Source organism: Thalassospira xianhensis MCCC 1A02616, from assembly GCF_003326475.1.
GTDB classification, from domain to species: domain Bacteria; phylum Pseudomonadota; class Alphaproteobacteria; order Rhodospirillales; family Thalassospiraceae; genus Thalassospira; species Thalassospira xianhensis.
On the sequence record NZ_JPWA01000009.1, the window covers coordinates 1 to 115,343 of the forward strand.

Here is a 115,343-nt window from a genome sequence, read left to right on the forward strand (position 1 = left end):
TCGGGGCAGCGGGGGCCGTCCGGGGCGTGGTCCGTCTGGTCGGTGGCGTTTGGCGATGCCGGGGGCAGAGGGGTTGGTTGGCTGGCGGGATTGGTTTGGCGATTGACCAAAACCGTCATTCCGGGCGAAGCGCAGCGCAGACCCGGAATCCATGCCCCGTTGAAAGAGACTGGATTCCCGCCGTCGCGGGAATGACGATCTGGTTGGGAGGGCTTTGTCAGCGGCCCGTGGTTGGCTGACGGGGTTGGCTTTGGCGATTGATCAAAATCGTCATTCCGGGCGGAGCAGAGCGCAGACCCGGAATCCATGCCCTGTTGCAGGAGACGGGATTGCCGCCCCGCTTTCACGGGGGCAGGCTTTGCGGGAATGACAATCAGATCGGGTATGCTTTGTCAGCAGTCTGAGGCAGCATTCAATGCTGCCTTTGTTGTTTCGGACCTGGGCACCATCACCCTATTTGGTCTGCGCAATCTTTTTCGCGGCAAGACGCGTTGCCAGTTCATAGCCATAGGCACCGGCACCTGCCATCACGGCATTGGCGACCGGGCTGATCCAGCTGTGGTGGCGGAATTCTTCACGAGCGTGCGGATTGGAAATATGCAGTTCGATGATATATCCGTCGAAGGTTTTAAGCGCGTCATGAATGGCCGCCGAGGTATGGGTATAGGCCCCGGCATTGATGATGATCGCAGCCGATCGTTGCCGTGCATCATGGATGAAATCGACAATGCTGCCTTCGTGGTTTGACTGTTCAAACCGGACAGAAACCCCCAGCGTTTCGGCAAGCGATGCGCATTTATCCGCGATACTTGCCAAAGTATCATAACCGTATATTTCCGGCTGACGCTGCCCCAAAAGGTTCAGGTTGGGGCCGTTAATGACAAGAATTTCCGAAACGCTCATGGTTTCCTTATCCCCTGAAATAGTTCGTTATTTCGACGTCTGACTGCGCCGGTTCATACGGGTTTGCGATGCCAGCCGGATTGGCGCATTGGCCGCACCAAACCCGCGATAATCGCGACGTTCAACCAGTTCAAAGAAGAACCGGTTGGCGAAGGTCTTGGTATAGACCTGAAAATACTCGCCGTCATCATCACGATCGTAAAGGATGTTGGCAGCTTTCAGTCGATCCAGAAGATCGGGATCAAGCCCGAAGCGCGCCTCGATGTCATCATAGTAATTTTCCGGGATTGGCAGAACTTCAACGCCATTTTTCCGGCAAAAATCCACACTGGCAAAAATATCGCCACTTGAAAGTGCGATATGCTGGACGCCGCTTCCAAAGAACTCGCTTAGGAATTGTGAATGCTGGGTATGGGGGCTTTGCGATCCGTTCAGGATCAGCCGCACACCGCCATCCTCACCCTGAACCACCTGACTTTGTACCAGACCACCGGGATCGGGCACATCGACCGTTGGCATTTTGCCAAGGTCAAAGATCGAGGTGAAATACAGCACCCAGGTCAGCATTTCCTCGTACTGCATCGAATAGGACACATGATCGACCGATTTCAGGTTGGCGTCATGTGCCGGCTTTCCTGCCGGTTTCGATGCTTCGAATTCGACATCCCAGATGCGCGCCAGTTCGCTTTGATCATCAAGGAAATAGACCAGACTGCCACCAACACCGCGAATGGCGGGCATTTCGATCTCGCCTGCCCCCACCGGCTGCGTAAAGGGCGACGCCAGCAACGATTGCGCACGCTTAAGCGATGCACCGGCATCATCGACCTTGAGCCCCACCGCACAAACCGACGGGCCATGCACGATGTTATAAGAATGCGCAAATCCATCCTTGTCGCAATTGATGACAAGATTGATGTTACCCTGCTTCCACCATGTGACGGCCTTGGATTTATGGCTGCCGCGTTTTTCAAAGCCAAGCCCGGCAAACAGGGCAGCAAGTTTTTCGGCGTTTTCTTCTTCGACCGCGAATTCAACAAACTCGACATTGCGGGCATGCGCCTTTGGCGGCAGGGCAACCGCCTTTTCCCCGACTTTTACACCTTCGACCCCATCCCCCAGATAAATCAGGGAACGCAAGCCATCCTTGGCAACGTTTTTGGTCGAGCTTGAGCGGAACTGGTCATTGAAGATTTCAAGTGACAGTGGCCCGTCATACCCGGTTCGGGCCAGATTGCGCATGAATTCATCAAGGGGAAAGTCCCCCTGCCCCGGAAAGCACCTGAAATGGCGGCTCCATGACAACGGGTCCATTTCAAGGATCGGGGCATCGGCGACCTGCACAAGAAAGATCCTGTCGCCGGGGATCGATGCAATCGCATCAAGCGGCACCTTGCGCGCCATGATGTGGAAGGTATCGAGCACCAACCCGACATTGGGATGATTGGCGCGCCGCACCACCTCCCAGCTATCGCGATAATCGCTGATATGTTTGCCCCAGGACAGGGCTTCGAACGCGATGCGAAGCCCACGCTTGGCCGCGCGGTCGCCAAGTTCGGCCAGATCCTTTGCCGCACGATCAAGCCCGCCAAGTGATTGCGGCGATACGTTCGAACAGACCATCAAAAGATCGGTACCCAGTTCTTCCATCAGATCGAACTTGCGCTCCGCACGTTCAAAGGCCCGGGTGCGTTGGGGCTCCGGCATGCCTTCAAAATCGCGGAATGGCTGAAAGGTTACCAGCTTCAGACCAAGGTCACGGATAGTCTTTCCAACATCCTCGGGGGAGCCATCAAAGGTCAGCAGATCATTTTCAAAAATCTCGACACCATCAAAGCCGGCGGCGGCGATGGCATCGAGTTTTTCCTGAAGATCGCCCGATAGCGATACGGTCGCGATGGAAGTCAGCATTTTATCCCTCCGGGATGGTCGTGGGCATCATGGCGCACAGGTTCGGAAGGACATCCGGGCAAACCAGCCGCCCGGCATGATCATATGATCAGTCCTGCGAACGGCGCCGATAGGTTTCAATGTGGTCGGTCAGTTTTGCCAGCGCGGCATTCTTGTCTCGCGCCAACGCCAGATCACAGATGCTGCGATGTTCATCAATGATGTCTTCGGCGCGGAAACCATGCGTTTTCAGTTCGATCACCACATAGCGGCGGAACTGGTCAAAGATTTCGCGATGCATGCGCATATGCAGATCTGATCCGCAGGCCGAAATCAGTGCCTGATGAAATTCGCGATCATACTGGCTCCAGCGGACGGTCAGTTCGCGACTGTCTTCGGTCAGCATTCGTTTTTCGATGGCGGAAAGCTTGTGATGGGCGGCAGCAACACGGCCCTCCCACTCGACATCCCCGGTATCGATTGATTTCCCAAGCCCGTCTGTTTCAAGCAGCAACCGCATCGCGGTCAGTTCCTTGAAATTCGAGGGCGATGTTTCGACAACCCGAAAACCTTTCTGGCCTTCGACAAAAACAAATCCCGATGCGACAAGACGATTCAGCACTTCGCGGAGCGTGTTGACGCCGGCATTATAACGGTCACGCAGCGCATCAAGTTTCAGCTTCACACCCGGCTGGAGTTCGCCATACAGAATGTCATCGCGAATTTCGTTATAAACTGTCTCGGCAACTGTGCTGCTCATGGACTTTCCCCTTACCCCGTCAATGCCTCGGGATAGGCATTGAAATATTCGACCCGGGCCGCATCCCCGTCGATCTGCGTGCCACTGAAAACCTCGAATGCTTCAATACCCTGAAAAAAGAACAGTTCAAAGCCGGTCATGACAGAAAGCCCCGCCTTTTGCGCGGAATGAAGGAACGCGGTTTCAACCGGTGTATAAACCGCGTCAAACGCCCATTTCTGGCCCCCCAGCAAGGCAGCATCAATCGGACTGCCCGGATACTGGTTCATTCCGACCGGCGTACAATTGATCAAGCCGTCCGCATTGCGGATCGCATCGGAAAGATCGGCCTCCGCGATAAAGGCAACGTTGGCCCCACCTGCCTTCAGGGTCGCAACCAGCTCATGACCGCGGTCGGCATCCTTGTCATGAATAAGGATGCGGTCCGCGCCAAGCCCGTGCAATCCGAAGGCAACCGCAAGGCCAACGCCACCAGCCCCCATCTGCAATACTGTCCCCGGCGCCTGATCACCAAACTGCCCGCGATAGCCGCGCATGAAACCGACATAATCGGTATTATCCCCGCGCCAGCCATCTTCGCGGAAGACCACCGTATTCACAGCCCCCAGGGCTTCGGGCAGGCGTTTGCGGCGCTGGATCAGCTTGCGGGCCGCGGTTTTGTAGGGATGGGTAACATTCACCCCGGCATAACCGTCTTTGGCGCAGGCTGTCAGCTGCCCGATCAGATCAAAATCGGCGATCTTTTCACTGTCGAGATAGTCATAGGTCACATCAATTCCGCACATCCGGCCAAGCAAGACATGCAGTCTTGCCGACTGGCTGCGTGATATGCCTTTACCGATAAGACCGAGTTTCAACATGGGGCGAAATCCTAAAATCCGAACAGGTTGGGCATGAAAGTGACGAGCTGCGGTACAAAGGTAATCAGGATCAGAACCAGCAGTTCGACCAAGAACAGCGGCATGATCGATTTGATCATCCGGGCCATACCAACATTGGCGATGGCATCGGCAACGAACAGGCAAAGCCCCATTGGTGGTGTGATCAGCCCGATCATCAGGTTGAAGATCACGACGATGCCGAAATGGGTCGGATCAATACCAAGGCTGATTGCGATGGGATGCAGGATCGGTACCAAAACCAGCATTGCGGCAATGCCTTCAAGCACCAGCCCGACAGCAAGCAGCATGATATTGATCAGGATTAGGAACATCGCCGGGCTGTCGACATAGCCGAGAACAAAAGAACTGACAGCCTGCGGAATTCCCGCAAAAGTCATGAACCAGTTTGCTGCCGCAACCGATCCCATAATGATCAGGATGCTTGATGAATCGCGCATCGAATTGGCGAAAATTCCTGGCAATTCTGATGGTTTGAGTTCACGGAAAACAAACAGCCCGACAACCAGCGCATAAAATACGGCAAAGCTTGCGGCCTCGGTCGGGGTAACAATGCCTGCCAGGATCGAACCAATCACAAAAACCGGCATGAAAAGCGGGATCAGACCATCCCAAAGTGCGCGCAGCTTTTCGCGCACATTCATCCTGTCACGCGGCGTGGCATAATTGGCTGCAAAGATACGGACATAAACCGACAACGAAATCGCAAGAAGGATTCCTGGAATAATCCCTGCCAAAAATAGTGCCGGAACCGAAACATTGGTGGTAATCAGCGCGTAGATGATCACCGGAATACTCGGCGGAATGATTGGACCGATCACAGATGATGCTGCCGTCAGAGCCGCCGCGAAATCACGCGGGTAACCTTCTTTTTCCATCGACGGAATAAAGATGCGCCCGATTGCCGATGTATCAGCCACCGCCGACCCGGAAAGACCAGCGAAAATTACCGAAGACCAGATATTGACCTGTGCCAGCCCAGCCTTGGCATGACCGACAAGCGCATTGGCAAGATTGATGACACGCGATGTAATGCCGCTGGCATTCATCAACTCCCCGGCCAGAACAAAAAGCGGAATGGCAAGAATGGTAAAACTGTCAAGGCCGGCAAAGATACGCTGGGGCAGAAGATCGATGCTGAACGTCGCGCCACCAATGTAAATCGCGATCGCCAGCGCAATCGCAAAGGCCACGGGCGCACCAATAGCAAGCAGAACAAAAAGACCAAGACCGGTGATCATGATGCCTCACCCCCTGAAGATTGGCGGGTAAAGAAAGCGATCAGACGAAACAGTGCCGCGATCACCAGACACGCGCCACCAACCGTCATGGCGATTTGCGCCCAATACATCGGAATGCCAAGGCCCGAAGCCATGATCCCGCCGCGTTTGGCGGCAAATATCAGACCGGCGTGGATCAGGATGCCGCCCAGAACAAGCGTAGCGGCATCAACAGCAACGGCGAGTTTGCGCCGGACCGGTGCCGGAACTGCATCGATGAATATGCTGAAGGTAATCTGTGTACCTTGGAGATAGGCAAAGGCCATTCCGAACATACAACCATAGATCATCGCGTATTTCGCGACTTCCTCGCTCCATTGCAGGGGAGACGAAAACAGATAGCGGCTGACACTGCCAGCAAAGACGACACCGAAGACAACAAGGATGCTAAATCCCGAAAGCCCGGCAAGCAGGCGGCTGAAAGCATTCTCTGCGCGTTGCATGGTTTCCCCTGAATGAGCACGGAAGATCGATACCGTAACCGGCCGAATTGCAAGAACTGGCACGATAACAATGAAACAAAAAGGGCAGGCCAAGCTCCAAAGGAGGCATGGAACCCGGCCTGCCAATGCCGGTTACATAGAGGCTGCGGCCTCACCGACAGCAGATTGCAGTTTATCGATCCATTCGGAACCAATTTCACCCGAGAGCCAGTTGATCACAGCCGGTTGGGCGACATCACGGAAAGCCTTCAGCTGATCGGCCGTCGGAGTTGTGACTTCCATGCCCTCGGCGGCAAGTTTCGCAACACCCTCGGCAGAGTTAAACTGCTGGATCGCTCGGCCAACATTCGATGCGATGCCGGCAGCACGGCGCAGAAGTGCCTGGTCACCTTCCGACAAGCCCTTGTAGATATCTTCATTAATCAGGATGAAGTCGGTGCCATACACGTGACGATCAAGCGTCAGGTATTTCTGCATTTCGTAAAACTTGTTGGCGTAAATCACACTGATCGGATTTTCCTGCCCGTCAACTGTGCCAGTGGTCAGTGCGGTCGGGACTTCCGGCCATGGAATCGGGGTCGGCTCACCGCCAAGCGCTTTGACCATCTCGACAAACAACGGGACAGTCATAACGCGGATTTTAAGGCCTTCCATATCCTTTGGCTCGGCAATCGCACGTTTGGAGTTGGTGAAGTTACGGAAACCGGTTTCGCCATATGCCAACGTACGCAAGCCCGTTTTTTCAAGGCAATGCTCGGCAAGCTGGTTTCCGAAATCGCCATCCAGAACCTTCCATGCGACATTCGCGCTCGGGAACATGTAGGGGATGTCAAGAACAGCAGCCTCGGGGCAAACTTTGGAGAACGGCCCGGACACCATCGACATGGCCAGCGTACCGTCCTGTGTATTTTGAAGCAGATCAGTTTCCCCGCCGAGCGACCCGGCCGGGAATAACTGAACTTCGATGCGACCGCCTGACTCAGCTTCGACAATATTTTTGAAGACCTGCGTGGCCGCACCTTTTTTCGAAGTGGTCCATTCCGCCGGATCGACATGTGCAAAGTTCAATGTAATGTCCGCAGCCTGTGCCGGTGCGGCGAAAGAAGCAGCTGCGAGCGATACAGCACCCAGCAGTGCACTTTTGGAGACGAATTTCATTTTTTCCTCCCGAATGAAAACAATCCCGACAGCCCGACATTATTCATAATCTTCTGCATCGGACCCTTGCGGAATAGGGAGACTTTAAAAAATATAGGAGATTTTGTCAAACATTCTAGAATCAGTATAAATTAGAGTATGTTGACGCCAGAACTCCTGAAACCGAAACTGCGCCAAGATCTGGACGTATAAACGCTTTTGTTCATTTCGATATCGGGACCACCAATCCGATCTTCCATGGCAAAAGCATGATCAATTCACCCTAATTCACAGCCATCCCCCTGCCTTCGCAATGGAATTTGCTGTAAAACACTTGCGATGCAGCCGGTATTTCATGCTACTTTGGCCCAGCAACGCATCGATTCGATGATCGAAACGACGCCCTTTTCAAAAGTGAATTCAGTGAACAGCGTTACCGGCACCGCAACACCCCAACTGGCCAAAATTGCCTCACGCATTCTTGCAGGCAGTTTCCTGTTCGAGGACCTTGATCCCGAACTGCTCGCCCAACTTTCAAATCAGGCAAGCGTTCGACGGATGGATGACGGGGAATTGCTGTTTGAAAAGGGCTCTCCGGCAGACGGACTGTATGCTGTCGAAGCTGGAAAAATCCGTATTTCAACCGTTTCAGATACCGGCAAGGAAATTGTTCTGAACGTACTGGCACCCGGCGCTGTATTTGGCGAAATCGCCCTTCTGGACGGCGAACCCCGCACAGCAACCGCGCGTGCCGTTGGTCCGACACGGCTTCTGTTCATTTCACGCGACGATTTTTTTGAAATCTTTGATCGCGAAGCACCATTGCGCCGCCATATCACGGCACTTCTGTGTCGACGGTTGCGCTGGGTCAGCGACCTTCTGGAAGACGCCAATTTCCTTGATCTGACCGGGCGACTGGTCAAGCGCCTTTTGTGGCTGGCTGAACGTCACGGCGGTCCCGACCCGGAAGGAATCCGTATCGCGCTCCCGCTTTCGCAACAGGAACTTGGCCTTATGCTGGGCGTAACACGCGAAGCGGTAAACAAAAAGCTGCGCGACCTTGAAAAACGCGATCTGATCACGCGCCGGGACGGTCGCCTGGTCATCCGTGACAGGGACGGCCTGAAAAACCTTCTTGCCGATGCAATCAAAAGCTGATCCTTCCCCCAGCTCCCTGTTTGACCGGTTGGTCGCCCGCGAAGAGCAGCGTGGCCTGATACTTGTTGCGTTTCTGCGCATCTGCATGCTCGCCTTTATCTTGCTGCTGTTTTCCAAACCGGATTCCCCGACGGGCGAACTTTATTCTCTTCTGGAGGTTCTGGGCTGGTTCATCCCCGGGGTCCTGATCCAACTTTTTGTAGCTTTTAAGGGCAGAAACTGGCGCTGGCTTCTTTATGTTCTGGCCATCGTTGATGCAGTCCTGATCGTTTATGTATCGGTGGTTCCCGATCCTTTGAGCCCGCTAACCGATCATCCCGCATGGATGTACAGCTTTGTCGTTCGTGATCGTGGCGTGGTGTTTTCCATGATCATGATGGCCTTGGTGATCATGACCTTTTCGCCGCGCCTGATCATCTGGTTCGGCTTCTGGCTGTTCATCGCCTGGAGCACCAGCATCGTTTGGTTGATGACGCGCCCGGGCGTCATCATCTCGCAGCATTTCGGGGATGACTGGGCACCAACCCAGGATGAAATCATTACCACCTATAACCTGCCTGAATTCATCGATATTTCTGCTTTGGCAGAGCAGGTTGTGATTGTTGTTGTCTTTACACTGGCATGTGCGGTGATGGTTTCGCGGTTACGCGTTCTGATCAATCAGTTTGCCGCCGCCGAACGTGCACATGGCAATCTGGCCCGCTATTTCCCTGCGGCCCTTGCTGATCAACTGGCAGATCGTGACGAGCCGATCCGGATCGGCGCAAGGCGCGAATGCGTTATCCTGTTTGCCGACATTATCGGTTTTTCCGGTTATGCGGAAAAACGCGATCCGCAGGATGTCATGCGATTGCTAAACCAGTTTCACCAGATCATGACGACGCAAATCGGGGCCTATGGCGGCATTGTTGAAAAATATATCGGCGATGCGGTCATGGCGAGTTTTGGCGCATTTGACGATATGGATTGCCCGGCTGCAAATGCATTATCCGCAGCCCAATCAATGGTTTGCCATGTACGAGACTGGCAAAACAGTGATCTGGCGGACAGCACCACACCACTTCAGATCGGTATCGGCCTTAACTTCGGCCCGGCCGTTGTGGGCGATATAGGCGAAGGAGAAGCCGTCACCCCAGCAGTCATCGGTGCCAGCGTCAATCTGGCGGCCCGTCTTGAACGCGCAACCAGAACGCTTGATACCGATATCATCATCAGTGACAGTTTTGCGCGAAAACTCCGGTCCGAAACATCTTCAGCAGGATCTGCTCTACTGCGAAGCTTCGCAAAACAGGATGCCATCCGCGTCAAAGGTTTCAGTCAACCGGTCACGGTTCATTTTCAACCCCGATCAGCCGCTTGAAGAATTCGACCATTGGGATGTGCCAATCCCTTGAATTCTGGTGAAACCGGTCCAAAATGCCATTTACTCGTAAAAGCATCAGAATAAGGGAGGACGGTATGGCGGATTCCGCAACACCGCAGTCACCAGAAGCGGGCAGCGTGCCGACTTCTGTTACAATCCGCACATTGTTCGGGGACAAGGAATTCTTGTGGGACAAGGCCATCTATTTCCCGACAGGGATCAAGGGCTTTCCTGATCACAACGTCTTTGCCCTTGCCAATTTCCCGGGAGAGGGCAATGGCACCTTTATCCTGATGCAAAGCCTGACTGAGCCGGAGCTGGCTTTTATCGTTGCGCCCTATAATATGGAAAGCAACAGCATTAAGCCTGAACATCTTGCACAGGCTTTCACCATTCATGGCATCAAGAAGGACGAAGGTGCCGTTTTGCTTATCGTCACCCTGCACAAGCCGGAAGACGGCGGCGACACCAGCATGTCCGTTAACTTGCGGGCACCAATCATCATCGATACATCCCGACAGGCCGCCTATCAGTATCTGCTGCCCGATGCATCCTATTCCTATCACCAGACACTGGGCGGATAACTTTTCACCAGCCAATCGGGGAAGGACCTTTTGCGGTAATGGTCCTTCCGAAACCTTCATACGTCCTTGATCCTGCCACTTTTTCGCGTAAAGCTCGTCCAAGAACAATACGCAACAAGCGACACAAGGGATTCGAGATGTCATCAGAAATGCGCAACCGTTTTGCCATGGCCACGCTTCTTAGCGCGGCCCTTTTTGTTGGCCCGGTCATAGAACCGGCATCCGCACAGTCCGGCGACGAAAAAACCGAAGAAACCATCACGCTTTCTGGTGAAAACCGCAGCAAGATGCAGTTGACCGTGTATCCGGGCAACCTTGGCATGATCGCCGAACAGCGAAACGGCTCCATTCCCAAAGGTGTCAAAACGCTTCGGATCGAAGATTTGCCGCAAACCATCATGGACGACACGTTCCTGATGGGCGCGCAGAAAGACGCAAACCTTGTCTGGCATTCGCTGCGCAACACGGCCAACGGTCCGGCAACCATGTATCGTCTGCTGCAGGATCAGGTCGGTAAAACCATTACCATCCGGCGCAAGGATGACGAACTGGTCGAAGGTACGTTGCTATCGATTGACGGTGGCGCACTGGTTCGCACCCTTGATGGTATCGAACAGGTCCCTGTTGAGCAGATCATCATTTCCGACCTGCCCGGTAACTTCGCCACCAGTCCGGCAATAGAAGCCACCATCGGCTCGGATGCCGCACTTGATCACATCTCACTCGCCTACCTTCTGGGTGGCGTTTCATGGCAAACAGCCTATGTCGGACAATATGACAGTGCCCAGAATGTCCTTAACCTGTCGGCAATGGCACGTGTCACCAACCAGACCGGCACCGCGATCAACGATGCCCAACTGCGTCTGGTTGCCGGGGATCCCAACCGGGTAACGCACACACCAATGGCGAAGGCGGCACGTGGTGAAATGATGATGTCTGCCATGGCCGATAGCGCACCGGGCGGCAGTGCACCGGATCGTGAAACCATGGAAAACCTGCATGTTTACGGCCCGTTTGATGGGCTTTCGATGCGCAATGGCGATGTCGTTATGATGCCGCTGATCGCATCCCAGGCCCTGCCCGCAACCCGCAAGGTGATTTTTAATGGCAGCGCCAATCTTTACTATGCCGGTCAAAGCGACGTGTCTGAATTTGCCCGCCCGGACCTTGAAATCGAAATCGAGAATGATGGCGGGCCGGACGAAAAAAGCCCGTGGCCCGCTGGTACGGTACGTGTGTTTGGCCAATCTGAAAGTGGCGTGACCGGTTTCCTTGGTGAAGACAATCTGTCTTTGACCCCGGTCGGACGCAAGGCGACCATTCGCCTTGGTCAGGCCAGCAACATTTCAGGCATCCGTAAAGTCACGGCGTTTGATCGCAAGGCACGACCGAACTTGCCCGATGAAATCACGGCAAACATGGAATGGTCGATCACCAATGGGGGCGAACGTACTGAAACCGTCACGATCCGCGAAAATGTTCCGGCCGACTGGATTGTGACCGGCGAAGATCACAAACATGCCAAACCGCAGCCGGACCTGATCGTCTGGACCATAGAGGTTCCTGCCGGTAAGGAAGTCAATCTGAGCTGGTCGGTGAAAAGCACCCGCTAAGTGCCAGGTAAGCCGAAGCATTATCCGGTCTGATTGCTGTCATAAAACGCTTTAGCCAGCGGCAGCAACAGAACCGGATCGGGATTTTCGTCGGTTCTGCTGCACAGCTCGGTATAAAGACAGATCAGTTTCGCCAGCAGGATGAATGCCTGCTGGTTTTTCTTTCCGGCGAATATCGCAAGATTGCCAAGCGCCTCGGCGCAGGTTTCCCGTGCGATCCCGAACCGCCCGGCACCCCGCAATGCCAGAACAAGTGCGCCCTGCGAATAACCAAGATCAAGGCGGGCGGATTCGCTTTGGCCCGATGGCATATTCGCCAACCGGTCACGGCGCAGTTCAACAGCCTGTCGGGCGGCATCAACCGCATCCGCCCATTGCTGTCCATCAATTTCAAGCGCCGCCCGATTATTCAGGCTATGGGCCAGCCCGGCACGCGCGGCATCCGGTGCCGTTTGCAGATGAGCGGCAAACAGATGATCTGCCTCGTCAAATAGGGAAAGGGCCATCATCCGTTCGGATTTGTCGAGTGCGGTTGCCATTTCAAGATAAAGACGCGCCAACGTTAACGAGCCGGGCTCCGTCGTCTGCAGGAATGACAGACGCGGCAAATATCCGGCAAGTTTGTCCGACATGTCTGTTTCCTGCTTTTGCCTGAATTCAGGGATCAAAGTGCGCCGGTTAACAGACGGACACGTACCCGTCTTGTGAAGCAGGGTCAAACGGGGATAAGCTGCAAACCGGCCAAGTGGCCATGCCCCTGCTCCGAACTTTCGCCCCCTTATCTGGTCCATTTTGTTTGAAACGACTGCCACCCATGACCATGTCGACTGAAACCCTGCGCGCTCTTTACGGAACCTGGCGCATTGCACGTGGCGATGCCAAAGGCCTTGCCTTCTTTGACTATTCCATCGAGGCGTTCTGGCGCTCTTTCCTTGCCGCCTTTATCGTTTTTCCGGCCTTTGCGCTTTTGCGCTGGCATGATCTCGACACGGTTCCCGATGAATTCCCGGTCGGGCGTTACATGCTGGTGGAAACCATTGCCTATGTCATGAAATGGTTCGCCTTTCCGCTGCTGATGCTGCATGTCGCACCGATGATCGACCGGTCGAACCGTTACATCGCATTCATCACCGTTTATAACTGGTCAAGCGTGTTGCAAATGGGGGTCTATTTGCTGGCGCTGTTTCTGGGCGCAATCTTTCCTATGCTCGGTGCGGGCGGCTTTGTGCTTGTCGCGGTTATCGCAATGCTGATTTACGGGGTTTATATCGCAAAGCTGACCCTTGTAGTTCCAACGATGACGGCAAGCGCGATTGTGGCGGCAGACTTCCTGCTGTCATTGACCATCACGACAATCGGCATTCGGCTCGCACTTGGCCAGCTATTCTGACACAATCGGCAAATAAGCCAGCAAATTCAGGGAGAAAGATCAGAATGAAACCGGTACTTGCCATCACAAGACGCCTGCCGGATGCCGTCGAAAAACGCGCACGCGAAAGTTATGATCTGCGCATGCAGGACGGCGATGACCCGTTGTCACGCGACCAGATCCTTGATCTGTGCAAGGACGCGAACGCCGCACTGGTTTCGGTCGGCGATCCGATTGATGCAGCCTTCTTTGCAGCCCTGCCCCAAAAGGTTGGCATCGTTGCCACCTTTTCCGTTGGCACCGACCATATTGATCTGGCCGCGGCCAAGGCCAACGGTTTCGTCATCGGCAATACGCCCGGGGTTCTGACCGATGCAACGGCTGATATTGCGTGGCTTCTTATTCTGGGTGCTGCCCGCCGCGCCAGCGAAGGCGAGGCCGAGGTCCGCAATGCGACCTGGTCAAGCTGGCGTCCTACCCATCTGATGGGCACACAGGTTACCGGCAAGAAACTGGGCATTATCGGCATGGGCCGGATTGGACAGGCTGTCGCCAAACGTGCGCGTGGTTTTGATATGGAAGTCCATTATTTCAACCGTCGCCGCCTGCCCGAAGATCAGGAGTTTGGCGCGACCTATCATGCATCCATCGATGACCTTCTGCCCCATTGCGATTTCCTGTCGCTGCATTGCCCGTCAACACCGGAAACACGCGGTATGGTCAATCGCAATTTTATCGCCAAGCTGCCAGATGGAGCGATCATTGTGAATACGGCACGCGGTGATATCGTCAATGACAAGGATCTGATCGCGGCACTCAAATCCCGAAAGCTGACCGCAGCGGGATTGGATGTCTTTGCCGGGGAGCCGAATATCGAACCGGCCTATCGCGGTCTGCCCAATACGTTCCTGTTGCCCCATCTGGGGTCGGCAACGGTGGAAACCCGCAATGCCATGGGGTTCAGAGCCCTTGATAACATCGATGCTTTCATTCAGGGCAAGGAAGTGCCGTTCAGGGTTTGATGATTGTTGGTATATCCAGAATGCGAAAGGCGCCCGGTGGGGCGCCTTTTTTCATTCCAGATCGCTTTCCTCACCCGCGGGCAGGATACAGGAAATTTCATGACCATCCCGGCTGACCTTGACCCGACCACCGTGGATTTCGACCACTGCGCGCACCATTGCCATGCCAAGCGCACGCCGCGCAGATGGCGATTCGCCCTCGCGCAGTCCTTCGAACAGCATCGGTTGCGGCGCTTCGTCCGACAGTGAAATGCTGATATCGATATCCTCGCCCCGACGACGAGCAACCACGGAAACCTCACTGCCTTCGGGGGCGGTACGCAGGACGTTGGTCACCAGAATGAACAACGCCTGTTTAAGGCGGCGTTCATCAGCAATCATCCAGCCGATATTGCGCGAACAGTAAAGGCGTAGCGAAACGTTAAGTTCCGCCAGGCGCGCCCGTGTCAGCGCTTCAAGGGAGCGTAACAAACGCCTTGGATCGACCGTATCAAGTTCAAGCGCGACCTGCCCGGATCCTAGGGTTGCCAAGTCCCGCATGTCATCGACAAGTGCCAGCATGCTTTGGGCTTCGGCCCGGATGGTTTCAACCGACTGCGCGACATTGCCCTGTAAATGCGGAATAAGGCGATCTGCCTCGCCATTGATATGATCAAGCGGCCGGGTTAGTTCGCGCGATACGGTCGAAATGAAGTCGGACTTCATCTGATCGGCGGTCCGCAAGGCTTCGTTGCGTTCACGCAGCGCCCGTTCGACCCGGATCGTGTCGGTCACATCGATATAGGACATCATCACCGCCCCGTCAGGCAGCGGTACGATGGCAAAATCGATGATACTGTTATCTGCACGTTCAATACGGCCGCTCATGGGTTCATGATTGGTGATACGCGCAACCATTCGGCTTTTGAATTTGTCCCAGTCTTCGCGATCATGCCAGTATTCGCGGGCTTCCTCGACCACTTCGCTGATATGGGGCGCACCCGAAAGGAAGCTGTCTTCAAGCCCCCAGACATCAGCAAAGCCATGGTTATAAAGCCGCAGCCTTCCATCGCCGCTGATCACGCCAACCGCTTCATGCAGGTTTTCAAGCGTCTCGCGCTGTACTGCTATCAACGTGTTGTAACTGCTTTCGAGGACCAGCTTGTCGGTCACATCCTCGTAGGCGAACATCAGCCCGCCAAACGGGTGAGGCGAAATAAAGCGCCGCAACGTCATGCCGTTTGGCAGATGCATCAAATCTTCTTCTGGCTTGAGAAGATCGGTAAAGCGCTGGTTTTCGATATTGCGGAACTGCGTAAAGTCGGTGACTTCAGGCAATTTTCGTTCATCGCGCATCCGACGTAGAACATCGTCAAGCGACGGCTCTGCCCACAGCCAGTCCTCGTCCATATCCCAAAGCTTGGTGAAAGCGGTGTTAAAGAATATAAGCCGCTTGTCGCCGCCGTAAATCGCAATCGCGGTTCCAAGGTTTTCCAGAACTTCGGCATGGGCGCGAATATGGCGCGACAGGTCTGATTGCAGTTCCTCGATTGCGGTGCAATCAATCGCAAAGCCAATCAGACCGTCAAGGTCTTCGGGCGTTTGTGACGGACATTCGGTAATCCGCAAAAGCTTGCGGTCGCCCTTAATCACAATGTGATAATCGCGTGTCATGGTTTCGCTGTTGCGCAATGCCGATGCTGCAAGCGATTTGCCGTGATCGGGGATCACGCCCGTGCCAAGCTCCGCCTGTTTGGCAAGCGCATCACTGACTGTCGGAAGCTCCACTGCCGCCGCATAGGCCGCATTGCAATCAATCAGGCGCAAATCGCCATCACGCCGCCACACCGGGAAAGGCAGACTGTCGATCAAAAGCCGTAGCCCGCTAACCTCGTGCTTAAGGGCTGTAAAATCACCAAACTGGCTTTCACGTTCGCGGGTATGGCGGGTTTCATCGCGGAACCACAACGCATGGGCCAGAACCGGCGAATTGCGGTCCTTGCGGGCCATTGCCCCGGTAACGTGGAACTTGCGTTCATCAACCGCAGTCACCCAAAGCTCAAACCGCTCATGGGTGGATTTCAGGTTTCGGACACGCTCCTTGAGTGCTCTCGCGTCATCATCACGCAACTGGTCAAGCACATCGGGAAAACGCCCATCCTTGCCAAGCTGGAACGCACGTTTAAGCGACGGGCTTGCCCCCTCGGCAAAACCGGCCTGGCTCCAGTAATAAACCGGGTCGGGCCCGGCAAAGAACAGATGGGTAAATTGTTCGGTTGAATCCGCAAGTTCGGACTCGTGATCTTCCGCCTCTTCAAGATGGCGGCGCATGCGCAACGATAAACGCCATCCGATTCCCCCCGCGATCGCCGCCCCGCCAATCGCGGCCAAGCCGACAACAAGCCAGTCCCGGTCACTCAGATCCGCGAGACCGCCAAATATCGATGTGCCAGCAGGTTGCGTCGCCGCATCGGGTAGGGCATCAGCAGCACTGCCAACACGGAACTTTTCCTGCGCATGCAGGTCGGCTGCGATGAAAAGCGACGTAAGGCCATAGCATCCCCACTGCCACAGTCTGGACAAACCAAACCTGTTTGATCCCCCCTTGCGGGAACCAATTGGTTCTTTCCCCTTTTGATGGTCGGATGCAGCCCGTGTCACGTGTTGTTAACCGTTTGTGTTTATGAGCTATTATTATGGTGAAAACGTCTGGCTTTTACCACTGTTTCACGACGTTTTCCCAATACCCGGTCGAACGCCCGTGATCGCAGGAAAATCCGCGATGACATATACCCCAAATCGGGCTATGTCTGCGCTATTGTCGAAACAACAGCTATAACGATCTCGTCATTTCAAAATGAGTCCCAAACCGCAGCTAGACCTTTTTGCGCCGCGCGTGGCAGCCAGACCGGCCGCGCCCCAAAAGGAGTCTGTCGCAGCCAAACCGACGGGACCGGAAATCCGCGATCTGTTTGACACCAACTTCAGTGCCGATGACATCGCCGAATGGGAACTGCTGTTTCGCGATGCCCCCCAATATAACTACCATTTTAAACGTTCTCAGATCGCATCGGCCTTTGATCGCCCGCTGCATAAAAAGCTGATCGCGTCACACGCGTTTGAACGGCTGCGCGAAATTTCGTTCCTTGGTGCCATTGATTACCTGTTTCATCCCAACGGACGCCCGGCCAATATCCGCCATTCCCGATATGACCACACCATCGGTGTTGCCCTGCTGTCACAGCAATATTGCCGCCTGATGGGTCTTTCGGAAGCTGATCGTGATCTTTTGGGGGCAGCGGCCCTGTTGCATGATATCGGCCATGGTCCGTTTTCCCATACGCTGGAACCGGAATTTGCCCGGCGATTCAACCTGAACCATCACCAGTTGACCGAAAAGATTATCACCGGCGAAGTTCAGCTTGATCTTTCGGTCAATCATTTACTGGTGAAACACGGTGTTGATCCGGACGAGGTCATTGCCCTTCTGTCAAAAAAATCGACCCACCCCCATGCCAGCCTGCTGTCGGGCCCGGTCAATATCGACACACTCGAAGGCATCAGTCGGACCAAGACCTATGTGCATCCGAACTATGTCCATTGCCATCCGCGCCTGTTGCTTGAGGCGGCGGTAAAGCTTGATGAAGATGCCCTGAAACGCCTTGATAAGTTCTGGCAGCTTAAAGAAGACATCTATCGCAATTTCATTTTCGGCCCGATGTGTTTTGCCACCGATCATCTTTGCCGCGAATTTGTTGTCAAAAATGCGCCGGATTTTGCCGCCAACGATTTTCTTCTGACCGAAAAAGCCTTCCTGCAGCGCCACCCGGCTTTCAAGAAGTTTCTGTTCAGCCTGAAAAACCGGATCGAGCTTGACGGTGTTGCCGAGGTTGTCGACCCTGAAATAAGTGCTGCTGCCGCAATTCTGGACCACAATGCGACCAAGGTCCCCAAACGCGAGTTTCACATCAACACAGATGCCGAAGTCAAAAGCTTTGCCGATCTCGGCAAACGCTATTACGAGGAAAAGAACTCGTTCCTGCGACGTGTCGGCAATCTGACCGATCCGGCACAACAGGCTGCTGCAGCAAGTCTGTTTGACTGATATGCTCGTCCATCGGACGTAAAATCGCCTTACGAATTTCGCTGCATCGGGCAATCCATTGCAAAGGGAGTAACCGATATGGCCCCCAAAACCGAAAAGAAGCGCAACCGAACCTTTGTCATCATCGGGCTTGGAACCGTTGGCAGCACGGTTGCGACCGATCTGGCACGAAGTGGCAATCACGTCCTGGGCATAGACATCAACGAAAAATCCGTCGCCGCCCTGTCGGATGTCCTGTCCGAAGCGATCATCGCCGATGGCCGCGATGAAGAAGCCCTCCGCGAGGCCGGGGTCGACAAATATGACGTCGCCCTGATTGCCATTGGCGAAGACCTTGAAGCCAATATCCTGTGCACGATGAATGTCAAAATGCTGGGGGTCAAAACCGTCTGGGTAAAAGCGATCAACAAAACCCATCATCGCATCCTGACCAAACTGGAACCCGACCGGGTCATTTTGCCCGAACAGGAAATCGGCCAGCACATCGCCCAGAAACTGCATAACCCCGCCGTACGCGATTACCTTAGCCTTGGTAACGGCATGCATGTCATCAATCTGGAAGTCCCGGAAAGCATGGCGGGGAAAACCATTAAGTCGCTTGATCTTGAAAAGTCCCACGAATTGCGATGCCTGGGCATTTTGCGCGGATCGGAATTTATCGGCTGTGATACCGGGACCGTCACGATGGAAGCCAGTGATAAAATCCTGATCCTTGGTCGCCGACAGAATTTGCGCGACTTCAGTGACGGCATCTGAGCCATGCCCTTTTATTTTCCGAACCGCACCGGAAAACTGATCCGAATACCACCGCCGCTTTTGCTCGCCATCCTGTATCTGGCCTTGATCCTGATCGGCGCGGTTGTTTTGGTACTCCCTATTGCGGTCACCCATCCGATCAGCTTTTCCGACGCCTTGTTTACGGCCACGTCCGCCGTCACCGTCACCGGACTTGCCGTGGTTGATACCGGGTCAAGCTTCACGCTGTTCGGGCAAGCTATGATCCTGATCCTGATCCAGCTTGGCGGTCTTGGTCTTATGACATTTGCAGCCCTTGTTTTATCCGCACTTGGCTTACCAATTGGGCTGCGTCATCACAGTTTCCTGCGCGAAGATTTGAACCAGACATCGCTGCATCAGCTCGTGGGTCTGGTCAAAACGATCCTTGCCGTTGTGCTTTTCTGTGAATTGATCGGCAGCATCCTGTTGCTGACCGTTTTTGTCCCCGATTTTGGCTGGGCACGCGGAACGTGGTTTGCGGTATTCCATTCGGTATCGGCCTTTAACAATGCGGGCTTTGCCCTTATGCCCGACAGCCTGAGCCGATGGGCCACAAACCCGGTGATCAACCTCACAATCCCGGCATTGCTTCTGATTGGCGGGATCGGGTTCAGCGTGATTTCCGATCTGTGGATTCATCGCGGCTGGCGTCATTTATCCCTGCACAGCAAATTGATGCTGACCGGCTCTGCCATTCTGATCGTCTGGTCTGTCACGATGTTTGCCATCCTTGAATGGTACAATCCCGACACGCTCGGGGCTTTTGCCAATCCGATCGACAAACTTCAAATCAGCTGGTTTCAAGGTCTGACAACCCGCACTGCCGGGTTCAACACGGTCGATATCGGATCCATTCACGACACCACCGCATTGATGTTCATCCTTCTGATGGTGATCGGGGCGGGCAGTACATCAACAGCCGGCGGGATCAAGGTCACCACCTTTATCGTACTGGTTCTGGCAACCATCGCCTTTTTCAAACGCCATAATCAGTTGCATGCCTTTGGGCGCAGCATCGGCCTTGAAGAAGTGATGAAGGTGCTGGCCCTGACGATGATTTCAATGTTCGTCGTCATGACCGGTATCTTCCTGATCACCGTTTCCCATGACGGTGATTTTCTTGATCTGGTGTTTGAAGTGACGTCGGCCTTTGGCACGGTCGGTCTTTCGCGCGGGACGACCGGCGAACTCGATACACTGGGCCGGATCGTGATCGAACTGATCATGTTCATCGGCCGTGTCGGCCCTCTGACACTGGGCTTCTTCCTTGCCCGTCGCGTTCCGCCGCGCATTTCTTATCCGTCAAGTCAGGTGTATCTGGGGTAATTCCCAAAACCGTCAGTATTGCGTTTTTTTGGCATCATCGCGGATCGGGCACCGTGTTTGTGTTCGTGCCGTTGCTGGCACTGATCCCATAAATCCGCAGGTGGTAACGGCATGTCACAACGGCGGGCAATACTTGACCTGACAACATCCGGCGGCCCTGCCAAACCGGGGCCGCCGGATTATCAATATCAGTCAACGACAAACAATGTGGCACCCGGCTCTGTTGATGAACGATGGGCTTCGGCATTATCAGCCACCTGATAACTCATGCCCGGTTTAAGGGTGAAAACCCGCCCGTCTTCCAGTTCGGTGACCAATTCACCTTCAAGACACAGCAGGATATGGCCCTTCTTGCACCAATGATCGGCAAGATAGCCCGGCGTGTAGGTCACCATGCGCACCCGGATCGGACCGAATTGCTGTGTCCTCCAGTATGCCATACCGGTATCGCCCGAATGTTCGGTTGGCGTGATCGACGACCAGTCGGTCGTCCCGAATGGCAGATCGGAAATGTCCATGGGAAATCTTTCAAGGAAGATGTGGGGCAAATGTCATCCGGGTTCGGACAACATTTATCTGACGCTATCGCGTTTCCAAGCTTTCCGTCAACAAATGCCCGTAAACGAAAAAGCCCGGCTTTCAAGCCGGGCCTGATCCGTATATCGCAAAGCAGATTACCGGTTTTCCAACCCGTTTTCTTCACGCTGTTTGCGAATTTCATCTGCCTTCTCTGTAATCATTTCACGCAATTCGCCAAGTCCCGCACGTTCGGCAGTAATGATCTGTTCGCACTCGGCTTTGGGAACATAACCATTGGAATGTTCCGCATCCCATTCCAGCACGTCCTCAATCGTGGTGCCAAGTTCATCGACATCCCCGAACGCATAACCATTAAGCGGCCTGCCGACTGTTTCGTTCAGCGACGCAAACAGGGCCGGGTCCTGATCCGGTGCCAGATCGGGTTTGCAGCCCAGAAGCGTGCGATAGCGCAACTGCCCGGTATAGAACCAGAATACCGCGTCATCGCGTTCGCCCTCGTTAAACAGTTTGGCCGCCAGGATGTAGTAGGCCGATGGATGGCGGTTTTCGATCCCTTCGCGTAGCGTATCCGGGGCCATATCCTTCATTACCTCGGGTGATGTTGTATCGGGCGATTGGGCAAAGGCAGGCATTGCCATCAGGCCAAGAAGCGGAACGGCAAGCAGGGTGCGATAAAGATTTTTGATCGGACTTCTCCGTAATCTGACGTGATTTCCAATCGGGGAGATATGCGAACAGTATTTTGGCCAACGGCCCCGACGAATGATGTATGGCATCATGGTCTTTCACCTTTGAGGCCGTTTTATCGGCAAGTGATGGCAATTATGTGCCCGTCTTCACATTTGACTGGGGTTCCTTACCTTTCGCCATAAACCCGGTTTTAATCTTTCGGCTTTAGGTCGATACTGGATTTATCAGTGACTTCAATCGGAACCGCTTCAATCTTGTTACCAGATACCATCGCAAACAATCAGGCCTACACCGCCGCCCGACTGGACGAGATGCGCAGCGCGCTGGCCAATCAGCTGCATGGCAGCGCCTTTTGCGTGGTCGTCACCGGCTCATTCGGGCGACATGAAGCATCGGAACAATCCGACCTTGATTACTTCATCATAGGCCGCGAAGTTGATCGTGATCTGGCACCGCATCGCGATGTTTCCGAAATCCTCGGCTCCATGGTCACCAAAAAGGCAGCCGTTAACGGCCCGTTTTCATCCTATGTCCCGGCCGAGGAACTGGTGAACCGTATCGGACTTGATGGCGACACCAATTCGATCACCACACGCCGCCTTTTGTTCCTGCTGGAATGTGAATGGCTTTATAACGAGGTCGGAAAGCGGGCCTTCTTTGATGAATTGATTGCCAACTACGTCACCGAAACTGTCACACGCGAATCCATCGCGCGGTTTCTGGTCAATGACGTCATTCGGTATTACCGCACCATCAGCGTCGATTTCGAAATCAAAACCCGCGAAGGCGACGCCAGCAAGGCATGGGCACCCAGACGCCTGAAACTGGTCTTCTCGCGCAAGATGCTTTATTTCGGCGGCATTATCGCGGCCGCAGAAACCGCTGATCGGGATTATGTTGGAAAACGCGCCAAACTGTCGGAGCTTTTACAGCTTCCGCCCATCACGCGCGTACAGACTGTCTTTGGTGACAAAAGCCTTCCCGCACTTGAACTTTATGACCGGTTCCTGCGTGAACTGAGCGATCCGGATGTTCGAAGACATCTGGAGAAGGTCGGCCCGAATGATCGCAGCGATGCGGAACTGCGATCACTGCTGGATGCGGGAAAACAGTTTTCGCGCGAGCTGATCAAACTGATGAATGATCGTTATGGCCCGGATCACCCGATCCACGAAGCGCTTCTGATGTAATCAGCCAACCTGATATCAGGCCGATGTCACATGCTTGTGGTAGTTGGCCCGATCCAGATCGTGCACTTCCACGGTGAATTGCACATCGAAATCACCGACCAGATTTTCCAGATGCGCGCGCAGGGTTTCAAGTGCAATCGCCCCGACATCGTATTTGACGTTGTCCGAACGCCCCGACAGAAGACGCACATCAAGATGCACCATGCCATGCTTTGGTCCGCCATCGGCAATGACAACATTTTCAAGCGGTGACAACCGTGTCTTGAAACTCGCCGGATCAGCATCGGCGGCCTTGGCAATCTCACGATGCAGGCTGATTGCCAAACTGCGAAGCTGCTCGGTAATCGGCAAGTTGGCGGAATATTCGATTTCAAGCTGGGGCATGGCTCGTTTCCCTGTTGTGGTCTTTTTTCTTACCCGAACTGAACGCCACAAAACACAAAAAAGCCGGCCCGAATGAACGGACCGGCTTTGATGACAAGCGCGTTTGCGCTTAGTAGCGGTAATGATCCGGCTTGAACGGACCGGCCTGCGGAACGCCGATATATTCGGCCTGCTCGCTGGAAAGTTTGGTCAGTTTCACGCCAAGACGGTCGAGATGCAGGGCTGCAACTTTCTCGTCGAGGTGTTTCGGCAGGACATAAACTTTGTTTTCGTAATTCGCGTGGTTTTTCCAAAGTTCGATCTGTGCCAGCACCTGGTTGGTGAAGGATGCCGACATCACGAAGCTCGGATGACCGGTTGCGCAGCCGAGGTTGACCAGACGGCCTTCGGCCAGAACGATCAGACGTTTGCCATCGGGGAACTCAACCTCGTCGACCTGCGGCTTGACGTTGTCCCACTTGTAATTACGCAGCGAACCGATCTGGATTTCGGAATCGAAGTGACCGATGTTGCAAACAATTGCGCGGTCTTTCATCGCACGCATATGGTCGAGCGTGATGATGTCGATGTTGCCCGTCGTGGTGACAAAGATGTCGCCAACCGGTGCAGCGTCTTCCATGGTGGTGACTTCGTAACCTTCCATTGCGGCCTGAAGCGCGCAGATCGGATCGATTTCGGTCACGAGAACACGTGCCCCCTGGCTGCGCAGCGACGCAGCCGAACCTTTGCCAACATCACCAAAACCGGCAACAACACCGATTTTACCGGCAACCATGACGTCGGTTGCACGTTTGATGCCATCAACCAAGCTTTCGCGGCAGCCATACAGGTTGTCGAATTTCGACTTGGTGACCGAGTCATTGACGTTGATCGCCGGAACCTTGAGCGTGCCTTTTTTCGCCATTTCATACAGGCGATGAACGCCGGTAGTGGTTTCTTCGGAAAGACCTTTGATGTCTTCAAGAAGTTCCGGATACTTGTCGTGGATCAGCTGGGTAACATCGCCGCCATCATCAAGGATCAGGTTCGGTTTCCAGCCGTTCGGGCCGGTAATGGTCTGCTCGATGCACCACCAGAATTCTTCCTCGGTCTCGCCCTTCCAAGCAAAGACAGGAACGCCGGTTGCCGCAATCGCTGCCGCAGCCTGATCCTGAGTCGAGAAGATGTTGCACGACGACCAGCGAACTTCAGCACCAAGCGCGGTCAGGGTTTCGATCAGAACCGCGGTCTGAATGGTCATGTGCAGGCAACCGACAATGCGTGCGCCGGCAAGCGGCTTGGCCGCGCCATATTCTTCGCGCAACGCCATTAGGCCCGGCATCTCGGTTTCGGCAATCGCGATTTCCTTGCGGCCCCAGGCGGCCAGCGAGATGTCTGCGACCTTGCAATCGGTAAAGTTCGACATGTCGTCTCCAATCAAACAAAAACAGCGCAACTGCCGACCACATGGCCTTGCAGATACGCCCGAAAATTCCTGTGCGACGGTTTTCCCATTCGCGATGGAAGACATATAAAGATTTCTTTATATCGATTTCAAGTCTTTTCTTTGATGAAATGAGTAAAACGACAAAGGCACCGCAAACCGCTTTTCCAATTCTCCCCCTTAAAACACTTTCGAGGCTGGTATTCAAAGCACACCACAATCTTGCCACTTGATCACAATACCTGTCTCGGTTATCGCTTGTTCAGGCTATCGACCAAGGATCATACGTGTGCGGACATTCACCCTTTTGCTGACGGCTCTTTTGTCACTGACAGTTCTTCTGTCCAGTGCGAATGGCGGCATGGCAATGGATCACCCGCATATGCAATCCCATGGTCCACTTGATCAAAACACCATAACCTTCCCATCCGCACATGACACCGCCCACAATCCGGCAATGCCGTCCTCCGGACATTCCGATATGTGCGGTATGGTCCTTTGTGGCCCGTTCATGCCGTTGGCTTTGACAGCGTCATCACGCAAGCTGGACATTAAATCGGTTACCTATCTGGTATCAAACGATCTGGTCCAGCCATTCAGCGAAGACCTGACCGGAAAACCCCCGCGCTTCTGAGAGAGAACCGGCATTCTGCCGGCAATTTTCGTTCCCCGCTTCTTGTATCAGTGATCCGATACCGATCTGCCGCCGCGCGGCAGGCCATCGTGATGTTGTGTCAAAATCACGCATATCAGGTCATTCGGATCAAGCATCCCGGCGGGAGAACATTTTGAAAATATTCTCTCTTTCAGGAGCATTCCATGCCCTCTTTTAAATCTTACCTCGCAAAAATCCTGACCGTTGCCGCATTGTCCGGTGGCACAGTCCTTGTTTCCCCGATCACTGCCCATGCCGATGCGGGCCATAACAGTGTCGTGCATGGCGCGAATATCGGCAAACTGGGCAATATCTCGGATGTCAGAAAAACCGTCGAAATCGTCATGCAGGACAATTTCTATGAACCTGAAAAGGTTGTTGTCCTTGGGGGTGAAACCGTGCGGTTTGTGATCCGTAACGAAGGTGAATTCGTCCATGAATTCAATATCGGTACTGTTGCAATGCACGCCACCCATCAAAAAGAAATGGCAATGATGGTCGAGCACGGTGCGCTTGAGGCTGATAAAATCAACATGCACATGATGGAAATGGACATGGGGAACGGCATGACCATGAAGCATGATGATCCCAACAGTGTCCTGCTCGAGCCAGGCAAAACCGCCGAGATCATCTGGACATTTCCGGAAAATGCCGAACTTGAATTTGCCTGCAACGTCCCGGGCCATTACGAGTCCGGCATGATGGGCCAGGTCAAGTTCCAGTAACCGCACACAGCAAGGCAGGAAAACGGATCGCCACAGTGCGCGTTGTCCGGTTTCCTGCCAAACGGAATTCGTATCATGAAAATTGAAACTGCTGCGGGCATGCTTCTGGCTGCCCTTGCCGTTGCTGTGCTGTCTTTGCCCGCAATGGCCAAACCCTATGAACTAACGGTCGATTACGTTGAAATCGATACCGGCGACACGAAAACGACCGGCATCGGCTATAACGGCTCATCCCCCGGCCCGACCCTGCGTTTCCGCGAAGGCGAGGAAGCCGAGATTACGGTCACCAACAACCTTGATGAAACGACATCCATCCATTGGCACGGCCAGATCCTGCCTTATCAGATGGATGGCGTTCCCGGTATCAGCTTTCCCGGCATCGCACCGGGCGAAACCTTCACCTATCGCTTTCCGGTTCGACAGAATGGCACCTACTGGTTCCACAGCCATTCCGGTTTTCAGGAACCCGATGGTGCCTATGGCTCTATCATCATTGAACCGGAAAAACGCGAACCGTTCCGGTTTGACCGCGAATATGTCGTGGTATTGAAGGACAAGCACCCCCATTCCGGGGCGCGCATCATGCGCAACCTGAAAATGATGCCCGATTACTACAATCGGCAACAGCGTACCTTGGGCACCTTGATGGATGATGTGGCCAAGGACGGACTGTCTGCAACCCTGTCGGACCGCAAAGACTGGGGTAACATGCGCATGACGCCAACCGACATCGAAGATGTGCAGGGCTTTACCGGATTGATCAACGGCATGTCCCCCGAACAGAACTGGACCGGGTTATTCAAGCCTGACGAACGGGTGCGGCTGCGCTTTATCAACGCATCCGCAATGACCTATTTCGATGTCCGTATTCCGGGGCTTGAGATGACGGTTGTTCAGGCCGATGGCAATAATGTGCAGCCCGTGACTGTCGACGAGTTCCGCATCGCGGTTGCCGAAACATATGATGTGATCGTACAGCCAAAAGAAGACCGGGCTTATGCGATCATGGCCGAGTCGATGGGACGGTCGGGTTATGCCTTTGCCTCCTTGGCACCACGCGAAGGTATGCGGGCTGAAATGCCCGAACCCCGAACCGATGGTCCGTTGCTGACCATGGCCGATATGGGCATGAGCCACGACAATATGCCGGGCATGGATCATGGCGCGATGGATATGACATCACAGCCCGAAATGGCCGGAATGGATCACAGCAACATGCCCGGCATGGATCATTCGGCAATGAATATGGGCGCCAAACCCGCTGACCCGTTCTATGCATCAGGAAGCGGGTTGATCCCCAAAGCCGTCAATGGTGGAAAGTTCCTGTCCTATGCCGATCTGAAAGCACAAAAACCGCGCTATCCGGAACGCCCGGCAATGCGTGAAATCGAATTGCGCCTGACCGGAAACATGGAACGTTACGTCTGGTCGATCAACGGCATCAAATACGAGGATGCCGACCCGATCCGGCTTCAATATGGCGAACGGGTGCGTTTCACCTTCATCAACGAAACCATGATGGCCCATCCGATGCACCTGCATGGCATGTGGTCAATGCTTGATAACGGCAATGGCAAATGGAATCCGGTCAAACACACCATCAACGTTAATCCCGGCACAACGGTTTCATTCGAGACCGAAGTCGATGAACCCGGTGAATGGGCCTTCCACTGCCATCTCAGCTATCACATGGCATCGGGCATGTTCCGCAAGGTCATTGTCGAAGGGGGGCCGGAAACGGCCCTGAACACCAACGCAAATGGGAACTGACCGATCATGAAAAAACTGAACCTGATTTCGGCCCCGGTCGGCATCGCGCTCGGTCTAATGGCTTTCCCGGCAATCGCGATGGAAGGAAACATCTTTTATGGCTTGCAGTTAGAACAGTTCGAATATCGCTATGGCGATGAAGGTGAAAAAAGTGCTGTCTGGGATGGCGATGCCTTTGCCGGCACGGATGAATTGAAATTGCGTTGGCAAAGTAATGGCGAACAGGACCTGCGCGAAGACAGTTTCGAAACGCTGGAAAATCGTCTTGTCCTGCAGACTCCGATCTCCGACTTCTTTGATGCCAAGGCAGGTGTTCGGCTTGATACCCCGACCGGGCAGGATCGCTGGTACGGCACTGTCGGCATTGCCGGTCTTGCGCCGCAATGGTTTGAAGTTGATGCTGATCTCTTTGTCAGCGAGACTGGCGATGGCAGTGCCAGACTGGATATCGAATTTGAAGGGTTGCTGACCAACCACCTTATCCTGACACCATCGCTGGAAACCGACATCGCCTTTTCAGATGATCGGGAAATCGGCATCGGGCAGGGTGTTTCTAAGGTCGAGCTTGGGCTCCGGCTCAGTTACGACCTGATTGATCGGGCTGTTTCGCCCTATATCGGCGTAGCCCATGAACGGAAACTTGGCAAAACTGCCGACTTCGCCCGTGACGAGGATGAAGATCGCGATGCAACCTATGTCGTGATCGGTATGCGTTTGATGTATTGATCCATCCTAAAACAGCGGGGAAGCTCCGGCTTTCCCGCTGTTCAAAAGCCGCAATCAGGCAAGATCATTAAAATCATCAAGCATCATGGCGATGCGCGCCGAATCCCATTGTTCCATCACACGCGCGGCCTGATGTTCGGTATTACGCGTATCAAGACGGCGCAGGCGCTGCTTGACCGGCAAAAGGCTGACCGGTGACATCGAAAGATTGCGCAGCCCGAAGCCAAGGAAAAGCGGTGTATATCGTGGATCCCCCGCCATTTCGCCGCAAACGCTGATCGGGATGTCGCGGTCACGAGATGTTTTGATCACATCGCGGATCAGGCGCAAAACCGATGGATGCAACGGGTCATAAAGCCCGGCCACCTGATCGTCGGCACGATCAATCGCCAGTGTATATTGCGTCAGATCATTGGTGCCAATGGCAAAGAAATCACTTTCGCGCGCCAAGGCATCAATCGCCAGAGCCGCCGCCGGAATTTCGATCATCGCGCCCAGTGGCGGTAAAACATCCGGTATGGCATGGCCTTCCTTGCGCAGGCGTCTTGCAACGGCTTCGTAAATCTGGCGCGCCCGGCTCATCTCATGAACGCTGACCACCATCGGGATCAGAACCCGGATTGGCCCATGCAGGGACGCCCTCAGGATGGCCGCCATTTGGGCTTCCAGCAATTCCGGCTTACGCAATGATAAACGAATACCGCGCAATCCAAGTGCCGGGTTTGGCCCGGACCCGATTTCTGCCTGCAATGACACCGCAAGCTTCTCACCCCCGATATCAAGTGTGCGGATCGTCACCGGCTTGCCATTCATCCGGGTCACGATATCGGCCAGTTCTGCGTATTGTTCGTCTTCGTCCGGCAGATAGTCCTTGTTCATGAACATGAACTCGCTGCGCAAAAGCCCGATACCGGTCGCCCCGTTTTCCAATGCTGCCGACAGTTCGATGGGCAGTTCGATATTGGCATGCAGGTCAATTTCGATCCCGTCGCGGGTCGCCGAAGGAACATCACGCAGGCTGGCCAGTTTGGCACGTGCCGCCCGCCAGTCTTCCCGGCGCTGGGTATAATGTGCAAGATCGTCCTTAGTCGGGCGCAGAATGACCTCACCCCGGCCACCATCGACAATGATCAGATCACCGCCCGAAACCCCGCGAATGATGTCGGCCGCCCCCAGAATCGCTGGAATGCCAAGCGACCGGGCCATGATTGCCGTATGTCCCTCTGCACCACCTAGGGCGGTGACAAAGGCCGAAAGCTGCCCTGGCTGGAGGCGGGCCATGTCGGCCGGACTGACTTCTTCGGCAATCAGGATCGCACCCTTTGGCGCGGTTTCAAATGCCCGGTCGGTTTCGCCGATCAGGCAGCGCATCAGTCGCAGGCCTACCTCGCGGATGTCAGACGCACGCGACGCGATATATCGGTCATCAATGCCGGAAAACTGGCTGGCGATGGCATCAATAACGTCGCTGACAGCATGCACCGCATTCATGTTGCGGGTCCGGATCAGTTCCTCGGCCCCGCGGACAAGGCGCGACTGGGTCAGCATATGAACATAGGCATCCAGAAGAAACCCAAGTTCTTCGGACGCGGCCCCGCCAACATTGGCTGATTGCGATTTCAGACGTTTGAGCTGTTCGATGCTTTCCGAAACGCCTTTATGCAAACGTTCGGTTTCCGTCGGGATGGCCGTCGCATCGATACGCGCGCGACTGACATCGACATATTGCCGGTCCATGACAAAAGCCCGGCCGATCACAATCCCGCCCGATGCCCCAAGCCCGCTAATTACCCGGCGGCCGGTCGTCGATTGGTCATCGATTGAGGTCTGGTCTTTTGGTGGAACTTGCAAGCCTGGTTTGCTGCCAACTCGTTCTTGTTGTTTCCAGAAATTCCGGTCTCCGCTCGTGCGGAAATCCTACTTATTCTTTGTATTATTCTTCGTGGAACTTGGCATCGACAAGTTCGTTAAGGGCATCTATCGCCTTTTTCGCATCGGGGCCGACTGCCTCTATCTCGATTTCCGTGCCGGTCGATGCCGCAAGCATCATCAACCCCATGATCGATACGCCCGAAACCTCGGTACCACGGTTGCGCACCATGATCCGGGATTCGAATTCACCAGCAAGTTTAACAAATTTTGCGGCCGCCCGCGCGTGCAATCCGCGTTGATTGCTGATGGTTACGATCCGCTTTTCCGTCTGCGCCATATTTGTCCCGCCTTAGTCCCGACCTTAAGTCCCCGTCGGCAAACCTTCAAAAGATCCGGGCCATCCCCGATCGCCCGACCTTCTGTTTTTGTTGTTTATTCCTCGCCGCTTAGCAGGCGCGACGCCACGTTGATATATTTCCGGCCCGCTTCCTGTGCGGCATTGACCGTCTGGGCCAGCGTGCCATCGATGCGAACCGAAGCCAGTTTGATTAACAAAGGTAAATTAACCCCTGCGATCACTTCGACATTCGCCTGTTCCATAATGGAAATCGCAAGGTTCGACGGTGTCCCACCAAACATGTCGGTCAACAGCACAACGCCCTGGCCATCATCGACAGCCTCGACACTTGCAAGAATGTCGGCGCGGCGTTGTTCCATATCGTCGTCTGGCCCAATGCACACGGCGGCGATATTTTCCTGTTCACCGACAACATGCTGCAAGGCAGACACGAATTCCTTCGCGAGATCGCCATGGGTGACGAGCACCATCCCGATCATGCAGTTTTCTCCATCAATTCACTCCCCCGGTTTTGGTTCATCTGGCTTGTCACGATGGCTGAGATGAACATCATATCCCAGACCGGCAATCCAGTCGTTTAGCATGCGTGCGATATAAACGGAACGATGCTGGCCGCCCGTACAACCGATCGCGATAGTCAGATAGCTTTTCCCTTCCTGCGCATAACGCGGCAGAACCGGGCCGATCAGGCCTTTTAACCGATCCATGAAACCGGTGAAATCCTGATCCTTCTCGATATAGGCACCAACCCGGTCATCAAGCCCGGTCAGCAAACGAAGTTCGGGATCATAATGCGGGTTGCGCAGAAAACGAACGTCAAAAACAAGGTCGGCTTCGCCGGGCACGCCCTGGCGGAACGAAAAGCTTTTGACAAAGACCGCCATCGCATCCTTCTCGCCAATGGCAAACTGGTCCTGAAGGATTTTGCGAAGCTCGGCCGATTTAAGCCTTGAGGTATCGATAATCATGTCCGCCGTCGCCGCAATCGGCGCCATAAGGCGTTTTTCATGTTCAATCGCATCGACAAGCGGCCGGTCATGGGTCAAGGGATGAGGACGTCTGCTTTCAGTAAAGCGACGCTGCAAAATGCCGGTTTCCGCATCGACAAAAACCACCATCGGATTAACACCGGGCTGCTTGCGCAAATCGCTGACAATGTCGACAAACTGGTCGACACCAAAATCGCGTGTCCGGATATCAAGACCAATCGCCAAGGGCTGATCAAGGTCAGTCCCCCCGCTCAGCAATGCGGGCAATAACCGCAGCGGCAGGTTATCCACTGCATCAAAGCCGAAATCCTCAAAGATTTTCAGCGATGTCGTACGACCAGCACCTGAAACCCCGGTCACCAGCACAAGTCGGGTATCCCGGGCAATGTCGCCGGTGCCATCACCCGTTTGTTTCGGGCCTATTGCATCTGCATCGGTCATGTTTCGAGCTGCATCTCACCTATTGCCAAGGCCAAGGCTACTTCAATCTTGGCGCCGGCGGCCATATCGAATGGCCAGATTTTCCAGGACGGAATCGAAATACCACAAAACGTTTCTGATCGGGGCTCAGGCATCCGTTCGACCCCGGCCGGATCAGCCACCAGATCAAACAGAACCCGCACATCGCCTGCCGCCTGATGGGCAAGCCCGCGGACGATACCAATCCCGCGCACTTCGCACAATCGTGCAATCTGTATCGGCGCGCTGGCAATCAGTTTGCCCTCATGCGCCACAAGATCGGTTCTGTCGTCGGAAACAAGCCGACCGCCAGCCCGGACAAGCCGCAGTGCAAGGTTGGATTTGCCGCTGCCAGATGGCCCGCGCAACAGGATCGCATGGGGGCCAAGCGCGACACAGTTTGCATGGATTTGTGTCATATCGGGCAAAACGATGCGCGGGTCATCCGGCCTTGTCAAATATGAAACATGCATATCTATCCTCACGGATAGAAATTGCTGCAAATCGCGGGACTCATGCGCCTTCTTCAAGCGGCAGGCGCAGCGTAAAGATCGCCCCTTTGACCTCGCCGTTGAGGATTCGGTTCGTCGCCGTCAGGTCGCCGTTGTGCGCCGCGGCAATGCGTTTGGAAATCGAGAGCCCCAAACCGGAATGCTGGCCGAATTTTTCGCCCGAGGGACGCTCGGTATAAAAACGATTGAAAATCGCTTCTTCCTTGCCGGGCGGAATACCCGGTCCATCATCTTCGACCGTTACCACCGCCTGATCCTTGTCACGCCATGCACGCACGCGCACCGACCCACCTTCGGGGGTAAAGGTGATTGCATTCGAAATCAGGTTGCGGAACACTTGGACCAATCGACTTTCAAGGGCCGGCACAATGAGGTTTTCAGGCACCGATGCCTTGACCGGCGGGCCATCTGCGTCGGCGTTATAAAGCTCACACAGGGTTTGCAACAGCACGCGCAGATCAACTTCTTCGGTTTCGGCGCGCGACAATTCGGCATCCATACGCGAATAATCGGAAATATCACTGATCAGTCGATCAAGGCGCTGAACGTCTTCGGCAATGATTTCCATCAGACGGCGCTGGCGTTCGGGGTCTTTCAGGCGGGTCGCGGTTTCAACCGCACTGCGAAGCGACGTCAGCGGGTTCTTGATTTCATGGGCAACATCGGCGGCAAAGCGTTCAATCGCATCCATACGATCCCAAAGCGTTTCGGTCATGTCGCGAAGCGTCGTCGAAAGATCGCCAATTTCATCGCGACGATCCGAAAGATCGGGAATGGTGAACTGACGGTTCTTGCTGCGCCGAACCCGTTCGGCCGCACGTGCCAAACGGTTAAGCGGCCGTGTAATCACCCCGGCCAGATATATCGACAGCAGGACCGTAATGCCAAATGCAAAAACAAAGATTTTCAGGATATCAAGCCGCACCGCATGCAGGGCGTTTTCAATCGCATCGCCATTCTTCGTCAGCATGATTGATGCCAGAACCTGCTTGAAACGTTGCACCGGCACCGAAACCGATAAAACGCGGCGCCCCTGACTATCGACCCGGACCACCCCGCGCGAATAACCGGCAAGGGCAGCGCGCACTTCGGGATAATCACTGGCACTGGCAACTGGTGGATCAACATAAAGCGGAAGCGGCTGTTCGCCTTCGAAAATCGAAAGCACGCCTTCGGTCAGCTTGCGCATGATTTCCGCAAGCTTGTCATCTTCGCCCGGCGCGGGTAGCTCTTCGGCCTGAACCGCGCCGGTGCCAAATGTCCGGACATTCCGGCTATCCGCAATCAGCTGGCCATTCGCGCCAAACAGCCGCGCCCTGGCACCGGTAATCCCGACCAGCCGGCGCACCATTTCACGCGCGACTTCAAGCTTCACCCGGTTGGTGGCGTCATCCCCCTGTCCGACAGCCGATGTCGACAATGCAGCCGCATACATTTCCGCCTGCACAGCCATGGCTTCAAGTTCGGAATGGATCAGCTCCTGCTTGTAACGGCCAAGATAAAGAATACCCGCAACAAGTACAAAAAGAGCTAGCGCATTCACGGCCAGAATGCGCCAGGTTAAAGGGGAAAAAAGCCCGTGACGTTCCTCTATCCGTGCGACACGGATTTCGTGTTGCGGCACGGATTGCTGTTCAGCCGAGGCAGGTAAATCGCTCATTCAGACCCGCAATTCTGGCCGGGCCAATCGACCCGGCACTGCGACAAGAGTGTTATGCTATCAACCCGCAACCGTCGCCGTATCGCGGTAACGGTAACCGACACCATAGAGGGTTTCGATTTCCTTGAATTCCTTGTCTGTCTCGCGGAATTTCTTGCGCAGACGCTTGATGTGGCTGTCGATGGTGCGATCATCAACATAAATATGTTCGCCATATGCCGCATCAATCAGCTGATCACGGTTTTTCACGTGGCCCGGATGTTTCGCCAGCGCCTGAATCAGAAGGAATTCCGTGACCGTCAGGTTCACATGCTGGCCTTTCCAGCTGCACATGTGGCGCGACGGATCAAGAACCAGTTCCCCGCGCTGAATGACATCTTCCGAACCGCTCGGGCGAACACCGCCTGCACGCATGATTTCGGCACGGCGCAGCAAGGTACGGATACGTTCGATCAGCAGACGCTGCGAGAACGGTTTTTTAATATAGTCATCTGCCCCAAGGCGCAGACCGGTCAGCTCGTCGACCTCGTCATCCTTGGATGTCAGGAAAATGACCGGCATCTGGGTCTTTTTGCGAAGATGCGTCAGAAGCTCCAAGCCATCCATGCGCGGCATCTTGATATCGAGCACGGCAAGATCGGGCTCTTCCTTGGTCAACGCATGCAGCGCCTCGGACCCGTCGGAATATGTCTGGACCTCATAGCCTTCTTCTTCAAGCGCCATCGAAACCGATGTCAGGATATTACGGTCGTCATCAACAAGTGCGATCTTACTCACCTGAACCTCGTCAGTTGGACAGATTAAAATTTGAAACAAGCGTAACAAAATACATCCCATTGTGGCGAAAAAATAACCACTTGAGGCATATTTGAGGCTTTGTTCATGTACGATACAAAGACCCTACCTGATTTCTGCTGCTCCACCCTATGGGAAAGCGACATTCAATACCGGTATTGCCATGCGTCTTTATTGACTCCCCGTCCCGATGCCACATAACTATCGTGCACCCGAACAGGAAGCCGGAGTCCCGTCACCCGACAGGGCAATCAAAACGTCTGGCGGGTCAACGAACCACACTCTAACGCGCGGGAGGCAGGATTGTTCTACTGGTTAAGCACCTATAGCCGCGCGTCGCTGAGTTTTGCGGGGATTGTCATTGCCGGTCTGGTCGTCTGGCTTGCCGTTAATTCGACCGGAAACCTTGCCATCAGCCAGTTGCAGCAAACGGCCCAAGCCCGTCTTGCACTTTATGAAAGCACACTTCGCGCCGCTGTCGACCGGTATCGCTATCTGCCTTATGTCGTGGCCCGCAATCACGAAATCGTCGATGTCGTTACTGGCAATGGCACTGTGGATATAGCCAACCAGTATCTGCAAAAGGTCAATCAGCGCTCGGGCGCTGCTGCGCTTTATGTCATCGACAGGTCCGGCAACACGGTTGCGGCAAGCAACTGGAACACCCCGGACAGTTTTGTTGGCCAGAATTACAGTTTCCGCCCCTATTTCACCGAAGCCTTCGCAGGGCAGGAAGGCTTTTTCTATGGGATCGGCGTTACCACCGGGCGATCCGGCCTGTTTATTTCCCACCCGATTGCAAAATCCGGTGAAATTGTCGGCGTGGTCGCAGTCAAACTTGAACTCGATGAACTAGAGCGGAACTGGCAGGACGGGGGTGAAACCGTTTTCGTCTCGGACGCTGACGGCGTCATCATGCTGACCAGTCGCGGGGACTGGAAATATCGGACCATTCGCCCGCTAACCGATCAGGAGCGCGAGCGGATTCTGCGCAATCGACAATATTCCGGACAGGAACTTTTACCCCTGAATATGGATGAAAATCCATCTGGCGAGGATGGTTTGCTTGAAATCGGCAATGAACGTTTCCTGTTTGAGGTCAAACCGATCAGTGGCAGCGAATGGAACCTGTTTTACCTGACCCCGATGGATTATGTGTCCGAACGGCGCACCAGTGTCATGCTGATCACCCTGATCGGATCGGGTTTGATCATTCTGATTGTTCTGTTCTTGCGCGAACGTGAATTGAAACTGGCGTCACAACGCAAATCCATGGAATTTGCCCGCATTCAGGCACTTAACACCCGCCTGGAACAGGAAATAACCGAACGCCGCAAGACAGAGGCCGAGTTGCGCGGCACACAGGACGAGCTGGTTCAGGCCGGAAAACTGGCGGCATTGGGTCAGATGTCGGCAGCAATTGCCCATGAAATCAATCAACCAATTGCCGCGATCAGAACCTTCTGCGCCAGCGCCAAACTGATGCTTGAACGCGGAAAATCCGAAAATCTCGGCCCCAATATCGAACAGATTTCCGCCCTGACCGAGCGCATGGGATCAATCACTGGACAACTTAAAACCTTCTCGCGCAAATCGACCGGCGTGCTTGAACCTGTCAATATCCGGGCCGCCCTTGATAATGTGATACAGCTGCTGTCATCGCAGTTGCATAACGAAGGCTGCGTGCTTGAACAGTCCGATTTTGCTGGCGATCTGATCGTCCATGCCGATCTGGTGCGGATCGAACAGGTTTTTGTCAATATCATCCGCAACGCGCTTGATGCGATGGCCAGCATCGATGACAAGGATCCAAAGGCAAAAAAACGGATCATCATCGACCTGTCAGGAACACGCGATCAGGCCACCATTCGCATATCCGATACCGGTCCGGGCATTGGCGAGGAAACCCTTGGTTTGCTGTTCGACCCGTTCTTCACCACCAAGGATCCGGGGCAAGGGGTAGGGCTCGGGCTTTCGGTGACTTACGGGATTGTTCGTGACTTTGGCGGCAGCATCCGTGCCTATAACCGTGCGGGCGGCGGAGCCTGCTTTGAAATACAATTGCCACTGATGCGGGGGACGCAGAAGTAATGCAGCAATCGACAATCGATACCGCCAATGCAAATCCGCAAACGGCACAGGTAATTATCGTCGATGACGAAGAAGCCCTGCGCCTTTCCCTGTCCCAATGGCTTGATCTGTCCGGCTACACCATCAGCGTTCATGCCGATGCGATTTCGGCACTTGAACATATCACACCCGATTTCGCCGGCGTGATCCTGACAGATGTTAAAATGCCAAAGCTTGATGGCATTGCCTTTACCAAATCGGTTCTTGAGATCGACCGCGACATTCCGGTGATCCTCATGACCGGGCATGGCGATGTTCCGATGGCCGTCGAGGCGATGAAAAGCGGGGCATATGATTTCGTCGAAAAGCCGTTTGAACCAACCGATATTCTCGAAAGCCTCGAGCGCGCGATTGAAAAACGCAAACTTGTCATCGAAAATCGAACGCTCCGTTCACAAATCGCCCAGCAGGGCACGCTTGACAGCCGCCTGATCGGCAACAGCCCGTCGATGCGTGCCCTCAAGGCCGAAATCGCCAATATCGCCCCGACCGAAGTCCCGGTTCTGGTTTCCGGAGAAACCGGCACCGGCAAGGAACTGGTCGCGCGTGCCATTCATGACCTCAGCGCCCGGAATGATCGGCGATTTGTTGCCGTTAACTGCGCGGCAATTCCCGAAAGTACCGCCGAAAGCGAGCTTTTCGGTCATGAAAAGGGAGCCTTCACCGGTGCTGCCAGCCGCCGGATCGGCTGGATCGAACATGCCGATAACGGCACCCTGTTTCTTGATGAAATTTCAAGCATGCCACTGGCGTTACAGGCCAAGCTTCTGCGTGTCATCGAACAGCGCGAAGTCGTGCGCCTTGGGTCAAACACGCCGGTAAAGGTCAATTTCCGGCTGATCTGTGCCACTAACGAAGATTTGCCCACCGCCGTTATCGACAAGCGTTTCCGGGAAGACCTTCTGTTTCGGATCAACACATTCGAACTGGAAATCGTACCGCTCCGCCAGCGTAAGGATGACCTGCCGTTACTTTTCGATATCTTTGCCGAACGCGCGGCTGAAAATTTTGATCGCCCCTATGAAAAACCGCATGCAAGTCTGTGGGGCAGCCTTTTGGGGCGTGAATGGTCCGGCAATGTGCGCGAACTTAAAAATCTGGCGGAACGCTATGTGCTTTTGACCGGCATGGCCGAAGAACGCTGGGCACGGTTGTTTGGCAATAATGCTGCGATGGATGCATCTGCTGCATCCGATAAAACCGGATCGCTGGCCGATCAGCTCCGCCATTTCGAGCAGCACATAATTCGTGATGCCCTGATCCGCCATAACGGCAATGTCAAAACGGTCATGGATGAACTCGACATCCCGCGCCGGACTTTGAATGAAAAAATGAAGAAGCTGAATATCCGTCGCGACGATATCGAATAGCAGTAATTTATCATGCGGCCATAAAATGTTACGATGGCTGCAAATCGGGTCAATCGGCAAGATTTCGCCGATATGAAAACCATCCATCGGCAACAATCCGCCGAAACTATCGGGCATATATTTTTATCTGCCTGATATATAAAGATAAAAAATCATCTTTGGGTTGGCACAACAATTGCTAGTCAGAAGGGCAAAACAATAAAAATATTTCGCCAGGGAGAATAACCAATGTCCGGGAAGGCATGCTTTCATCGCATGACATTTGATCGGCCCAAATCCGGGTCAATCGCATCATACCAGCATCGTGCGCTGTCAGGGTTCTGACATCTGCCTTGTGAAGCTGTTTCACGAGGTGTTTGCGCGTGCCGTATTTTGCAACCTGATCGGACAAGATTTTCATCCCCGACACGATATTCGTTAGAGAAGTAAGACGACCAACAACTGAGGAGATACCAAAAGATAACTGCCAATATTCGATTATTGACCGTTTCTGTTGTTATCAATGCAGTGAACATTGATCCTAGGGAGGACTAAGTATGAAATTGCGGAATCTGCTTTCTGCAGCGGCAGCACTGATGATGTTCGGTGCCCCGGCATTCGCCCAGACACAGCTTTCCATCGCGACCGGCGGTACCGGTGGTGTTTATTATCCGTATGGTGGTGGTCTTGCCGAACTGATCGGTAAATATATTGATGGCTATGACGCCGTTGCCGAAGTTACCGGCGCGTCGGTCGAAAACATGGGCCTGATCGCACGTGGCGACAGCGACCTTGCCATCGGTCTGGCTGACACCGTTTATGCCGCTTATCACGGCACCGGCAAATTCGAAGACCGCAAACTCGACAATATCCGCGCAATTGCGTCGATCTATCCGAACGCAGTCCAGCTCGTGACCCTTGCTGACAGTGGTATCACCAGCCTTGCCGATCTGAAAGGCAAACGCGTTTCTGTTGGGGCACCGGGTTCGGGAACCGAAGTTTCGGCAAAAGTTCTGCTCGAAGCCAACGGCATCACCTATGACGACATCGAAGAACAGCGCCTGAACTTCAACGAAACCGCCGATGCAATCCGCGACGGCGACATTGACGCAGGCTTCTGGAGCGTCGGCCCGCCCACCAGCTCGATCCTCAACCTCGCAACCACGCGTGACATCAAACTGGTCGCTCTGACCGAGGAAGAGGTTGCTGCTGCCATCGATGCGGAGCCGACCTTTGCACCTTACTCGCTGCGTAAAGGCATCTACGAAGGTGTCGAGGCACCGGTTCTGACGATCTCCACCCCGAACGTTCTGGTCGTCAATGCCGACATGGACGAGGAACTGGCTTATCAGATCACCAAGACCCTGTTTGACAAGGTTGACGAACTGATCGCCATTCACCCGGCTGCAAATGACACCACGGTTGATTTCTCGGTCGGCTCGACACCGATCGTGATGCATCCGGGAGCAATTCGTTATTACGAAGAAGCTGGTGCACCGTTCCTGGATCACCTGCGTCCATGATCTCTGCCATGTGGGGGCGGCCGTTTCTGGCCGCCCTTTTCCTCCTTGCGTTGGCACCCTCCGGTCATGCCGGTGGCGCCGCCAAAGAAGAAACCGACAAAACCGATCGCCTTGAAATTATCGGGGCGGATGGTCGCATTCTGGCTGAAACCGGCATCCCGCGTCAGGGGGGGTGGTGTCTTTACTGGAACCATTCAGTCACCGGCGATGGTGTGATCGATTGCTATGTCGACGATCACGGCAAGATGGTCCTGCACCGCGCCTATCAGCCCGATTTTGCTGCAGGACTGGGCCATTATCCGGGACGCGGCAAACTGACCAGCGCGGAAAATGGTGGTTATTGGATTGAAGACATTGATGAAGCCGTGCCGGGAAATGCCTATGTCCTTCGGGTCGGCAGCCTCGCGGTAAATCATCGCATCGTCACCGAAAATGACGAGATCAATCTATCGAAAATGGCCGAACATAGCCGTGTCACCATACGGCTTGATACCGGGGATTAAGGATTTTAATTGATGACTGAACCGGCACCTCTTCCGTCCATGCAGGACACAGTTGCCCAGCCCAAAATTGTTCTGGGGCTGATCACCGTGGTCGCGGTTGCGCTTTCACTGTTCCAGATGTATGGCGCGGGTATCGAACCGCTTGGCCTGTTTTATCAGCGCTCGATTCATCTGGCCTTTGTGATGTTTCTGGCTTTTCTGATGTTTCCGGCGTTCGGATCGAACCGTAAACGGGGCGTCCTTGGTTGGGTCATCGATCTGGCATTTCTGGTCGGTGCGTTCGTTACCGGTTTCTATCTGTCCTTCTATCTGGACGAGATTTTCAACCGTGCCGGCTTCTGGACCAGTACCGATCTGATCGTCGGCATCATCGCAACCGTTACCGTCCTCGAAGCCAGCCGCCGTGCTGTTGGCCTTGGCATGACAGTAATTGGCATCGTCGCCATCATCTATGCGCTCTCGGGCCCACGCGGTTCGCTGCCATGGCTTGGCGAATGGCTACCCGGTATTCTTAGCCACCGGGGCGCTGATGTAGACCGCCTTGTCGGTCAGCTTTACCTTGGTCAGGAGGGTATTTACGGCCTGCCGATGGGGGTTGCAGCAACCTATATCTTCATGTTCGTGCTGTTTGGTGCGTTCCTTGAAGTGACCGGTGCCGGTAAATTCTTTATCGACATGGCCTATGCCGCGACGGGCAGAAAGGCTGGTGGTCCGGCAAAGGCCGCTGTTCTGGCCTCGGCCGGAATGGGTTCAATCAGCGGTTCGGCCATTGCCAACGTTGTCACGACAGGCGCCTTTACCATTCCGCTGATGAAGCGCCTTGGCTATCGCCCCGCCCAGGCCGGTGGGATCGAAGCCGCAGCCTCGACCGGCGGGCAGATCACCCCGCCGCTCATGGGGGCGGGTGCCTTCCTGATTTCCGAATATACTCAGGTGCCGTATCTCGAAATCGTCATGATTTCGATCTTCCCGGCGATCCTGTATCTCGGCACGGTTTATCTGTTTGTGCATATCGTCGCGCTGAAGAACGGTATGCGTGGCATGCCGGTCTCAGAACTGCCGGACTGGAAGCAGGTACTTAAAGAAGGCTGGCAATTCATCCTGCCGCTTGGCGTTCTGATTTACCTTCTGGTGCTGAATATTTCTCCGATGCGCGTCGGTTTCTGGGCGATTATTTCGGTCCTTGCGGTTGCCGCCCTGCGCTACGCGATCTGGTTCTTCTACGTCGCGCCACAGAACGGTGAAAAGGCCAGCCATGACCGCCTCAAGGCTGCACTTGCCAATGGCGTCAGGATTACAATCGCTGCCCTTGAACTCGGCGCAAAGAACGCGGTTGCCGTCAGTATGGCCTGTGCCGTTGCCGGGATTATCGTTGGCGTTGTTGGCCTTACGGGTCTTGGCCTGAAATTCTCGTCGATGATGATCGCGTTTTCGGGTGGCAATATCGTTCTTGCACTGGTTCTGGTGCTGCTCGCCAGTCTGATCCTTGGTATGGGCCTGCCGGTGACGGCATCCTATATCGTTCTGATCGTTCTGGTCGGTCCGGCCCTGTCCAACGAGTTCGGCATCCCGCTGCTGATCGCGCATCTGGTGGTGTTCTGGTATTCCCAGGACAGTAACGTGACCCCGCCCATTGCCCTTGCCGGCTTTGCCGGGGCCGCGATAGCCGGGGCCAGTCCATTGGAAACCAGTATGCAGGCCTGGAAATTTGCCAAGGGCCTCTATCTGATCCCGGCCTTCATGGTGTTCAATCCGGAAATCATCACTGGTGGCCCGCTGCCGCTTGTGCTCTGGACTGGCTTTACCGCGATCCTGTCGCTAGCTGCCTTTGCCGCAGCCCTCGAAGGGTTCATGTTTGCAAAGATCGATCTGGTATCGCGCATTCTGATTGTTCCGGCGACCATTGGCATCTTCTATCCGGACCTTCGGGCAGAGATCGCAGGGACAGTCGTCATTCTGGCGATACTGGGCCTGAACTGGTGGAAAGGCCGTCATTCGGATGGTCCGGCGGCCAAAATAGCCGCCTGAACTTCCATTAAAACGGCATACTTGATCCAAAAGCCCCCGCAAGAATATTTGCCTTGCGGGGGCTTTTGCACTTTATGCACGCACATAATACCTATGCATTCGGGCAGTAGACGCAATTACCCTCAATCGATAAGATCGGCGGAAAATAATTCCTCATACTATTGATTGAACCCCATGCAATTCCTTAGTCTTTTGCGTCAGGCACCCCGCCCGCTGGCATTCGGGGCGCTGCATAGTTTCGGTTCGTCCTTCGGCCAGACTTTTCTGGTTGCCCTTTTTGTTCCGTTCATTGGTGCCAGCCTTTCGATAAATGAAACCGAGTTTGCCAATATCTATGCCGGGATCACCATCGCAAGTGCGTTGTGCCTGCCTTTCATCGGGCGATTGATCGACCGCATCGATATGCTGCGATACAGTCTGGCAACAATGGTGTTGCTGACCATCGGCTGCCTTGTGATTGCCTCGGCTCAATCGGTCTGGATGCTGATCGCGGCCCTGTTCATTCTTCGTCTGGCCGGACAAGGATTGATGAGCCATGTCAGTATGACTGGCATTGCGCGCTATTTTGATCGCAGCCGGGGTCGTGCCCTCGCCATTGCAAGCTTCGGCTTTCCGTTGGCAGAGGCAATCATGCCCGTAACCCTGTTGGCACTGATTGCCGGGTTTGGCTGGCGGGCGACCTATGCCGGGGCCGGTATTTTTATCGTCGTTATCCTGATGCCAATCGCGATTCTGCTGATCCGCGATAACGCGAAATTCCGCGAAGCACCGGGCAAAACGGAAAACAACAGCAAGACCACCAGTTCAAATCCCGACATCGATCAGGACTCATCAACTGCAAGCAGCCACCCGCGCCTGTTCCGGTCTCGCTATATATGGTTCTGCATGCCGATGCTGGCCGCCCCGCCACTGGTGATGACCGCCCTGTTTTTCCACCAGGGGTCTATTTCAGCCAGCAAAGATATCGACCTTGCCTGGTTTGCCGCCGGTTTTACGGTTTTTGCCATTACATCCGTGATCGGGGCGTTTGGTAGCGGTCCGCTGATTGACAGCCATACTGCACGAAAGCTGTTCCCCTATCACCTGATCCCGGCCATCGGGGCAGTTTCGCTTCTGGCGATCACTGAAACACCGGTCATGATCCCGGTTTATATGGGGATGCTGGGCGTCACCACCGGCTTTGCCACAACATTGCGCACGGCAATCATCCCGGAACTGGTGCCACTTAGTGAAATCGGCGCGGTCCGAAGCACATTGACCGCGGTCATGGTTCTGGCATCGGCGATTGGACCAGCGATCTATGGCTGGATGTTTGCTGCCGACATTGATATCGGCACGACGCTTTGGATCACCATCGCCGCAATGGCGGTTGTTTCGGTGCTGTCATGGATGTCGGAACGGCCGGGTTTTTATATCCCGCCCGGCGTCGCCCGCCAAACCGGAGAATAAGGCGGCGAGATTTCAATGCCGGTCGATGATAAGACAAAAAAAATGGCCCGGAGCTCAAAAGAGCCCGGGCCAGTCGGGAAAACAGCGTCGTCTAGGGAGGAAGACGCTAGAAAAAACGCGGTAGTCCATCGCGGGAGCGTCGTTTGGGGAGGAAGATCAAACGTCGCTCGACCGCGAGGTCGTCAATTAGGCAGCACCGCCAACGGTGCCAGCCGGATGCTTGATGTCGGCGGACTTGTCAGCGCCTTTGAACAGGCTGCGGAACAGGCTGCCGATATATTCAGCGCGAAGCTGTTGGCCTTTGCGCACGCCAGCTTCAATCTCGCTGGTTTTGATGTTCAGCTTGGTGATGTCAGCATAAGTGGTCATGGCAGACCTCCTTTAAGAATTTGGTTCATTGCGACAACGTGTCGCGTTTGATGAACCCAATCTAATTTCCTTTACGGCAGAGGAGAATTACCTCAATATGCACATTACTTGTGAATATGCGTCATAAATAGGAAACATGCCGATGGATCGCGCCGCAGAAATGGAAATCTTTGTCCATGCCGTTGAAGAAGGCAGCTTTTCAGCTGCTGCACGGACCATGCGTCTGTCACCTTCGGCGGTTTCAAAATACATTTCTCGCCTTGAAGACAGGCTTGGCGCGCGTCTTTTGATGCGCACCACCCGCCAGCTTAGCCTTACCGAGGAAGGCCGTGCCTTTTACGAGCGTGCCCGCACGATCCTAAACGAGATCGAGGAAGCCGAAGAAGTCGTAACCCAGCTTTATGCCGCCCCGCGCGGAACGCTTCGCATCAATGCTTCAGTGGCGTTTACCAAGTATCAGGTCGTGCCGCTGATTCCGGAATTTCTGGCGCGTTATCCCGATGTAAGGATTGAATTGACGCTGGATGATAAATTCACCGATCTGGTCAACGATGGTTACGATCTGGCGATTCGCCTGTCAGCCCTTGAAGATTCATCCCTGATCGCGCGCAAATATGCGGTCAACCGCCGCATGATCGTCGCATCGCCGGAATATCTGGAAAAGAACGGTATTCCGCGCAAGCCACAGGAACTTGAAAACCACGACTGTCTGCATCTGTCATCACGCGAAAGCTTTAACGACTGGCATTTCGACACCCCCGAGGGCCATGTTTCATTCCGTGCACAGGGCAGTTTTTCCGCCAATGACGGCGACGCATTGCACGAAGCGGTGGTCGCGGGCCTTGGCATGGCGAGACTGGCAGAGTACCTCGTGCATGAAGATATCCGGGCAGGTCGCCTGACGCCGGTTCTGACGGAATATGTTCACGATCTGGCATGGATTTCGGCGGTGTATCCGCACAAACGTCACCTGTCACCAAAGGTCCGTGCCTTTGTGGACTTCCTGGCCGAAAAATTCACCCCCATCCCGCCATGGGAGCTCGGCCTGCGCGATGCGCGTTCGGTCCGCAAACCCGAAGCCGTTGCCGAAACCAAGGCCATTGCAGCCCCGGTAACCGGACAGCAAAGCTGAGTTCGCAAACGGTCAGGTGATCCGAAGCAGAACATCGTTCGGTCGAGCTTTGAACCGGTATTCCGACGAGGCACTAAGATCATCAAGAATGCGGGTTTCGCCGGTTCGGGTGAACCCGCATTTTTCATAAAAGCGATGCCCGGCTTCGAACCGTGTGTCGGTCCAAAGGACAAGATCGGCGCAATCGGGATGGGTTTGTGCCAGCCAATCAAGCGCCTTTGTCAGCATGCGTTGTGCAACGCCCTGCCCGCGGGTGGCACGATCCAGATAGACCTTGTGCAATTCCGCCTGCTTTTGCGCCGGATCGAATTTGATGCCGAGGCATCCCAGGACACGCCCATGCCCTTCAACCACCCAGATGCAGCCATGATCAGCACTAAAATCATCAGCGATGGCATCAAGTTCGGGAAACTCGCCCGCTCGATCAAAGATGCAACCGGGATAATCAGCAAAGACCTCCGCAATCAGGGTTGCAACCTGGTCGCCGTCCCGGTTGGTGGCTTTGCGAATGTCGAATACCATTTCCATCGACTTAGCCCTGCAAAACCACGCCCTTGGCAAGCTTGTCATAGCCGCGCAAAACCGCATCGGTATCCATAACTGCCTTGCCCGGCCGTTGAATGCGGGTCGGACGTAGCGCACCGTTGCCGCACGCAATCGTCAGATTATCGTCAAGGATGGTGCCTGCCGGACCGGATTGATCGGTAACGATGGCAGCCTGCACCTTGATACGTTCCTTGCCAAATTCGAAATAGGCACCCGGCCATGGGGTAAATGCACGGATCTTGCGTTCAAGTGCCGCAGCATCATCGGTAAAATCAAGCTTTGCCTCGGATTTTTCAAGCTTGGCAGCATAGGTCACGCCGTCTTCAGGCTGTTTGGTTGCCCGTAATCCGCCAAGCGGAAGCTTTTCAAGCGCCTCGACAATCAGTTTGCCGCCCAGATCGGCAAGATCATCATGCAGGGCATTGGCATAAGTTTCGGACGTGATCGGAATATCACCGACCAACAGCATGTCACCGGTATCAAGCCCGACATCCATCTGCATAATGGTCACACCGGTCTTGTCATCCCCCGCCAGTATGGCGCGCTGGATTGGGGCCGCACCGCGCCAGCGTGGCAGAAGGGACGCATGAATGTTCAGGCAGCCATATTTCGGCGCATCGAGAATAGCCTTTGGCAGGATCAGGCCATAAGCCGCGACCACCGCAACATCGAGATCAAGGTCAGCAAAGGCCTGTTTCTGCTCATCTGATTTCAGGGAAACAGGTGTGCGGACCTCGATCCCCTGTTCTTGCGCCCATGCATGAACCGGGGTCGGCGTTTCCTTTTGCCCGCGACCGGCAGGACGGGGCGGCTGGGAATAGACGCAGACAACATCATGACCGGCTGCGACCAGTTGCTTTAACGCCACAAGGGCAAAATCCGGAGTTCCCATAAAGGCAATGCGCAGCTTGGTCATCGGTCACGTCCTATCGTCATCAATCAGGTGGTTGGCGGCAATTTGGCGTTATCTTGGCTAAATGACAAGCCAAGCCTGCAAAGCCAGACGTCCGGTTATCAGAATCCCAAAATAAAAGGGCCGGTAAATCCGGCCCCTGAATTCTGTGATACGTTGCTGATCAGGCAGACTTTTTCGTCTTTTGCAACTTCTGCACCTTTTTCAGGATCATGTTGCGCTTAAGCGCACTCAGATAATCCGTGAACAGGATGCCATCAAGGTGATCAAGTTCATGCTGGATGCAGGTTGCGAGAAGGCCATCGGCCTCAATTTCATGCTCCTTGCCGTTTTCATCCAGATAGCGCAGGCCAACTTCGGCCGGGCGTTCAACATCGGCATATTGTTCCGGGATCGACAGGCAGCCTTCCTGATAAACCGATGTATCCTCGGATTCCCAGATGATTTCCGGATTCACGAGTTTCAGCGGCTGGGGCTTTTCCTTGTCATCGGAAACGTCCATGACAACCACGCGCTTCATCACGCCGATCTGGGGCGCGGCAAGTCCGATACCCGGTGCCGCATACATGGTTTCAAGCATGTCATCGAGCAATTCACGGATTTCGTCATTCACCTCGGCCACCTCTTCGCATTCCTGCTTCAGGCGGGGATCGGGAACAATGAGAATGTCGCGCAGGGCCATGTGTCTTTTGTCCGGTCTGGAAATCTATGCGTTCATCGCATTATAGCGAAATCAGCGCTCCGAGATAAGGTTTCGTCGCACGTTAGTCAAGCAAACAGCCCTTCACTAACATGCAACTCACCCATGATCGGTACCGGTGTGGGGCGTTTCATCGTCATCATCATCGGTTTGGGCCGCCAAAACATCGGAAGGCGCGCCAAGCAATTCGGTCTTGGTAATTTCACGGACATGGGTTTCCGCATGAAGCGGTTCTTCGATGGCGCGATCATCGGCCACGATATGCTTTTCCTTAAGCTTGCGGGCGGAAACCAGTACCGTCCCTTCAAGCGTGCCAAGGGTTTTGTTGTAGTTTTTGACCGTGCTTTCAAGCGACTTGCCCATAGAGGCAAAGTTTTTGGCAAGGGTCCCCAGACGATCAAAAAGCTGCTGACCGATCTCGCTGATATCGCGGGCATTTTCGGCAAGAGCTTCCTGACGCCAGCCATAAGCCACGGCCTTCAGAAGCCCGAGCAAAGTGGTCGGCGTTGCCAGAATAACGCCGTCGCGGAAGCTGTCTTCGATCAGACGGGGATCGCGTTCAAGTGCTGCCGAGAAGAAGCTTTCGCCGGGCAGGAACAGAACAACAAATTCCGGAGAATCGACTGATTTCCAATAGGATTTCTTCGAAAGGTCCGAAATCACCTTGCGCACATTGGTGACATAGGTGCCCATCAGGGCCTCGCGGCGGATATCGTCGTGCTTTTCCTCAATCGCCTCAAGATAGGCCGATGTCGGGGCCTTGGCGTCGACAACGATGTTTTTGCCGCCCGGCAGATGAATGACCATATCGGGCTTCTGCGCACCTTCATCGGTATTGAAATGTACCTGTTCTTCGAAATCGCAATGTTTGAGCATCCCGGCCAGTTCAACGATCCGGCGCAACTGCAATTCACCCCATTTGCCTGATACCGACGAACTAGACCGCAGGGCCGAGCTAAGCGTCTGGGTTTCCTTGGAAAGGCGGGTTTGTGATTCCACCAGTTGGCCAACCTGATTGCGCAATTCGCCGTAAGCTTCCTTACGCGAGTTTTCCAATTCGTTGACCTTGGTATCAAACGCCTGCAAGCGTTCCTGGATCGGTTTGACGAGCCCGTCGATCGCCTGCTGGCGTTTTTCCAGATCGCCTTTGGCCCCTTCCTGCATCCGCGAGAAATTCTCACGCGCCAGCTTCATGAACTCGTCATTGTTGACTTTAAGCGCGTCAGACGACAATGCCTTGAAGCTATCAAGCAGTTTGGTCCGCGCATCATCAAGCATTGCGAGCTTTTCGGTGGTGGCTTCGCGTTCCTTTTCCAGTCTGGTTTCGGCAATGGCGCGTTTTTCGGCTTCTTCGGAAAGCCGGTTACGCGTCGTCGCCAGTTCGGATACCAGTTCGCGACGGGCTTCATCAGCCTGATCAAGTTGCGCCGCCAGCAGGGCGGTTCGCGACTCTACCTCGGCCATCGCGGCTTCTTTGGTGCGTTTGACCATCAGCACACTGAAAACCAGTGCAACGACAAATGCCGCAATTGCGCCCGCTGCAAGAGAGATCGGATCCATATTCCCACCGTTTGGTTATAACCTGATTTCTTTGTATCTGTTTTGTTCCATTAAATCCAGAACGCAACCGCATTGATGTATCGGTGTGAAACGTGGCAAATCGCCAGATCGTGACTGGCGGGATCACAATAATATCACTATGTTTCAATCACCTATTTCAGGGTGTGCACTTTTTTCGGCATCCAGACAGGACGACCGGAACGGTTTGGCTGTGATCCCATAATCAAACCGCTCGCAAGACAGGGAAATCAGGATTGTATCGCGGTAATTGCGGTGCATTTTGCCCCCCGTCTTAAGTTGTATTCCCTGAAATCCATCAGCGCACTAGCATAGGGCGCAAGCGACAGGAACCGATTTACGCCATGCCGTCCGGCTGATCTTGCATCGCCCGTTCGGTTGTCCTGCACCAGTTGTAATAACTGTCATTGCAACTGCAAAAATCGGCATCTGGCACGCACAAGAATATCGTACCGGCCCAAAGACCTTTCAGCGGGCAGGTGACCGGTACGAGCGTACAGACAACAGGAAACGAACAAGAGGCCACATATGTCTGCGAACGTTTATCCCGTCTCCAACGACATCGCGAAGGGCGCGCTGATCGACAAGGCAAAATACGACGCCATGTACAAGCAGTCGGTCGAAGATCCCGAAGGCTTCTGGGGCGAACACGGCAAGCGCATCGACTGGATCAAGCCGTTTACCAAGGTCAAAAATGTCAGCTTTGATGCCAAAGACCTTTATATCAAGTGGTATGAAGACGGCACGCTGAACGTTGCAGCCAACTGCCTTGATCGTCATCTGGCGAAGCGCGGTGACCAGACCGCGATCATTTTCGAAGGCGACGATCCGTCCGTTTCCGAACATATCACCTATAAAGACCTGCATGAACGTGTCTGCCGGTTTGCCAACGCGCTTAAATCGATGGGCGTGGGCAAGGGCGACCGCGTTGTCATTTACCTGCCGATGATCCCGGCCGCGGCGGTTTCGATGCTGGCCTGCGCACGCATCGGTGCGATCCATTCCATCGTGTTTGGTGGCTTTTCGCCCGAAGCACTGGCAGGACGCGTTGAAGATTGCGGTGCAAAGGTTGTCATCACCTCGGACGAGGGCCTTCGTGGCGGGCGCGGTGTGCCGCTGAAACGCAATGCGGACGAAGCGCTTTCGCATCCGGGTGTCAAATCCGTCGAAAAGCTTGTTGTCGTCAAGCATACCGGTAAGGACATCGCATGGAACGATGCGCGCGACGTCTGGTATCACGAGGTTTGCGAGGCAGCATCGCCTGATTGCCCGCCGACCGAGGTCAATGCCGAAGACCCCCTTTTCGTTCTCTATACCTCGGGTTCGACCGGCAAGCCGAAGGGCGTTCTGCATACGTCGGGCGGTTACCTTGTTTATGCGTCGATGACCCATCAGTATGTCTTTGATTATCACGAGGGTGATATTTACTGGTGCACGGCCGATGTCGGCTGGGTCACCGGGCACAGCTATATCGTTTACGGGCCGCTTGCCAACGGGGCGACGACCCTGATGTTTGAAGGTGTGCCAAGCTATCCGGATGCATCGCGTTTCTGGCAGGTGTGCGAGAAGCACAAGGTCAATATCTTCTATACCGCGCCAACCGCGATCCGTGCGCTGATGCGCGAAGGCGAAAGCTTTGTGAACAAAGCCGATCTTTCGAGCTTGCGCATCCTCGGCTCGGTGGGCGAACCGATCAACCCCGAAGCCTGGGAATGGTATCACGAGCATGTCGGCAAGCGGAATTGCCCGATTGTTGATACCTGGTGGCAGACCGAAACCGGCGGCATCCTGATTACGCCGCTTCCGGGTGCAACCGACCTTAAACCAGGTTCGGCAACCTTGCCGTTCTTTGGTGTTGAACCGGCCCTTCTGGATAATGAAGGCAAGGAACTGACCGGCGCAACCGATGGCAACCTTGTGATCAAGGATAGTTGGCCGGGTCAGATGCGCACGGTTTATGGTGACCATGAACGGTTTATCCAGACCTATTTCAGCACATTCGCCAATGTCTATACCACCGGCGACGGTGCACGACGGGACGAGGATGGCTATTACTGGATCACCGGCCGCGTTGATGACGTGATCAACGTTTCGGGTCATCGCATGGGCACTGCCGAGGTTGAAAGTGCGCTGGTCGCACATTCTAAGGTGGCCGAGGCCGCAGTGGTCGGCGTTCCGCACGATATCAAGGGTCAGGGCATCTATGCCTATGTCACGCTTAATGCCGGTGAAGAACCGACCGACGAGCTACGAGCCGAATTGGTCAAATGGGTGCGCAAGGAAATCGGCCCGATTGCCAGCCCCGATTATATCCAGTGGTCACCGGGTCTTCCGAAAACCCGTTCGGGCAAAATCATGCGCCGTATCCTGCGCAAGATTGCCGCCAACGAATATGACCAGCTTGGCGATACATCGACCCTTGCCGATCCGGGCGTGGTTGATGATCTGATCGAAAACCGCCAGAACCGGAAATAGTCTGATCTGCCTAAATCGCAGAGATCAGAACTTCAGGACAAAACCCGCCGCTATTCCGGCGGGTTTTTCCGTTCCAGACTGGGTTTTGCACAAAATGCCCGGCAAAGATCACGCCCCCTCCGGTTGTGCCATATTTTAAATTGGTATAGGTACACCTTCTGCATTGCAACACTGACCGTTAGGGACGGCTTTCATGCCGCCAGATGACACTCCAGCCCCGGGGACAGACTGGGCTGTTTGATACGGAGAAATTCTGTGAATACCGATTTCCTTCCGCGTTTGCGGGCCGAATGGCTTGGCAATATCCGTGGTGATGTGCTTTCAGGGCTTGTGGTCGCGCTTGCCCTGATCCCCGAAGCCATTGCGTTTTCCATCATCGCCGGGGTCGATCCCAAGGTCGGGCTTTATGCATCCTTTTCGATTGCGGTGATTACCGCGATCTTTGGCGGACGCCCAGGCATGATTTCGGCTGCCACTGCGGCAACCGCCGTGCTGATGGGATCGCTTGTACGCGATCACGGGCTTGATTACCTGCTGGCGGCAACCGTGCTTGCCGGGGTGATCCAGATGCTGGCCGGGGCGCTTCGACTTGGAAACCTGATGCGGTTTGTCTCGAAATCGGTGATGACGGGCTTTGTTAACGCGCTTGCCATCCTGATTTTCATGGCGCAATTGCCGGAACTGACCGGTGTCAGTTACATGACATATGTGATGGTCGCAGGCGGCCTTGCGATTATTTACCTGTTCCCGCGGATCACGAAAATTGTCCCCTCGCCATTGATCTGCATTATCGTTCTGACGATCCTGTCCCTGTTTATCGATGGTGATCTGCGCACGGTCGGCGATATGGGCGCGCTGCCCGATGCCTTCCCGGCGATTTACCTGCCCAATGTGCCGCTGAACCTTGATACGTTCCTAATCATTCTGCCCTATTCGGCGGCGGTGGCGGCAGTCGGGCTTCTGGAAAGCCTGATGACGGCACAGATCGTGGACGAGCTGACCGATACACCATCGAACCGCATCCGCGAATGCTATGGCCAGGGGATTGCCAACTTCTTTACCGGTTTCATCGGTGGCATGGCCGGTTGTGCGATGATCGGCCAGTCGGTAATCAATGTGAAATCGGGCGGGCGGTGCCGCCTTTCGACCTTCCTTGCCGGTATTTTCCTTCTGATCCTGATTGTGGTTCTGGGCGATCTGGTGGCGATCATTCCGATGGCCGCCCTTGTCGCGATCATGATCATGGTATCGATCGGGACATTCAGCTGGTCTTCGATCAAAAACCTGCGCGAACATCCGCGCAGTTCATCCATCGTGATGCTGGCAACCGTTGTGACCGTGGTCGGCACACATAACCTTGCAATTGGCGTTCTGATCGGTGTTTTGCTTTCCGGGATATTCTTTGCATGGAAAATCGCGCAGATCTTCCGGGTTACCAGCACGCTTTCAGCCGATGGCATGCAGCGGACCTATGAAGTGCGCGGGCAGATTTTCTTTGCCTCGGTCGAGGATTTCACCAAGGCATTCGATTTCCGCGAGGCACTTGATAAAGTTACGATTGATGTCAGCCATGCCCATATCTGGGACATCTCAAGCGTTTCAGCTCTTGACATGGTCGTGCTGAAATTCCGCCGTGAAGGGGCCGAGGTCGAGTTGATCGGTCTCAATGAAGCCAGCGAGACAATTGTTGATAAGCTGGCAATCCATGACAAGCCCGGCGCGCTTGAACGCCTGATGGGCCACTAAGGGGAACGTTCAATGACACATCTGATCGCACTGATCGATGGATCGGGCTATTCGCAAAGTGTACGCGATCTGTCCCGCTGGGTGGCGGAACGGACGGCAGCATCGGTTGAACTGATGCATGTCCTGGGCCGTCGGGGCGTGGGCGCTGAACCCGCCGATCTTAGCGGCAACCTGAAACTTGGTGCTCGCACCGCCCTTTTGCAGGAACTGGCCGACCTTGATGAACAGAAGGCCAAGCTGGAGCTGAAACGCGGTCGTTTGCTACTTGAAGAAGCCAAATCGGGCCTTGAAGAAGCCGGACTTTCATCGGTTTCGACCAAGCTTCGCCATGGCGATCTGATTGATGCGATTGGTGAGTTTGAAGGCGATGCCGACCTGATCGTGATTGGCAAGCGCGGCGAGGCCGCCGATTTTGCCAAATTGCATCTGGGGTCAAATCTTGAACGGGTTGTCCGGTCTGCGACCAAACCGGTTCTGGTCGCATCGCGCACGTTCAAACCGATCAACAAGTTCCTTATTGCGTTTGATGGTGGTGAAAGTGCGATGAAGGCGGTACGCCATATTGCGAACGGCAAGCTTTTTTTAGGGCTTCCATGCGTTTTGCTATGCGTTGGCAAACCAACTGACAGCCTTCAGGAAAAGCTTGATGACGCAGCAGCCCTTCTGCGCAAGGCGGGCTACGAGGTCAAGGCCGGTTTCGAAGCCGGTGACCCGGAAGACGTGATTAAAAACCGCATTGAAAGCGATAATATTGATCTTCTGGTCATGGGCGCCTATGGCCATTCGCGCATCCGCAACCTGATCATTGGCAGCACCACCACCGAAATGGTCCGGTCCTGTCAGGTGCCGGTAATGATGTTCCGTTAATGATCAAAAGCCCGGCAGTTTCCCTGCCGGGCTTTTGGTATAGCAATATGGATACCGGAACTTAGCGCAACAGGAAACGCCCGAAATTGGCGTTGATCTGGCGTTCGAGCTCGCGATCAAGGTCCATCAGGAGCGTTGCGGTTTCATCATAAACCGCCTTTTCACGTTCGGCCACGGACATCGATTCCGCAAGGGTCCGGGTGCGAACCGCGGTTGCGGCAACTTCGCCCTTCTGGGTGCCATTCGGATCAAGAACCTCAAGCTTGGCGGAAACTTTCATTTCGACCTTTTCGGACTGATCATCGGTAAAGACGCCCGAAAAACCCTTGGTGGTTTTAAGCGCGTTTGAGGTGATGGATGCCTCGGTCACGCTATAACGCAGAATGTCACTGGTGCCTGCCGTCTGGATGCGGTCGTCGGGCCAGTTCATCGCCATCTTGCCAAGGCTGAACGGCAGATAGCTTTCAAGGTTGTTGTCACCCCCGGCCGGATAGGCCGCCACTTTTTCAATTGGCCCGGCTGCAAATACAATCGGATCAAGATGGCGCCAGGTCACATCGGGATAGGTCTGCACCGGTGCGCTGGTACAGGCCGCCAGAAGGGCAACAACTGCACCCGCCAGGGCCACGCGCATTCCATTGATGGACAATGCCTTCATCAAGTCTTTCTCCTGCCTCAAATAAAAACGCCACCATACCTTTGTGTGGGCATGGTGACGTTGCTTGATGATTAAGGCAAGGCTGTGACAATCAAAAACCGCGCCGATGCAGCAACTTATGCGTCATCGCCGGATTTAAGCGCACGCAGGTCGGCCTCGTTAAAGCCATAGCGCGTGTTGCAGAACTGGCAGGAAACCGCGACTTCGCCGCTATCGGGTTCGCGCATGTCCAGAAGTTCCTCAAGCGGATAGGACACAAGCGCACCTTCGATCTTCTGGCGCGAGCAACGGCATTTGAACTGCAACGCCGTCTGATCAAACACGCGCGGTTCTTCGTCATGGAACAGACGCCAGATCAGGTCATGCGCGGATAGCGAAATATCGACCAGTTCGTTTTCGGTCGCACTTGCCATCAGGATCTTGGAGCGGTTCCAGTCCTCGGTGATTTTTTCGGCTTCTTCCGGGGTTGCCGCATCGCCCGAAGCACTGGCCGGAAGACGCTGCAGGAACAGACCGCCAACCCACCAGTCATTGGCCTGTTCGCCCTGATGGACGTCAAGCTTGAAGGAAGCTTCGATCTGTTCGGACTGACGGAAATAGGCCTCGGCACATTCCGCAAGCGTATCACCTTCAAGCGAGACAATACCCTGATAGCGTTCATGATCACCGCCCTGGTCCACGGTGAAAGCGATGTGGCCATGCCCCATCAGCTTGTGCACCTGTCCGCGCAGGGCGTCTTCACCGCCGTCTTCGGCTGCAATCATGGTGCTGAGGCGGTCTTCGTCAACACGCGCACAGGCGCGAATGTTGCCATCACTATCAACGTCGACAACCATCATGCCAATCGGACCATCCGAGGAAGTCTGAAGGGTGAACAGGCCTTCGTATTTCAGCGCCGAGGACAGCAGGACAGCCAGCCCGATAATCTCGCCGAGCAGATGATTTGCAAGCGGTGGATAGCTGTGTTGACCGATGATGGTCTGCACCGTCGGGCCAAGCCGGGCGAAACGGCCGCGAATATTGGAATGATCCAGCGTGAAGGGCTGACAAAAATCGACAGCGATCTGCATTTTCGGGTTCCGCGTTTTTAGGTGTTCCGGGGCGTATAGCAACTGATACCCGTGGATGTCCAGCAAAGCAAAGGGGCGAACATCACTGTCCGCCCCGAAATTCTGATGCCTATTTAGTCTGCACCGTCAGGAAGGCAAGCCATTAAAGCAGTATAGCAGAACCCCTTTCTGCGCATGCAGACGGTTTTCGGCTTCGTCAAACACCACCGATTGCGGCCCGTCGATCACATCGTCGGTGACTTCTTCGTTACGATGGGCAGGCAGGCAATGCATGAAGATCGCATCCTTGTTTGCCTTTGCCATTGCGGCGGAATTGACCTGATAGGGCGCCAATGCTTCCATGCGGGCATCGGCATCATCGTCCCCCATCGAAACCCAGCAATCGGTAACGATAACGTCGGCCCCGTCCAGCGCACTGTCCATATCGGTCATGCGGACCTTGCCACCCTCGGCATTGGCGGTTTCGATCAGACCCTGATTGGGGCGATACCCCGCCGGGCAGGCCATATCAAGCGAGAACCCGAATTTCGGCGACGCATGAATAAAGGACGCCGAAACATTGTTGCCATCCCCGACCCAAGCGAATTTAAGTCCTTCAAGGCGTCCCTTGTGTTCCTTGACGGTCATAAGGTCGGCCATGATCTGGCAGGGATGGCTTTGATCGGTCAGGCCATTGATCACCGGAACGGTGGCATATTTCGCCAGTTCCAGCAGTTTCGATTCGTCCGTGGTACGGATCATGATCGCATCGACGAACCGCGACAGGACACGCGCGGTATCGGCAATGGTTTCCCCGCGACCAAGTTGCGAACTTGCGGCATCAAGGATCACAACGTCACCGCCAAGCTGTCGCATGCCGACTTCGAAAGACACACGTGTACGGGTCGATGGTTTTTCAAAAATCAGGGCAAGGGTTTTGCCCGCCAGCGGCTTATCACCAAACGGTGCCTTGCCTGCCTTTTCCACCGCTCCAAGTTCAAGAATATCGTTCAGCGTTCCCGCCGACAATTTGTCGAGATCGAGAAAGTGCCTGATATCAGTCATTTTAGTCTTCCTTACTGCGCCAAGGCTGCCGCGGCGGCATCGATTGCTGCCAGCGCCTCGTCGACATGGGTTTTGGTGATGTTAAGCGGCGGCAACAGACGCACCACATTGTCACCTGCCGGAACGGTCAAAAGACCCAGTTCACGCAGTTTTGCGACAACATCAACATTGGTCGGCACGGTTTTCATGCCCAAAAGCAGGCCCATGCCACGAACTTCCGCAATAAAGCCCGGATGTTTTCGGGCAATGGCCGCAAGGCCGTCACGGATCAACTGGCTCATGGCAAGAACATTGTCCATGAAACCGGGTTTAAGGATGACGTCAAGAACCGCATTGGCCGCTGCCATGGCAAGCGGATTGCCGCCAAAGGTCGTGCCATGCATCCCCGCAGGCAATGCCTGTGCCGCGCGTTCGGTCGCCAGCAACGCGCCAACCGGGAAACCACCGCCAAGCCCCTTGGCCGATGAAATCAGATCGGGCTTCATGTCCGACCATTCATAGGCATAAAGCTTGCCCGTACGGCCAACGCCGGTCTGGACCTCGTCAAACATCACAAGCAGGCCGAATTCGTCAGCCGCCTTTCGCAGACCTTCAAGGTAACCTTCGGGGGCCTTGCAGATACCGCCTTCGCCCTGGATCGGTTCGACCAGAATACCTGCGGTCTCAGGCGTGATCGCATCGCGCAATTCGTTCAGATTGCCAAATGCCACACGATCAAAACCATCAGGCATCGGGCCAAAGCCCTCGCGGTATTTATCGCTATAACCGGCGGTCAGGGTACCAAGCGTCCGACCGTGGAAGGCATTGGTTGCCACCAGAATCCGGTTCTTTTCGGCGTGACCGCTGACATACTGGTAGCGGCGCAGCATCTTGATGCCGGCCTCGTTGGCCTCCGCCCCGGAGTTACAGAAGAACACCGTGTCGGCAAAGGTATTTTCAACCAGACGTGCCGCCAGTTTTTCCTGCCCCGGAATCCGGTACAGGTTCGACGTATGCCAAACCTTTTTCGCCTGTTCGGTCAGGGCTTCGACCAGATGCGGATGCGCGTGGCCAAGGGTATTCACCGCAATACCCGACCCGAAATCGAGGAATCGTCGGCCATCCTGCGCATAGAGATAAGGTCCTTCACCTTTCTCAAAGGCCAGATCGGCCCGCGCGTAGGTCGGCATGACGGGAGTAATCACTTCTTCATTCCTCAATCAGGGGTAAAAAATCATTCCTGACCAGAAGGTCAGTTCCGGCAGAATACCGGGAAGCCGCGGAGTATCAAGAGATTCCTGACCTCTGTCAACGACGCAAAACCCCGTATACGAACAGGGCTGATATGAAAAAGAGCAGCATCCGATGCGGAATGCTGCCCTTAAACGGAATTTAATGCTGAAAACCGCGCTGTTTTGGCGATCAGGCCTTAAGCTTGTAGCCGCTTTTGATCATGCGATAGCACAGAATCCAAAGCAGGACGTTGACCACGGCCAAGACCACAACTCCGGTCATTACCGTGCCGTCCGAAACCCCGGTAAAGCCATAGCGGAACCCGTCAATCATGTAGAAGAACGGGTTGTAATGGACCAGTACCTTGCCAGCTTCGGGCAGGTTTTCGGCGCTATAGAATGTGCCCGACAGGAAAGAAAGCGGGGTAATGACAAAGTTGGTGACAACCGCGATATGGTCGAATTTCTCGGACCATACACCACCGGCAATACCCAGAAGCGACAACATCAGCGACGCCGAAATCCCGAAATACAGGATCGCCCAGATATTGTGGATGCCGACATCAACAAAGAACGCCATGACAATGGTGGTGGCAACACCAACCATAATCCCGCGCGTCACCGCACCGAATGCAAAACCGGCAACCATTTCACCGGCCGAAAGCGGCGGCATCAGAACATCGACAATATTGCCCTGTACCTTTGAGATGATGATGGAGCTCGATGTGTTCGCAAACGCATTCTGGGCCATGGTCATCATGACCAGACCGGGGGCAAGGAAGGTGGCGAAAGGAACGCCGTTTACCGTCTCGACCGCGCGCCCGAGAGCCAGAAGGAAGACCGCCATGAATAACAGGCTGGTAACCACCGGTGCGCCGATGGTTTGCAAATGGACGTTTAGAAAACGTCGCACTTCCTTGGCATAAAGCGTCCACAGACCGAGCCAGTTGATCGCGCCCATTTGACGCGGTGCTAGCTCTTGCATGAAAAATCCTTCGGAAAAATGCAGACAATTGCCGGTAAAATAGGGAGAGTTGGGCATCAAGTGCAAGGGTGCGTATTGATCAGCATTGGATGAAATGAAAGAATCACACGAAAACCGCAGTGATTTAGCGCCTGACAGCAAGGCGGAAAAATTTGGCGGTAACGCCAGTTTTTCCCGCAAAAGTGCCGCCAAAGGCAAAGATCGCAACCCGCGCGAACCCAAAAAGCCGCGCCGGGTAACGCGCGACTATCTGATGAATTATGCTACCTGGTATCTGGAACGCTTTGCCGCATCACGTGCCCGGCTTGAAAAACTGATGCGTGGTAAGATCAGGATTTCGGTTGCGGAATATGGCACCGATCCGCAAGAAGCCGAAGAATGGATGAAAAGCGTTCTGAACATTTGTGAGAATGCCGGATTTATCAATGACACTGCCTATGCCAAGGGACGTGCAAGGTCGCTTTTGCGTAAAGGCAAAGCCATGCGGGTTATCGCCGCCGATCTGAATGCACGCGGCATAGCATCAGACATGATTGATGACACCATCACCGACCTCAGGCAGGAAGCCGATCAGGCGGCCTATGACGATATCCGGGGCACCGATCCCAACCTTGCCGCCGCCGCGGCTTATGCCCGGCGCCGTCGGCTTGGACCATTTCGTCGACCTGACCAGCGCGATGAAAAACGCGACAAGGATCTGGCCGCACTTGCACGGCAGGGGTTTGGCTATGACACCGCCACCCGGATCATTGATGGCGATCTGGATCACCTGAACGATCTGTTATCCATGATTGACGGGATTTGATGCCGTCCCGCACGGTTTCCGGTCATCGGAAAAACGCTTGTGTCATTACATGTGGAACAAATGCCGTGGCGGCAAGTTCCATGATAAGACGTAGGCGATACTGCCGCGCCCGTAAGGCCCCGTAAGGCCAGGATCGGAGAGATAAAATCATGACCGCACAATCCCGCGAAGCAACGCTTTACCGGATGGTGATGGACGAGCATATCTGCCCGTTCGGCTTAAAAGCACGCGACCTTTTGAAAAGCGAAGGGTATGCCGTTGACGACCACTGGCTGACAACGCGCACGGAAACCGATGATTTCCAGACCAAGCATGATGTGGAAACAACCCCGCAAACCTTCATCAATGGGGAACGCATCGGCGGCTATGAAGAGTTGCGCGAACATTTTGGCAAACCGGTACATGATGGCAATTCGGTTACCTATCAGCCGGTCATTGCCGTTTTCGGCATGGCGGCACTTATGGCGCTGGGCCTTAGCTGGGCCGCATTTGGCGATTTCCTGACGGTTCGGGCGGTTGAGTGGTTCATCGCGACGTCGATGTGCATTCTTGCCATCCTGAAGCTTCGGGATCTGGAAAGCTTTTCGAACATGTTTCTGGGTTATGACCTGCTGGCGCAACGGTGGGTGCGATATGCCTATCTTTACCCGTTTGGTGAGGCACTGGCAGGTGTACTTATGATTTTTGGCGCCCTTATGTGGCTTGCCGTTCCTGTTGCCCTTTTCATCGGGACAATCGGGGCTGTATCGGTGTTCAAGGCGGTTTATATCGATAAACGCAACCTCAAATGCGCCTGTGTCGGTGGGGACAGCAATGTTCCGCTTGGTTTCATTTCACTGACGGAAAACATCATGATGGTCGCCATGGCGATCTGGATGATGGTGAAATAGACAACAACGGGCTGGTGCAATCGGGATTGAGCCCCTAAAAAGAACCGATACAGGCTACCTTTTGCGTGAAGGAGAACCATGAATATGATGGTCCGCATCTATCACAATCCGCGTTGTTCCAAGTCGCGCCAGACCCTTGCACTGATCGAGGAACAGGGAATTACCCCCGACGTGATCCAGTATCTGGATACACCGCCCACCCCACAGGAATTAAAAGAAATTCTTGGCATGCTGGGCATGGCCCCAGAAGATATCCTGCGCAAGAAAGAGGCCAAGGAAGAAGGCATTGCCGATCTTCGTGGTGACGCGTTGATCGAAGCCCTTTGTGCCCATCCGCGCGCGATTGAACGCCCGATTGTGGTCAATGGCCACAAGGCCGCCCTTGGACGACCGCCGGAAAGTGTTCTGGAAATCCTTTAGACCGACCTGAAATATCGAATGACTTCAAACGCCTGTGCCATTTCCGCACGGGCGTTTTTCGTTATTAATAAAAGTCGAACGGGCGCAAAGTCATTATGTCTAATCCAAAGACATAAATGTCAGGAGGTTGCTGATGATTGCTGCGTTTGCCCTGATCCTTGTCTGCCAGCTGTTTGGCGAGGTGATATCGGAACTGTTTGACCTGCCTGTACCCGGCCCTGTGATCGGGCTTGGACTTTTGTTTATCGGACTGATCGTCAAACGCCACCCGCCTAAGGTTCTGACCGATGCAGCTGATAACCTTCTGATCCATTTTTCGCTGCTGTTCGTTCCGGCCGGTGTCGGTGTGGTGACACAGCTCGACCGGCTGCGTGGGGACTGGTTGCCGATTACGGCCGCCCTGATTTTTTCCACCTTGCTTGCGATGGTTCTGACCGCCCTTCTGATGTCGAAACTTCTTCCCAAACCGAAGGCATCGGTTAGCGACGGGGACGCAAAATAATGGGCGAGACAGATATCACGCAGCTTTGGGTTTATCTTTCGACCAAGCCATTAACCGGCCTTACCATTACGCTTGTCGCCTATTCCATCGGGTTCTGGCTGTATCAGAAAACCGACCGCAATCCGGTTTGCAATCCGGTGGTCATCGCCATTGCATTGATTGCGTTGCTGCTCGAAAGCACCGACACCCCCTATGCGACCTATTTCGAAGGGGCACAGTTCGTGCACTTCCTTTTGGGTCCGGCGACGGTGGCACTTGCCGTACCGCTGTTTCGTCAGATGGAAACACTGAAACGGGCATTGCCGGTGATTATTTTCGGTGTGCTGTTTGGATCGCTGGTTGCGAGCGTCAGCACAGTTGTTCTGGCCTGGATCCTTGGGGCCAGCCCGGAAACACTGGCGTCACTGGCACCCAAATCGGTCACGACACCGGTTGCTATGGGTATTGCCGATGAAATTGGTGGTGTCCCGGCCCTGACTGCGGTTTGCGTGATCGCAACCGGCATTGTCGGGGCAACACTGGGCCCGATGGTGATGAATTTGGCCCGATTGAAAGACTGGCGGGCGCGCGGATTTGCCATGGGGGTTGCCGCACACGGAATCGGAACGGCACGGGCGTTTCAGGTCAATGAAACAGCCGGGGCGTTTTCAGGATTGGCGATGGGGTTAAATACATTGGCCACCGCCCTGACCCTGCCATTCCTGTGGCATTGGTTCTTCGGGTGAGTCGAAACCCACCCGAAGCCACAAAACCCTTAACCGGCACGTAGCTGTTTGAGGAAGTCGGAGACCGTTCTGTGAAGGGTTTCGATCTGCCCTGACAGGGCACCGACATTTGTATCAAGCTCGCTTGCGGCAGCACCGCTGCTGCTTGCGGCCTGATGGATTTCCTCGATATTGCTTACAACCTCGCTTGAACCGCTCGACGCGGTCGCAGCACTGTTGGCGATCTCACTGACGGCAGCATTCTGTTCGGAAACAGATGCTGAAATACCGTTGGTGATATCGTTGATGGTCGCGATGGTCTGGGTCACTTTTTCAATGGCCTCGACCGTCAGTTTGGTTTCGCTTTGAATCGCCCCGATCTGCTGGGCGATTTCATCTGTCGCCTTGGCCGTCTGATTGGCAAGGTTTTTGACTTCCTGCGCAACAACGGCAAAGCCTTTGCCTGCCTCGCCGGCACGGGCGGCCTCAATCGTGGCGTTTAGTGCCAGCAGGTTGGTCTGGGCCGCAATGTCGTTAATCAGACTAACGACTTCGCCGATCCGTTCTGCCGCATCGGCAAGACCGCTAACCATTTCATTGGCCCGCGATGCTTCACCCACCGCGGTATCAGCGATTGATGTCGATTCATCGACCTGGTTTCCGATACCGGTAATCGATGCTGAAAGTTCTTCGGTTGCGGCGGCAACAGTCTGAACGCTTCGGGCCGACTCGTTGGCCGCTTCGCTGACATGGCTGCTTTGGCGAACCGAATGATCGGCAGAATCCCGCATCTGACGGGTCGAACGCATCATGCCCTCGGTTGCCTGACGGACCGAGGAAACGATCTGCCCGACAGATTCCTCAAGCTCCTTCGCCAGGCGGTTACGCTGCTGAACGCGTTCATCTTCGTTGCGTTTTTCCGCCAAAATTCGGGCTTCCTCGGCTTCCTTGATCTGGCCTGCGGTTTCTTTCCACCGAACAAGACCATCAGCAATCACACCGATTTCATCCTTGCGCGCCGTGTAGGCAACATCGCCGGAAAAATCACGATCAACAAACCGGGCAATGGTATTGCCCAGAACATGAAGTGGACCAAGCTGCCAGCGCAGCAGAACCACCAGCAGAACACCGGCAATCAGGGCAACAACAACACCGGCAATGGCAATGCGAAGCTCGATAGCGGTCGCGACTTCGGCAACTTCGGCCTTTTTGATCCCGACATACAGAATGCCGATCACATCCCCGCCCGGATTAAAGATCGGAGTATACTGGGTAACGTAGGCGGTACCAAGAATGACGGCCTCACCACGGAATGTTTTTCCCGATGTTGTAGGCGCATAAGCGGCACTGCCATTGCCCAACATTGTACCAACAGCACGCTGGCCATCAGGTTTGATGATGTTGGTGGAAACGCGGATAAAGTCCTTTTCAGCTGGCACCCAGGAAAATACCGTTGCCGTCTGACCGGTTGCCGTTCCGATACGGTCAATCAGGCTGTGAGATGACAGATCCGGAATTTCGGGCATAACCAGCTTGGTTGTTTCACCGTCGGAACCGATAGTAACTTTTAAATCCGGATAGGCATCCTGCAGCAAAAGAGCAGCAACACGCAAATTGAGCTTTTGCGATTGCAGGCTGGTATCACTTACCTGCTGATCAATACGCTGCATGATAACCACGCCAAGCAGGAAGATACCGCTGACTAGGATGATCAAGGCTGCCAGTGCAACCTTGAAAACAATACTTCTGGACATAATTACTCGTCCCCTGACCCCAATGCATCAAGCCCAATGGCACCAATGCAAATAACTGCCCACAACCCAAAAACCTGACCGATAGTCAGGCTGGATCAGACTTCAACACTACAGCGATTTAATAATCGCACTTATGTCTTTGGAATCTGGTGATCTTTATTTGGCAGTTCAAGAATGTAAAATCAAAACAGCTGAACATTTGTGCAAAAAATGATCAAAACTGCCGAAAATCCGGGACTCACTGAAAACAGAATGCTCAGTAATCGACTTTGACGAAATAAAGCCCATCGGCTGGGGCTGTTGGCCCGCCTGCCTTGCGATCGCAAGCTTCAAGTGCTGTTTTGACGTCAATCGGCTTCCAGTTGCCCTTGCCCACCAAGACAAGAGTTCCGACCATATTGCGGACCTGATGATGCAGGAATGAACGGCTTTCGGTATAGACCCGGATATCAATCGGGTTTTCCTCGCTGCGCTTGATCTCAAGCTTTTCGAGCGTCTTGATCGGACTTTTGGCCTGACAGTCGGTTGCCCGGAAGGTAGTGAAATCAAACGTACCGATCAGATGCTGAGCGGCTTCGTTCATCGCTTCAATATTAAGGGGTTTGTATATCCCCCATGCCAGCCCCGCTTCAAATGTCAGCGGCGCACGACGATTGATGATGCGATACATGTAGTACCGCTTCTTTGACGAAAACCGGGCATGGAAGTCTTCTGTAACTTCTTCACACTTCCTGATCGCAATGGGATCAGGCTTCAGGTGATGGTTCAGCGCATTCATCACCACATCGGCGGGATAGTATTTCGGCAGATCAAAATGCACGACCTGACCAAGGGCATGAACCCCGGCATCGGTCCGGCCCGACACATGGACGCGCACGAACGTACCTGCGAATTTTTCGATTGCGGTCTCAAAGACCTGCTGAACCGAAATCACTTCGTCCTGGAACTGCCAACCATGATAGGGGCGGCCATCATATTCGACGGTACATTTATAGCGTTGCATGGGCTGCTTTATAGCTGGTTTATCGCCGGGCTTGGAAACGAAAACGAGGGGCATGATGATTGCCCCTCGTTTCCTTATCCACAATCTCTTGCGGAAAACTTACTTCACGCCGTCGCGGTCAAAACCAAGACGCAGGCGAAGAGCATTCAGCTTGATGAAGCCTTCTGCGTCGCGCTGGTTGTAAACGGTGTCGGCTTCGAACGTGACATGTTCTTCGGAGTAGATCGAGTTCGGCGACTTGCGGCCGGTAACCGTGACGTTACCCTTGTAAAGGTCAAGACGGACAATACCGTTGACGGTTTTCTGGGTTTCGTCGATCAGGCGCTGCAGGGCCTGACGTTCCGGCGACCACCAGTAACCGTTATAGATCATCTCTGCATAGCGCGGCATCAGCTCGTCTTTGAGGTGGCCCGCGTTACGGTCAAGGGTGATGCTTTCCATGGCACGGTGTGCAACCGACAGAATGGTGCCGCCCGGGGTTTCGTAAACACCGCGCGACTTCATGCCGACATAACGGTTTTCGACCAGATCAAGACGACCGATGCCGTTTTTGCCCGCAACGTCGTTCAACTTGGTCAGAAGGGTCGCCGGGCTCATACGTTCACCGTTCACGGCAACCGGATTACCCTGTTCAAACTCAATTTCAATCGTAGTGATCGCATCGGGTGCGTTTTGCGGCGACACGGTACGTTCAAACATCTGTTCGTTCGGCTTGACCCACGGATCTTCCAGCGCCTTGCCTTCATAGGAAATGTGCAGAAGGTTGGCATCGGTTGAATAAGGGGGTTCGTCACCGCCCAGCTTATCAGCCGAGATCGGAATCTGGTGTTCGCGGGCAAAGTTCAGAAGGGCGGTACGCGAATTCAGTTTCCATTCACGCCAAGGCGCAATGACCTTCACGTTCGGCTTAAGGGCATAATAGCCGAGCTCAAAACGGACCTGATCGTTGCCCTTGCCGGTGGCACCGTGGGAAACGGCATCTGCACCGACTTCTTCGGCGATTTCAATCTGGCGTTTGGCAATCAGCGGACGCGCAATTGAGGTACCGAGCAGATACACACCTTCATAAAGGGCGTTCGCACGGAACATCGGGAAGACATAGTCGCGAACGAATTCTTCGCGCAGATCTTCGATGAAAATCTGTTTGACGCCAAACATCTCGGCTTTCTTGCGGGCAGGTTCCAGTTCCTCGCCCTGGCCGAGATCGGCGGTGAAAGTCACGACTTCGCAGTTATATTCTTCGCGCAGCCATTTCAGGATGATGGAGGTATCAAGCCCGCCTGAATAGGCAAGCACCACCTTTTTGACCTGATCGCTCATTGGAGTGACGCCTTTCTTCTTCCGATGTAAACCGGGGCGCGGCACATTCAGGCCAACGTCCCTTGCGGGGTTGCAACACATACATTGCAAAAGTCCCCTAGACCTTGAGCGCGGAGTATAGGAAAACACTACTGCCGGGCAAGGGCCAAGATGGCCTTCCGGCCAAAAAGGCGCAAAAAGTACGAAAATTCTGCCCTGCTTTTGGAAAATCCGGCCCAAATGTTGCGAAACATCGAAGAAACCGAAATCGATTTGCCCCAAATTGGTCCGCTGCCAGTCCGGTTGCGCCCCAGTGCGCGTGCGACGCGACTCAAATTGCGGATCGATCCGGCGTTTGACGGTGTCGAAATTGTCGTGCCCAACGGCGTTTCTCGCAAAACGGCAATATCAATGCTGCATCAGCATGGTGACTGGGTCACCGCTCATATGAACCGCCTGCCCGAACGCGTACAGTTCGTTCCGGGCGCCTGGGTACCATTCATGGGCAATGAACACGCCATACGCACCGTTCCCGACGCCAAGCGCGGCGTGTGGGCCGAAGCAGGTGTGATCTGGGTTTCAGGATTGCCCGAGCATACCAATCGCCGGGTTTCGGACTGGTTAAAAAAGCAGGCGAAGCTTGAAATCGCGCCTCGTGCACATGCCTATGCAGAACGGATCGGCAAGAAGGTCAATCGCATTTCATTGAAGGATACGCGCACACGCTGGGGCAGTTGCTCATCGAACGGCAATCTGTCTTTTAGCTGGCGACTCGTTCTGGCCCCCGAAGACGTGCTGGATTATGTGGTTGCCCACGAAGTTGCTCACCTTCAGGAACTGAATCATAGTGCGCGTTTCTGGGCTGTCGTCGAAGACCTTTATGGCCCATCAAAAAAGCAGCAGCACTGGCTAAAGAAGAACGGTTCGGCCCTGCATCGATATGGCGCAGGCAGCTAAACACTTTCGGAGTCTCGATATGCTGATCCCTCTTGAAACACTGCTGATTTTCATCCCGACGGCACTGGCACTGAACATGACGCCGGGAAACGACATGCTGTTTTGCCTTGGTCAGGGAATTAAATCAGGACCGAGGGCTGGTTTGGCTGCCAGCTTCGGGATCGCAACGGGTGCCATGATCCATACTCTTCTTGCCGGTCTCGGACTGGCAGCGGTGGTCGTCGCCCACCCGGTTGCGCTGGAAATTCTGCGCTGGGCGGGGATCGGTTATCTGGTGTGGCTGGCGTTCCAATCGTTCCGGGATCAAGGCGGCGTTTTGAAACCGGCAAAAACCGCACCAGCAACCGCAATAAAAGCCTGGCGTGATGGCATCGTTGTTAATCTGCTTAATCCAAAGATCATCGTTTTCGTGCTGGCTTTTATTCCCCAATTCGTTGACCCGGCACGTGGATCGGTGCTGGCACAGTTTCTGATCCTTGGTGTGATCCTGAATATCGGCGGCACGATTATCAATTGTCTGGTCGGCGGTTTTGCCGGAAAGCTTGGCCAGTTTCTGTCACGCTCGGCCCGTCTGGCACGTGCGTTTCAGATTTTTACTGGTTGTGTATTTCTGGCACTTGCGGCCCGGCTGGCTTTTGACAAACGTGCATAGCACAAGCATCACAGAACACAGCCCGCCTTGCGCAAATCGGGCAATTCCGCACGCAGGAAGCTCAGAAAACTGCGTTCGACCGCACTGAGTTCGCCCGAAGACCGGAAAAGTGCCACGTCCCATTCAATCGCCGGGGTCAAAGGACGTGCAACGACCTTTTCCTCGTCCACCAGCAAAGTCGCAAACGGATCAATAACCGCAATGCCGACATTGCGTTCAACCAGCCGGGAAATCGTCCGAATAGTGCGGGCTTCAACCGCGATCTTGCGTGGCCAGCCTGCGATTTGGAAAATGTAATCAATTTTGGTGCGGAGCGGCGATCCGATCGACAGTTCGACAAAGCTTTCACCACGCAAAAGATCGATATCAATGGTTTCAAATCCGGCCAGCCGGTGATTTCGCGGCATCAGGCACACCGCCCGGCATTGCGCCAGCGGCATGACTTCCATATTCGGGTCCTGAAGATCAAGCGTGATGCCAATACCCAGATCACATTGCCGGGTTGTGACCATATCGAGCATACCTTCAAGGCCAGTATCGGCAATACTGACCGAAACGTTGGGGTGAGCACACTTGAACTTTGCAACCACATCAAGAAGATAGGTATCAACATAGATCGGCTGGGCCGCGATCCGGATGCTACCAAGCTGCTCGTTGGCAATGGCGCGGGCCTGTGTTTCGATTTCACGCAGAGAATTAAGCGACCGCAGAACCGTTGTGTGAAACTGCAATGCCTCGGTCGTTGGCGAAAGCTGGTTTCGTTTGCGGTTGAACAACGCAAACCCGACAGATTTTTCAAAACTGTTTAACAACCGACTGACCATGGGCTGACTGATATTCATGGCCTGTGCCGCCTTGGTGACGGAACCGTAGGTCATAAAGGCGTTGAAGCTTTCAAGTTCTCGCAAATTCATTGGTTGGCCCGCGACTCATTTCAGTATGTAAATTAGTTATACTGAAATTAATTTTTTGCGTCACGAGTTATAGTTTGCGATGGAATGTATACAAAACAAAAAACGACGAGCTCGGGCAATCCTGCCACCACCAAACAGGGAGACATGAAAAATGTTTCGACAGCTCAAAAAGGCCGCGACTTTTGCGGCTGCAGTTCTTGCAACCACAACACTGGTTTCGACCGCACAGGCCGCTGACTATCCAGAAAAAGCCATCACCCTTGTCGTGCCTTATGGCGCAGGTGGCGCATCGGATCTTGCCGGTCGTGCCCTGGCTGAAACCGCACGCAATTACACCAACGAACAGCCGGTCGTGGTTGTGAACAAAACCGGCAATGGTGGCATGAATGGTGCCCGTTACGTCACCGAACAGAAGCCGGATGGTTACACCCTGCTGCTGTCACGCGTTGGTATGGCACTGTATCCGGCCGTTTACACCGACAGCCCGGTTGCCTGGGATGATTACACCTTCCTTGGCATTCTTGAATCAACCCCGATGATCCTTGCAGTCAATGCAAACTCGGACATCAAAACCGTTGATGAGCTGCTTGCCAAAATCAAATCAAGCAATGGCGCGACCACCTATGCTGCATCCGGCCCCACCGCGATTGACGGCTTTACGGTTCAGGCCCTTCTGGCCGATGCCGATCTAGATCCGCTGTCTGCTTCCACCCTCGTGCCATACAAAGGCGGCAGCGCCCTTGCCGCAGCTCTTCTTGGCGGTCACGTCGACTTCCTGGCTATTGCGGCCGGTTCGCTGATGCCTCACATCGAAGCTGGCAAAATGCGTGCACTGATGGTTTACGCACCGAAACGCATGGATGCCCTTCCTGACGTTCCAACTGCCAAGGAACTTGGTTACAATCTTGCCGGACAGGTTGACGGCTGGAGCGGATTGTTCGCCCCGAAAGATCTGCCGGAAGACGTTGTTGCAAAATGGAAAGACATCCTTTCGAACGTTGCAACCAACGACCAGTGGCTTGATCTTGCCAAGAAACGCGGCTCTGTCTCAGTCGTTGGTGACCAGGACCCGGCTGCCTTCGTCAAAAGCCAGTACGAGCTCTATAACGGCATGGCCAAGAAATTCGGTTACATTCAGTAATCCGCACCCCTTAATTTTCTGAATGTGAGACGGAACCATGACTCCCAATCGCGATTTTTATACCGGACTGATTGCAACGGCATTCTTTGCCTTTGTCCTGTTCGTCCTGATCCCGATCTATGTGAAGGTTCCGTCTTTCATTCCCGGATTTGCCCCGCCACCTGATATGTGGCCACGTGTTATTACCGTGGTCGGGCTGGTTATGGGCATCCTTGCCATTCTTTTTGCCATTCCAAAGATGCGGGCGACCGCGAACGACCGTGTCATGTCAATTGGCGCAACAATGCACCGAAATCGTAAACTGATTGTGCGTTTTTCCGGAGTCCTGATCGGCTTTGCCGCATTCGCCTATGCGATGCCGGAAATCGGTTTTGTCCCCGCGACCATTCTGCTTCTGGCCTATCTTTTCCTGATGACCGGCAATTACAGCCGCAAAATCTGGATGATCGGACTGACAATCGTTTTTCCGATCCTGCTTTATCTTGTTTTCACCGAAGTCACCCACACGCCTTTCCCCGAAGGCCATCTGTTTTCGGCCATCACAGCCGATTTCGTGACCCTGATCTGATTTGAAAGCGCCCCTTCATGTGGAATGAACTGCTTTACGCCTTTGAAGCCGTCGCAACGCTGCCCAACTTCATTGCCATGGCGGCCGGGATCTGGGGTGGTGTGATCATCGGTGCCATACCGGGCATGACCGGTACGATGGCCGTGACCCTTGCCCTGCCATTCACCTTCTATCTGCCGCCGGTCACCAGCATCCTGCTTCTGGTTGCCCTTTACAAAGGGTCGACCTATGGCGGATCGATTTCGGCGATACTGATCAAAACACCGGGTACCGCGTCTGCGGCCTGTACCGTTCTTGATGGTTATCCACTTGCGCAGCAGGGCAAAGGTGGCAAGGCGTTGAACATGGCGCTGGTTTCAAGCTGCATTGGCGACTTTATTTCGAATATCTCGCTGTTCTTCCTGGCGATGCCGCTTGCGATGTTTGCACTTCGGGTCGGACCGCCGGAATATTTCATGCTGATGGCCTTTTCACTGACCATCGTTGCCAGCATTTCGGGCCGGTCACTTGTTCTTGGCATCATTTCTGCCTGTCTCGGCCTGCTTCTGGCAACCGTGGGAGAGGATATATATGGCTCGTTCCGCTTTGCGGTAACAGAAGACATGAAATCGGGCCTCGGTGTTGTACCGGTGCTGATCGGACTCTTTGCCTTGCCGGAACTGATCAAGATGATCGTCTTCCGGCCCGAGGACAACAATGCGGCCATGAAGCTTGGCGATAACCGCCTGACCATGGCTGAATTCCGTGGCAGCCTGAAATCGATCCTGCGGGGCAGTGTTATCGGTGTGATACTCGGCGCCATTCCCGGCATCGGACCATCGACTGCCGCCTTCTTTTCCTACAGCGAAGCCCGCCGGACATCGAAAAACGGTGACAAATTCGGAGAAGGCGAACTGGAAGGTGTTGCGGCATCCGAGTCTGCCAACAATGGCTGTTGCGGTGCAACCATGATCCCGCTTCTCGCACTCGGTGTTCCGGGTGACGTCATTACGGGTGTGATGCTGGGCGCATTTATGATCCATGGTCTGACGCCGGGTCCGCTGCTGTTCCAGAACAATATCGGTGAAGTCTATTCGCTGTTTATCGGCATCCTGTTCAGTTCGGTCTTCCTGTTTGTGGCGGGCAAACTGACGGCAGGTGCCTTCGCGAAAATTTCGCGAATTCCCCAGACGTTGCTTTTGCCGTGCATTCTGGTTCTGTGCGTGTTTGGCATCTATTCGATCGGCGCCAGCCCGTTTGATGTCAGCGTCCTTCTGGTCATGGGGGTTGTCGGCTTCGTTATGATGATCCTGAACATTCCGGCAGCGCCGTTCCTGATCGCCTTCATTCTGGGGCCGGTGTTCGAAGACAATATGCGCCGGTCACTAGCAATTTCGCGCGGCGATCTGGGCGTATTCTTCCATTCGTGGATTTCATGGGCGTTCTTTGCCCTGACCGTCCTGTTCATCGCCCTGACCATTCGCCGTGAATGGCAGAAATGGCGCGAAAAGTCCCGCAATACGGCGCAGTCGGCCTAATATTCCGAGAAACGAGAAGCGATAAAAATGAGCAAACCAAACATGTCCCGCCTGCATAATGCCATTGATCTGCTTGGCAAACTTGTGGCGTTCGACACCACCAGCAAGAACTCGAATCTCGGTCTGATCCATTTTGTGCGTGACTATCTTGCGCAATATGGCATCGAAAGCACACTGTTCCATGACGAAACGGGCGAGAAGGCAAACCTTCTGGCAACCATCGGTCCGAAGGATGTCCCTGGCATCGCGCTTTCGGGGCATACTGACGTGGTTCCCGCCCTTGAAAAAAGCTGGATCAGCCCGGCATTTGAATTGACCGAACGCGACGGCAAACTGTTTGGTCGCGGTTCTGCCGACATGAAAGGTTTTTCGGCCTGCGCACTTGCGATGGTTCCGGAACTGGTCAAACGCGATCTGGCGATCCCGTTCCATCTTTGCCTGTCCTATGACGAGGAAGTCGGTTGCCTTGGCGTGGGTTCGATGGTCGATCATCTGGCAAACCTTAAAACTCCGCCACGCCTTGCCGTGATTGGTGAACCGACCGAAATGAAGGTCATCAACGGGCAGAAAGGCAAGTTTTCAATGCGGGTATCGGTTACCGGTACAGCGGGGCATTCGTCCTTCGCGCCGCGTCACGTCAATGCCATCGAATATGCGGCACGTGCCATCGCAATGATTTCCGACCTTGCGCGCGAGTTCGAGGAAAACGGCCCGTTTGACAACGACTTCACGGTTCCTCACAGCACCATGCTGACCACCACCATCGGCGGTGGTACGGCAACCAACGTGACCCCGGATTTCTGTGAATTCACGTTTGAAATTCGCCATCTGCCGGAACATGACGCCAAGTCCGTTCTTGACGGTATCAAAGAAAAGATCATTTCGACCCTTGATGCCGAAATGAAAGCCAAGGAAGCCGAAACCGGGTTCGAGTGGGAAGAAATCTTTTCCTATCCCGGTATGGGCGATTGCACCGATGCAGAGGCGTTCGAGCTGGTTCGCAACATCGTCCCGGAAGTTTCGGGCAAGGTTTCTTATGGCTCCGAAGGCGGGATTTTCGAAAAGCAGGGTAACATCCCGTCCATCATCTGCGGCCCGGGCAGCATCAAACAAGCCCACAAGGCCAACGAATTCATCGAAATTTCGCAGATCGAGGAATGTCTCGAATTCCTCGAGAAGCTCAGTGATCAGGCTGTAGCGGCCTGATGCTCTCGCCGATGTACCGCCCTGAACGGTGCATGCGGATATTTATGCGATGCAAGGGAAAGATTGCACCCCTGACCCTTGATCACATCGCGATATTCGACAGGTGAGATCTCCCTCGGCTTCATCGGTCTCCCCCGGTGAAGCCATGCAAACTGCAAACTTGATGGCCGGTTCATCCCCCCAGGATACCGGCCATTTTTTCTTGGGCGAAACGCAAACGGGTCGATGCATCAGCACCGACCCTGAATTACATTTGCAATCAAGACATCAAAGCCAGTTACTGCTTTGTATTCCCGGTTGTGAAGCCGGATGTAAATTCACGCCAACTACCGTCCTCACCGACTTTCTGCGACCGTGCAAGTGCCGCCTTGCCAAGAGAACGAACTGGCAGGTTCTGATGCGCATGAAGCATGAAATCATGCCAAAGCTTGGCTGGCAGATCACCGCCGGAAACATCATCCATCGGGCTGCCGTTGTCGTTCCCCATCCAGACCCCTGCAACCAGTTCGGCGGTATAACCGATGAACCATGCATCACGTGAATCCGATGTCGTGCCGGTCTTGCCTGCAGCAGGACGATCAATGATCGCATTTCGTCCTGTGCCCTTGGCAACTACCGAAGACAGCATATTGTTCATCTCACCGGCATGCAGCGGGTTCATCAGACGCACAGGGAACTCATCACTGCGTTCAAACAGAACAACACCGCCCTGACCGACAATTTTGCGAATTGCGTGCGGAAAGACGGAAAAACCACCATTGGCAACGATTGCATAGGCACCCGTCAGATCAAGCATCGATACCTCGCTGGTACCAAGTGCCAGACTGGGTTCCCGTCCAAGCTCGGACGAAACGCCCATATCGTGGGCCTTTTTGATCACATTATCCAATCCGACTTCCATCGCGACCTGAACAGCAATCGAGTTGTTCGAGGTTGCCACCGCGTCACGGATTGACATCGTGCCATGATGCTTGCGATCAAAATTGCGCGGCTCCCAGCCATTGATCGAAATCGCCATATCTCGCATCCAGTCATTTGACCCGATGCCTTTATCCAGCGCCGCCAGATACACAAACAGTTTGAACACCGACCCGGGCTGGCGCCGGGCCTGGGTCACACGGTTATACTGGCTTTCGAAATAGTCGCGCCCACCAACCATTGCACGCACGGCTCCATCCGGCGTCATCGCCAGAAGTGCGGCCTGCCCGACATTTTTCTGCTGGGCAACCGGGCTTGCCAATGCCCGTTCAAGATTGAATTCGGCGATTTCCTGCAAACGGGAATCAAGCGTTGTGTGGATCGTCAGGTCCTGATCGACATAGCCGATATAATCACGGACGCGGTCAAGAACCCAGTCTGTGAAATACCGGACACCCGGCCCGCTTTTGCCCTGTCGCGTGGTGCGCACGGTACGCTGTTTGGCACGTTCTGCACGCGCGGCAGTGATCACACCGTTTGATGCCATAGCGTCAAGAACTACGTTGGCACGTTTTGCGGAATCTTCGGGATCAACCAGCGGGTTGTAACGGCTTGGCGCCTTTGGCAAGCCGGCCAGAACCGCAGCTTCATAAAGATTAAGCCGTCGCGGGTCTGTTCCGAAATAATGTCGGGATGCGGCATCAATCCCATACATCCCCGATCCGAAATAGATGCGGTTCAGATAAAGCGACAGGATCTGTTGCTTGGTAAATTTGAATTCCAGCCACAATGCAAGAAGCACTTCTTCGATCTTGCGCCCGAAATTGCGTTCGGGTGACAGGAACAGGTTTTTTGCAAGCTGCTGGGTGATTGTGCTGCCACCTTCGGCAATACGTCCTGATGTCAGATTGACCCAGCTGGCACGCAGGATGCCCAGAATGTCGATACCAAAGTGATCATAGAAGCGACGATCTTCAATGGATGCAAAAGCCAACCCGACATGGTCAGGCAGATCGGAAACTTCCACCGGGCTACCGTAACGATCACCATAAGACCCAAGGACGGCGCCATCCACACTGATCACACGGATGGATGGTTTACGTTCGCTGGCAACTTCGAAGCTTATCTTTTCCGGTAGTCCATAACCGTAATAGGCAACGATCCCGCCACCAATGACCAGTCCCCAAATGCCCATAATGACAATAAAACGCGCAATCGCCTCGGGTCCGGGTATCATCCCGCCGATTTTACTTAAAATACCCGACCCGCTTTTCTTGCCGCCACTACCGCCCGAACTGCTAACGCGTTTCTTGCGTTTGCGCGGCGTGGTAGCACCCTTGCGTACGGTCTGTTGTCTTTTGAATGGTCTTTGGGCCACTAAGCACCTTTGATATCATGGACGCCGGTTTTTGCCCGTGAACGCCTGATCTGTCAACGTATCTGCCAAACAGGCAGAAGACAGGCGAACAAGGCGTCAAACCGCGCCACTCAGCCATTTCGGCTGAAATTTATATGGTTATGCCCCAACGTCTGCGGGAGCCCCCGATCCCCCGGCTCTTCGGCGATTTTACTGCTGTTCATTCAACAAATCGTGTTTCCACATATCCGTCACGCCATCATTTTCACGTCGGCGTTGCGAGGCGGCACGAATCATCGAACGAATAGGCAAACCGTCATGCGCGTCCAGCATAAATAACCGCCATAGAGACGCAAGCTCTACATCGCCTCGGATCTGCGGAATTCGGCTATTATCATCATTTCCGGCCCAGACAACCGTTATCAGATCGGATGTAAAGCCGGTAAACCATGCATCAGATGCCCCGGTATCCTGCGTACCATAGCCGGCAAACGGTCGATCCAGACGAAGTTGCGGATCTGTCACGCTGGAAAACAGAGTATAGGCCCCCTGAATGGCTTCGTCAGTCAGACGTTTTTCAACGGTTTGTTCGACCCGCTGATAGACTAGTTCGCCAGTTCCGGCGAAAGCAACACGGTTGACCAGACTGAGTTGCACCGGTTTACCCGAGTTTTGTGGCAAGGCATGAATTGAAGCAATATCTGCCAAGGTCACCGGATCAAGCCCGACAACGGTTCGGATATCATTTGATAGCGGACTTTGAACCCCTATGGCGCGGGCATAATCCTTGACGTTCAGCAAGCCGAACTGATCGGCCAGATTGACGGGAACAGTATTAACGTCGCGAACGAATGCCTCGCGCAATGAAATCTGGCCACGATATTCATGATCCGGATTAACCGGACGCCAGCCCCCCACCGCCATGCGGTTGTCACGTACCCATTGGGCAGGATCGCTGTTTTCGTTCAGCGCGTAATAATACGGCACGATCTTGATCATCCGGCCGGGGAAATGGCGCACATCCCAGGCGCGGTTCGGGCGGAACGGGCTGTAACTCACCCCGCCAACAATCGCACGAATACGCCCGTCCGGGCTCATGGAAAGCATTGCAGCCTGTTCGACCCCCTTGGGCCTCAGACGCAGATTGGAAACTTCACGCACAACATCCTGTGCCAGACTCTGAATGGTCAGATCTATGCTGGTGATAACTTCGATATCGCGACTGGTATAGCCGATGCGCGCAGCGACTTCGTCCATGACCATGTCGACAACATAGCTTGAAACCACGCCATCCTTGTACTGAACATCCAGCTTCGGCTCCACCAGGGTAAGGGCGGATACGCGATCCAGTTCGATATATTTATAGCGCCCCATATTCAGAAGGATCTCGTTGGCCGCATTGGCCGCATCGCGGGGGTGGTATAAGGGATCAAACTTTTTCGGATCATTGATTGCTGCTGCCAGAACTGCGGCCTGATGCAATGTTATCCGCTCGGCAGGGCTTCCATACCAGATGCGTGATGCCGCGGTAATCCCGAATATGCCGCGGCCCATGTAACTGCGCTCAAGATAACTGCGCAGGATGGTTTTCTTGCTGAACTTGAATTCAAGCCAAAGCGCGACCAGAAGCTCCTGCAGATGACGGCCTGCACTGACCTCAGGGGTTTTAAAGAAGCTTCGCGCAACCCGCATCGTTATGGTCGATCCGGGGATATCGTTGCTTGTGAAAACACGCACGAAATCGCTGGCCGATACACCAAAGTGCCCATAAAAACCGGGATCAGTACCTGCGACGAACACATTCTGTATCCGTTCGGGAATGGTCGTCAGCGAGACGTCCTGACTATAGCGCCCCTGAACAATTTCAAGCGTCGCACCGTCAAAGCCCATGATCCGGACCTCGGGGCTTCTGATCATGTTGCGGCTGAAATCAAGATTGGACTGGATTGTCAGGACAATCGCCATCACGGCAGCAAAACCGGTCAACGCAAAAAAGCCGATCATCAGCATACGCCGACGACGACGGCGGCGCCTGATAATGCGCAGTTCACGTTCTGCAATTTCCTGCATCGCCGCATGGGCGGCGTTTGCACCGCCGCGTTGCGGTTCGTCCTGCTCTTCTTCTGCCACGCCCGGTTCCGCTTTTACCAACAGATTGACTATGCCAACGTACAGTAAAGCGCCAAGCTATTAAGAAAGTACTTCATCCAAATGCAAACAGGGCAGCCCGCCGGACTGCCCTGTACGAATTGCGGATTTTCTGAACCAACACATAAAACTGGAAACGCGACACATAAATTTGGAATCAGTCACTCCGAAAGTTTGGTCGCGTCGCGGTAAAAGGTAAAGTTCACTGCCTTGAGAACATTGACTGAGCAAAAAAATGGCCACATCCCACAAGGGACGTGACCAAGCTGAGTCGCGGGAGTTTTTGAGTTTGAGTGCTTCTGAAGTGTCTGAGTTAGGTGGTCTAGCGAATGTCTGATGAATGCCAGACATTCTTAATCGTTAGATAGCTTTCAAGGCCTTCTGTGCCGCCTTCGCGGCCATATCCACTGGACTTAATCCCTCCGAACGGTGTTTCGGGCAAGGAGGCTTCAAGCGTATTAACCGAGAAGTTCCCGACCTCAAGTTCGTCGATCAAGCGGTCAATATAATCGGCGCGATTGGTGAAAGCATAACCAGCTAGGCCATAGGGAACTGCATTTGCCTGTTTGATCGCGTCTTCAAGGTCCTTGACCGGGTTAATAACGGCGACCGGACCAAACGGTTCTTCTTGCATGATAAGCGCACTGTCAGGAACATGAGTTAGCACTGTAGGCTCAAAGAAATAGCCGCGTTTGCGAAGTCGGTTTCCCCCAGTACGCAGTTCTGCACCTTTTGATACAGCATCTGAAACCAACTCTGACAGGAAGGGAACCCTGCGGTCATTGGCGGTAGGCCCCATTTCCACTCCGACATCCGCACCATTCCCGACTACGGTTTCAGCAGCACGTTTGGTAAAGGTGGATGCGAATTCTTCAAAAATACTTTCATGCACAAAGAAGCGCGTTGGGGATGTGCAGACCTGACCGGTATTGCGCATCTTTCGAATGGCGCCACAGATGGCGGCCTTTTGCACATCAGTATCTTCACAAACGATTACCGGCGCATGGCCGCCCAGTTCCATAAGAACCCGTGTGTCACTTTGTGCCGCCAACCCGGTAAGGTGGCGCCCGACCGTTGTTGAACCGGTCAGGGCAACAAGCCGAACGGAAGGTTGCGGTATCAGAAATTCGGAAATCTCAGCCGGTCTGCCAAATACGAGATTCAGCACACCCGCAGGCAGGCCGGCTTCCTCAAAGCATTTTACAATGTGAATGGCGCCAGCTGGTGTTTCTTCGGCTGCTTTCAGAATAATCGAGCAACCCGATGCCAGCGCGCCTGCTATTTTACGCGCGGGTTGGCTCATGGGGAAGTTCCACGGTGAAAACGCGGCAACCACCCCGATCGGGTGATGGTGAACGGAAATTTTGCTGCCACTGGCCGCCGGAATAACGCGACCATAAACACGCATGGCTTCACCGGCATCCCATTCAAAGAATTCGGCGCCTCGGATGACTTCAAGGCGTGCCTGTGCTAGTGGTTTGCCATGTTCGGCAGTGATGGCTTGCGCGATTTCTTCCTGTCTTTCCCGCATCAATGCGGCGGCCCGCAGCAGGATATCAGCACGCTCGCGCGGGGCGGTCTTTCGCCAGATTTCGAACCCTTTTTCTGCGGCACGAAGCGCGTCTTTCAGGTCGGCTATCGATGCGCATGGAAGACGCCCCAGTTCCTCTTCGGTGGCAGGGTTCACAACAGAAATATCTTCCGCTGTTTTGCGCCATTCTCCACCAATGAAGAGTTTCAAATCTGGATACATGCTCATTCCGACCTCGTCGTTGAAAGTTGAATTGAGCAAATTTTCGTGTGGCGAGCGGCCAACGACAACTGAATTGACCAAATACTGATATCAGAAAGACGAATATCAGATTGCGCGCTGACTGGCAGTGATCTCGGCTGCGGCTGAGCGCAAGGCGGACAGGAATGCACTACCTGCCGGGGAAAGGCTTTGTTTGCCGCGATAGGAAACGCCAACCGGGCCCGCGCCAAATGGTGCAACCCAGTCAACACTAGCCAGAACACCGGTCTGGATATCAAGGGCTGCCACATGGGCTGGCATGATCCCGATGAAATTGTGGGTTCTTAAAAGCGATCTGTTTGCCAGATAGGAAACGGACTCAATTGCGGTTGGCGGTACATATTGATCCTGCCGGATAAAAAACTGATCGGTTTGTCTGCGCAAGGTGGTCTCGACAGGCGGCAAAATCCATCCAAATGGTTTGAGCTGATCAAACGAGACATTGGTCATTGCTGCCAGTGGATGCTGCATACCCGTCACGGCAAGAACGCGTTCGTCAAAGAACTTTTCCTGCGTAATGTTTTCCCGATAACGGTGGCTTGGCAGGCGTCCGACAACCATGTCGATTTCCCCCGACAAAAGACCGGGCATCAGAACCTCGTTTGTACCTTCGACGATCTTGATCGCAACATTCGGGCGAGCTTTTAAAAGTTCTTCGACAGCAATAGGCAACAATGTTGGTGATGCTGCCAGAAGTGTCCCGACAACAACGCGACCACTATTGCCCTCGTTCAGGTCATCAAGTTCCTGTGCTGCGTTCGACACTTGGGCAAAGATCAGTTTTCCATGACGTATGAGGGATTCGCCAAAGACAGTCGGAACGACCCCGCGATTGGTCCGCTCAAAAAGTTTGACCTCGAAGTCCAGTTCAAGATCCTGAATCATTTTCGTGGCTGCAGGTTGGGAAATGCTGAGATCGCGGGCAGCATTCTGGATGCTGCCATGCTGAGCAACCGCAATCAGAAGCCTGAGTTGCCGCAATTTCAACCGAGTTAATGCACGTTCGACAATGCGGGTGTGGCGTGTGGCCATTCAATTTCCTTAGATCGTAATTGGTGCGATCTCGCGTTCGATGGCCGAGATTACACTCATAGCAGCCAGAGCAGAACTTCGGGGATTGTCAGGTAAGGCACGTCCTTCGATCCGGAATGAAAACCGGCCAAATGAACCCGACGCATGGATTTCGTGGATATTGTCCGAAATTGACGGGTCCGCGACAAGTTTGACCTTCGTTGAATCAAATCCTGTTCCGGCAATGGCAACTGCAGCAGCAACATTTGCGTTTTTGGGATAGGTCATCGCAGCAATTCTTGCCGAGCCTTCGAAATGGGTGGCCGCAGTTTTCAACGTTTCAAGATCAATCTGTTTTTCAGCAGGCGAACCTCGCCAGCCATGCGGAGGTTTACGGCCAACATATGTGACATCGCCAAGACCACCAACTTTTGCTGCACGCAGGCAATCAAGCGCACCGATTGCACCACTGGCAAGATGCAGTTTCGCGCCACTGCTTTGGGCAGCCTGTAGCAAATTATCGGCAAGCACGGCATCGGCGAGTGCCCCAAGAGAAACCGTTATCAAATCGATGTCGCGCTTTAAGATCGAACAACCATGTTCTTCTAGGGCTGCGTGCCCCGCACAATCCACCATCAAGGTAATGTCATCAGGCAGTTCACTGACAGAATTGATATAGGTTGCACTGATTCGCGGACTGTCAGAAGCGTCGCTGATGCGGGTCAGAACAACATCCGGACCAAGCCCCCGTTCATTAAGTTTTGCAGCGACGTAGCGCCCAATAGCACCATCGCCAATAATGCCGATTTTCATAGATATCTCCTGCTTTTGAAGCAAGCGTATCGGAAATTTCGAGCATCTTGATATCAAAATATTGGATAGCTAGTTTCCGTCAAAACTGTTGGTTTTCTTTGGGTTTCGCCGCCTTAGTGCCGTCATGGATCAGCGCCTGCGCGCGGTTAAAACGACCTCTTTTCAGATCGGAAACCAACTCATGAAATATACCAAGAACGAAGCCAAGGCCTATGCACGTGAAACGATGCGTGGCATCTGGGCGGCTGCCCTTAATCCGTTCGCTGATAATCTGAGCATGGATGAGGCCGGCCTGCGTCGCAATATCCGGCACTGGATCGATGATCTTGATATTCGGGGACTGTTCATCGCCGGAAAGCAGGGCGAGTTCTGGTCAATGTCACTTGAAGAGCGCAAGCGCAACATGACGATTGCAGCAGAAGAATGCGGTGACAAGGCCGGAACCATCATGTCGATATCGGATCAGAATGTGAATACCGTTCTTGAACTGGGACGTCATGCGCAGGAATGCGGTGCAGATTTTGTTGTCGTGCATGCCCCAATGCTGAGCTTCTGCAATGACCGCGACGAGGTTCTTTACAACTACTACAAATATCTTTGTGACCGTCTCGATATCGGTATCGCAATGTGGAGCCATCCTGACAGCGGATATCTGATGGCGCCGGAGACCTGTGCACGGATTGCGGAATTGCCAAATATCATGGCGATCAAATATTCGGTTCCGCGAAAACTCTATGCGCGTTTGACACGCATGGTTGGCGACAAGATTCTTGTTTCCACATCTTCAGAAGACGAATGGCTGGACAATATCGAAGAACTTGGTTGGCAGCTTTATCTTTGCTCGTCACCTCCCTATTTGATGCAAACAAAGAATGACCGCCGGATGCATGAATATACCGAGCTGGCCTTTAACGGGAAGTTCGATCAAGCCCGTCGGGTAAGAGACAGTTTGCAGTCTGTCCGCGATGCAATCAGAAAAACCAAGCCGGGCGGCAAGCCGACCGCCCATGGAAAGTACTGGCAGGAACTTCTTGGTCAGGTTGGTGGCCGTGTACGCCATCCGATGCTCGAACTTACCGAAGCGGAAAAAGCTGCCACTAGTGCGGCGTTCGAGGATTCCGGTCTTCAGCTTTGAGCCATGTGATGACCGGGGAAATACTGGCAACTCTTGCCGCATTTGCATACGGACTGGCAGGTGTCTTCATCATCCAGGGAAAGGCGAAAGCACGGGGTGACAACGGTGTATTCCTGTCCATCCTGCTGACGTTTGGCATGTCGCTATGTCTATGGGTTGGTTGGGGTAAGGTCGCGGTTAGCGACATCATGGTGCCTGATCTCTTTCCCGCAATGGCCGCCTTTGCCGTTGCCGGGGTGCTTGCGAATGTTGTCGGACGGCAATCCATGTACCGCGCCACTGAAATGGTTGGTGCGGTACGCGCCGGAATTATGCGGCGAATGACGCCAATCTTTGCGATGCCCTGTGCGGTTGTGTTGCTTGGACAGTATCCCGATGCGCTTCACATTGCTGGCGCTCTGATTATCCTGATCGGGGTTGCGATCTATCTGGTGCAGCCCACCGGACAAAGCCTTGCTATTCCCAAAATCGGGCTGGTGGTCGGCGTCATGTCTGCCCTTGCTTATGCCCTTGCATATTGTTTCAGGGGGATCGGGCTTGTTTCCATACCGGATGCGGCATTAGGAGCAAGCGTCGGTGCACTATTTGCCGCGGTGATCCTGTTGATCTGGGCGTTAGGTGCCAAGGGTGCAAAGGCCGGTTGGGCTTACATCACCATTGATCGATCACGACAACACTGGCAAACGGCACTGGCATTAAGCGCCGGGCAACTGCTGCAATTCTTTGCACTTAAGACAGCCTCGGTCTTGTCAGTTGCCGTCTTGGGAACCCTCGAAGTACTGTTCTGCGCTGCCTTTGTATTAGTTATAACAAGGTGCGAAACCGTTGCGATCATAAGGCTCCTGATCGCTTCAATCGTGACGATGGGTGGCACAACACTGCTGTTTTTATCGCCATAACAGCTATCAGCAATACCGATATCCACTTTCCGCGAAACAAATATTCCTTTGCCTCAATTCCCCATAACCTTTCACGTGGAAAGTCGTTTTGCAAGACGAACATGTCGATCTACCGGGAGAAGATCATGACTGCACATCCAACACTGAAGCCCTTCAATTTCAAGAAATGGGTAGAAGAAAATGCTGACAAGCTGCGTCCGCCAGTAGGCAATCAGCTTCTTCACAAAGAAGGCAACATGATTGTCATGGTCGTTGGCGGACCCAACACCCGTGTGGACTTTCATGATGATCCTGTAGAGGAGTGGTTCTTCCAGCAGAAGGGCGACATGATGCTGAAGATTGCGGATGGAGGCAAAATCTATGATGTCACCGTTCGCGAAGGCGAAGTTTTCATGTTGCCACCCCATGTTCGTCATGCGCCGCAGCGCCCGCAGGAGGGTTCTGTTGGCATTGTCGTCGAAGCTCCCCGTCAGCCCGGCATGAAGGAGGGGTTTGAATGGTATTGCTTCAAGTGCGAGGGACTGGTTCACCGCGCGGAAGTTACGCTTGATGGACCCGAGGGCATCGTAACCGCCCTGCCAAAAATCTATGACGCTTTCCATAACAGCATCGAAGCGCGCACTTGTCCCAACTGCGGTGAAGTTCACCCTGGAAAAGGCAAGCCGCCAGAGGGTTGGGTTCAAATCCAATAACACACCGCTTATATCAGGGAGCCAATCAATGAAAAATATCTCCAGAACATTGGTCGGGGCAGCACTATTGGTTGCTTCTTCCATGCCTTCTTTTGCAAATGAATTTCGTTTGGGGTTGATCACGCCGCCACAACATATCTGGACGCAGGCCGCCCAGTCCTTTGCAACTGACCTGTCTGTATCAAGTGGGGGCAATCACAGTGTTACGGTGTTTCCGTCCCGTCAGTTGGGCGATGAAGCCGAAATGTTGCAGCAATTGCAAACCGGCGCGCTTGATATGGCGTTTATGACAATTGCCGAAGTATCAAACCGCGCACCTGATTTCGGCGCTTTTTATGCCCCGTATCTGGCAAGTGATATTGAGCATGCCGGTCGCATTCTGCGCAGCGAGAATGCAAAGTCGATGCTTGATCAGCTTCCCGAGAAAGTCGGGGTTGTCGGGGCCGGCTATGGCATGGGTGGCTTGCGACAGATCGTCAGCCGTGTTCCGGTCAATTCCGCCGACGATTTGGCGGGTTTGAAACTCAGAATCACACCGTTTGAGCCGATCCTTGATTTTTATAAGGCTGTCGGCGCAGCACCAACACCGATGCCGCTTCCAGCTGTCTATGATGCTTTGGCGAATGGTCAGGTAGATGCCATCGATATGGACGCGGAACTGATATGGGCGCTGAAATTCTACGATCATGCAGACACAATTGTAGAGTCGAACCACATGATGTTCCCGATGGTTGGACTGATCTCCGCGCGAGTCTGGCTGAGTTTGTCAGAAGAAGATCGGATATTGATCCATGATTTAATGGCCAAACATCTCGAGGGTACAATCGATACCTACGTCCAGAAAGAACAGGATTGGCTAGATAATATCGAAAAAACGGGACACAAGATTGTCAAAGTGGATGAGACTTTCTTCACCGATGCAATCGGTACCTGGAACAAGACGTGGTCTGAGCGTTCTTCATCTCTCAAATACCTGCGTGAAGTTGCAAAAGCGACTGCACAATAATTACCAAAGCCAAAGGGCGCGCGTATGCGCGCCCTAAAAGCCAGAGTATATTCAATCATGATCGGAAACCTATCTGCGCGCGTGGCACGTGTCGAAATGACGTTGGCAGTCATGCTGGCGGTTTCAATTACAGTGCTGATCCTTCTTAATGTAGTCACACGCAGTGCAGGTGCTGCTCTTTACTGGGTTGATGAGCTTGCAATCTATGCAATGGCCTGGATGACCTTTCTAAGCGCGTCTGCTGCCCTGCATTTCGGTCATACCGTTGCTGTGACGATTTTGACTGATCTCTTACCACCGATTATTCGCCACATTGCCGCAAAGCTTGTCGATTTGATCGTTTTTGCATTTGCACTGGCTATGTTCTGGTTTTGCTGGCGCTGGTTTTCACCATTGGAACTGGCACGTCATGGCTTTGATTTCAAAGCTTTTCAGGGTGCTACCTTCAACTTTATCTATGCCGAGCCGACCACGACGCTTGGTATTAAGAAATACTGGGTTTGGATGGTGATGTGGGCGTTTTCAATCGGAGCAACACTGCACAGTTTCACGAACCTGATTGGTCAAAACCCGGCCGATAAGAAGGAAGAGTCATGACACCGCTGATCTTTGCTTTCAAGCTGCTGATCGCTGTTCCGGTTGCACTGGTTCTGGCCCTGACCGCCATCTGGTACATTTGGGAAAGCGGTAATACGGTTCTGTACGACAGCTTTGCTCAGAAAATGTTCGCAGGGCTTGAAAACTATGGCCTTCTGGCAATACCGCTCTTCATGCTGACCGGGGAAATGATGAACGAAGGCGGAATGACCCGCCGGTTGATCAATGCTGCGCGTGTTTTTGTCGGCGGGTTCCGTGGCGGTCTGGCTTATATCAATCTTCTTGCAAACATGTTCATGGCAGCCATCATTGGTTCTGCGACTGCCCAAATCGCGGTGATGGCACGGGCAATGAACCCCGAGATGGAAAAGGAAGGGTACGACAAAGGGTTTGCGGCGGCGACAACCGCAGCAGGCGGGCTTTTGGCACCGGTCATTCCCCCATCAATGATGTTTGTCATTTATGGTGTTCTGGCACAAATCCCCATCGGAGAAATGTTTTTGGCCGGTGTATTACCGGGTATTTTGCTGGCTGGATCGTTCGCTGCTGTCATATTCCTTGTCGGACTGGTGACAGGCTTCCCAAAAGGCGAATGGTTTACCCGGGATGAAGCGTTATCTGCTCTTTTGCATTGTTTGCCTGCTGCATTAATCCCGATTGCAATCGTTGGCGGCATTGTTTTTGGAATAGCGACACCAACCGAAAGTGCGGCGATCGCATCGCTCATCGCGTTTTTGATCGGTTGGCTTGTTTATGGTGAACTCAAACCATCAGCCTTCATCGACATGTTCAGGCGCACTGCAGTCAACTCATCAATGATCATTTTCATGATCGCTGCCGCGAATGTGTTTGGGTGGGTAATTATCTATGAAGCTCTCCCCCAGAAGCTGGCAGCATTAATCACCTCGGTGACGAGCGATCCTCTGTTATTCCTTCTGATCGTCAATTTGGTGCTGCTGTTTGTGGGAATGGTGATTGACGGAATTGCAGCCATAATCCTGATTTCGCCAATTTTGCTACCAATCGCCATGAATGATTTCAATATCAGCCCCTACCAGTTCGGGGTGGTCATGTGCCTTAATCTTACACTTGGACTTTTGACACCACCCGTGGGGGTAGGACTTTATATCGCGTCATCCATGAGCGGCGTTTCAGCAGGGCGCATTTTGAAATCCCTTTGGCCGTTCTTGCTGGCTGTTACCATCATTCTGGTGTTGCTCAGCGCGTTCCCATGGATTTCTAATTTCCTGACTGAGTAGTTCTGGCGATCACAACGTATCTACCATCTCCGAGAATAGGTCGAGATACTCCCGAAAATAACAAAGAAAGCCGGAGGCAATACCTCCGGCTTTCTAACATTACACGTCACAAGTTCTAATTTTATGCGTCAATTCACATTTGATGCCAGTTATACGTCGAGATTGGCAACTTTAAGCGCATTGGACTGAATAAAATCGCGACGCGGCTCAACGACATCACCCATCAGGGTAGAGAAGACTTCTTCTGCCTCGTCCGCGTGATCAACACGCACCTGAAGGAGCGAACGGACATTCGGGTCAAGGGTGGTTTCCCAAAGCTGATCCGGGTTCATTTCACCCAGACCTTTATAGCGCTGGATCGAAATACCTCGACGGCCATATTCCATCACCGCATTGACCAGATCGACCGGGCCACTGATTTTCCAGACCTTGTCCTTCGCACCAAACTCGGCACCATTTTCGAACAGCTCGCGCAACTCACCAAGCAGGCCGGCAATCGCACGGCTTTCGGCTGAACGCAGAATATTGCCGTCGATAACATAGCGTTCCTCAACCCCACGCAGCATACGCCACATGACGATCTCATCCTGGGATGCTTCGCCCTTCCAGCCGCGATCAAAATCTTCCGACAGAAGATCAAGACGACCGGCAAGCGTATTGGCCGCTTCCTGACGTTTGGCATCATCATCAAGCAATGCCGGGTTCAAGGCACCCGCCAAGACAGCCTGCTCGAGAACCGAGATAGGCAGTTTCAGCGAAAGCGGCTCAAGCAACCCCTTGGCCTTGCGCGCCAGTTCGACAATGCGGACCAGATCCGGGCCAGCAACCTGAACACCACCGCTGAGCGTCAGCAACGCATCTTCGGTCCCCTGCGCGGTCAGGTATTGTTCCATCTCGCGATCATCTTTGAGGTACTGGACCGAGTTACCGCGTTTGGCGCGATAAAGCGGCGGTTGTGCGATATAGAGATATCCGCGTTCAACCAGTTCCGGCATCTGACGGTAGAAGAAGGTCAGAAGCAGGGTTCGGATATGCGCACCATCGACGTCGGCGTCAGTCATGATGATGATTTTGTGGTAACGCGTTTTTTCAATATTGAAATCGTCGCGACCGATCCCGGTGCCAAGGGCGGTAATCAGTGTGCCGATTTCCTGACTTGAAAGCATTTTATCAAAACGCGCACGCTCAACGTTCAGGATTTTACCCCGCAATGGCAGGATTGCCTGGAAACCTCGTTCACGGCCCTGTTTGGCCGATCCACCTGCGGAATCACCCTCCACGATGAACAGTTCGGCTTTGGACGCATCGCGTTCCTGACAATCGGCAAGCTTGCCGGGCAGGGACGAGATATCAAGCGCGCCTTTACGACGGGTCAGTTCACGAGCCTTACGCGCCGCTTCGCGTGCCGATGCGGCCTCGACGACTTTGGTGACGATTTTACGTGCATCCTGCGGGTGCTCTTCCAGCCACTGCTGAAGCCTGTCGTTCACGATGTTTTCGACAACCGGACGGACTTCGGACGAAACCAGCTTATCCTTGGTCTGGGACGAGAATTTCGGATCCGGTACCTTGACCGAAATCACACAGGTCAGACCTTCACGGGCATCGTCACCCGAAAGACTGACCTTTTCCTTCTTCACAATCCCGCTTTCCTGCGCATAGGAGTTGATCTGACGGGTCAGGGCCGCACGGAAACCGGCCATGTGGGTTCCGCCATCACGCTGCGGAATGTTGTTGGTAAAGCACAGCGTGGTTTCGTGATAGCTGTCATTCCACTGCAGGGAAACTTCAACGGTAATACCGTCTTTTTCACCCACAATGGCAATCGGTTCTTCGATCTGCGGTGCCTTGTTACGGTCGAGATATTCGACAAAGGCACGAATACCGCCCTCATAATGCAGCTTGGTTTCAACCGGCTCACCATGGCGTTCGTCACGCAGCGTCAGAATCACGCCAGAGTTCAGGAAGGCCAATTCGCGCAGACGATGTTCAAGCGTCGGCAGGTTGAACTCGGTCATCGTGAAAATTTCGGCATCCGGATAGAAGGTAACTTCGGTCCCGGTGAGCGGCTTGCCCTCTGCTGTCATTGGCGCATCACCGACAATCTCCAGGGGCTTGATCGCATCGCCCCCGGAAAATTCCATGTAATGTTCCTTGCCGTTGCGCCAGATGCGCAGTTTCAGCAAAGTCGACAGGGCGTTCACGACCGACACACCCACGCCATGCAGACCGCCAGAAACCTTATAGGAGTTCTGGTCAAACTTACCACCGGCATGCAGCTGGGTCATGATGACCTCGGCTGCAGAAACGCCTTCTTCCTTGTGCAGATCGGTCGGGATGCCACGGCCGTTATCGCGGATCGTTGCCGACCCATCACCGTTCAGCTGCACCCAGACGGTATCGCAATACCCGCCCAGTGCCTCGTCAATCGCGTTATCGACGACTTCATAGATCATATGATGCAGGCCGCTGCCATCATCGGTATCGCCGATATACATGCCCGGGCGTTTACGCACCGCTTCAAGGCCCTTGAGAACCTTGATCGATTCTGCACCGTAATCCTGCGCCTGCTGTTCGGCGGTTTTCGGAGCTTCTGTTTCGTTGGTCATAGCGTCACAACCTCGGCATTCACGGAGTGGTTTCAGCGGTAAGTGTGGCATCTTCCACGCGGAAGAATTGCGCACGTCCGTCCAAACCTTCAAACAGCGCCCGGTCCGTGCCTGTCATCCAGGCCTGGACGCCAAGCGCCACGATTTCATCAAACAGGTAGCGGCGACGTTCTGCATCCAGATGCGCCACAACCTCGTCAAGCAACAGCAATGGGCCTGCACCGCGTGCCTTGGTTTGCAAGCGGGTATTGGCCATTATCATCGATAGCAGCAGGGCCTTTTGTTCGCCCGTCGAACACTGATCTGCCGACTGGTTTTTGGCATCATGCCATACCAGCAAATCACTGCGTTGCGGTCCGACGGAAGCCCCGCCATAGGTGGCATCGCGTGAGCGTCCATCGCGCAATGCCGCCCGCATCCTGTCTTCAACCTCAATCGCCGGTAGCTGTTCCAGCCAGTTTTCAAGATCCCCAGCAAGCGCAAGTCTCGCTGCCGGAAACGGTCCAACAACCATTGTTCCGGCGCGGCCAAGCTTTGCCAGCAACTCAGCACGTGCAACCGCTACGGCAATTCCGTGGCGAACCATCGAATCCTCGATCGAGGCCAGCCACTTGTCGTCCCCTTTGCCTTCTTTCAAAAGCTTGGCCCGGCTGCGCAGGCTGTGCTCATAGGCCGCTACCCGGCTGCTATGTTCGGGATCAAGGCCGTAAACCAGCCGATCCAGAAAACGGCGGCGCGCCGAAGGGCCATCCAGAAACAGACGATCCATTTGCGGCGTCAGCCAAACCGCGGCACAAACCCGCCCCAGTGACGCCTGCCCACGCTGGTTTTCACCATCAATACGCACAGCCCGTTTTTCGCGCCCCTGCGCAAGAGCCGCAGGATCAAGGCCGGATCCGACTTGATAATCACCATCCGGCGTGGTCAGCTGTGCCGATACAGCCCATGCCCTTACGTTATCCTCTTCTTCACCGGGGACCCTGCGCGATATCTCGCCCAGCTTGGCCCGTCTTAAGCCGCTTCCCGGCGACAGAAGCGACACCGCTTCAAGCAGGTTGGTTTTTCCGGCCCCGTTCGGGCCGGTCAAAACCACGGGTGCCGCGTCAAGCGACAGGCGCAGACTTTCGTAGCACCGAAAATCACCCAGCTGTATACGGGAAACGGCAAGACGGTTCGTCATGGACGTACCGTCTTGGGGTGGAAGATTATGGGCAAGAACAGCCACAGCAAAAGTGCGCTAACCGTCAGACGCGCATCGGCATCAGAACATACAATGCCGAAAGATCATCGGTATCACGCAAAATGGTTGGTGATGACCCGTCTGACATCAAAAGGTTCAGGGTGTCACCCTTTACCTGCTTGGCAATATCGAGCAAATAACGCGAATTGAAACCGATTTCGATGTCGTCGGCATCATAATTGATTTCGAGTTCCTCGGATGCGGTTCCGTGTTCCGGGCTCGACGCGGAAAGGGTCAGGGTATTCCCCGACATGACGACTTTGACCGCACGCGATTTTTCGATCGAAATTGCGGAAACGCGATCAACAGCATCGGCAAAGGCTTTGCACTCGATATCGAGCGTCTTGTCATTGCCAGACGGAATAACACGCTCGTAATCCGGGAAGGTGCCGTCAATCAGCTTGGAGGTCAGCACTGCCTTGCCAAAACCAAAGCGAATTTTGGTGTCGGACATGGCGATATCGACCGCTTCGCCGGTTTCCTCGATCAGCTTGCGCAATTCGCCAACGGTTTTGCGTGGCACAATAACGCCCGGCATGTTTTCAGCCCCATCAGGAAGCGGTGCTTCGACGCGTGCCAGACGATGGCCATCGGTTGCAACCGCGCGCAGGATTTTGGTTCCTTCGGCGTCGGTCGCATGGAAATAGATACCATTCAGATAGTAACGGGTTTCTTCGGTCGAAATCGCAAATTCGGCACGATCAATCAGACCGCGAAGCTCGGCCGCAGCAAGGCCAAAGCTGACCGGAAGATCGCCGCCAGACATTACCGGGAAATCATCAACCGGAAGAACGGCCAGATTGAATTTCGAACGACCTGCCGACAGGGTAAGACGCCCTGCACCCGGCTCCAGCGCGATTTGTACCTGAGAGCCTTCCGGCAGTTTGCGGACAATCTCGTAAAGGGTATGGGCGGGGGTGGTGGTTGCACCGGCTTCACTGACTTCTGCAGTGGTGGTTTCAATCACCTCCAGATCCATATCCGTTGCAGTCAAAGACAGCTGATCATTCTCTGCCCGCAGCAAAATATTGGACAGTATCGGAATGGTATTGCGCCGTTCGACCACACTTTGAACATGGGTCAAAGATTTCAACAGAGCCGCGCGTTCAATGGTCAGCTTCATGCCCGTCCTATCCGTCTGTCAGTATTGGTTTAACAAATTGATTTATAATCGGTTTTGTCGCTTTTACCCCACCCTTTCGGACAAGGCAGGCGCATTATAACATGCATGTCAGGAAATCGAAGGATTTTTACGACTGAAACCCAAGCAAACAAAACGAGTCGTTGTATATTTTCCCACCCAATGCGCGCAAAAGGCGGAACCCCGCGCGGTGCCTGATTTTCAGCCCATTGCTCACTGCAAAAATCCGACCGAAATCAGAACGGGTCACCGCCCCTAGACCGTGACCCGCACCTTATTTTCAAGCCGTAATCAGCCTTCAAGCATACGACGCAGCAGGTCGATGTCCTCGGACAGCGACGGATCGCTTACATGCAGTTCTTCGATCTTGCGAACCGCATGCATGACGGTCGTGTGATCACGACCACCGAATTTGCGCCCAATTTCCGGCAGGGAATGCGTCGTCAATTGCTTGGACAGATACATCGCGACCTGACGCGGGCGGGCAACTGCCCGGGCGCGACGGGCGGAATGCATGTCCGAGACCTTGATATTGAAATGCTCAGCAACTTTTTTCTGGATTTCCTCAATCGAAACCCGGCGTTCGGATGCGCGCAGGACATCGTGCAGCACGTCCTGAACCATCTCGAGACTGATTTCACGCCCGACGAGCTGCGCATGGGCAATGACGCGGTTCAGCGCACCTTCAAGTTCACGCACGTTCGCGGTGATCTTGTGGGCCAGAAACTCCATCACGCGCTGCGGCAATTCGATATTCTGACGCTCTGCCTTCGATTCGAGAATACCCAAACGCAGTTCATAGGTCGTGGCATGAATATCGGCAACAAGGCCGGAGCCAAGACGCGAACGCAGGCGTTCCTCGATATCCTCAAGGTCAGAGGGTGACTTGTCAGCCGACACAATGATCTGACGGCCCTGATCCACCAGCGCGTTGAAGGTGTGGAAGAATTCTTCCTGGGTCGAGTCCTTGCCCGAAATGAACTGAACGTCATCGACCATCAGCACATCAACGGACCGGAACTGATCCTTGAAATCGACGGTGTTTTTGTCACGCAGGGCCCGGATAAACCGATACATGAATTTTTCAGCCGACAGGTAAATCACCGTGCGATGCGGCTGGGTGCGACGAATGTGCCACGCAATTGCATGCATAAGGTGGGTTTTACCAAGACCGACACCGCCATAAAGGAACAGCGGGTTGAAAGGCACCGATTCGGCCTCTGCCAAACGGCGTGCTGCCGCATAGGCAAATTCATTCGGCTTGCCGATCACGAAATTGTCGAAGGTATAACGGGGATCAAGGGCGGCCGATATGCCGTCATCGGACATAGTGCCAATTGCCTTGCGACCGCCGGAAACCAGACCTTTAGCATTGCCTGCATAGGATGGGCTGGAACCTTCTGCGCCAGTCGCCTCGTTTACGACCTTGTCCAGTCGCGCGACATCGCCGCTGATGCGACCATGCGCGTTGCCATTGCCAGACTGGGGGCCTGAGTTCGAAGCAGAGGAAGAAGGCGTACCTTTCTGACCGTTACCATTTGCCGGTTGAACAACAACGATCTCGACAAAATGGATGTTCTCGTCCTCGGAATGCCAGAAGGACTGAATACGATCCAGATAGTGCTGGGTCACCCAGTCACGCATTGCACGCGTTGGCGCACCAAGACGTGCAACTCCGGCTTCGACAGCGATCAATGCGACGGGATCAAGCCAATAGCGATAAGCAGTCGCGCCAAACTCCGACCGAAGTTTTTCGCGGACAACCTGCCATGTCGCTTTCGCGTGATCGTCTAGCGCCGCCTGCTGGTCACCCGGAATCCCCCCGTTGGACTCCCCGAGTGCCGATTGCGTTCCCCTAACGGCGTGCTGCACTGTTAGAACCTTTCCCCGCTTAATCAATCTTCACTACCAAACAAAACGCGAAAGACAAAAAAGTACTCGCCCGCGTTGATCACGAACATGACCAACACGCCTGTCTTCCACCAAGTCTTGGAAGCGTACTCGCGCCTTTTGTTTTTTGGTTCTTCGTCTTTCGCCGCGTTGCGCGGCCAGCGAAGTCAAAACACTGTACTGATGCGATCCACATCAGGCAAGGCGATCTTTAACAGAACGTTAAAAGGATTTCGGCACCAAAACAGTCCTTTGTTTGTGCGGTTTTTTGCGATGCCGCAACCAAGGAACAAAAGGTGATTCGACGAAATCCGGGCAGCGAAAAGGCCGTGCTACAAGCACGGCCTTCGACTCGCCATCCCGTAAGGGATAAATTAGAGCGCTTTGACGCGAGCGGTCAGACGCGAGACCTTGCGAGCGACGGTGTTCTTATGCAGAACGCCGAGCTGCGCGCCACGCGCCATTTCCGGCTCTGCAATTTTCAGCGCAGCCAGAGCAGCATCTTTGTCGCCAACGTTCAGCGCAGCCTCGACCTTCTTAACGAAGGTACGAATGCGACCGATGCGTGCACCATTAACTTCTGCACGTGCGGCGTTGCGGCGAATGCGCTTCTTGGCCGATTTATGGTGAGCCATTGCGAACCTGTCTCTTAAAACAAATGTTACGTAATTCGGAGCGCGGCTTATAGCTCCGTCGGAAACCCTCGTCAACCCCCGATACCTCCAATCCCGGTGAATTTCCGCGGTTTACGACTCTTGACTGCTACCGGGCAGCAATACATCGCCGGTATCGGGGCAATAAGCCATCAGACTCAACGATGCTTGAAGTCCGGTTTTCTCTTTTCAGAAAAGGCTTTCATGCCTTCTGCACGGTCATCAAGGGCAAAGGTCGAATGGAATTCGCGACGTTCAAACATCAGCCCTTCGGTCAGGGTCATTTCATAGGACTTGCTGACACTTTCTTTGACCTTCATTGAAACGGGGCCAGAGAAAGAAGCGATTTTATCGGCCAGTTTCATGGCTTCTTCCAAAAGCGAGTCGGCCGGGACGACTCGCGCAACGAGTCCCGAACGTTCAGCTTCCTCTGCATCCATCATTCGACCGGTAAGACACATTTCCATTGCCTTGGATTTGCCAATGGCGCGAGTAAGGCGTTGGGTCCCGCCCGCACCGGGGATGGTTCCGATGGTGATTTCGGGCTGGCCAAACTTTGCGGTGTCAGCCGCAAGAATGATGTCGCACATCATCGCAAGCTCACAACCGCCGCCAAGCGCAAAGCCCGCTACGGCGGCAATAACCGGCTTGCGGCAGCTTGCCACCCGCGTCCAGCCCTTGGTAATGAAGTCGTTCTTATAAACATCCATGTAATCGTAATCGGCCATTTCCTTGATGTCGGCCCCGGCGGCAAAGGCCCGTTCCGATCCGGTAATGACGATGGCGCGAATGTTTTCATCATTTTCGAACTGATCAAGCGCTTCACCGATATCGGTAATCAGTGCCGCACAAAGTGCGTTCAGCGCCTGGGGACGATTAAGGGTGATCAGGCCGACATTACCCTTCACCTCGGCAATGATGTTCTCGTAAGACATGCTAGTAATCCTTTGTCGGGAATCTATCCGCTTACATTTGCGGTCCGATTCGGTCGAAACCATATTTTGATACTGTTTTACCGATTTTATTTCCAAGCCGCAACCGGACCCGACAGAATCACCGGATTATCCGAATTCTGTCACACGCATTTCCAGCAACAGGAAATGCAAAACGCCTATTTCTGGCAGGTAGGGCAGAAGAAGGTTGATCGACCAGCCTGAACAATCCTGCCCACGACGCTTTCGCAGCCATCCGCGGTGCAGCTTTCGCCTTCCCGACCATAAACCCGGAAGCTGTGCTGGAAATAACCCAGCTCGCCATTGGCCTGACGATGATCTTTAAGGCTGGACCCACCGGCGGCAATCGCGTCCTCAAGAACCAAACGGATTTCACGATAAAGACGTTCGATCTCGTCCTGTTTCAAATCCTTGGCCAGACGGTCCGGTGCGATGCCCGACCGGAACAATGCTTCGCACACATATATATTGCCAAGCCCTGCGACCAGTCGCTGATCAAGCAACATAGTCTTGATCGGGCTTGCCCGTCTGGCGATTCCTGCGGCCAGGACGGCGGCGTTGAAACTGTTACCCAATGGCTCCGGCCCGATGCCAGCCAGCATCTTGTGGGTTGCAACCTCGTTAGCCGCAATCAGGGTGATGACGCCAAACCGGCGGGGATCGGTAAACCGGACCACAGCGCCCCCCTGCATGACAAAATCGACATGATCATGCTTTGCCGGAGCCGGAACCCCCACGACAGGATTATCAAAAATCGTCATTCGGCCGGACATTCCCAGATGAACCAGCAGAACCTGCCCGTCATCCAGATAGCCCAGAATATACTTTGCCCGACGGGTCAGTTGATTGATCCGGCGTCCTGCCATGCGCCCCACAAAGTTTTCCGGAAACGGAAAACGCAGGTTCGGGCGGCGCTGAACAACATGATCAACGACAAACCCTTCCATCACCGGCGTCAGACCGCGTGTCACCGTTTCGACTTCAGGTAATTCGGGCATCTGGAAACTCGCAAAATGAAAGGAGAAACATATCTAGAACCCGGCCCGGTGATTGGCAAGTCGGCACACCATACAACATTGTCGCCATTACAAAGTAACAATGGACGATGAACGCCAAGTACATATGATTGCGCCGTTTATTGCCACCCGGCCCGTCTGCCCCACCTTACGTGCCATCCACAGGATTTCAGTCAATGGAATTTGGCGTTGATCTTTTACTGATACTTTTTGCTGTCGCAGCCTTCGCTGGCATGGTTGATTCAATTGCCGGCGGTGGCGGATTGATTACCATCCCGGCCCTGCTTTGGGCAGGTATTACCCCGGCACAGGCTTTGGCAACCAACAAGCTGCAGGGCAGCTTTGGCAGCCTGACATCTTCAATCAACTTTATCCGCAAGGGTTATGTTGATCCGCGAGATATGGTGCTGGCGATTGTCCTGACATTTGCCGGATCGGCACTTGGCACCGTGCTGGTACAGATGCTTGATGCCAGCATCCTTCTTAAAATCCTTCCGGCGCTGTTGATACTGATTGCGCTTTATTTCCTTTTCTCGCCGCGCGTTGGTGACATTGATGCCCATCAGATCATCAGCAAGTCCGTCTTTGCCTTTACCGCAGGCTTTGGTATCGGCTTTTACGATGGCTTTTTCGGACCGGGTACCGGATCGTTCTTTTCCATCGCTTTTGTTGCTTTGCTTGGTTTCAACATGACAAAGGCAACGGCCCACACCAAAGTTCTGAACTTCACATCAAATTTCGCATCGCTTGTGATGTTCATCGCAGGGGGCGAAGTTGTCTGGATGATCGGCCTTGTCATGGCTGTCGGCTCATTGATCGGGGCCCAGATCGGATCTCATCTGGTGATGAAAGTCGGTGCAAGGCTGGTGCGGCCGCTTCTGGTTGTGACCTCGATTGCCATTTCGATCAAGCTGATCATCGATCAGTATGGCAGCACCATCAGCCAGTATTGGGATCAAATGCGGGTCTGGATCGGATAGAAACCCGGTTTCCCCATTCCCAAGCAATCAGCAAACAAAGCCCACCGCGACATTGTCCGGCGGGCTTTGTTTTTTTGACATTCAATTCATTCAGGCACTGGCAGTCGTCTCGATGAAGACTTCGTCAGGGCGGTCAATCAGGTGGCTCCAGATCGAAAACAGCAACGCGATCACGGCAATTCCCGCGCCAAGCCAAGGGATATCCTGATAGGAAACGCCCTGTGTAATTGCGATACCACCAAACCAGGCACCCGCAGCATTACCCAGATTGAATGCCCCCTGATTAAGGGTCGACGCAAGGTTCGGTGCATCGGTCGCTTCGTTGACCACCCGCATCTGAAGGGGGGACACCAGTGCAAAGGAAACCACACCCCAGACAAAAACCGTTGCCACAGCCGGGATCACATTGGTGATCGTTTCAGCAAATACGACCAGTATCGCAATCAGCAGAACAAACGTCGCAATGATCGCGGGCATCAGGCGCCAATCACCCAGACGGCCACCGATATAGTTGCCAATCGTCAAACCTGCGCCGAACAGCAACAGCACATAGGTTACCTGTCGCGCCGAAATGCCGGTGATATTCTGCAGCATCGGAGTGATATAGGTAAACACGCTGAACATGCTGGCCGCGGCCAGAACACTGATCAGCATGGCAAATATAACCTGGGTTTTAAGCAGCGCACGGGCTTCCGCCATCAAACTACCACCCGTCACCGCGATCTTGCGTGGCAAACAGAAATAAAGCGCGACAGCCGCAATCATACCGATCCCAACAACCGCCCAGAAAGTCGAACGCCAACCCAGCTCCTGACCAAGAGCTGTGCCGAACGGAACCCCCAACACATTGGCAAGAGTAAGCCCCGAAAACATCAGGGCAATGGCCTGAACCCGTTTATGCGGTGCAACAAGGTTAGCTGCAACCACCGCGCCAAGACCAAAGAACGCTCCATGACAGAAGGCTGTCACCACACGGGCCGCCATCAGAAGCCAGTAATCCGGTGCAATCGCGCACAGGAAATTGCCAATGATGAAAATCGCGATGAGCATCATCAAAGCATGCCGACGATCCATTTTGGACGTTGCAATCGCAAGGAACGGCGCACCAAACGTAACACCCAGCGCATAACCTGTTACCAGCAACCCGGCATCGGGAATGCTGACACCAAGATCGGCCGCCACATCCGGCAACAAGCCCATAATGACAAACTCGGTCGTCCCGATCCCGAAGGATGCAAGGGCGAGAGCAAGGATCGGAAGGTTTCCAAAGAAACCTGTGCGGGCAACAGCAGCTGTCATGATCGATACGTCCAAGGGTGCCAGGCACCAATGCGGGATAATGGCGGGTGACAGGATTTCGGGAGATTTCCGAAACGCTTGAACCGACCGAAAATTGAAACGATTCAATTTTGCGTGCAGCGCACAAATTTCACCATCGCAAAATTGGCATGAAAACTATGCAATCCCGTCACAACTGAAACAGGCCCGGTTGCACACCGGGCCTGCCAGAAAAACAAAACGGATAAATCCGGATCAGGAAAGTTCGTCAACGATACGTTTTGCAGCTGTTACCGGATCGTCGGCCTTGGTAATCGGACGCCCGATCACCATCACATCCGTACCCATCGCAACAGCATCACGCGGTGTGACGATACGCTTTTGATCATCAGAACTTGACCAGTTCGGACGAATACCTGGCGTGATCAATTTGAACTCCGGTCCACAGGCAGCACGCACTGCGGCAATTTCCTGTGCAGAACAGACAACGCCGTCCAGACCAGCCTTTTGGGTCAGTTCGGCAAGTTTGACGACACGCTCGCTGATCGGCCCTGCCAAACCGACATCATCAAGATCATCCTGATCAAGGCTGGTCAGGACCGTTACCGCAATCATCCACGGGACATTAACACCAGCCTTGAGCGCAGCCTCACGTGCGGCTTCCGCGGCACGCTTCATCATTTCAAGTCCACCCGTCGCATGAACGTTCACGATCTTGAGACCAAGTGGCGTTACAGCGCGAATGGCACCGGCAACCGTGTTGGGAATGTCGTGATATTTGACGTCCAGAAAAATCGGCAATCCGGCTTTGGAGACTTCGCGGACACCTTGTGGGCCGTGGGCTGCAAAGAATTCCTTACCAAGCTTCGCGCCGCCAATCACCCCGGACAGATTTGAAGCCAGATCAATTGCATGAGCAAGATCAGTGGTATCGAAAGCACAAAAAATGCGGTCGTGCGGGGCAAGCTTATCGGCCATGGTGTCCTCCGGCGGGGCTGGAATTTCATCATCGGCCCACGAAGATGCGACGGACCGGGCATGGCTTAGCCGATTTTACCCGAAATACCAATCCCGAATTGGCACAACCTTTGCCGGTTTTCCCTATCAGGACGCATTCTGCTGACTGATCGCCTTGTGATCACTCGAAGTGTTGCTGCCGGTATCTTCCGGACGCAACCGCCGCAATTCGCTATCCATACGCTTGACTGCACGACGATGTTTGCCGTGTACCAGCCATTCATAGGTCAACCCGATACCAAGCCCGATCAACAGTGCTACCATGATCGGCAGGAAAAGCGGCATATCGACCTCATAAGGCAACGGCCACAATGAAAGTGTCACCAGCGCCCGGTTCGACACGGCGAAAATCGCAATCAGGATCGCAAGCGGGATGGAAATGATCCAGTAAAGAATGCGCATTTCAACTCCTCGTGCCAGCAGGCAAAAAGGCAGGGATCATAGCCCACACACCAGCCGAAACCGGCGGATGGACCCGATATGGTCAAACGGAGACATGAGCAAATGAATTCGCAACCACCCTGCAGAATTTCCACAAGACTGGTTTAGCGCAGTTCACAGGCCAACAGCAAGCCGATCAAATGGTCCGCAATCAGTTAAGACGTTCGCGCAACTGCTTGCCGGTTTTGAAATAGGGAACCTTTTTCTCGCCCACAGGTACGGCTTCACCGGTCCGCGGATTGCGTCCGACCCGAGAATCACGCTGCTTTACGGAAAATGCGCCAAAACCACGCAGCTCGACACGATCCCCGCGTGCCAGCGCCTCGGTAATTTCGTCAAAGATCGTCGCCACGATCCGCTCAACATCGCGCTGATACAGATGAGGGTTCATCTCGGCCAGCCGGGCGATCAGTTCTGATTTTGTCATATTCAGGCCCCATCCTGTTCGTTCTGACAGATATCCAATCAACCAAAGGTTAGATTACGTCACGTCGGCGCTTTCACTCAGGTTGCCAGACAGTCAGCAAACCGTCAAGTTTAAGCCCCTCAGATGACAGCATTTTTCCGATATTCCCTTCGAACAATGCCGTCATGAGGGAGTCTTCCGGATAATCAATTTCAAGCGGCACGACTGCCGCATCCGGAGATACTCCCATTTCGTCCTGCAGCCAGCGCAAAGCTTCGCGACGACCACCAATCTCGTCGATCAGGCCATTGGCAACAGCCTGCTGACCGGTATAAACCCGGCCATCGGCCAGTTGACGCACGGTTTCGGTATCCATACCGCGTCGATCGGCAACCATGTCGACAAACACGCCAAACATGTCTGAAATCAGGCTTTCCATAGCCGTTCGCGCGGCATCATCTGTCGGCTCAAACGGGTTCGGAACGGCTTTAAGCGGCCCGCTTTTAACCGTCAGCGGCTCCACACCGAGTTTTTCCAATGTGCCGGTAAAATTCATTGACTGGAAAATCACACCGATCGATCCGGTAACTGTTCCGCGATGTGCGATGATGTGGTCAGCGGCAATTGCCGCCATGTAACCACCAGACGCGGCAACAGTTCCCATTTCGGCAACGATCGGACGGGTTTCACCAATCCTGCGCAGGCTCTCAAAAAGCGCCTCACCACCGACCATCGTACCGCCAGGGCTGTTGATATGGACGATCAGACCAGCGACATCGCTGTCTCCCTCAATCTGCTCCAGCGCATCAAGAAGGTAGGGATCCTCGGTAATCACCCCTTCGATATTCACCTCGACAATGCGCGGGCCAATATTGCCCCACACCACGTCGTCCGCACCGCTGCGCGCAAAGGCCACCACTATGGCAATGATGATTGCGACCACCGCCAGCACCCGCCAGCGGAAAATCGATTTTTTCAAACGTCGACGATCAAGAAGGATATCGGCATCAAGTGCCATTTAATGCGCCCCGGTATTCAGTAATGAACTAACAGCTTCAAAAACCTGCCTTTTCAAATGGTTTTTCTTCATTCGCTTGGCAAGGACAAAAACTGTTTGAAATCAAAATTCTCGCTAAAAAATGACATCGCAGCGGCAAAGTCGCGTCCAAACCGGGAATTTTGGACAAAAGCGACAAAAAAACGGGCCGTGCAACGCACGACCCGTTTTTGTGATCTGCCAGAGCAGATCCTGTCCGATCAGGAACAGATGCCTTATTCGGCACCTTCCTGTTTCTTGCGAAGTGCTTCGCCGAGAATATCGCCAAGCGATGCACCGCTGTCAGCCGAACCGTAATCCGCCATGGCTTTCTTCTCGTCAGCAACTTCGAGAGCTTTGACCGAGAGGGTAACCTTGCGGGTTTTGGCGTCGATCGTGGTAACACGCGCATCGACTTTCTCGCCAACCGCGAAACGTTCCGGACGCTGGTCCGAACGGTCACGTGCGAGTTCAGCCTTGCGGATGAAGCCTTTAAGATCGGTGCCACCAACAGCAACCTCGATACCACCGTCGTTAACTTCGGTGATTTCACAGGTTACGGTTTCACCGCGTTTGATGCCGGTAACGGCTTCTTTGAACGGGTCACCCGAAAGCTGTTTGATGCCAAGCGAGATACGCTCTTTCTCGACGTCAACGTCAAGAACCTTGGCTTTGACGATGTCACCTTTTTTGTATTCTTTGATGACTTCTTCACCAGCGCGGTCCCATGACAGGTCCGAGAGGTGAGCCATACCGTCGATACCACCCAGAAGGCCAATGAACAGACCGAATTCGGTGATGTTCTTGACTTCGCCTTCGATCTCGGACTCGACCGGATGAGCAGCCAGGAAGGCATCCCACGGATTCGAGGTGCACTGCTTGAGACCAAGCGAGATACGGCGTTTCTGTGCATCGACGTCGAGCACCATGACTTCGACTTCCTGCGAGGTCGAAACGATTTTGCCCGGGTGGATGTTTTTCTTGGTCCAGGACATTTCGGAAACGTGGACCAGACCTTCGACACCAGCTTCGAGTTCGACGAATGCGCCGTAATCGGTGATGTTGGTGACACGGCCTTCGAATTTCGAACCGACCGGGTATTTGGCTTCGACACCTTCCCACGGATCAGCTTCGAGCTGTTTCATACCAAGCGAGATACGCTGGGTTTCGCTGTTGAAGCGGATAACCTGAACCTTGACGGTCTGACCGATCTGAAGTGCTTCAGACGGATGGTTGATACGCTTCCATGCGATGTCGGTGACGTGCAGCAGGCCGTCAACACCGCCGAGATCGACGAATGCGCCGTAATCGGTGATGTTTTTGACAACGCCGTCAAGAACCTGACCTTCCTGAAGGTTCTGGATCAGTTCGGCGCGCTGTTCAGCACGGGTCTCTTCGAGAACGGCACGACGCGAAACCACGATGTTACCGCGCGAACGATCCATTTTCAGGATCTGGAACGGCTGCGGATTGTTCATCAGCGGGGTAACGTCGCGAACCGGACGGATGTCAACCTGGCTGCCCGGCAGGAATGCCACGGCGCCCGACAGGTCAACAGTGAAGCCGCCTTTAACGCGTCCAAAGATGGTACCGTCAACGCGTTTGCCTTCGTTGAACTGTTTTTCAAGCTCGACCCAGGCTTCTTCGCGACGCGCTTTTTCACGCGACAGAACGATCAGGCCATCTTTGTTTTCATAGCGATCGACATAAACATCAACGGTATCGCCGATATTAACGTCGCCTGCGCCAAATTCTTTGAGCGGCACGCGGCCTTCGGACTTCAGACCCACATCGACGATTGCATCGTCGTCGGTGGTTTTGACGACCGTACCGGTCATCACGCGGCCAATAAAGCCTTCGTCTTCAGAACCGAGGCTTTCGGCCAGCAGGGCGGCGAAATCTTCGCCGGTGGAGAATTGTGCTTCTTCAGCGGTTGTCATTAAAGAGACTTCCTTTCGAGTGTATCGTCACTATTCCGGCCAATCGGTTGTATCCGATGGTCTTGCCACAAAATCGTGGCGGGTTTTTGCCAATCGATGTCCCGATCCCGTTCGCGGAAAACCAAACGGTTTTCCATAGACGAAAAGGTGAACGCACATGTCGTTCACCTTAGGGTAGCTACCCCTGAGATCGTTCTGCCGCTTGACGGTTAAAACGCCCGTGTATCAGTCATTCTCACCCATATGGGTCCGAATATGCGCCATGACTGCATTAAACACCGCATCAGCATTCAGACGATCCGTATCAATGTGGATTGCGTCCGATGCCATCTTGAGCGGCGCAACATCCCGCGCACTGTCTCGAGCATCCCGTTCTTCAAGCTCCTTGAGAACGCGCTCGTATATAGCAGCGGGATTTTTTTCCTGCAACTGTTTGAACCGACGGTTTGCACGTTCTTCAACACTGGCCGTCAGATAGAACTTGATCGGAGCATCCGGACACACAACCGTCCCGATGTCGCGACCATCAAGAACGGCACCCCGTTTACCACCGGGCGGGCTGCTGGCAAGATTGCGTTGAAAATCGAGCAACACCGCACGAACCCTTGGAATCGCGGCAACTTTTGATGCTGCATTTCCGACTTCTTCACTGCGAAGTTCTTGGCCGTCAAGATCGTTGGCGCCGAGTTTTTCGGCCACCCCGACCGCCACATCCTCGTCCGAGGGATCAAGCCCAAGCGCCAAAACCTTTGCCCCCGTCGCCCGGTACAAAAGCCCGGTATCAAGATAGGCATAGTCCATTGCCCCGGCGACTCGACGTGCCAAAGTGCCTTTTCCCGATGCTGCCGGTCCGTCAATCGCGATGATCATGCGCGGGCGCCCCTATCTGTTTTGATGTCACTTATATTTGTGTGCCAAGAAAGGCTTTACGAGCCCCGGAATGCGAATAACGGAAACCGATCACGAAACAGATCATGAACCCGCCGGGGCAAGGTTTGCCCCCAATTCGCGCATCAATGCCTCGAAACTCGGGAAGCTGGTCGCAATCGGGTTGGCATCATCAACCGCAACCGGATCATTTGCCCCAAGTCCGAGGACAAGGAAGGACATGGCGATACGATGATCAAGATGGGTTTCAACCATACCACCGCCGGGTACCTCGCCACCCGTGACAATCAGGTCGTCACCTTCGATGCGGTGAATGACCTTGTTTGCTGCGAGTCCCGCGGCCACAGCGGCAAGACGATCCGATTCCTTGACCCGCAATTCTTCAAGTCCGCACATCCGGGTTTCACCCTGTGCATAAGCGGCAGCAACGGCCAGCACCGGATATTCATCAATCATCGACGGGGCACGTTCCGCTGGCACGACAATACCGGTCAGGCGATTTTTACCGCTAACGACAAGATCACCGATGGTTTCACCGGCTTCCTCACGTTCGTTAGCGATCGTAATGTCACCACCCATTTCGATAAGGGTCGTAATCAGGCCGGTCCGCAGCGGGTTCAGACAAACGTCGCGAATGGTCACTTTTGATTCCGGATTGATCAAAGCCGCTACCAGCGGGAATGCTGCCGAGCTCGGATCTGTAGGAACCACAATATCGGCTGCTTTCATTTCGACCGGGCCGGTCAGACTGACCGTGCGCCCACCGTCATCATTGATGCTGACATCAACATCGACACCAAAATGGCGCAACATGCGTTCGGTGTGATCACGCGATGGTTTCGGCTCGATCACGGTGGTCGTTCCGGCAGTATTCAGTCCAGCCAGCAACACAGCCGACTTGACCTGTGCGGATGCCATAGGAAGCGTATAGGTCACCGGTTTTGCCTCATCGGTTCCGATGACGGCCATAGGCGGACGACCGCGTTCGCGCGTGATGAATTGCGCGCCGAATTCCGCCAGCGGATCGGCAACCCGGCCCATCGGACGCTTGCAAAGCGATGCATCGCCGGTAAAGAAGGTGGTGATCGGATGGGTCGCAACAATACCGGCCATCAGACGAATACCGGTTCCGGCATTACCCATATCAATGACGCTATCGGGCTCCCGCAAGGCGCCAACGCCGACACCGGTCACATGCCAGGTCCCGTCTTCGTCACGGGTCACCGTCGCACCAAGTTTGCGCATGGCTTCTGCAGTCGCCAGAACATCTTCACCTTCGAGAAGGCCGGTAATTTTCGTCTCGCCAATGGCAAGGCCGCCAAACATCAGGGAACGATGGGAAATTGATTTGTCACCGGGAACCCGGATATCGCCGTTAAGCGCACGGGACTTCAGTGATTGAAGCGGACGTTTGGTCTGCGAAGAGCTCATCGGGCCTGCCTGTCTATTCTTGTTGTGACCATCAAATCATCGGTTTTCCGGTCATTGAACCGCACTTCGATGCTGCCGCAATTCCGGGCGCAAATCGTACGTTCGATTACCGGGGGCAAACTCGTATCATATGCGCTTTTGACGCACCAGTATCGAAGCCAAATTTTGCTTGAAGTTTATAGCGGTGCGTGGCGCAGAATCCCGCCTTTTGGAGGCTTGTGATAAAATCGGACAATTTCCTTTTGACAAGCCCGTCCCAAGATGGCAATTGGGCCAACTAGAAGAAGGTGAATTCGGCCTTCAACCCATTCTTTGATGATAACGGTATTTAAGAGGGTTTGCCGTAATGTCAGCACGCGGTAAGAAACGTCACTGCCAAGCCTGCGGTACCAAATACTATGATTTGAATCGTACGCCGGTCGTGTGCCCCAAATGCGCAACCCCCGACGGGGTGACCAAAATCAAGAAAGCCGCGGTTGCAAAGCCGAAGCCGGAAGAAGACGAAGACCTGGATGATGACGTCGATCTTGACGATGATGTCGACACCGATATCGATGACGATATCCTTGAAGATGCGTCTGATCTTGGTGAAGATGACGATGATCTTGGCGAAGTCCTTGAACATGTCGAAAGCGACGAAGACGACCGCTAGGATTTTTTGAAAATAGGTCTTGCCAAGATTTGGCGAACCTTCTAAATATCCCCCGCGCCGCGACGGAAACACTGGATTTCGTTGCGACGCGGACTAAAATGGGGCCGTAGCTCAGTTGGGAGAGCGCTACAATGGCATTGTAGAGGTCGTCAGTTCGATCCTGATCGGCTCCACCATCAAAACCCGTCGCCTAAAGCGACGGGGTTTGTCGTTTCCAGAGAGAAATTTATCGATCTCGAACAGACCGGAGACAAAAAATTCCAAAAGCCAGCCCAATGCCGATTGAATTGGCCAGCCCATCCTCAATGCTAGCAAAACGGCCTGGTATCCATCCTTGGGCAATCTCGATGAAAATGCCATAAATCAGACAGCCAATAACAACCCGCCAGACACGAGCAGGATAAGCGATCAATCCGGCAGCAGTTAACATGCCGTAGGCAATCAAATGCTGGATTTTGTCCCATACCTGTATATCAGGCATACTGTCAGCCGATTGAAGCGACAAAAACCCAATTAACACTGCCAATACCCAGAAAATTGCGGCTGCCAAATATCGAAACCGCATTCCTAGCGCGCTCTGATCGCCAACATGCGTCCGGCCATCCATCGAAACATCGAATAAATTGCGACCCCAAAGTGATAAAGAGTGGGTAAAAGCGCAGACGCCCCCATCATCATCCCAAAATAAATGTTGCGAAGATTGTCCGGTGCGAGCGGATTAAGAACCGCTTTCCAGAAACGTCCTTCGTACAGCTCTGTGCGGTACGTCAATGTTTCCGGACGATCAAGCACAATACTGACAACCCAGCCAGAGGCAACAAATGCAAACAGGACCCAGAAAGTAGCGAGAACAGCAATAAAAACATCTACGCTGAGATAGCTGACAAAGCGCACATTGCTTTGTGATGCCAACGCGCGGCGGACGATTGCCAAAGTCACATAAAATGACATCGCATCAAATATCGCCCCCAGTACCGCAACCGGAAAACCCAAAAGGACATATTCGTCCCCCTTCCAGGATGCCAGATGTTGCGGATATGTGGTTAGCAGGGCCCACCAATAGCACACCAGATTGATCAGAACAAAAAGCAGAAAAAGCTTGGGGGAAAAGAACCTGATATGCGCACGCTTACGAAGGAACCAATCAAGAAATTCCTGAAGTGAGTTTCTCCAATTCGCAAACATCGCTTTAACAGACTCCTAGCCGCCTCCGGATTTGCATGACCGGCAATACAAACAACAGAAAAGCTGAAACCCTAAGAATAATCAACGAAACTCAATGAACAATTCTGTCGATTGAGAGATCAGGATCGGGAAGACGACCCAACTCGCCAATCAATTTTGACATTCCATCTCCGGCGCGTACCACCATGATACGACCTGAAACAGGGTTTCCTTTTTCCTGACGCAGAATTCCCGTTGCATCGGCAACAATTTCGAATTGGCAATCTTTCAGCCAGTCATGAATTGCCCGCTCATGATGTCGAAACCTTTGGCCCGGGCCGAGGTCGAAGGGGAATGCATCTCCATGTTCAAGTGTGAAGACCATCAAACCACCAGGCACAAGCCGCTCATGGGCAGCCTGTAAGGCCGGGACAAGATCACCCAGATAGTTCAGGACGTCTGCCGCAACCACCAGACCATAGTCGCGATCAAGGCCATCAGGCAGATCCGTAATATCCGCAGCAATCAGATTGCGATAAAAGCCCTTTGCCTTTGCACGGTTAATCATGCGCGGAGACAGATCGACGCCGTCAATCACATCAACATGTCCGGCAAATACATCCGCAACCAGACCAGTGCCACACCCAAGATCAAGCACCCGCAGCGGACGCAGCAATTCCGGCAAATAGGGCCGAATGGCTTCAAACAGAAGTTCCGGACCACGATAGGCCAGTCGGTCGCGTAGCGAGATTTCAAAACGCGGGGCGTAATCGTCAAACAGCGCCCTTACATAATCGGGTGGTAAACGATCGCGCATGGCAACCGCGCCCAACAATGTCAGTCGAACTTCCGCGCCCATACGGTCTACCGGATCAAGAGCAAGGCACTGACGAAATGCCTCGATCGCATTTTCCAGCTGTCCCATGCGCTCGAAAATATCACCCAACACAAAATGCGCTTCTTCCCAATCGGGATCAGCCGAAATTGCCGCCCGGGTCACATCGATTGCGGCCTCGGTATCATTTTGCCCGACAAGTGCCAGCGCAACATCAAGCCGCCGACTGGCCAACAAACGATCTTTGCTCATGTATGTGATGAAATCCAAAAAAGCTCCGGAAAGGACCGGAAGCATCAAAACCCGATCATCGCTGTATCTTCTGAATCTGGGACTTTGGCAAGATGGATAATATCTATTTTAATCAGATACTTAATGCCGCAAAGTATTTTTGGGTGGCAAAAAAACATCTTATGGGGATGCCTTGCTTCGGAATCGGCAGCAAACTGCATTGCCACTGGATGAGACCAAGTTTTCCTTCGATCACATCGAGTAACTTGATTAAAACATAATATATTAATATTATACTCTTTCGTAATCGCCTTATGCCGGGAGACGAGATGGAAAACTTTACACCTTATTCTGCGCTACTGGGTGGCGCGCTGATCGGGCTGGCGTCGGGCCTTTATCTTTTGCTCAATGGCCGAATTGCAGGCATCAGCGGCATTCTTGGGAATGCCCTTACCAGCAAAACCCCGACATCTGATCGGATTGAAAAACTTGCCTTTATTGTTGGCATGATCATTGCACCAACCGTCATACTGGCCTCTTCACCGATCAGTGCCCAAAGCATCGTGAGAGCCTCCTGGCCCGCTATCATTATTGCGGGATTGATTGTCGGGTTTGGCACACGGCTTGGCAGCGGTTGCACCAGCGGACATGGAATCTGTGGCCTGTCACGCCTTTCCGCAAGATCAATGGTTGCCACACTATGCTTCATGGGCGCAGGCGTTGCCACCACCTATGTCATTCGCCATGTCATCGGGAGCTAAAAAAATGCGTATTCTTGCTTCTGTTTTCTGTGGTGCACTATTTGGGACCGGCTTGCTGATTTCGGGAATGACGGATCCGCAAAAGGTCCTTGGATTTCTGGATATTGCCGCGGTACAAACCGGCGGCTGGGACCCCAGTCTTGCCTTTGTCATGGCGGGCGGCCTTGTTGTCGCGTTTCCCTTTTTCCGATTTGCCCGATCACGCAAAAATGCGATTTGCGGCGGAAAGGTAGAACTTCCGACACGACGCGATATTGATCGCAATCTTGTCATTGGCGGACTGCTGTTTGGCATCGGATGGGGGATGGTCGGTTATTGTCCGGGTCCCGCCATTAGCGCGCTTGCATTCGGCCACACAGAAACAATCGTTTTTGTCATCGCAATGATCACCGGAATGGTTATTCACAAACTGATGATGGCCACACTGTACAAGGCCGCAATCACACAAAAATGACAAAGAACGTTGGCAGATCTGTCAGGCACCTTTTGCAGACCTGCCATACGAACCGTTTTCCCATCTCATGAAAAATCAATCTGTTAGCATTCAAAATTCGCACGAACCAGTTTGGAAAGCCTGAAATCCCACCGCAACATACTTGTCTTTGTGCATACACTGGCATATGTGCAAAACAGCGTTACACCATGATTTCAAAGGCCCCGCATGAAAATCGGCATTCTCGAAACCGGCCTTGTTCCGGAAGAACTTCGCGATGAATTCAAAAGCTATCCGAACATGTTTGAAACGATGCTCGGCCCGCTTGATCCCAAACTGACATTCCAGACATGGACTGTGCTTCTGGATGAATTTCCCGGAAATCTTAATGCCGCCGATGCATGGATCGTGACCGGATCAAAGCACGGTGTTTATGAAAACGAACCCTGGATGATTCGCCTGCAGGACTTGCTGCGCGATATTGTCGCAGCAAAGGTTCCGGTTTTCGGCGTGTGCTTTGGCCATCAGATTCTGGCAGCGGCCCTTGGCGGCAAGGTGGTTAAATCCGACAATGGCTGGGGCATCGGCGTTCATGAATACACTACCGGCAAACAGGCTCCGGCATGGCTGGGCAATGCACCGGAAAAATTCAAACTGAATGCCTTCCATCAGGATCAGGTTGTCGAACTTCCCGAAGGGGCCATTGTCTGGGCCAGTTCCGAATTCTGCCCCTATGCCGCCCTTCAGTATGGTGAAACCGCGGCCTCTATTCAGCCGCACCCCGAATTCCAACGTCCTTACGAGGAAGCCCTTCTGAAGGCGCGATATGCATTGCTGCCCGAAGATGTGCATTCAAAGGCAACAGCGTCGCTTGGCGAAACCATCGACAGCACCCTGTTCGCCAAATGGATGCTGACATTCCTGCGCGGTAAACGGGCTGTAAAGGCCGCCTGAACCTGCGTGCTGATTTGATCGTTTTTCAAAACGGACCGTCACCGAAAGGGGCGGTCCGTTATGTATTTCACAGGGCCACAAAGCATTTTACCTGACCTGAAAGCTTTGAACTTTTCCAAAACACCATTTATTTATGATTGCGTCGGATACTGATTTTCTCGCGCATCAACCGCCCATAATACGGAACGCCATGATCCAGAATTTGCGGCTTTATTCCGGCCTGACGCTTTTTGCGTATGTCTTCATGCATCTGATCAATCAGGCTGCTGGCATCATATCGCCCGAAGCGATGGAAGCCGCCGACTTCCTGACAACCGGAATCTGGCAGTTTCCCCCATTGGAAATTCTGCTTCTGGCCGCAGCAATTACACATTTCCTTCTGGCCACGGCCCGTCTGACCAGCCGCCGGTCCCTGCGACTGCGTAAATCGGAATGGGCACAAATGATTTTGGGCCTTTGCATTCCGTTCCTGTTATTCCGCCATATTATTGCGACCCGCATCATCGAGCTGGGATTTGATGTCGATCCGGCATTTGAACGGGTTCTGCTTGATCTTGCGGTTTTCGTTCCCGGTCAGGGCATTCTCCATGCAATCGCCGTGATTGTTGTCTGGACACACGGTTGTATTGGCATCCATTTCTGGTTGCGTTTAAAACCGTTTTATTCGCGATGGCGCGGTGCGCTGGGTGCAACCGCTGTTCTTGTCCCTACACTGGCGCTTGCCGGTTTTGGTGCGGCGTCGGCTGAAATAATTCGCCGCACCGAAGAAGGCGGCCACAAATATGTTTTTGGAGTTCTTGATGCTGCCAACGTCAATGATGCGGCTGTCAAATTCTATGAAAATGCGATTCTCCCGGGCACCATAATCGCGATCGCACTGGCCTTTGCGCCATTTGTTGTGCGGCAAATTCGCCAGACCGTTGACCGGATCAAACGCGGGCCGATGTTATCGATGCCCAATGGTAAAATGATCCGCGTGGCCCCCGGAGCGACAGCGCTTGAAGCCCTTCGAGACGCTGGTGTGCAGATGGCATCGGTTTGCGGCGGACACGGGCGTTGCACAACCTGCCGCATCCATTGCGGATCTGGCATTGATCAACTCGCCGCACCCGGCAAGATCGAAGCCGCGGCACTCGCGAGTATCCACGCCCCGCGTGGCATGCGACTGGCCTGTCAAATCCGTCCGTTAAACGATCTCGCCGTTGCACCACTTTTGCCTGCCAACGCAACTGCACAGGATGGAAGACGCCCTGGCGGCCTTTCCGGCAGCGAACGCCAAGTTGTCTCCATTTTTACTGACCTGCGGGATTCGACACGTCTGGGTGAAAAGAAAATGCCCTACGATGTTCTGTTTATCCTAAACCAGTTTTTCGCCGAAATGACCGAAGCCTTGCGTGAAAGTGGCGGGCTTTATGCCCAGTTCACCGGTGATGGACTGATGGCTCTTTACGGCCTTGATACCGATGACACCGAAACCATGATCCGCGACGCCCTTCATGGTGCTGCGGGAATGCTGCGCCGGATCGAAAACCTGAACGAACACCTGAAATCGGAGCTACCCCATACACTCCGTATCGGTATCGGCATCCATATGGGCGAGGCCATTGTCGGTGAGATGGGGCCTCCGGGCCGGGAAAACATCAGCGCCATCGGTGATACGATCAATACGGCCGCACGATTGGAAAGCCAGACCAAAAAGCATGGTGTGCCACTGGTGATATCAAAGGCAATTTTTGACCATGGCCCGATCCCCTTGCCAGAAAATGCAGTAATGCACGAAGTCACATTGCGCGGAAAAGATCAGACGGTGGCCTATTATGCATTGGAAAACATGCCGGAACTACCGGAACGCGTTGTATGATCTTTCCTGATCAGTCATGATCTGCGTAATACACAGGTCTGATATCGCATATTCCCAAGCGTTCTGCGGGTAAAGGAACAAACCGGGTCTTGACTATGTGATAGAAAACCACATTTATTCGATTAGATAGATATGTCTGATGCCGAACGGGTCGGGTCAGATGTTCAGACGCCCGAAACGCTTGGAAGCGTGGGGTCTGGTCGATATCACACTCGCTCTGCTGAGGAGGTGCTGCCAATGTCACGAATTTCTATGTTTAACAGCCCGCTGCTGTTGGGGTTTGACCAGATCGAGCGTGTTCTTGATCAGGTTTCCAAAACCAAGGCAGAAGGCTATCCCCCTTATAATATCGAGCAAATCGGCGAAAATCATCTGCGCATTACAGTCGCGGTCGCAGGATTTGCCGAAGATGATCTTTCGGTCACCACCGAAGACAATCAACTGATCATTCGTGGCAAGCATCAGGAAGACGAAAGCAACCGGATTTATATCCATCGCGGGATTGCATCCCGCCAGTTCCAGCGTTCATTCGTACTGGCCGAGGGTATTGAAGTTGTTGGCGCCCATCTTGATAACGGACTTTTGCATGTAGATTTGAACCGGCCTGTTCCCGAGCCGGTGGTACGTGAAATTGCGATCAATTCTGCCAAGAAGAAAGCCGTCTCGTCGCGCACTATAGATATGACCGTCGATGCTGAAAATGGCGCAGACGCGGTCGAAGATAAAAGCCGCAAGGCGTAACAAGGAGAGTGGTTTTATGAGCAATCGCATCTCAGACCATGAGACCAAAGAAACCCGCGGCGCGGAACAGGATTTGAACCTGCTGTCGTCTGGTGATTTTGCCATGCTTGGCATTCACGATTTTGCTTATGTGCGCGCGATGACCAATCCTGAAGACGAAAGCAACGAAACGGTCTTTGGGGTATTTACCGCCGATGGTACCCATATCGCATCGTTCGAAAGTCAGGCCGTAGCCCATGCGGCAATCCGCCAGCACGACATGGATCCGCGTTCGGTTCACTAAGACGACCCGATCAGGATATCGCGGAAATCAGAAGGCAGCCGATGGGCTGCCTTTTTTCCGGGTTTGATCAGGCGTCACCCTAACGGATTTCGATCACTTCGCCAGGTACGGCAACCCTTACCTGCTGATTTTCGCGCAAAAGTTCGGCGATCTCGCGTCTTACATCACGTTTGATGTGATAGAGCCAGAAACGTGATCCGGGCATATCAGATGCCAATTGCAGGACAGTTTCCAAATCGCAGTGCGCGGCATGTTTTGGATCATGCTTGGGCAAATATGTTTCCTGAAACACCAGATCAGCAGCGGTAAAAAGCGCTGTAGTATCGGCTGTCACGTTACCGTCACCGGAATAGGCAAAACCCTTGTTCTCGAAACGCAGCAAAATTGCATGGTTCTGAACACTGTGATCGGAACGGGCAAATTTGGTCTCGAACGGACCTATCTGCGTGGTTTCCGGCACCGCATGCCAGATAATTTCAAACGGCCACGCACTTCCAAGCCCGGCAAAGCCAAGCTCCATGATCTTTTCCAGATGATTGCGTACCGCCGGTGTCGCGATGATATGAATCGGTTTTGATCGGCCGTCATCGCGCCAGTTCAGCATAACCGGCACCAGTCCGAAAACATGATCGGGATGCATGTGCGTAAAATAGATCGCGTCGATCACATCGGGATCCGGAAACTTGCGCATCAACAATCCCGGCACTGTCGCGCCACAGTCGATCATCAGGCGATAGCCATCCGCGCTAACCACAACAGACGAATTTTCAAAGGCCGGATCGAATGCCTCGCCAACACCCAAAACATCTATGCGCATATATTCACTCGGCATTTCCTGTCACCGCGTTGTTTGCGGATCATTTGCAATGAATGTCTATTTTTGCTGAGACGGTCGACAATAGGCAAGCTGTTCAGATT

The 115,343-nt window shown here is 53.9% G+C and carries 108 protein-coding genes and 1 tRNA gene; 51 read left to right on the forward strand and 58 right to left on the reverse strand.

Features of this window, described 5'->3' with window-relative positions:
- A partial coding sequence (locus TH5_RS25785) for a hypothetical protein (RefSeq protein ID WP_208638427.1) occupies positions 1 to 195 on the forward strand: 195 nt, incomplete at its 5' end.
- Positions 196 to 453: 258 nt separating this feature from the next.
- Here the strand turns inward: TH5_RS25785 and TH5_RS09150 are convergent.
- The 7 genes from TH5_RS09150 to TH5_RS09180 all read right to left on the reverse strand — a co-directional run bounded on the left by TH5_RS09150 (position 454) and on the right by TH5_RS09180 (position 7,333).
- Positions 454 to 903 (reverse strand): type II 3-dehydroquinate dehydratase, encoded by a 450-nt coding sequence (locus tag TH5_RS09150; protein ID WP_114121608.1) that lies wholly within the window; start codon positions 901 to 903, stop codon positions 454 to 456.
- Positions 904 to 930: 27 nt separating this feature from the next.
- A complete protein-coding gene (locus TH5_RS09155; RefSeq protein WP_114121609.1) occupies positions 931 to 2,814 on the reverse strand; it encodes a bifunctional sugar phosphate isomerase/epimerase/4-hydroxyphenylpyruvate dioxygenase family protein in 1,884 nt (627 codons plus the stop codon).
- A gap of 88 nt (positions 2,815 to 2,902) precedes the next feature.
- Positions 2,903 to 3,553 carry a GntR family transcriptional regulator gene (locus tag TH5_RS09160; RefSeq protein WP_114121610.1) on the reverse strand — a complete coding sequence of 217 codons (651 nt, stop codon included), beginning with the start codon at positions 3,551 to 3,553 and terminating at the stop codon, positions 2,903 to 2,905.
- A gap of 11 nt (positions 3,554 to 3,564) precedes the next feature.
- Positions 3,565 to 4,413 (reverse strand): shikimate dehydrogenase family protein, encoded by an 849-nt coding sequence (locus TH5_RS09165; RefSeq protein ID WP_114121611.1) that lies wholly within the window; start codon positions 4,411 to 4,413, stop codon positions 3,565 to 3,567.
- 11 nt (positions 4,414 to 4,424) lie between these two features.
- Positions 4,425 to 5,693, reverse strand: a complete 1,269-nt coding sequence (locus TH5_RS09170) for a TRAP transporter large permease (RefSeq protein ID WP_114121612.1) — start codon at positions 5,691 to 5,693, stop codon at positions 4,425 to 4,427.
- Positions 5,690 to 6,175 carry a TRAP transporter small permease gene (locus tag TH5_RS09175; protein WP_114121613.1) on the reverse strand — a complete coding sequence of 162 codons (486 nt, stop codon included), beginning with the start codon at positions 6,173 to 6,175 and terminating at the stop codon, positions 5,690 to 5,692. Before TH5_RS09175 ends, TH5_RS09170 begins: the two co-directional genes overlap by 4 nt.
- 132 nt (positions 6,176 to 6,307) lie before the next feature.
- A complete protein-coding gene (locus TH5_RS09180) occupies positions 6,308 to 7,333 on the reverse strand; it encodes a DctP family TRAP transporter solute-binding subunit (RefSeq protein ID WP_114121614.1) in 1,026 nt (341 codons plus the stop codon).
- Positions 7,334 to 7,735: 402 nt separating this feature from the next.
- Here TH5_RS09180 and TH5_RS09185 point away from each other — a divergent pair, with 402 nt between their 5' ends.
- From TH5_RS09185 to TH5_RS09200, 4 genes are all read left to right on the forward strand, one after another.
- Complete coding sequence (locus TH5_RS09185; protein WP_062950486.1) at positions 7,736 to 8,470, forward strand: Crp/Fnr family transcriptional regulator; 735 nt, start codon at positions 7,736 to 7,738, stop codon at positions 8,468 to 8,470.
- Positions 8,454 to 9,830 (forward strand): adenylate/guanylate cyclase domain-containing protein, encoded by a 1,377-nt coding sequence (locus tag TH5_RS09190; protein WP_114121616.1) that lies wholly within the window; start codon positions 8,454 to 8,456, stop codon positions 9,828 to 9,830. Before TH5_RS09185 ends, TH5_RS09190 begins: the two co-directional genes overlap by 17 nt.
- A 98-nt stretch (positions 9,831 to 9,928) precedes the next feature.
- Positions 9,929 to 10,417, forward strand: a complete 489-nt coding sequence (gene fliW / locus TH5_RS09195) for a flagellar assembly protein FliW (RefSeq protein ID WP_167443510.1) — start codon at positions 9,929 to 9,931, stop codon at positions 10,415 to 10,417.
- Between the two features lie 137 nt (positions 10,418 to 10,554).
- Positions 10,555 to 12,030 (forward strand): DUF4139 domain-containing protein, encoded by a 1,476-nt coding sequence (locus tag TH5_RS09200; protein ID WP_114121618.1) that lies wholly within the window; start codon positions 10,555 to 10,557, stop codon positions 12,028 to 12,030.
- A 20-nt stretch (positions 12,031 to 12,050) separates the two neighbouring features.
- Here the strand turns inward: TH5_RS09200 and TH5_RS09205 are convergent, their stop codons facing one another.
- Complete coding sequence (locus TH5_RS09205) at positions 12,051 to 12,662, reverse strand: hypothetical protein (protein WP_114121619.1); 612 nt, start codon at positions 12,660 to 12,662, stop codon at positions 12,051 to 12,053.
- 182 nt (positions 12,663 to 12,844) lie between these two features.
- Here TH5_RS09205 and TH5_RS09210 point away from each other — a divergent pair, with 182 nt between their 5' ends.
- Together TH5_RS09210 and TH5_RS09215 are read left to right on the forward strand one after the other, a co-directional pair.
- Positions 12,845 to 13,420 (forward strand): hypothetical protein, encoded by a 576-nt coding sequence (locus tag TH5_RS09210; protein ID WP_062949642.1) that lies wholly within the window; start codon positions 12,845 to 12,847, stop codon positions 13,418 to 13,420.
- Positions 13,421 to 13,464: 44 nt separating this feature from the next.
- Complete coding sequence (locus tag TH5_RS09215; RefSeq protein WP_114121620.1) at positions 13,465 to 14,421, forward strand: 2-hydroxyacid dehydrogenase; 957 nt, start codon at positions 13,465 to 13,467, stop codon at positions 14,419 to 14,421.
- A 51-nt stretch (positions 14,422 to 14,472) separates the two neighbouring features.
- On the opposite strand, the gene TH5_RS09220 is transcribed toward TH5_RS09215, so the two are convergent.
- The gene (locus TH5_RS09220) at positions 14,473 to 16,983 is read right to left on the reverse strand and encodes a PAS domain-containing sensor histidine kinase (protein ID WP_114121621.1); all 2,511 of its coding nucleotides are present in this window, start codon (positions 16,981 to 16,983) and stop codon (positions 14,473 to 14,475) included.
- A gap of 313 nt (positions 16,984 to 17,296) precedes the next feature.
- Here TH5_RS09220 and TH5_RS09225 point away from each other — a divergent pair, with 313 nt between their 5' ends.
- The 3 genes from TH5_RS09225 to TH5_RS09235 all read left to right on the forward strand — a co-directional run bounded on the left by TH5_RS09225 (position 17,297) and on the right by TH5_RS09235 (position 20,608).
- On the forward strand, positions 17,297 to 18,505 hold the full coding sequence (locus TH5_RS09225; RefSeq protein WP_244204862.1) for an HD domain-containing protein: 1,209 nt from the start codon (positions 17,297 to 17,299) through the stop codon (positions 18,503 to 18,505).
- 78 nt (positions 18,506 to 18,583) lie between these two features.
- Complete coding sequence (locus TH5_RS09230; protein WP_114121623.1) at positions 18,584 to 19,261, forward strand: potassium channel family protein; 678 nt, start codon at positions 18,584 to 18,586, stop codon at positions 19,259 to 19,261.
- Positions 19,262 to 19,264: 3 nt separating this feature from the next.
- The gene (locus TH5_RS09235) at positions 19,265 to 20,608 is read left to right on the forward strand and encodes a TrkH family potassium uptake protein (protein WP_208638428.1); all 1,344 of its coding nucleotides are present in this window, start codon (positions 19,265 to 19,267) and stop codon (positions 20,606 to 20,608) included.
- 188 nt (positions 20,609 to 20,796) lie between these two features.
- Here TH5_RS09235 and TH5_RS09240 read toward each other — a convergent pair whose 3' ends face one another.
- Together TH5_RS09240 and TH5_RS09245 are read right to left on the reverse strand one after the other, a co-directional pair.
- Positions 20,797 to 21,126 carry a DHCW motif cupin fold protein gene (locus tag TH5_RS09240; protein ID WP_114121624.1) on the reverse strand — a complete coding sequence of 110 codons (330 nt, stop codon included), beginning with the start codon at positions 21,124 to 21,126 and terminating at the stop codon, positions 20,797 to 20,799.
- Positions 21,127 to 21,282: 156 nt separating this feature from the next.
- Complete coding sequence (locus TH5_RS09245; protein ID WP_114121625.1) at positions 21,283 to 21,927, reverse strand: hypothetical protein; 645 nt, start codon at positions 21,925 to 21,927, stop codon at positions 21,283 to 21,285.
- Positions 21,928 to 22,092: 165 nt separating this feature from the next.
- Here TH5_RS09245 and TH5_RS09250 point away from each other — a divergent pair, with 165 nt between their 5' ends.
- Positions 22,093 to 23,028: a DUF294 nucleotidyltransferase-like domain-containing protein gene (locus TH5_RS09250; protein WP_114121626.1), complete on the forward strand. Its 936-nt coding sequence runs from the start codon at positions 22,093 to 22,095 to the stop codon at positions 23,026 to 23,028.
- A 15-nt stretch (positions 23,029 to 23,043) separates the two neighbouring features.
- Here the strand turns inward: TH5_RS09250 and TH5_RS09255 are convergent, their stop codons facing one another.
- Both TH5_RS09255 and ahcY read right to left on the reverse strand, forming a co-directional pair.
- Entirely contained in the window at positions 23,044 to 23,412 is a 369-nt protein-coding gene (locus tag TH5_RS09255) for a 5-carboxymethyl-2-hydroxymuconate Delta-isomerase (RefSeq protein WP_097053270.1), read from the reverse strand.
- A 109-nt stretch (positions 23,413 to 23,521) separates the two neighbouring features.
- The gene (gene ahcY / locus TH5_RS09260; protein ID WP_062949660.1) at positions 23,522 to 24,817 is read right to left on the reverse strand and encodes an adenosylhomocysteinase; all 1,296 of its coding nucleotides are present in this window, start codon (positions 24,815 to 24,817) and stop codon (positions 23,522 to 23,524) included.
- 307 nt (positions 24,818 to 25,124) lie between these two features.
- Here ahcY and TH5_RS09265 point away from each other — a divergent pair, with 307 nt between their 5' ends.
- The 4 genes from TH5_RS09265 (at position 25,125) to TH5_RS09280 (ending at position 28,711) form a co-directional block, all read left to right on the forward strand.
- Positions 25,125 to 25,469, forward strand: coding sequence for a hypothetical protein (locus TH5_RS09265; RefSeq protein WP_114121627.1), 345 nt, complete (start codon positions 25,125 to 25,127; stop codon positions 25,467 to 25,469).
- Between the two features lie 185 nt (positions 25,470 to 25,654).
- Positions 25,655 to 26,215, forward strand: coding sequence for a cupredoxin domain-containing protein (locus TH5_RS09270; protein WP_114121628.1), 561 nt, complete (start codon positions 25,655 to 25,657; stop codon positions 26,213 to 26,215).
- A gap of 75 nt (positions 26,216 to 26,290) precedes the next feature.
- Positions 26,291 to 27,985, forward strand: coding sequence for a copper resistance system multicopper oxidase (locus tag TH5_RS09275; protein ID WP_114121629.1), 1,695 nt, complete (start codon positions 26,291 to 26,293; stop codon positions 27,983 to 27,985).
- Positions 27,986 to 27,991: 6 nt separating this feature from the next.
- Complete coding sequence (locus TH5_RS09280) at positions 27,992 to 28,711, forward strand: copper resistance protein B (protein WP_114121630.1); 720 nt, start codon at positions 27,992 to 27,994, stop codon at positions 28,709 to 28,711.
- Between the two features lie 54 nt (positions 28,712 to 28,765).
- On the opposite strand, the gene ptsP is transcribed toward TH5_RS09280, so the two are convergent.
- From ptsP to TH5_RS09315, 7 genes are all read right to left on the reverse strand, one after another.
- Positions 28,766 to 30,562 (reverse strand): phosphoenolpyruvate--protein phosphotransferase, encoded by a 1,797-nt coding sequence (ptsP, locus tag TH5_RS09285; RefSeq protein WP_114121631.1) that lies wholly within the window; start codon positions 30,560 to 30,562, stop codon positions 28,766 to 28,768.
- Positions 30,563 to 30,644: 82 nt separating this feature from the next.
- Positions 30,645 to 30,920, reverse strand: a complete 276-nt coding sequence (locus TH5_RS09290) for an HPr family phosphocarrier protein (protein WP_114121632.1) — start codon at positions 30,918 to 30,920, stop codon at positions 30,645 to 30,647.
- Positions 30,921 to 31,015: 95 nt separating this feature from the next.
- Positions 31,016 to 31,420: a PTS sugar transporter subunit IIA gene (locus TH5_RS09295; RefSeq protein ID WP_114121633.1), complete on the reverse strand. Its 405-nt coding sequence runs from the start codon at positions 31,418 to 31,420 to the stop codon at positions 31,016 to 31,018.
- 18 nt (positions 31,421 to 31,438) lie between these two features.
- Positions 31,439 to 32,371, reverse strand: a complete 933-nt coding sequence (gene rapZ / locus TH5_RS09300; RefSeq protein ID WP_114121634.1) for an RNase adapter RapZ — start codon at positions 32,369 to 32,371, stop codon at positions 31,439 to 31,441.
- Positions 32,368 to 32,862, reverse strand: coding sequence for an HPr kinase/phosphorylase (locus TH5_RS09305; RefSeq protein WP_114121635.1), 495 nt, complete (start codon positions 32,860 to 32,862; stop codon positions 32,368 to 32,370). The genes rapZ and TH5_RS09305 overlap by 4 nt, the downstream gene beginning before the upstream one ends.
- A 40-nt stretch (positions 32,863 to 32,902) precedes the next feature.
- A complete protein-coding gene (locus TH5_RS09310; RefSeq protein ID WP_062949672.1) occupies positions 32,903 to 34,561 on the reverse strand; it encodes a stimulus-sensing domain-containing protein in 1,659 nt (552 codons plus the stop codon).
- A gap of 60 nt (positions 34,562 to 34,621) precedes the next feature.
- Complete coding sequence (locus TH5_RS09315; RefSeq protein WP_082824671.1) at positions 34,622 to 35,338, reverse strand: response regulator transcription factor; 717 nt, start codon at positions 35,336 to 35,338, stop codon at positions 34,622 to 34,624.
- 321 nt (positions 35,339 to 35,659) lie between these two features.
- On the opposite strand from TH5_RS09315, the gene TH5_RS09320 reads away from it, so the two are divergent.
- From TH5_RS09320 to TH5_RS09350, 6 genes are all read left to right on the forward strand, one after another.
- Positions 35,660 to 37,447, forward strand: coding sequence for a sensor histidine kinase (locus TH5_RS09320; protein WP_114121636.1), 1,788 nt, complete (start codon positions 35,660 to 35,662; stop codon positions 37,445 to 37,447).
- A complete protein-coding gene (locus TH5_RS09325) occupies positions 37,447 to 38,856 on the forward strand; it encodes a sigma-54-dependent transcriptional regulator (protein WP_114121637.1) in 1,410 nt (469 codons plus the stop codon). The genes TH5_RS09320 and TH5_RS09325 overlap by 1 nt, the downstream gene beginning before the upstream one ends.
- Before the next feature lie 536 nt (positions 38,857 to 39,392).
- The gene (locus tag TH5_RS09335) at positions 39,393 to 40,358 is read left to right on the forward strand and encodes a TAXI family TRAP transporter solute-binding subunit (RefSeq protein WP_062949678.1); all 966 of its coding nucleotides are present in this window, start codon (positions 39,393 to 39,395) and stop codon (positions 40,356 to 40,358) included.
- Positions 40,355 to 40,861, forward strand: a complete 507-nt coding sequence (locus tag TH5_RS09340) for a DUF1850 domain-containing protein (protein WP_114121639.1) — start codon at positions 40,355 to 40,357, stop codon at positions 40,859 to 40,861. The genes TH5_RS09335 and TH5_RS09340 overlap by 4 nt, the downstream gene beginning before the upstream one ends.
- 12 nt (positions 40,862 to 40,873) lie before the next feature.
- Positions 40,874 to 42,889 carry a TRAP transporter permease gene (locus TH5_RS09345; protein ID WP_114121640.1) on the forward strand — a complete coding sequence of 672 codons (2,016 nt, stop codon included), beginning with the start codon at positions 40,874 to 40,876 and terminating at the stop codon, positions 42,887 to 42,889.
- Between the two features lie 174 nt (positions 42,890 to 43,063).
- Complete coding sequence (locus TH5_RS09350; RefSeq protein ID WP_114121641.1) at positions 43,064 to 44,338, forward strand: MFS transporter; 1,275 nt, start codon at positions 43,064 to 43,066, stop codon at positions 44,336 to 44,338.
- 186 nt (positions 44,339 to 44,524) lie between these two features.
- Here the strand turns inward: TH5_RS09350 and TH5_RS09355 are convergent, their stop codons facing one another.
- Positions 44,525 to 44,707, reverse strand: coding sequence for a hypothetical protein (locus TH5_RS09355; RefSeq protein WP_114121642.1), 183 nt, complete (start codon positions 44,705 to 44,707; stop codon positions 44,525 to 44,527).
- Between the two features lie 142 nt (positions 44,708 to 44,849).
- Here TH5_RS09355 and TH5_RS09360 point away from each other — a divergent pair, with 142 nt between their 5' ends.
- Positions 44,850 to 45,839, forward strand: coding sequence for a LysR family transcriptional regulator (locus tag TH5_RS09360; RefSeq protein WP_007088278.1), 990 nt, complete (start codon positions 44,850 to 44,852; stop codon positions 45,837 to 45,839).
- Positions 45,840 to 45,851: 12 nt separating this feature from the next.
- On the opposite strand, the gene TH5_RS09365 is transcribed toward TH5_RS09360, so the two are convergent.
- The 4 genes from TH5_RS09365 to TH5_RS09380 form a co-directional block, all read right to left on the reverse strand.
- Positions 45,852 to 46,367, reverse strand: coding sequence for a GNAT family N-acetyltransferase (locus tag TH5_RS09365; protein WP_114121643.1), 516 nt, complete (start codon positions 46,365 to 46,367; stop codon positions 45,852 to 45,854).
- Between the two features lie 4 nt (positions 46,368 to 46,371).
- Positions 46,372 to 47,301 carry a methionyl-tRNA formyltransferase gene (gene fmt / locus TH5_RS09370; protein ID WP_114121644.1) on the reverse strand — a complete coding sequence of 310 codons (930 nt, stop codon included), beginning with the start codon at positions 47,299 to 47,301 and terminating at the stop codon, positions 46,372 to 46,374.
- Between the two features lie 160 nt (positions 47,302 to 47,461).
- Complete coding sequence (def, locus tag TH5_RS09375; protein WP_037989353.1) at positions 47,462 to 47,980, reverse strand: peptide deformylase; 519 nt, start codon at positions 47,978 to 47,980, stop codon at positions 47,462 to 47,464.
- 117 nt (positions 47,981 to 48,097) lie between these two features.
- Entirely contained in the window at positions 48,098 to 49,558 is a 1,461-nt protein-coding gene (locus TH5_RS09380) for a DNA recombination protein RmuC (protein WP_114121645.1), read from the reverse strand.
- Between the two features lie 546 nt (positions 49,559 to 50,104).
- Here TH5_RS09380 and acs point away from each other — a divergent pair.
- From acs to TH5_RS09395, 3 genes are all read left to right on the forward strand, one after another.
- The gene (gene acs / locus TH5_RS09385; RefSeq protein ID WP_114121646.1) at positions 50,105 to 52,051 is read left to right on the forward strand and encodes an acetate--CoA ligase; all 1,947 of its coding nucleotides are present in this window, start codon (positions 50,105 to 50,107) and stop codon (positions 52,049 to 52,051) included.
- 255 nt (positions 52,052 to 52,306) lie between these two features.
- Entirely contained in the window at positions 52,307 to 53,797 is a 1,491-nt protein-coding gene (locus TH5_RS09390; RefSeq protein WP_114121647.1) for a SulP family inorganic anion transporter, read from the forward strand.
- Between the two features lie 12 nt (positions 53,798 to 53,809).
- A complete protein-coding gene (locus TH5_RS09395; protein WP_114121648.1) occupies positions 53,810 to 54,664 on the forward strand; it encodes a universal stress protein in 855 nt (284 codons plus the stop codon).
- A 61-nt stretch (positions 54,665 to 54,725) separates the two neighbouring features.
- Here the strand turns inward: TH5_RS09395 and TH5_RS09400 are convergent, their stop codons facing one another.
- From TH5_RS09400 to TH5_RS09420, 5 genes are all read right to left on the reverse strand, one after another.
- Positions 54,726 to 55,322: a hypothetical protein gene (locus TH5_RS09400; RefSeq protein WP_114121649.1), complete on the reverse strand. Its 597-nt coding sequence runs from the start codon at positions 55,320 to 55,322 to the stop codon at positions 54,726 to 54,728.
- Positions 55,323 to 55,438: 116 nt separating this feature from the next.
- Entirely contained in the window at positions 55,439 to 56,392 is a 954-nt protein-coding gene (gene hslO / locus TH5_RS09405) for an Hsp33 family molecular chaperone HslO (RefSeq protein ID WP_114121650.1), read from the reverse strand.
- Positions 56,393 to 56,518: 126 nt separating this feature from the next.
- A complete protein-coding gene (argF, locus tag TH5_RS09410; protein WP_037989196.1) occupies positions 56,519 to 57,436 on the reverse strand; it encodes an ornithine carbamoyltransferase in 918 nt (305 codons plus the stop codon).
- Positions 57,437 to 57,447: 11 nt separating this feature from the next.
- Positions 57,448 to 58,605, reverse strand: a complete 1,158-nt coding sequence (locus tag TH5_RS09415; RefSeq protein ID WP_082832766.1) for an aspartate aminotransferase family protein — start codon at positions 58,603 to 58,605, stop codon at positions 57,448 to 57,450.
- A 232-nt stretch (positions 58,606 to 58,837) separates the two neighbouring features.
- Positions 58,838 to 59,632 carry an ABC transporter permease gene (locus TH5_RS09420; RefSeq protein WP_037989340.1) on the reverse strand — a complete coding sequence of 265 codons (795 nt, stop codon included), beginning with the start codon at positions 59,630 to 59,632 and terminating at the stop codon, positions 58,838 to 58,840.
- 94 nt (positions 59,633 to 59,726) lie between these two features.
- Between TH5_RS09420 and TH5_RS09425 the strand changes: the two genes are divergently transcribed.
- The 5 genes from TH5_RS09425 (at position 59,727) to TH5_RS09445 (ending at position 62,974) form a co-directional block, all read left to right on the forward strand.
- On the forward strand, positions 59,727 to 60,437 hold the full coding sequence (locus TH5_RS09425; RefSeq protein ID WP_114121651.1) for a regulatory protein RecX: 711 nt from the start codon (positions 59,727 to 59,729) through the stop codon (positions 60,435 to 60,437).
- 149 nt (positions 60,438 to 60,586) lie between these two features.
- Complete coding sequence (locus TH5_RS09430; RefSeq protein WP_114121652.1) at positions 60,587 to 61,327, forward strand: MauE/DoxX family redox-associated membrane protein; 741 nt, start codon at positions 60,587 to 60,589, stop codon at positions 61,325 to 61,327.
- Positions 61,328 to 61,405: 78 nt separating this feature from the next.
- Positions 61,406 to 61,747 carry an arsenate reductase (glutaredoxin) gene (arsC, locus tag TH5_RS09435; RefSeq protein ID WP_114121653.1) on the forward strand — a complete coding sequence of 114 codons (342 nt, stop codon included), beginning with the start codon at positions 61,406 to 61,408 and terminating at the stop codon, positions 61,745 to 61,747.
- A gap of 133 nt (positions 61,748 to 61,880) precedes the next feature.
- A complete protein-coding gene (locus tag TH5_RS09440) occupies positions 61,881 to 62,249 on the forward strand; it encodes a CidA/LrgA family protein (protein ID WP_114121716.1) in 369 nt (122 codons plus the stop codon).
- Positions 62,249 to 62,974, forward strand: a complete 726-nt coding sequence (locus tag TH5_RS09445) for an LrgB family protein (protein WP_114121654.1) — start codon at positions 62,249 to 62,251, stop codon at positions 62,972 to 62,974. The genes TH5_RS09440 and TH5_RS09445 overlap by 1 nt, the downstream gene beginning before the upstream one ends.
- 29 nt (positions 62,975 to 63,003) lie before the next feature.
- Here the strand turns inward: TH5_RS09445 and TH5_RS09450 are convergent, their stop codons facing one another.
- The 3 genes from TH5_RS09450 to TH5_RS09460 form a co-directional block, all read right to left on the reverse strand.
- Positions 63,004 to 64,707 (reverse strand): methyl-accepting chemotaxis protein, encoded by a 1,704-nt coding sequence (locus tag TH5_RS09450; protein ID WP_114121655.1) that lies wholly within the window; start codon positions 64,705 to 64,707, stop codon positions 63,004 to 63,006.
- Positions 64,708 to 64,963: 256 nt separating this feature from the next.
- Positions 64,964 to 65,710, reverse strand: a complete 747-nt coding sequence (gene truA / locus TH5_RS09455) for a tRNA pseudouridine(38-40) synthase TruA (RefSeq protein WP_114121656.1) — start codon at positions 65,708 to 65,710, stop codon at positions 64,964 to 64,966.
- Between the two features lie 99 nt (positions 65,711 to 65,809).
- A complete protein-coding gene (locus TH5_RS09460; RefSeq protein WP_062949720.1) occupies positions 65,810 to 67,030 on the reverse strand; it encodes an argininosuccinate synthase in 1,221 nt (406 codons plus the stop codon).
- A 219-nt stretch (positions 67,031 to 67,249) separates the two neighbouring features.
- On the opposite strand from TH5_RS09460, the gene TH5_RS09465 reads away from it, so the two are divergent.
- Both TH5_RS09465 and TH5_RS09470 read left to right on the forward strand, forming a co-directional pair.
- On the forward strand, positions 67,250 to 67,966 hold the full coding sequence (locus tag TH5_RS09465) for a M48 family metallopeptidase (protein WP_114121717.1): 717 nt from the start codon (positions 67,250 to 67,252) through the stop codon (positions 67,964 to 67,966).
- 19 nt (positions 67,967 to 67,985) lie between these two features.
- Positions 67,986 to 68,618: a LysE family translocator gene (locus TH5_RS09470; protein ID WP_114121657.1), complete on the forward strand. Its 633-nt coding sequence runs from the start codon at positions 67,986 to 67,988 to the stop codon at positions 68,616 to 68,618.
- An 8-nt stretch (positions 68,619 to 68,626) separates the two neighbouring features.
- Here the strand turns inward: TH5_RS09470 and TH5_RS09475 are convergent, their stop codons facing one another.
- Positions 68,627 to 69,532 carry a LysR family transcriptional regulator gene (locus TH5_RS09475; RefSeq protein WP_114121658.1) on the reverse strand — a complete coding sequence of 302 codons (906 nt, stop codon included), beginning with the start codon at positions 69,530 to 69,532 and terminating at the stop codon, positions 68,627 to 68,629.
- A gap of 151 nt (positions 69,533 to 69,683) precedes the next feature.
- Between TH5_RS09475 and TH5_RS09480 the strand changes: the two genes are divergently transcribed.
- Genes TH5_RS09480 through argE form a run of 4 tightly spaced genes read left to right on the forward strand, consistent with a single transcriptional unit; the run spans position 69,684 to position 73,964 of the window.
- The gene (locus tag TH5_RS09480; RefSeq protein ID WP_114121659.1) at positions 69,684 to 70,673 is read left to right on the forward strand and encodes a Bug family tripartite tricarboxylate transporter substrate binding protein; all 990 of its coding nucleotides are present in this window, start codon (positions 69,684 to 69,686) and stop codon (positions 70,671 to 70,673) included.
- A 37-nt stretch (positions 70,674 to 70,710) separates the two neighbouring features.
- A complete protein-coding gene (locus tag TH5_RS09485) occupies positions 70,711 to 71,241 on the forward strand; it encodes a tripartite tricarboxylate transporter TctB family protein (protein WP_114121660.1) in 531 nt (176 codons plus the stop codon).
- Positions 71,242 to 71,258: 17 nt separating this feature from the next.
- A complete protein-coding gene (locus TH5_RS09490) occupies positions 71,259 to 72,758 on the forward strand; it encodes a tripartite tricarboxylate transporter permease (RefSeq protein WP_114121661.1) in 1,500 nt (499 codons plus the stop codon).
- A 27-nt stretch (positions 72,759 to 72,785) separates the two neighbouring features.
- Positions 72,786 to 73,964: an acetylornithine deacetylase gene (gene argE / locus TH5_RS09495; RefSeq protein WP_114121662.1), complete on the forward strand. Its 1,179-nt coding sequence runs from the start codon at positions 72,786 to 72,788 to the stop codon at positions 73,962 to 73,964.
- Positions 73,965 to 74,241: 277 nt separating this feature from the next.
- Here argE and TH5_RS09500 read toward each other — a convergent pair whose 3' ends face one another.
- The 5 genes from TH5_RS09500 to TH5_RS09520 all read right to left on the reverse strand — a co-directional run bounded on the left by TH5_RS09500 (position 74,242) and on the right by TH5_RS09520 (position 82,003).
- On the reverse strand, positions 74,242 to 76,260 hold the full coding sequence (locus tag TH5_RS09500) for a transglycosylase domain-containing protein (protein ID WP_114121663.1): 2,019 nt from the start codon (positions 76,258 to 76,260) through the stop codon (positions 74,242 to 74,244).
- A gap of 189 nt (positions 76,261 to 76,449) precedes the next feature.
- Positions 76,450 to 78,369, reverse strand: coding sequence for a transglycosylase domain-containing protein (locus TH5_RS09505; RefSeq protein WP_114121718.1), 1,920 nt, complete (start codon positions 78,367 to 78,369; stop codon positions 76,450 to 76,452).
- Positions 78,370 to 78,709: 340 nt separating this feature from the next.
- Entirely contained in the window at positions 78,710 to 80,146 is a 1,437-nt protein-coding gene (locus TH5_RS09510; protein ID WP_114121664.1) for an NAD-dependent succinate-semialdehyde dehydrogenase, read from the reverse strand.
- Positions 80,147 to 80,245: 99 nt separating this feature from the next.
- A complete protein-coding gene (locus tag TH5_RS09515) occupies positions 80,246 to 81,211 on the reverse strand; it encodes a LysR substrate-binding domain-containing protein (protein ID WP_114121665.1) in 966 nt (321 codons plus the stop codon).
- Positions 81,212 to 81,220: 9 nt separating this feature from the next.
- Positions 81,221 to 82,003 (reverse strand): aspartate dehydrogenase, encoded by a 783-nt coding sequence (locus TH5_RS09520; protein ID WP_114121666.1) that lies wholly within the window; start codon positions 82,001 to 82,003, stop codon positions 81,221 to 81,223.
- Between the two features lie 181 nt (positions 82,004 to 82,184).
- Here TH5_RS09520 and TH5_RS09525 point away from each other — a divergent pair, with 181 nt between their 5' ends.
- The 6 genes from TH5_RS09525 (at position 82,185) to TH5_RS09550 (ending at position 87,591) form a co-directional block, all read left to right on the forward strand.
- Positions 82,185 to 83,138: a dihydrodipicolinate synthase family protein gene (locus TH5_RS09525; RefSeq protein ID WP_114121719.1), complete on the forward strand. Its 954-nt coding sequence runs from the start codon at positions 82,185 to 82,187 to the stop codon at positions 83,136 to 83,138.
- 8 nt (positions 83,139 to 83,146) lie between these two features.
- Positions 83,147 to 84,037, forward strand: coding sequence for an EamA family transporter (locus TH5_RS09530; protein WP_114121667.1), 891 nt, complete (start codon positions 83,147 to 83,149; stop codon positions 84,035 to 84,037).
- Between the two features lie 101 nt (positions 84,038 to 84,138).
- Complete coding sequence (locus TH5_RS09535; protein ID WP_208638429.1) at positions 84,139 to 84,729, forward strand: 3-hydroxyanthranilate 3,4-dioxygenase; 591 nt, start codon at positions 84,139 to 84,141, stop codon at positions 84,727 to 84,729.
- Positions 84,730 to 84,757: 28 nt separating this feature from the next.
- Positions 84,758 to 85,735: a TRAP transporter substrate-binding protein gene (locus tag TH5_RS09540; RefSeq protein WP_114121668.1), complete on the forward strand. Its 978-nt coding sequence runs from the start codon at positions 84,758 to 84,760 to the stop codon at positions 85,733 to 85,735.
- 24 nt (positions 85,736 to 85,759) lie between these two features.
- Positions 85,760 to 86,332, forward strand: a complete 573-nt coding sequence (locus TH5_RS09545; RefSeq protein WP_208638430.1) for a TRAP transporter small permease — start codon at positions 85,760 to 85,762, stop codon at positions 86,330 to 86,332.
- Positions 86,329 to 87,591: a TRAP transporter large permease gene (locus tag TH5_RS09550; protein WP_114121670.1), complete on the forward strand. Its 1,263-nt coding sequence runs from the start codon at positions 86,329 to 86,331 to the stop codon at positions 87,589 to 87,591. The genes TH5_RS09545 and TH5_RS09550 overlap by 4 nt, the downstream gene beginning before the upstream one ends.
- Before the next feature lie 149 nt (positions 87,592 to 87,740).
- On the opposite strand, the gene gyrB is transcribed toward TH5_RS09550, so the two are convergent.
- The 7 genes from gyrB to mutM all read right to left on the reverse strand — a co-directional run bounded on the left by gyrB (position 87,741) and on the right by mutM (position 97,075).
- Positions 87,741 to 90,200 (reverse strand): DNA topoisomerase (ATP-hydrolyzing) subunit B, encoded by a 2,460-nt coding sequence (gyrB, locus tag TH5_RS09555; protein WP_114121671.1) that lies wholly within the window; start codon positions 90,198 to 90,200, stop codon positions 87,741 to 87,743.
- A 19-nt stretch (positions 90,201 to 90,219) separates the two neighbouring features.
- The gene (gene recF, locus TH5_RS09560; RefSeq protein WP_114121672.1) at positions 90,220 to 91,380 is read right to left on the reverse strand and encodes a DNA replication/repair protein RecF; all 1,161 of its coding nucleotides are present in this window, start codon (positions 91,378 to 91,380) and stop codon (positions 90,220 to 90,222) included.
- Between the two features lie 64 nt (positions 91,381 to 91,444).
- On the reverse strand, positions 91,445 to 92,563 hold the full coding sequence (dnaN, locus tag TH5_RS09565) for a DNA polymerase III subunit beta (protein ID WP_114121673.1): 1,119 nt from the start codon (positions 92,561 to 92,563) through the stop codon (positions 91,445 to 91,447).
- A 309-nt stretch (positions 92,564 to 92,872) separates the two neighbouring features.
- Positions 92,873 to 94,453, reverse strand: a complete 1,581-nt coding sequence (gene dnaA, locus TH5_RS09570) for a chromosomal replication initiator protein DnaA (protein WP_114121674.1) — start codon at positions 94,451 to 94,453, stop codon at positions 92,873 to 92,875.
- A 392-nt stretch (positions 94,454 to 94,845) separates the two neighbouring features.
- On the reverse strand, positions 94,846 to 95,106 hold the full coding sequence (rpsT, locus tag TH5_RS09575) for a 30S ribosomal protein S20 (RefSeq protein WP_007088335.1): 261 nt from the start codon (positions 95,104 to 95,106) through the stop codon (positions 94,846 to 94,848).
- Between the two features lie 176 nt (positions 95,107 to 95,282).
- Positions 95,283 to 96,059, reverse strand: coding sequence for an enoyl-CoA hydratase (locus tag TH5_RS09580; RefSeq protein WP_037989166.1), 777 nt, complete (start codon positions 96,057 to 96,059; stop codon positions 95,283 to 95,285).
- Between the two features lie 176 nt (positions 96,060 to 96,235).
- Positions 96,236 to 97,075: a bifunctional DNA-formamidopyrimidine glycosylase/DNA-(apurinic or apyrimidinic site) lyase gene (gene mutM, locus TH5_RS09585; protein ID WP_114121675.1), complete on the reverse strand. Its 840-nt coding sequence runs from the start codon at positions 97,073 to 97,075 to the stop codon at positions 96,236 to 96,238.
- A gap of 194 nt (positions 97,076 to 97,269) precedes the next feature.
- On the opposite strand from mutM, the gene TH5_RS09590 reads away from it, so the two are divergent.
- Entirely contained in the window at positions 97,270 to 98,073 is an 804-nt protein-coding gene (locus TH5_RS09590; protein WP_114121676.1) for a TSUP family transporter, read from the forward strand.
- 90 nt (positions 98,074 to 98,163) lie between these two features.
- Here the strand turns inward: TH5_RS09590 and TH5_RS09595 are convergent, their stop codons facing one another.
- The 8 genes from TH5_RS09595 to aroA form a co-directional block, all read right to left on the reverse strand.
- On the reverse strand, positions 98,164 to 99,372 hold the full coding sequence (locus TH5_RS09595) for an MFS transporter (RefSeq protein WP_114121677.1): 1,209 nt from the start codon (positions 99,370 to 99,372) through the stop codon (positions 98,164 to 98,166).
- A 234-nt stretch (positions 99,373 to 99,606) separates the two neighbouring features.
- On the reverse strand, positions 99,607 to 100,329 hold the full coding sequence (gene pyrF, locus TH5_RS09600) for an orotidine-5'-phosphate decarboxylase (protein ID WP_114121678.1): 723 nt from the start codon (positions 100,327 to 100,329) through the stop codon (positions 99,607 to 99,609).
- 126 nt (positions 100,330 to 100,455) lie between these two features.
- Positions 100,456 to 100,770, reverse strand: coding sequence for a LapA family protein (locus tag TH5_RS09605; RefSeq protein ID WP_114121679.1), 315 nt, complete (start codon positions 100,768 to 100,770; stop codon positions 100,456 to 100,458).
- 190 nt (positions 100,771 to 100,960) lie between these two features.
- Positions 100,961 to 101,236 carry an integration host factor subunit beta gene (ihfB, locus tag TH5_RS09610; protein WP_007088342.1) on the reverse strand — a complete coding sequence of 92 codons (276 nt, stop codon included), beginning with the start codon at positions 101,234 to 101,236 and terminating at the stop codon, positions 100,961 to 100,963.
- A gap of 73 nt (positions 101,237 to 101,309) precedes the next feature.
- Entirely contained in the window at positions 101,310 to 102,233 is a 924-nt protein-coding gene (gene sppA, locus TH5_RS09615; protein ID WP_114121680.1) for a signal peptide peptidase SppA, read from the reverse strand.
- Positions 102,234 to 102,487: 254 nt separating this feature from the next.
- The gene (gene rpsA / locus TH5_RS09620) at positions 102,488 to 104,191 is read right to left on the reverse strand and encodes a 30S ribosomal protein S1 (RefSeq protein WP_062949759.1); all 1,704 of its coding nucleotides are present in this window, start codon (positions 104,189 to 104,191) and stop codon (positions 102,488 to 102,490) included.
- Between the two features lie 225 nt (positions 104,192 to 104,416).
- On the reverse strand, positions 104,417 to 105,061 hold the full coding sequence (gene cmk, locus TH5_RS09625) for a (d)CMP kinase (RefSeq protein WP_062960212.1): 645 nt from the start codon (positions 105,059 to 105,061) through the stop codon (positions 104,417 to 104,419).
- Between the two features lie 102 nt (positions 105,062 to 105,163).
- A complete protein-coding gene (gene aroA / locus TH5_RS09630) occupies positions 105,164 to 106,510 on the reverse strand; it encodes a 3-phosphoshikimate 1-carboxyvinyltransferase (RefSeq protein WP_062949763.1) in 1,347 nt (448 codons plus the stop codon).
- Between the two features lie 346 nt (positions 106,511 to 106,856).
- Between aroA and TH5_RS09635 the strand changes: the two genes are divergently transcribed.
- Together TH5_RS09635 and TH5_RS09640 are read left to right on the forward strand one after the other, a co-directional pair.
- Positions 106,857 to 107,162: an FYDLN acid domain-containing protein gene (locus TH5_RS09635; RefSeq protein ID WP_007088347.1), complete on the forward strand. Its 306-nt coding sequence runs from the start codon at positions 106,857 to 106,859 to the stop codon at positions 107,160 to 107,162.
- Positions 107,163 to 107,262: 100 nt separating this feature from the next.
- A tRNA-Ala gene (locus TH5_RS09640) sits at positions 107,263 to 107,338 on the forward strand.
- Positions 107,339 to 107,388: 50 nt separating this feature from the next.
- Here TH5_RS09640 and TH5_RS09645 read toward each other — a convergent pair.
- From TH5_RS09645 to TH5_RS09655, 3 genes are all read right to left on the reverse strand, one after another.
- The gene (locus TH5_RS09645) at positions 107,389 to 107,712 is read right to left on the reverse strand and encodes a VanZ family protein (protein ID WP_167443511.1); all 324 of its coding nucleotides are present in this window, start codon (positions 107,710 to 107,712) and stop codon (positions 107,389 to 107,391) included.
- 17 nt (positions 107,713 to 107,729) lie between these two features.
- Positions 107,730 to 108,347: a hypothetical protein gene (locus TH5_RS09650; protein WP_114121682.1), complete on the reverse strand. Its 618-nt coding sequence runs from the start codon at positions 108,345 to 108,347 to the stop codon at positions 107,730 to 107,732.
- A 91-nt stretch (positions 108,348 to 108,438) separates the two neighbouring features.
- Positions 108,439 to 109,413, reverse strand: coding sequence for a class I SAM-dependent methyltransferase (locus TH5_RS09655; RefSeq protein WP_114121721.1), 975 nt, complete (start codon positions 109,411 to 109,413; stop codon positions 108,439 to 108,441).
- Between the two features lie 308 nt (positions 109,414 to 109,721).
- Here TH5_RS09655 and TH5_RS09660 point away from each other — a divergent pair, with 308 nt between their 5' ends.
- The 6 genes from TH5_RS09660 (at position 109,722) to TH5_RS09685 (ending at position 114,425) form a co-directional block, all read left to right on the forward strand.
- On the forward strand, positions 109,722 to 110,153 hold the full coding sequence (locus tag TH5_RS09660; protein WP_114121683.1) for a YeeE/YedE family protein: 432 nt from the start codon (positions 109,722 to 109,724) through the stop codon (positions 110,151 to 110,153).
- Positions 110,154 to 110,157: 4 nt separating this feature from the next.
- Positions 110,158 to 110,607: a DUF6691 family protein gene (locus TH5_RS09665; RefSeq protein WP_114121684.1), complete on the forward strand. Its 450-nt coding sequence runs from the start codon at positions 110,158 to 110,160 to the stop codon at positions 110,605 to 110,607.
- A 207-nt stretch (positions 110,608 to 110,814) separates the two neighbouring features.
- The gene (locus TH5_RS09670) at positions 110,815 to 111,540 is read left to right on the forward strand and encodes a glutamine amidotransferase-related protein (protein WP_114121685.1); all 726 of its coding nucleotides are present in this window, start codon (positions 110,815 to 110,817) and stop codon (positions 111,538 to 111,540) included.
- Between the two features lie 190 nt (positions 111,541 to 111,730).
- Positions 111,731 to 113,401: an adenylate/guanylate cyclase domain-containing protein gene (locus TH5_RS09675; RefSeq protein WP_114121686.1), complete on the forward strand. Its 1,671-nt coding sequence runs from the start codon at positions 111,731 to 111,733 to the stop codon at positions 113,399 to 113,401.
- Positions 113,402 to 113,638: 237 nt separating this feature from the next.
- Positions 113,639 to 114,142, forward strand: a complete 504-nt coding sequence (locus TH5_RS09680; protein WP_062949777.1) for an Hsp20 family protein — start codon at positions 113,639 to 113,641, stop codon at positions 114,140 to 114,142.
- 16 nt (positions 114,143 to 114,158) lie between these two features.
- Positions 114,159 to 114,425, forward strand: coding sequence for a DUF1150 family protein (locus TH5_RS09685; protein ID WP_114121687.1), 267 nt, complete (start codon positions 114,159 to 114,161; stop codon positions 114,423 to 114,425).
- Between the two features lie 79 nt (positions 114,426 to 114,504).
- Here the strand turns inward: TH5_RS09685 and TH5_RS09690 are convergent, their stop codons facing one another.
- On the reverse strand, positions 114,505 to 115,257 hold the full coding sequence (locus tag TH5_RS09690) for an MBL fold metallo-hydrolase (RefSeq protein WP_244204863.1): 753 nt from the start codon (positions 115,255 to 115,257) through the stop codon (positions 114,505 to 114,507).
- Positions 115,258 to 115,343 lie beyond the last annotated feature (86 nt).

Coding starts and splice junctions, on each gene's coding strand:
- TH5_RS09160 (WP_114121610.1), bottom strand. CDS start 3,553: ATGAGCAGCACAGTTGCCGAGACAGTTTATAACGAAATTCGCGATGAC.
- TH5_RS09460 (WP_062949720.1), bottom strand. CDS start 67,030: ATGAGCGATCAGGTCAAAAAGGTGGTGCTTGCCTATTCAGGCGGGCTT.
- TH5_RS09470 (WP_114121657.1), top strand. CDS start 67,986: ATGCTGATCCCTCTTGAAACACTGCTGATTTTCATCCCGACGGCACTG.
- TH5_RS09430 (WP_114121652.1), top strand. CDS start 60,587: ATGACCGCACAATCCCGCGAAGCAACGCTTTACCGGATGGTGATGGAC.
- TH5_RS09420 (WP_037989340.1), bottom strand. CDS start 59,632: ATGCAAGAGCTAGCACCGCGTCAAATGGGCGCGATCAACTGGCTCGGT.
- TH5_RS09510 (WP_114121664.1), bottom strand. CDS start 80,146: ATGAGCATGTATCCAGATTTGAAACTCTTCATTGGTGGAGAATGGCGC.
- TH5_RS09520 (WP_114121666.1), bottom strand. CDS start 82,003: ATGAAAATCGGCATTATTGGCGATGGTGCTATTGGGCGCTACGTCGCT.
- TH5_RS09635 (WP_007088347.1), top strand. CDS start 106,857: ATGTCAGCACGCGGTAAGAAACGTCACTGCCAAGCCTGCGGTACCAAA.
- TH5_RS09280 (WP_114121630.1), top strand. CDS start 27,992: ATGAAAAAACTGAACCTGATTTCGGCCCCGGTCGGCATCGCGCTCGGT.
- TH5_RS09665 (WP_114121684.1), top strand. CDS start 110,158: ATGCGTATTCTTGCTTCTGTTTTCTGTGGTGCACTATTTGGGACCGGC.
- TH5_RS09180 (WP_114121614.1), bottom strand. CDS start 7,333: ATGAAATTCGTCTCCAAAAGTGCACTGCTGGGTGCTGTATCGCTCGCA.
- TH5_RS09240 (WP_114121624.1), bottom strand. CDS start 21,126: ATGGACATTTCCGATCTGCCATTCGGGACGACCGACTGGTCGTCGATC.
- TH5_RS09660 (WP_114121683.1), top strand. CDS start 109,722: ATGGAAAACTTTACACCTTATTCTGCGCTACTGGGTGGCGCGCTGATC.
- TH5_RS09270 (WP_114121628.1), top strand. CDS start 25,655: ATGCCCTCTTTTAAATCTTACCTCGCAAAAATCCTGACCGTTGCCGCA.
- TH5_RS09590 (WP_114121676.1), top strand. CDS start 97,270: ATGGAATTTGGCGTTGATCTTTTACTGATACTTTTTGCTGTCGCAGCC.
- TH5_RS09295 (WP_114121633.1), bottom strand. CDS start 31,420: ATGATCGGGATGGTGCTCGTCACCCATGGCGATCTCGCGAAGGAATTC.
- TH5_RS09445 (WP_114121654.1), top strand. CDS start 62,249: ATGGGCGAGACAGATATCACGCAGCTTTGGGTTTATCTTTCGACCAAG.
- TH5_RS09545 (WP_208638430.1), top strand. CDS start 85,760: ATGCGCGCCCTAAAAGCCAGAGTATATTCAATCATGATCGGAAACCTA.
- TH5_RS09210 (WP_062949642.1), top strand. CDS start 12,845: ATGACCATGTCGACTGAAACCCTGCGCGCTCTTTACGGAACCTGGCGC.
- def (WP_037989353.1), bottom strand. CDS start 47,980: ATGGCCCTGCGCGACATTCTCATTGTTCCCGATCCCCGCCTGAAGCAG.
- TH5_RS09525 (WP_114121719.1), top strand. CDS start 82,185: ATGAAATATACCAAGAACGAAGCCAAGGCCTATGCACGTGAAACGATG.
- rpsA (WP_062949759.1), bottom strand. CDS start 104,191: ATGACAACCGCTGAAGAAGCACAATTCTCCACCGGCGAAGATTTCGCC.
- TH5_RS09380 (WP_114121645.1), bottom strand. CDS start 49,558: ATGGATCCGATCTCTCTTGCAGCGGGCGCAATTGCGGCATTTGTCGTT.
- TH5_RS09605 (WP_114121679.1), bottom strand. CDS start 100,770: ATGCGCATTCTTTACTGGATCATTTCCATCCCGCTTGCGATCCTGATT.
- TH5_RS09465 (WP_114121717.1), top strand. CDS start 67,250: ATGTTGCGAAACATCGAAGAAACCGAAATCGATTTGCCCCAAATTGGT.
- TH5_RS09440 (WP_114121716.1), top strand. CDS start 61,881: ATGATTGCTGCGTTTGCCCTGATCCTTGTCTGCCAGCTGTTTGGCGAG.
- TH5_RS09450 (WP_114121655.1), bottom strand. CDS start 64,707: ATGTCCAGAAGTATTGTTTTCAAGGTTGCACTGGCAGCCTTGATCATC.
- TH5_RS09425 (WP_114121651.1), top strand. CDS start 59,727: ATGAAAGAATCACACGAAAACCGCAGTGATTTAGCGCCTGACAGCAAG.
- rapZ (WP_114121634.1), bottom strand. CDS start 32,371: ATGACCGATGCAGATGCAATAGGCCCGAAACAAACGGGTGATGGCACC.
- TH5_RS09670 (WP_114121685.1), top strand. CDS start 110,815: ATGAAAATCGGCATTCTCGAAACCGGCCTTGTTCCGGAAGAACTTCGC.
- TH5_RS09230 (WP_114121623.1), top strand. CDS start 18,584: ATGGCCCCCAAAACCGAAAAGAAGCGCAACCGAACCTTTGTCATCATC.
- rpsT (WP_007088335.1), bottom strand. CDS start 95,106: ATGGCTCACCATAAATCGGCCAAGAAGCGCATTCGCCGCAACGCCGCA.
- TH5_RS09595 (WP_114121677.1), bottom strand. CDS start 99,372: ATGACAGCTGCTGTTGCCCGCACAGGTTTCTTTGGAAACCTTCCGATC.
- TH5_RS09310 (WP_062949672.1), bottom strand. CDS start 34,561: ATGAGCGATTTACCTGCCTCGGCTGAACAGCAATCCGTGCCGCAACAC.
- gyrB (WP_114121671.1), bottom strand. CDS start 90,200: ATGACCAACGAAACAGAAGCTCCGAAAACCGCCGAACAGCAGGCGCAG.
- arsC (WP_114121653.1), top strand. CDS start 61,406: ATGAATATGATGGTCCGCATCTATCACAATCCGCGTTGTTCCAAGTCG.
- TH5_RS09325 (WP_114121637.1), top strand. CDS start 37,447: ATGCAGCAATCGACAATCGATACCGCCAATGCAAATCCGCAAACGGCA.
- TH5_RS09360 (WP_007088278.1), top strand. CDS start 44,850: ATGGATCGCGCCGCAGAAATGGAAATCTTTGTCCATGCCGTTGAAGAA.
- TH5_RS09650 (WP_114121682.1), bottom strand. CDS start 108,347: ATGTTTGCGAATTGGAGAAACTCACTTCAGGAATTTCTTGATTGGTTC.
- ahcY (WP_062949660.1), bottom strand. CDS start 24,817: ATGTCGAACTTTACCGATTGCAAGGTCGCAGACATCTCGCTGGCCGCC.
- TH5_RS09255 (WP_097053270.1), bottom strand. CDS start 23,412: ATGCCCCAGCTTGAAATCGAATATTCCGCCAACTTGCCGATTACCGAG.
- truA (WP_114121656.1), bottom strand. CDS start 65,710: ATGCAACGCTATAAATGTACCGTCGAATATGATGGCCGCCCCTATCAT.
- TH5_RS09155 (WP_114121609.1), bottom strand. CDS start 2,814: ATGCTGACTTCCATCGCGACCGTATCGCTATCGGGCGATCTTCAGGAA.
- TH5_RS09395 (WP_114121648.1), top strand. CDS start 53,810: ATGACACATCTGATCGCACTGATCGATGGATCGGGCTATTCGCAAAGT.
- TH5_RS09550 (WP_114121670.1), top strand. CDS start 86,329: ATGACACCGCTGATCTTTGCTTTCAAGCTGCTGATCGCTGTTCCGGTT.
- hslO (WP_114121650.1), bottom strand. CDS start 56,392: ATGCAGATCGCTGTCGATTTTTGTCAGCCCTTCACGCTGGATCATTCC.
- TH5_RS09345 (WP_114121640.1), top strand. CDS start 40,874: ATGACTGAACCGGCACCTCTTCCGTCCATGCAGGACACAGTTGCCCAG.
- TH5_RS09415 (WP_082832766.1), bottom strand. CDS start 58,605: ATGCCGACCTACGCGCGGGCCGATCTGGCCTTTGAGAAAGGTGAAGGA.
- fliW (WP_167443510.1), top strand. CDS start 9,929: ATGGCGGATTCCGCAACACCGCAGTCACCAGAAGCGGGCAGCGTGCCG.
- argE (WP_114121662.1), top strand. CDS start 72,786: ATGAGCAAACCAAACATGTCCCGCCTGCATAATGCCATTGATCTGCTT.
- TH5_RS09540 (WP_114121668.1), top strand. CDS start 84,758: ATGAAAAATATCTCCAGAACATTGGTCGGGGCAGCACTATTGGTTGCT.
- TH5_RS09515 (WP_114121665.1), bottom strand. CDS start 81,211: ATGGCCACACGCCACACCCGCATTGTCGAACGTGCATTAACTCGGTTG.
- mutM (WP_114121675.1), bottom strand. CDS start 97,075: ATGCCCGAATTACCTGAAGTCGAAACGGTGACACGCGGTCTGACGCCG.
- fmt (WP_114121644.1), bottom strand. CDS start 47,301: ATGACCAAGCTGCGCATTGCCTTTATGGGAACTCCGGATTTTGCCCTT.
- cmk (WP_062960212.1), bottom strand. CDS start 105,061: ATGATCATCGCGATTGACGGACCGGCAGCATCGGGAAAAGGCACTTTG.
- TH5_RS09530 (WP_114121667.1), top strand. CDS start 83,147: ATGACCGGGGAAATACTGGCAACTCTTGCCGCATTTGCATACGGACTG.
- TH5_RS09200 (WP_114121618.1), top strand. CDS start 10,555: ATGTCATCAGAAATGCGCAACCGTTTTGCCATGGCCACGCTTCTTAGC.
- aroA (WP_062949763.1), bottom strand. CDS start 106,510: ATGAGCTCTTCGCAGACCAAACGTCCGCTTCAATCACTGAAGTCCCGT.
- ihfB (WP_007088342.1), bottom strand. CDS start 101,236: ATGACAAAATCAGAACTGATCGCCCGGCTGGCCGAGATGAACCCTCAT.
- TH5_RS09305 (WP_114121635.1), bottom strand. CDS start 32,862: ATGCATGTTTCATATTTGACAAGGCCGGATGACCCGCGCATCGTTTTG.
- TH5_RS09475 (WP_114121658.1), bottom strand. CDS start 69,532: ATGAATTTGCGAGAACTTGAAAGCTTCAACGCCTTTATGACCTACGGT.
- TH5_RS09480 (WP_114121659.1), top strand. CDS start 69,684: ATGTTTCGACAGCTCAAAAAGGCCGCGACTTTTGCGGCTGCAGTTCTT.
- TH5_RS09190 (WP_114121616.1), top strand. CDS start 8,454: ATGCAATCAAAAGCTGATCCTTCCCCCAGCTCCCTGTTTGACCGGTTG.
- TH5_RS09675 (WP_114121686.1), top strand. CDS start 111,731: ATGATCCAGAATTTGCGGCTTTATTCCGGCCTGACGCTTTTTGCGTAT.
- TH5_RS09290 (WP_114121632.1), bottom strand. CDS start 30,920: ATGGCGCAGACGGAAAAGCGGATCGTAACCATCAGCAATCAACGCGGA.
- sppA (WP_114121680.1), bottom strand. CDS start 102,233: ATGGCACTTGATGCCGATATCCTTCTTGATCGTCGACGTTTGAAAAAA.
- TH5_RS09400 (WP_114121649.1), bottom strand. CDS start 55,322: ATGAAGGCATTGTCCATCAATGGAATGCGCGTGGCCCTGGCGGGTGCA.
- TH5_RS09275 (WP_114121629.1), top strand. CDS start 26,291: ATGAAAATTGAAACTGCTGCGGGCATGCTTCTGGCTGCCCTTGCCGTT.
- TH5_RS09690 (WP_244204863.1), bottom strand. CDS start 115,257: ATGCCGAGTGAATATATGCGCATAGATGTTTTGGGTGTTGGCGAGGCA.
- pyrF (WP_114121678.1), bottom strand. CDS start 100,329: ATGGCCGATAAGCTTGCCCCGCACGACCGCATTTTTTGTGCTTTCGAT.
- TH5_RS09235 (WP_208638428.1), top strand. CDS start 19,265: ATGCCCTTTTATTTTCCGAACCGCACCGGAAAACTGATCCGAATACCA.
- TH5_RS09685 (WP_114121687.1), top strand. CDS start 114,159: ATGAGCAATCGCATCTCAGACCATGAGACCAAAGAAACCCGCGGCGCG.
- TH5_RS09350 (WP_114121641.1), top strand. CDS start 43,064: ATGCAATTCCTTAGTCTTTTGCGTCAGGCACCCCGCCCGCTGGCATTC.
- TH5_RS09245 (WP_114121625.1), bottom strand. CDS start 21,927: ATGATGCCATACATCATTCGTCGGGGCCGTTGGCCAAAATACTGTTCG.
- TH5_RS09150 (WP_114121608.1), bottom strand. CDS start 903: ATGAGCGTTTCGGAAATTCTTGTCATTAACGGCCCCAACCTGAACCTT.
- TH5_RS09355 (WP_114121642.1), bottom strand. CDS start 44,707: ATGACCACTTATGCTGACATCACCAAGCTGAACATCAAAACCAGCGAG.
- TH5_RS09215 (WP_114121620.1), top strand. CDS start 13,465: ATGAAACCGGTACTTGCCATCACAAGACGCCTGCCGGATGCCGTCGAA.
- TH5_RS09335 (WP_062949678.1), top strand. CDS start 39,393: ATGAAATTGCGGAATCTGCTTTCTGCAGCGGCAGCACTGATGATGTTC.
- TH5_RS09655 (WP_114121721.1), bottom strand. CDS start 109,413: ATGAGCAAAGATCGTTTGTTGGCCAGTCGGCGGCTTGATGTTGCGCTG.
- argF (WP_037989196.1), bottom strand. CDS start 57,436: ATGACTGATATCAGGCACTTTCTCGATCTCGACAAATTGTCGGCGGGA.
- dnaN (WP_114121673.1), bottom strand. CDS start 92,563: ATGAAGCTGACCATTGAACGCGCGGCTCTGTTGAAATCTTTGACCCAT.
- TH5_RS09580 (WP_037989166.1), bottom strand. CDS start 96,059: ATGTCTTACGAGAACATCATTGCCGAGGTGAAGGGTAATGTCGGCCTG.
- TH5_RS09680 (WP_062949777.1), top strand. CDS start 113,639: ATGTCACGAATTTCTATGTTTAACAGCCCGCTGCTGTTGGGGTTTGAC.
- TH5_RS09535 (WP_208638429.1), top strand. CDS start 84,139: ATGTCGATCTACCGGGAGAAGATCATGACTGCACATCCAACACTGAAG.
- recF (WP_114121672.1), bottom strand. CDS start 91,380: ATGACGAACCGTCTTGCCGTTTCCCGTATACAGCTGGGTGATTTTCGG.
- TH5_RS09490 (WP_114121661.1), top strand. CDS start 71,259: ATGTGGAATGAACTGCTTTACGCCTTTGAAGCCGTCGCAACGCTGCCC.
- TH5_RS09340 (WP_114121639.1), top strand. CDS start 40,355: ATGATCTCTGCCATGTGGGGGCGGCCGTTTCTGGCCGCCCTTTTCCTC.
- TH5_RS09165 (WP_114121611.1), bottom strand. CDS start 4,413: ATGTTGAAACTCGGTCTTATCGGTAAAGGCATATCACGCAGCCAGTCG.
- TH5_RS09485 (WP_114121660.1), top strand. CDS start 70,711: ATGACTCCCAATCGCGATTTTTATACCGGACTGATTGCAACGGCATTC.
- TH5_RS09365 (WP_114121643.1), bottom strand. CDS start 46,367: ATGGAAATGGTATTCGACATTCGCAAAGCCACCAACCGGGACGGCGAC.
- TH5_RS09170 (WP_114121612.1), bottom strand. CDS start 5,693: ATGATCACCGGTCTTGGTCTTTTTGTTCTGCTTGCTATTGGTGCGCCC.
- TH5_RS09175 (WP_114121613.1), bottom strand. CDS start 6,175: ATGCAACGCGCAGAGAATGCTTTCAGCCGCCTGCTTGCCGGGCTTTCG.
- TH5_RS09205 (WP_114121619.1), bottom strand. CDS start 12,662: ATGTCGGACAAACTTGCCGGATATTTGCCGCGTCTGTCATTCCTGCAG.
- acs (WP_114121646.1), top strand. CDS start 50,105: ATGTCTGCGAACGTTTATCCCGTCTCCAACGACATCGCGAAGGGCGCG.